101 protein-coding genes, 1 tRNA gene and 1 other RNA gene (2 of these 103 running past the window's edge) are annotated in these 115,343 nt (G+C 42.3%); 42 read left to right on the forward strand and 61 right to left on the reverse strand.

What is annotated here, in order from left to right:
* Window positions 1-107, reverse strand: the 5' end (the start) of a protein-coding gene (locus EWU21_RS10150; protein ID WP_130896849.1) for an ABC-F family ATP-binding cassette domain-containing protein. The gene continues 1,510 nt to the left of window position 1, outside the view; only the first 107 of its 1,617 coding nucleotides appear in the window; it begins with the start codon at window positions 105-107; its stop codon lies off the left edge, out of view.
* An 87-nt stretch (window positions 108-194) separates the two neighbouring features.
* On the opposite strand from EWU21_RS10150, the gene EWU21_RS10155 reads away from it, so the two are divergent.
* Window positions 195-800, forward strand: coding sequence for a DUF3822 family protein (locus EWU21_RS10155; RefSeq protein WP_130896850.1), 606 nt, complete (start codon window positions 195-197; stop codon window positions 798-800).
* Window positions 787-1,245: a pantetheine-phosphate adenylyltransferase gene (gene coaD, locus EWU21_RS10160; protein ID WP_130896851.1), complete on the forward strand. Its 459-nt coding sequence runs from the start codon at window positions 787-789 to the stop codon at window positions 1,243-1,245. Before EWU21_RS10155 ends, coaD begins: the two co-directional genes overlap by 14 nt.
* On the opposite strand, the gene EWU21_RS10165 is transcribed toward coaD, so the two are convergent.
* Entirely contained in the window at window positions 1,237-1,917 is a 681-nt protein-coding gene (locus tag EWU21_RS10165) for an NUDIX hydrolase (RefSeq protein ID WP_130896852.1), read from the reverse strand. The genes coaD and EWU21_RS10165 overlap by 9 nt on opposite strands.
* Window positions 1,918-2,009: 92 nt before the next feature.
* On the opposite strand from EWU21_RS10165, the gene pyrE reads away from it, so the two are divergent.
* Window positions 2,010-2,648: an orotate phosphoribosyltransferase gene (gene pyrE / locus EWU21_RS10170; RefSeq protein WP_317127231.1), complete on the forward strand. Its 639-nt coding sequence runs from the start codon at window positions 2,010-2,012 to the stop codon at window positions 2,646-2,648.
* Here the strand turns inward: pyrE and dprA are convergent, their stop codons facing one another.
* Window positions 2,649-3,716 carry a DNA-processing protein DprA gene (dprA, locus tag EWU21_RS10175; RefSeq protein ID WP_130896853.1) on the reverse strand — a complete coding sequence of 356 codons (1,068 nt, stop codon included), beginning with the start codon at window positions 3,714-3,716 and terminating at the stop codon, window positions 2,649-2,651.
* A gap of 25 nt (window positions 3,717-3,741) precedes the next feature.
* Window positions 3,742-4,104: a MerR family transcriptional regulator gene (locus EWU21_RS10180; protein ID WP_130896854.1), complete on the reverse strand. Its 363-nt coding sequence runs from the start codon at window positions 4,102-4,104 to the stop codon at window positions 3,742-3,744.
* 84 nt (window positions 4,105-4,188) lie between these two features.
* Between EWU21_RS10180 and alaS the strand changes: the two genes are divergently transcribed.
* The 4 genes from alaS to EWU21_RS10200 are packed head-to-tail and all read left to right on the forward strand — an operon-like array spanning window position 4,189 to window position 9,830.
* A complete protein-coding gene (gene alaS / locus EWU21_RS10185) occupies window positions 4,189-6,813 on the forward strand; it encodes an alanine--tRNA ligase (protein ID WP_130896855.1) in 2,625 nt (874 codons plus the stop codon).
* Window positions 6,814-6,818: 5 nt separating this feature from the next.
* Window positions 6,819-7,784: an aminodeoxychorismate synthase component I gene (locus EWU21_RS10190; protein ID WP_130896856.1), complete on the forward strand. Its 966-nt coding sequence runs from the start codon at window positions 6,819-6,821 to the stop codon at window positions 7,782-7,784.
* Between the two features lies 1 nt (window position 7,785).
* On the forward strand, window positions 7,786-8,385 hold the full coding sequence (locus EWU21_RS10195; RefSeq protein WP_130896857.1) for an aminotransferase class IV: 600 nt from the start codon (window positions 7,786-7,788) through the stop codon (window positions 8,383-8,385).
* 8 nt (window positions 8,386-8,393) lie between these two features.
* The gene (locus EWU21_RS10200; RefSeq protein WP_130896858.1) at window positions 8,394-9,830 is read left to right on the forward strand and encodes an ATP-dependent DNA helicase; all 1,437 of its coding nucleotides are present in this window, start codon (window positions 8,394-8,396) and stop codon (window positions 9,828-9,830) included.
* Here EWU21_RS10200 and ald read toward each other — a convergent pair.
* Window positions 9,825-10,910 (reverse strand): alanine dehydrogenase, encoded by a 1,086-nt coding sequence (ald, locus tag EWU21_RS10205; RefSeq protein ID WP_130896859.1) that lies wholly within the window; start codon window positions 10,908-10,910, stop codon window positions 9,825-9,827. The genes EWU21_RS10200 and ald overlap by 6 nt on opposite strands.
* Before the next feature lie 205 nt (window positions 10,911-11,115).
* Between ald and EWU21_RS10210 the strand changes: the two genes are divergently transcribed.
* Window positions 11,116-11,586: an Lrp/AsnC family transcriptional regulator gene (locus EWU21_RS10210; protein ID WP_130896860.1), complete on the forward strand. Its 471-nt coding sequence runs from the start codon at window positions 11,116-11,118 to the stop codon at window positions 11,584-11,586.
* Between the two features lie 24 nt (window positions 11,587-11,610).
* Window positions 11,611-11,979, forward strand: a transfer-messenger RNA (tmRNA) gene (ssrA, locus tag EWU21_RS10215).
* A 54-nt stretch (window positions 11,980-12,033) separates the two neighbouring features.
* On the opposite strand, the gene EWU21_RS10220 is transcribed toward ssrA, so the two are convergent.
* The 11 genes from EWU21_RS10220 to EWU21_RS10270 form a co-directional block, all read right to left on the reverse strand.
* Window positions 12,034-13,419 (reverse strand): aminopeptidase P family protein, encoded by a 1,386-nt coding sequence (locus EWU21_RS10220; RefSeq protein WP_130896861.1) that lies wholly within the window; start codon window positions 13,417-13,419, stop codon window positions 12,034-12,036.
* Between the two features lie 60 nt (window positions 13,420-13,479).
* Window positions 13,480-14,028, reverse strand: coding sequence for a hypothetical protein (locus EWU21_RS10225; RefSeq protein WP_130896862.1), 549 nt, complete (start codon window positions 14,026-14,028; stop codon window positions 13,480-13,482).
* A 61-nt stretch (window positions 14,029-14,089) separates the two neighbouring features.
* Window positions 14,090-15,181, reverse strand: a complete 1,092-nt coding sequence (locus EWU21_RS10230) for a glycoside hydrolase family 88/105 protein (protein WP_130896863.1) — start codon at window positions 15,179-15,181, stop codon at window positions 14,090-14,092.
* The gene (gene rhaM, locus EWU21_RS10235; protein ID WP_201738106.1) at window positions 15,181-15,495 is read right to left on the reverse strand and encodes an L-rhamnose mutarotase; all 315 of its coding nucleotides are present in this window, start codon (window positions 15,493-15,495) and stop codon (window positions 15,181-15,183) included. Before rhaM ends, EWU21_RS10230 begins: the two co-directional genes overlap by 1 nt.
* A 39-nt stretch (window positions 15,496-15,534) precedes the next feature.
* A complete protein-coding gene (locus tag EWU21_RS10240) occupies window positions 15,535-16,548 on the reverse strand; it encodes a threonine aldolase family protein (protein WP_130896865.1) in 1,014 nt (337 codons plus the stop codon).
* A gap of 1 nt (window position 16,549) precedes the next feature.
* Complete coding sequence (locus EWU21_RS10245; RefSeq protein ID WP_130896866.1) at window positions 16,550-18,742, reverse strand: carbohydrate binding family 9 domain-containing protein; 2,193 nt, start codon at window positions 18,740-18,742, stop codon at window positions 16,550-16,552.
* Window positions 18,743-19,846, reverse strand: a complete 1,104-nt coding sequence (locus EWU21_RS10250) for an Lnb N-terminal periplasmic domain-containing protein (RefSeq protein WP_130896867.1) — start codon at window positions 19,844-19,846, stop codon at window positions 18,743-18,745.
* Window positions 19,847-20,518, reverse strand: a complete 672-nt coding sequence (rsmI, locus tag EWU21_RS10255; protein ID WP_130896868.1) for a 16S rRNA (cytidine(1402)-2'-O)-methyltransferase — start codon at window positions 20,516-20,518, stop codon at window positions 19,847-19,849.
* A 62-nt stretch (window positions 20,519-20,580) separates the two neighbouring features.
* Window positions 20,581-20,668 (reverse strand) — tRNA-Ser (locus tag EWU21_RS10260).
* Between the two features lie 65 nt (window positions 20,669-20,733).
* Window positions 20,734-21,483: a tRNA (adenosine(37)-N6)-dimethylallyltransferase gene (locus EWU21_RS10265; RefSeq protein WP_130896869.1), complete on the reverse strand. Its 750-nt coding sequence runs from the start codon at window positions 21,481-21,483 to the stop codon at window positions 20,734-20,736.
* The gene (locus EWU21_RS10270; RefSeq protein ID WP_130896870.1) at window positions 21,473-22,180 is read right to left on the reverse strand and encodes a hypothetical protein; all 708 of its coding nucleotides are present in this window, start codon (window positions 22,178-22,180) and stop codon (window positions 21,473-21,475) included. Before EWU21_RS10270 ends, EWU21_RS10265 begins: the two co-directional genes overlap by 11 nt.
* A gap of 65 nt (window positions 22,181-22,245) precedes the next feature.
* On the opposite strand from EWU21_RS10270, the gene kduI reads away from it, so the two are divergent.
* Window positions 22,246-23,076 carry a 5-dehydro-4-deoxy-D-glucuronate isomerase gene (gene kduI, locus EWU21_RS10275; RefSeq protein ID WP_130896871.1) on the forward strand — a complete coding sequence of 277 codons (831 nt, stop codon included), beginning with the start codon at window positions 22,246-22,248 and terminating at the stop codon, window positions 23,074-23,076.
* A 1-nt stretch (window position 23,077) separates the two neighbouring features.
* The gene (locus tag EWU21_RS10280; protein ID WP_130896872.1) at window positions 23,078-24,943 is read left to right on the forward strand and encodes a glycoside hydrolase family 88/105 protein; all 1,866 of its coding nucleotides are present in this window, start codon (window positions 23,078-23,080) and stop codon (window positions 24,941-24,943) included.
* Here the strand turns inward: EWU21_RS10280 and EWU21_RS10285 are convergent.
* Window positions 24,935-25,594: a DNA/RNA non-specific endonuclease gene (locus EWU21_RS10285; protein ID WP_130896873.1), complete on the reverse strand. Its 660-nt coding sequence runs from the start codon at window positions 25,592-25,594 to the stop codon at window positions 24,935-24,937. The two genes, EWU21_RS10280 and EWU21_RS10285, sit on opposite strands and share 9 nt — an antisense overlap.
* Window positions 25,594-27,477, reverse strand: a complete 1,884-nt coding sequence (locus EWU21_RS10290; RefSeq protein WP_130896874.1) for a family 20 glycosylhydrolase — start codon at window positions 27,475-27,477, stop codon at window positions 25,594-25,596. The genes EWU21_RS10285 and EWU21_RS10290 overlap by 1 nt, the downstream gene beginning before the upstream one ends.
* A 101-nt stretch (window positions 27,478-27,578) precedes the next feature.
* On the opposite strand from EWU21_RS10290, the gene EWU21_RS10295 reads away from it, so the two are divergent.
* Window positions 27,579-28,832 carry an ammonium transporter gene (locus EWU21_RS10295; protein ID WP_130896875.1) on the forward strand — a complete coding sequence of 418 codons (1,254 nt, stop codon included), beginning with the start codon at window positions 27,579-27,581 and terminating at the stop codon, window positions 28,830-28,832.
* A gap of 18 nt (window positions 28,833-28,850) precedes the next feature.
* A complete protein-coding gene (locus EWU21_RS10300) occupies window positions 28,851-29,192 on the forward strand; it encodes a P-II family nitrogen regulator (protein WP_130896876.1) in 342 nt (113 codons plus the stop codon).
* A 285-nt stretch (window positions 29,193-29,477) separates the two neighbouring features.
* Here the strand turns inward: EWU21_RS10300 and EWU21_RS10305 are convergent, their stop codons facing one another.
* The gene (locus EWU21_RS10305; RefSeq protein WP_130896877.1) at window positions 29,478-30,143 is read right to left on the reverse strand and encodes a hypothetical protein; all 666 of its coding nucleotides are present in this window, start codon (window positions 30,141-30,143) and stop codon (window positions 29,478-29,480) included.
* 57 nt (window positions 30,144-30,200) lie between these two features.
* On the opposite strand from EWU21_RS10305, the gene EWU21_RS10310 reads away from it, so the two are divergent.
* A complete protein-coding gene (locus tag EWU21_RS10310) occupies window positions 30,201-31,310 on the forward strand; it encodes a vWA domain-containing protein (RefSeq protein WP_130896878.1) in 1,110 nt (369 codons plus the stop codon).
* A gap of 1 nt (window position 31,311) precedes the next feature.
* Window positions 31,312-32,742, forward strand: a complete 1,431-nt coding sequence (locus tag EWU21_RS10315) for an AAA family ATPase (RefSeq protein WP_130896879.1) — start codon at window positions 31,312-31,314, stop codon at window positions 32,740-32,742.
* Between the two features lie 248 nt (window positions 32,743-32,990).
* On the opposite strand, the gene mnmE is transcribed toward EWU21_RS10315, so the two are convergent.
* Genes mnmE through lpxK form a run of 7 tightly spaced genes read right to left on the reverse strand, consistent with a single transcriptional unit; the run spans window position 32,991 to window position 42,693 of the window.
* Window positions 32,991-34,352 (reverse strand): tRNA uridine-5-carboxymethylaminomethyl(34) synthesis GTPase MnmE, encoded by a 1,362-nt coding sequence (gene mnmE, locus EWU21_RS10320; RefSeq protein ID WP_130896880.1) that lies wholly within the window; start codon window positions 34,350-34,352, stop codon window positions 32,991-32,993.
* Between the two features lie 3 nt (window positions 34,353-34,355).
* Window positions 34,356-34,640 (reverse strand): SCP2 sterol-binding domain-containing protein, encoded by a 285-nt coding sequence (locus tag EWU21_RS10325; RefSeq protein ID WP_130896881.1) that lies wholly within the window; start codon window positions 34,638-34,640, stop codon window positions 34,356-34,358.
* Window positions 34,641-34,683: 43 nt separating this feature from the next.
* Window positions 34,684-37,506, reverse strand: a complete 2,823-nt coding sequence (locus EWU21_RS10330; protein WP_130896882.1) for a PD-(D/E)XK nuclease family protein — start codon at window positions 37,504-37,506, stop codon at window positions 34,684-34,686.
* Complete coding sequence (locus EWU21_RS10335; protein WP_130896883.1) at window positions 37,506-39,212, reverse strand: GMC oxidoreductase; 1,707 nt, start codon at window positions 39,210-39,212, stop codon at window positions 37,506-37,508. Before EWU21_RS10335 ends, EWU21_RS10330 begins: the two co-directional genes overlap by 1 nt.
* Window positions 39,213-39,220: 8 nt before the next feature.
* A complete protein-coding gene (locus tag EWU21_RS10340) occupies window positions 39,221-39,709 on the reverse strand; it encodes a gluconate 2-dehydrogenase subunit 3 family protein (protein ID WP_130896884.1) in 489 nt (162 codons plus the stop codon).
* Window positions 39,710-39,732: 23 nt separating this feature from the next.
* Window positions 39,733-41,679, reverse strand: coding sequence for a putative porin (locus EWU21_RS10345; protein WP_130896885.1), 1,947 nt, complete (start codon window positions 41,677-41,679; stop codon window positions 39,733-39,735).
* Between the two features lie 9 nt (window positions 41,680-41,688).
* Window positions 41,689-42,693, reverse strand: coding sequence for a tetraacyldisaccharide 4'-kinase (gene lpxK, locus EWU21_RS10350; RefSeq protein WP_130896886.1), 1,005 nt, complete (start codon window positions 42,691-42,693; stop codon window positions 41,689-41,691).
* Between the two features lie 68 nt (window positions 42,694-42,761).
* Between lpxK and EWU21_RS10355 the strand changes: the two genes are divergently transcribed.
* Both EWU21_RS10355 and EWU21_RS10360 read left to right on the forward strand, forming a co-directional pair.
* Window positions 42,762-43,811 carry an o-succinylbenzoate synthase gene (locus tag EWU21_RS10355; RefSeq protein WP_130896887.1) on the forward strand — a complete coding sequence of 350 codons (1,050 nt, stop codon included), beginning with the start codon at window positions 42,762-42,764 and terminating at the stop codon, window positions 43,809-43,811.
* A gap of 17 nt (window positions 43,812-43,828) precedes the next feature.
* The gene (locus tag EWU21_RS10360) at window positions 43,829-44,227 is read left to right on the forward strand and encodes a hypothetical protein (protein ID WP_236633213.1); all 399 of its coding nucleotides are present in this window, start codon (window positions 43,829-43,831) and stop codon (window positions 44,225-44,227) included.
* 55 nt (window positions 44,228-44,282) lie between these two features.
* Here EWU21_RS10360 and hemF read toward each other — a convergent pair whose 3' ends face one another.
* The 3 genes from hemF to EWU21_RS10375 are packed head-to-tail and all read right to left on the reverse strand — an operon-like array spanning window position 44,283 to window position 48,367.
* Window positions 44,283-45,164 (reverse strand): oxygen-dependent coproporphyrinogen oxidase, encoded by an 882-nt coding sequence (gene hemF / locus EWU21_RS10365; RefSeq protein ID WP_130896888.1) that lies wholly within the window; start codon window positions 45,162-45,164, stop codon window positions 44,283-44,285.
* A 1-nt stretch (window position 45,165) separates the two neighbouring features.
* Complete coding sequence (locus EWU21_RS10370) at window positions 45,166-47,778, reverse strand: transglycosylase domain-containing protein (protein WP_130896889.1); 2,613 nt, start codon at window positions 47,776-47,778, stop codon at window positions 45,166-45,168.
* Window position 47,779: 1 nt separating this feature from the next.
* Complete coding sequence (locus EWU21_RS10375) at window positions 47,780-48,367, reverse strand: beta/alpha barrel domain-containing protein (protein WP_130896890.1); 588 nt, start codon at window positions 48,365-48,367, stop codon at window positions 47,780-47,782.
* Window positions 48,368-48,474: 107 nt separating this feature from the next.
* On the opposite strand from EWU21_RS10375, the gene mnmA reads away from it, so the two are divergent.
* Window positions 48,475-49,617 (forward strand): tRNA 2-thiouridine(34) synthase MnmA, encoded by a 1,143-nt coding sequence (gene mnmA, locus EWU21_RS10380; protein ID WP_130896891.1) that lies wholly within the window; start codon window positions 48,475-48,477, stop codon window positions 49,615-49,617.
* On the opposite strand, the gene EWU21_RS10385 is transcribed toward mnmA, so the two are convergent.
* Genes EWU21_RS10385 through EWU21_RS10395 form a run of 3 tightly spaced genes read right to left on the reverse strand, consistent with a single transcriptional unit; the run spans window position 49,610 to window position 55,142 of the window.
* The gene (locus tag EWU21_RS10385) at window positions 49,610-50,125 is read right to left on the reverse strand and encodes a metallophosphoesterase family protein (RefSeq protein WP_130896892.1); all 516 of its coding nucleotides are present in this window, start codon (window positions 50,123-50,125) and stop codon (window positions 49,610-49,612) included. The two genes, mnmA and EWU21_RS10385, sit on opposite strands and share 8 nt — an antisense overlap.
* Entirely contained in the window at window positions 50,126-51,094 is a 969-nt protein-coding gene (locus tag EWU21_RS10390) for a zinc dependent phospholipase C family protein (protein ID WP_130896893.1), read from the reverse strand.
* A gap of 1 nt (window position 51,095) precedes the next feature.
* On the reverse strand, window positions 51,096-55,142 hold the full coding sequence (locus EWU21_RS10395) for a hybrid sensor histidine kinase/response regulator transcription factor (protein ID WP_130896894.1): 4,047 nt from the start codon (window positions 55,140-55,142) through the stop codon (window positions 51,096-51,098).
* A gap of 150 nt (window positions 55,143-55,292) precedes the next feature.
* On the opposite strand from EWU21_RS10395, the gene EWU21_RS10400 reads away from it, so the two are divergent.
* Window positions 55,293-56,315, forward strand: a complete 1,023-nt coding sequence (locus tag EWU21_RS10400; protein ID WP_161566423.1) for a GntR family transcriptional regulator — start codon at window positions 55,293-55,295, stop codon at window positions 56,313-56,315.
* A 31-nt stretch (window positions 56,316-56,346) separates the two neighbouring features.
* On the opposite strand, the gene queG is transcribed toward EWU21_RS10400, so the two are convergent.
* Window positions 56,347-57,264 carry a tRNA epoxyqueuosine(34) reductase QueG gene (gene queG / locus EWU21_RS10405; protein ID WP_130896896.1) on the reverse strand — a complete coding sequence of 306 codons (918 nt, stop codon included), beginning with the start codon at window positions 57,262-57,264 and terminating at the stop codon, window positions 56,347-56,349.
* Window positions 57,265-57,366: 102 nt separating this feature from the next.
* Here queG and EWU21_RS10410 point away from each other — a divergent pair, with 102 nt between their 5' ends.
* Entirely contained in the window at window positions 57,367-57,876 is a 510-nt protein-coding gene (locus EWU21_RS10410; RefSeq protein ID WP_130896897.1) for a nucleotide exchange factor GrpE, read from the forward strand.
* Window positions 57,877-57,882: 6 nt separating this feature from the next.
* Window positions 57,883-59,046, forward strand: coding sequence for a molecular chaperone DnaJ (gene dnaJ / locus EWU21_RS10415; protein ID WP_130896898.1), 1,164 nt, complete (start codon window positions 57,883-57,885; stop codon window positions 59,044-59,046).
* A 131-nt stretch (window positions 59,047-59,177) separates the two neighbouring features.
* Here the strand turns inward: dnaJ and EWU21_RS10420 are convergent, their stop codons facing one another.
* From EWU21_RS10420 to EWU21_RS10430, 3 genes are read right to left on the reverse strand one after another with little or no spacing between them, the layout of a single operon-like run.
* Window positions 59,178-62,156, reverse strand: a complete 2,979-nt coding sequence (locus EWU21_RS10420; protein WP_130896899.1) for a DUF2723 domain-containing protein — start codon at window positions 62,154-62,156, stop codon at window positions 59,178-59,180.
* A gap of 8 nt (window positions 62,157-62,164) precedes the next feature.
* The gene (gene pheS / locus EWU21_RS10425; RefSeq protein ID WP_130896900.1) at window positions 62,165-63,190 is read right to left on the reverse strand and encodes a phenylalanine--tRNA ligase subunit alpha; all 1,026 of its coding nucleotides are present in this window, start codon (window positions 63,188-63,190) and stop codon (window positions 62,165-62,167) included.
* Window positions 63,191-63,198: 8 nt separating this feature from the next.
* Window positions 63,199-63,837, reverse strand: coding sequence for a porin family protein (locus EWU21_RS10430; RefSeq protein WP_130896901.1), 639 nt, complete (start codon window positions 63,835-63,837; stop codon window positions 63,199-63,201).
* Window positions 63,838-63,940: 103 nt separating this feature from the next.
* Here EWU21_RS10430 and radA point away from each other — a divergent pair, with 103 nt between their 5' ends.
* Window positions 63,941-65,320 (forward strand): DNA repair protein RadA, encoded by a 1,380-nt coding sequence (radA, locus tag EWU21_RS10435; protein ID WP_130896902.1) that lies wholly within the window; start codon window positions 63,941-63,943, stop codon window positions 65,318-65,320.
* On the opposite strand, the gene truA is transcribed toward radA, so the two are convergent.
* The 3 genes from truA to EWU21_RS10450 all read right to left on the reverse strand — a co-directional run bounded on the left by truA (window position 65,292) and on the right by EWU21_RS10450 (window position 69,082).
* Complete coding sequence (truA, locus tag EWU21_RS10440) at window positions 65,292-66,056, reverse strand: tRNA pseudouridine(38-40) synthase TruA (protein WP_130896903.1); 765 nt, start codon at window positions 66,054-66,056, stop codon at window positions 65,292-65,294. The two genes, radA and truA, sit on opposite strands and share 29 nt — an antisense overlap.
* 4 nt (window positions 66,057-66,060) lie before the next feature.
* Window positions 66,061-68,292, reverse strand: coding sequence for a phosphoribosylformylglycinamidine synthase subunit PurL (gene purL / locus EWU21_RS10445; protein WP_130896904.1), 2,232 nt, complete (start codon window positions 68,290-68,292; stop codon window positions 66,061-66,063).
* A 217-nt stretch (window positions 68,293-68,509) separates the two neighbouring features.
* Window positions 68,510-69,082 carry a nucleotidyltransferase family protein gene (locus EWU21_RS10450; protein ID WP_130896905.1) on the reverse strand — a complete coding sequence of 191 codons (573 nt, stop codon included), beginning with the start codon at window positions 69,080-69,082 and terminating at the stop codon, window positions 68,510-68,512.
* 64 nt (window positions 69,083-69,146) lie between these two features.
* On the opposite strand from EWU21_RS10450, the gene EWU21_RS10455 reads away from it, so the two are divergent.
* From EWU21_RS10455 to EWU21_RS10475, 5 genes are read left to right on the forward strand one after another with little or no spacing between them, the layout of a single operon-like run.
* Window positions 69,147-70,310: a class I SAM-dependent methyltransferase gene (locus EWU21_RS10455; protein ID WP_130896906.1), complete on the forward strand. Its 1,164-nt coding sequence runs from the start codon at window positions 69,147-69,149 to the stop codon at window positions 70,308-70,310.
* A 21-nt stretch (window positions 70,311-70,331) separates the two neighbouring features.
* Window positions 70,332-71,003 carry a hypothetical protein gene (locus EWU21_RS10460; RefSeq protein ID WP_130896907.1) on the forward strand — a complete coding sequence of 224 codons (672 nt, stop codon included), beginning with the start codon at window positions 70,332-70,334 and terminating at the stop codon, window positions 71,001-71,003.
* On the forward strand, window positions 71,000-71,272 hold the full coding sequence (locus EWU21_RS10465; protein ID WP_130896908.1) for a hypothetical protein: 273 nt from the start codon (window positions 71,000-71,002) through the stop codon (window positions 71,270-71,272). The genes EWU21_RS10460 and EWU21_RS10465 overlap by 4 nt, the downstream gene beginning before the upstream one ends.
* A gap of 1 nt (window position 71,273) precedes the next feature.
* Window positions 71,274-71,729: an SRPBCC family protein gene (locus EWU21_RS10470; protein WP_130896909.1), complete on the forward strand. Its 456-nt coding sequence runs from the start codon at window positions 71,274-71,276 to the stop codon at window positions 71,727-71,729.
* Window positions 71,726-72,964, forward strand: a complete 1,239-nt coding sequence (locus EWU21_RS10475) for a dicarboxylate/amino acid:cation symporter (protein ID WP_130896910.1) — start codon at window positions 71,726-71,728, stop codon at window positions 72,962-72,964. Before EWU21_RS10470 ends, EWU21_RS10475 begins: the two co-directional genes overlap by 4 nt.
* Here EWU21_RS10475 and EWU21_RS10480 read toward each other — a convergent pair.
* Both EWU21_RS10480 and rbfA read right to left on the reverse strand, forming a co-directional pair.
* The gene (locus EWU21_RS10480; protein WP_130896911.1) at window positions 72,942-74,177 is read right to left on the reverse strand and encodes an ABC transporter permease; all 1,236 of its coding nucleotides are present in this window, start codon (window positions 74,175-74,177) and stop codon (window positions 72,942-72,944) included. The two genes, EWU21_RS10475 and EWU21_RS10480, sit on opposite strands and share 23 nt — an antisense overlap.
* Window positions 74,178-74,188: 11 nt before the next feature.
* Window positions 74,189-74,587: a 30S ribosome-binding factor RbfA gene (rbfA, locus tag EWU21_RS10485; protein ID WP_130896912.1), complete on the reverse strand. Its 399-nt coding sequence runs from the start codon at window positions 74,585-74,587 to the stop codon at window positions 74,189-74,191.
* Between the two features lie 102 nt (window positions 74,588-74,689).
* On the opposite strand from rbfA, the gene EWU21_RS10490 reads away from it, so the two are divergent.
* Window positions 74,690-76,057, forward strand: coding sequence for a DUF6427 family protein (locus EWU21_RS10490; RefSeq protein ID WP_130896913.1), 1,368 nt, complete (start codon window positions 74,690-74,692; stop codon window positions 76,055-76,057).
* 2 nt (window positions 76,058-76,059) lie between these two features.
* On the opposite strand, the gene rpiB is transcribed toward EWU21_RS10490, so the two are convergent.
* Window positions 76,060-76,503, reverse strand: coding sequence for a ribose 5-phosphate isomerase B (gene rpiB, locus EWU21_RS10495; RefSeq protein WP_130896914.1), 444 nt, complete (start codon window positions 76,501-76,503; stop codon window positions 76,060-76,062).
* 69 nt (window positions 76,504-76,572) lie between these two features.
* On the opposite strand from rpiB, the gene EWU21_RS10500 reads away from it, so the two are divergent.
* A complete protein-coding gene (locus tag EWU21_RS10500; protein WP_130896915.1) occupies window positions 76,573-77,295 on the forward strand; it encodes an LOG family protein in 723 nt (240 codons plus the stop codon).
* Here the strand turns inward: EWU21_RS10500 and EWU21_RS10505 are convergent.
* On the reverse strand, window positions 77,292-78,959 hold the full coding sequence (locus tag EWU21_RS10505) for a PHP domain-containing protein (RefSeq protein WP_130896916.1): 1,668 nt from the start codon (window positions 78,957-78,959) through the stop codon (window positions 77,292-77,294). The genes EWU21_RS10500 and EWU21_RS10505 overlap by 4 nt on opposite strands.
* 13 nt (window positions 78,960-78,972) lie before the next feature.
* Window positions 78,973-79,440, reverse strand: a complete 468-nt coding sequence (locus EWU21_RS10510) for a methylated-DNA--[protein]-cysteine S-methyltransferase (protein WP_130896917.1) — start codon at window positions 79,438-79,440, stop codon at window positions 78,973-78,975.
* 149 nt (window positions 79,441-79,589) lie between these two features.
* On the opposite strand from EWU21_RS10510, the gene EWU21_RS10515 reads away from it, so the two are divergent.
* Window positions 79,590-81,020 carry a circularly permuted type 2 ATP-grasp protein gene (locus tag EWU21_RS10515; protein ID WP_130896918.1) on the forward strand — a complete coding sequence of 477 codons (1,431 nt, stop codon included), beginning with the start codon at window positions 79,590-79,592 and terminating at the stop codon, window positions 81,018-81,020.
* Window positions 81,021-81,200: 180 nt separating this feature from the next.
* On the opposite strand, the gene EWU21_RS10520 is transcribed toward EWU21_RS10515, so the two are convergent.
* The gene (locus EWU21_RS10520) at window positions 81,201-81,707 is read right to left on the reverse strand and encodes a nuclear transport factor 2 family protein (RefSeq protein ID WP_130896919.1); all 507 of its coding nucleotides are present in this window, start codon (window positions 81,705-81,707) and stop codon (window positions 81,201-81,203) included.
* A 162-nt stretch (window positions 81,708-81,869) separates the two neighbouring features.
* Here EWU21_RS10520 and EWU21_RS10525 point away from each other — a divergent pair, with 162 nt between their 5' ends.
* Window positions 81,870-83,060, forward strand: a complete 1,191-nt coding sequence (locus EWU21_RS10525) for a helix-turn-helix domain-containing protein (protein WP_130896920.1) — start codon at window positions 81,870-81,872, stop codon at window positions 83,058-83,060.
* A gap of 37 nt (window positions 83,061-83,097) precedes the next feature.
* Here EWU21_RS10525 and lysA read toward each other — a convergent pair whose 3' ends face one another.
* The gene (gene lysA / locus EWU21_RS10530) at window positions 83,098-84,330 is read right to left on the reverse strand and encodes a diaminopimelate decarboxylase (protein ID WP_130896921.1); all 1,233 of its coding nucleotides are present in this window, start codon (window positions 84,328-84,330) and stop codon (window positions 83,098-83,100) included.
* A gap of 40 nt (window positions 84,331-84,370) precedes the next feature.
* On the opposite strand from lysA, the gene EWU21_RS10535 reads away from it, so the two are divergent.
* From EWU21_RS10535 to EWU21_RS10545, 3 genes are read left to right on the forward strand one after another with little or no spacing between them, the layout of a single operon-like run.
* The gene (locus EWU21_RS10535) at window positions 84,371-85,675 is read left to right on the forward strand and encodes an alkaline phosphatase D family protein (RefSeq protein ID WP_130896922.1); all 1,305 of its coding nucleotides are present in this window, start codon (window positions 84,371-84,373) and stop codon (window positions 85,673-85,675) included.
* A gap of 3 nt (window positions 85,676-85,678) precedes the next feature.
* Entirely contained in the window at window positions 85,679-86,116 is a 438-nt protein-coding gene (locus EWU21_RS10540) for an OsmC family protein (RefSeq protein WP_130896923.1), read from the forward strand.
* A gap of 1 nt (window position 86,117) precedes the next feature.
* On the forward strand, window positions 86,118-86,912 hold the full coding sequence (locus EWU21_RS10545) for a thymidylate synthase (protein WP_130896924.1): 795 nt from the start codon (window positions 86,118-86,120) through the stop codon (window positions 86,910-86,912).
* Window positions 86,913-87,055: 143 nt separating this feature from the next.
* On the opposite strand, the gene EWU21_RS10550 is transcribed toward EWU21_RS10545, so the two are convergent.
* The 7 genes from EWU21_RS10550 to EWU21_RS10580 are packed head-to-tail and all read right to left on the reverse strand — an operon-like array spanning window position 87,056 to window position 95,297.
* The gene (locus EWU21_RS10550; protein WP_130896925.1) at window positions 87,056-88,414 is read right to left on the reverse strand and encodes a peptidylprolyl isomerase; all 1,359 of its coding nucleotides are present in this window, start codon (window positions 88,412-88,414) and stop codon (window positions 87,056-87,058) included.
* 4 nt (window positions 88,415-88,418) lie between these two features.
* Complete coding sequence (locus tag EWU21_RS10555) at window positions 88,419-90,671, reverse strand: peptidylprolyl isomerase (protein ID WP_161566506.1); 2,253 nt, start codon at window positions 90,669-90,671, stop codon at window positions 88,419-88,421.
* Between the two features lie 48 nt (window positions 90,672-90,719).
* Window positions 90,720-91,361: a hypothetical protein gene (locus EWU21_RS10560; protein ID WP_130896927.1), complete on the reverse strand. Its 642-nt coding sequence runs from the start codon at window positions 91,359-91,361 to the stop codon at window positions 90,720-90,722.
* On the reverse strand, window positions 91,352-92,395 hold the full coding sequence (locus EWU21_RS10565) for an agmatine deiminase family protein (protein WP_130896928.1): 1,044 nt from the start codon (window positions 92,393-92,395) through the stop codon (window positions 91,352-91,354). The genes EWU21_RS10560 and EWU21_RS10565 overlap by 10 nt, the downstream gene beginning before the upstream one ends.
* Before the next feature lie 4 nt (window positions 92,396-92,399).
* The gene (locus EWU21_RS10570) at window positions 92,400-93,167 is read right to left on the reverse strand and encodes a type III pantothenate kinase (protein WP_130896929.1); all 768 of its coding nucleotides are present in this window, start codon (window positions 93,165-93,167) and stop codon (window positions 92,400-92,402) included.
* Window positions 93,168-93,186: 19 nt separating this feature from the next.
* A complete protein-coding gene (gene nadE, locus EWU21_RS10575; RefSeq protein ID WP_130896930.1) occupies window positions 93,187-95,070 on the reverse strand; it encodes an NAD(+) synthase in 1,884 nt (627 codons plus the stop codon).
* Window positions 95,067-95,297 (reverse strand): hypothetical protein, encoded by a 231-nt coding sequence (locus tag EWU21_RS10580; RefSeq protein ID WP_130896931.1) that lies wholly within the window; start codon window positions 95,295-95,297, stop codon window positions 95,067-95,069. Before EWU21_RS10580 ends, nadE begins: the two co-directional genes overlap by 4 nt.
* Before the next feature lie 54 nt (window positions 95,298-95,351).
* Between EWU21_RS10580 and EWU21_RS10585 the strand changes: the two genes are divergently transcribed.
* Window positions 95,352-95,999 (forward strand): 7-carboxy-7-deazaguanine synthase QueE, encoded by a 648-nt coding sequence (locus EWU21_RS10585; RefSeq protein ID WP_236633214.1) that lies wholly within the window; start codon window positions 95,352-95,354, stop codon window positions 95,997-95,999.
* On the opposite strand, the gene EWU21_RS10590 is transcribed toward EWU21_RS10585, so the two are convergent.
* Together EWU21_RS10590 and EWU21_RS10595 are read right to left on the reverse strand one after the other, a co-directional pair.
* Window positions 95,923-96,360, reverse strand: coding sequence for a septal ring lytic transglycosylase RlpA family protein (locus EWU21_RS10590; RefSeq protein ID WP_130896933.1), 438 nt, complete (start codon window positions 96,358-96,360; stop codon window positions 95,923-95,925). The genes EWU21_RS10585 and EWU21_RS10590 overlap by 77 nt on opposite strands.
* 84 nt (window positions 96,361-96,444) lie before the next feature.
* On the reverse strand, window positions 96,445-97,707 hold the full coding sequence (locus EWU21_RS10595; RefSeq protein ID WP_130896934.1) for a citrate synthase: 1,263 nt from the start codon (window positions 97,705-97,707) through the stop codon (window positions 96,445-96,447).
* Window positions 97,708-97,842: 135 nt separating this feature from the next.
* On the opposite strand from EWU21_RS10595, the gene pepT reads away from it, so the two are divergent.
* Window positions 97,843-99,111: a peptidase T gene (pepT, locus tag EWU21_RS10600; RefSeq protein ID WP_130896935.1), complete on the forward strand. Its 1,269-nt coding sequence runs from the start codon at window positions 97,843-97,845 to the stop codon at window positions 99,109-99,111.
* A gap of 367 nt (window positions 99,112-99,478) precedes the next feature.
* Here the strand turns inward: pepT and guaA are convergent, their stop codons facing one another.
* Both guaA and EWU21_RS10610 read right to left on the reverse strand, forming a co-directional pair.
* The gene (gene guaA / locus EWU21_RS10605; RefSeq protein WP_130896936.1) at window positions 99,479-101,002 is read right to left on the reverse strand and encodes a glutamine-hydrolyzing GMP synthase; all 1,524 of its coding nucleotides are present in this window, start codon (window positions 101,000-101,002) and stop codon (window positions 99,479-99,481) included.
* Window positions 101,003-101,054: 52 nt separating this feature from the next.
* Window positions 101,055-102,215 carry an exo-beta-N-acetylmuramidase NamZ family protein gene (locus tag EWU21_RS10610; protein ID WP_236633215.1) on the reverse strand — a complete coding sequence of 387 codons (1,161 nt, stop codon included), beginning with the start codon at window positions 102,213-102,215 and terminating at the stop codon, window positions 101,055-101,057.
* Between the two features lie 40 nt (window positions 102,216-102,255).
* On the opposite strand from EWU21_RS10610, the gene EWU21_RS10615 reads away from it, so the two are divergent.
* Window positions 102,256-103,464, forward strand: a complete 1,209-nt coding sequence (locus EWU21_RS10615; RefSeq protein ID WP_130896937.1) for an ABC transporter permease — start codon at window positions 102,256-102,258, stop codon at window positions 103,462-103,464.
* Window positions 103,464-104,996: a M61 family metallopeptidase gene (locus tag EWU21_RS10620; protein ID WP_130896938.1), complete on the forward strand. Its 1,533-nt coding sequence runs from the start codon at window positions 103,464-103,466 to the stop codon at window positions 104,994-104,996. Before EWU21_RS10615 ends, EWU21_RS10620 begins: the two co-directional genes overlap by 1 nt.
* Here the strand turns inward: EWU21_RS10620 and EWU21_RS10625 are convergent.
* Together EWU21_RS10625 and EWU21_RS10630 are read right to left on the reverse strand one after the other, a co-directional pair.
* Window positions 104,993-107,266 carry an NADP-dependent malic enzyme gene (locus EWU21_RS10625; protein WP_130896939.1) on the reverse strand — a complete coding sequence of 758 codons (2,274 nt, stop codon included), beginning with the start codon at window positions 107,264-107,266 and terminating at the stop codon, window positions 104,993-104,995. The two genes, EWU21_RS10620 and EWU21_RS10625, sit on opposite strands and share 4 nt — an antisense overlap.
* A gap of 6 nt (window positions 107,267-107,272) precedes the next feature.
* On the reverse strand, window positions 107,273-108,535 hold the full coding sequence (locus EWU21_RS10630) for a cation:dicarboxylate symporter family transporter (protein ID WP_130896940.1): 1,263 nt from the start codon (window positions 108,533-108,535) through the stop codon (window positions 107,273-107,275).
* A 115-nt stretch (window positions 108,536-108,650) separates the two neighbouring features.
* Between EWU21_RS10630 and trxB the strand changes: the two genes are divergently transcribed.
* From trxB to bshB1, 3 genes are read left to right on the forward strand one after another with little or no spacing between them, the layout of a single operon-like run.
* On the forward strand, window positions 108,651-109,589 hold the full coding sequence (gene trxB, locus EWU21_RS10635; protein ID WP_130896941.1) for a thioredoxin-disulfide reductase: 939 nt from the start codon (window positions 108,651-108,653) through the stop codon (window positions 109,587-109,589).
* A gap of 9 nt (window positions 109,590-109,598) precedes the next feature.
* Complete coding sequence (locus EWU21_RS10640; RefSeq protein ID WP_130896942.1) at window positions 109,599-110,708, forward strand: peptidoglycan DD-metalloendopeptidase family protein; 1,110 nt, start codon at window positions 109,599-109,601, stop codon at window positions 110,706-110,708.
* A gap of 5 nt (window positions 110,709-110,713) precedes the next feature.
* On the forward strand, window positions 110,714-111,406 hold the full coding sequence (bshB1, locus tag EWU21_RS10645) for a bacillithiol biosynthesis deacetylase BshB1 (protein ID WP_130896943.1): 693 nt from the start codon (window positions 110,714-110,716) through the stop codon (window positions 111,404-111,406).
* Window positions 111,407-111,572: 166 nt separating this feature from the next.
* Here bshB1 and pdxH read toward each other — a convergent pair whose 3' ends face one another.
* Window positions 111,573-112,208, reverse strand: a complete 636-nt coding sequence (pdxH, locus tag EWU21_RS10650) for a pyridoxamine 5'-phosphate oxidase (protein ID WP_130896944.1) — start codon at window positions 112,206-112,208, stop codon at window positions 111,573-111,575.
* A gap of 62 nt (window positions 112,209-112,270) precedes the next feature.
* On the opposite strand from pdxH, the gene polA reads away from it, so the two are divergent.
* On the forward strand, window positions 112,271-115,093 hold the full coding sequence (polA, locus tag EWU21_RS10655) for a DNA polymerase I (protein ID WP_130896945.1): 2,823 nt from the start codon (window positions 112,271-112,273) through the stop codon (window positions 115,091-115,093).
* Window positions 115,094-115,168: 75 nt separating this feature from the next.
* On the opposite strand, the gene EWU21_RS10660 is transcribed toward polA, so the two are convergent.
* On the reverse strand, window positions 115,169-115,343 hold the final stretch of the coding sequence (locus EWU21_RS10660; RefSeq protein WP_201738107.1) for a carbon-nitrogen hydrolase. Its footprint extends 692 nt past the window's final position; only the last 175 of its 867 coding nucleotides appear in the window; its start codon lies beyond the right edge, outside the window; the stop codon is at window positions 115,169-115,171.

Here is a 115,343-nt window from a genome sequence, read left to right on the forward strand (position 1 = left end):
TTAGCACCGATTAATCCGTAACAGTTACCTTCGGTAAATTTGATATTAACTTCTTCAAAAAGGACTCTTTTCCCAAAACGAAGGGACACATTAGATACTTGCAACATAGGAGCTGGATTAAATAGGGTGCAAAATTACTAATTTTGGCACCGATTATCATATTTTTTTTGCAATTTCGAAACGAATTAGAGACTATGGAACCCACAAATTTGGCAGAAACCCTACATCTCCGACTAAACGCGGAGAATTTCCGGGAGCAATTACTCGCTCACCCGAAAAAGGATAGCCGCATCACATCGGTCCATATTGAAATCGCGAATGAATATTTCCTGTTAATTCCGAATACATTTGACTCCCCCACTTTTCGGTTAGGATTCTTAGAAAAGGCCTTGGGAGAAAATGCGTTAGTAGGCAAAGAGATACAGCAACAAGCTATTGCTTCGGAAGACGCTACATTAATTTTCCTTGTTCCTAGTGATTGGAAAGACCATATATCTGCTCATTTTGCCTATGCAAAAATAAGCTATACTCATAGTTTAGCATCATGTTTGCTAAACAACGATCAGCAGTTAAACCTATTGATTCAGGGCAAATTAGCTTTCGCCAGTTTATACCAAGGAAACAAATTGCAATTAGCGAATGTATTCCGCTTTGAATCGGCCATCGAATTAGCCTTTTATTTGCAATCCATTAGGGACGCATTTTCCTTAAATTGGACCTTATATCCTCCTCTATTAGTCGCAGAATCAGAAGAAATTGCAGACGCATCACTTTATCAAATACCTTATGTCCAATCCTAAAAAAGCATTTTTCCCTGGTTCATTTGATCCTTTTACGAAAGGACACGAGGATATTGTGTTAAGAGCATTGGCTTTATTTGACGAAGTAATTATAGGTATAGGCCAAAACTCTTCCAAAACGCGCTATTTTCCGCTAGAGAAAATGGAAGATTACATTCGCAAGACCTTTGAAGGAAAACCTGTTTCAGTTGTTACGTATCAAAACTTGACTGCGAATGTAGCACACGAATATGGCGCCAAGTTTATCATCAGAGGATTGCGCAATACGACAGATTTCGAATACGAAAACTCCATTTCTCAGGTGAATAGACATATTCACAATGAATTAGAGACTGTTTTCCTTATTACATCCCCTCATTTAGCACCGATTAGTTCCACTATCATCCGCGATTTACATCGCTATGGCAGTCCAGTAGACCAATACTTGCCATATACCTTAGATTAATTTCTTGAATTTCTCGATGACGTGCCGAATGGATGAATACGTATTCGTCAAGGCTTGAATTTGTTTCTTTTCATTCAACCACTCTACTTTTTCAATTCCTTCCTCTGTTTGCGGGATGAGTATACCTGTAAAGTTTGTTTTCATCGCATACCAGCGTGTTTTTTTCAACACTAGCTTATTCTTGTGCGTGTAGGTATGGTAGGTCGTACAAATTTTAAGGCCTAATGCTGCCTTCACATTACATTCTTCTTCTACTTCACGAACGGCGGCCGTTTCGAATTTCTCGTTCTTTTCTAATTTACCTTTTGGCAAATCCCATTTACCCAAACGATACATCCATAAAACATCTTGATTTTGATTAATAACCACTCCTCCAGCGGCTTCTACCAGCTGATACATTTTGACAATCTTCTGCTTAAACAGCTTTCGGTCATCCACAATCAGGTATAGAGCATGAAAATGGATACCCGACTTAGCATGCAAATTCAGTAGAATTTTCTCCACTTGATCTGCACTTGCATTGATTATACACGTATGGCCGCTGAAATTCTCCACTTTCAAAGGGGATAATCTGGCGTCAAGGACTAAATCAAAATCCTCTTTAGATGGCATTTCTCCCAACTCCTTCTTCTTCACAATTCTGATCGGTCGATCATCAATAAAAATTACCATCTTTTCAATTTTGTGTGGCAAAAATAGAATTAAATAGTGAAAGATAAACTGAATAAATTATTTTTGTAAATATAAATTCAGAAACGACCCTTATGCAAAATTTGACAATTCCTCAAGAAGTTGCCCAACACCTATTAAAGATCCAAGCTATTCAATTACGTCCGGATCAACCTTTTACTTGGGCTTCTGGCTGGAATTCTCCTATTTATTGTGATAACCGCGTTTCTTTATCTTTTCCAGAGGTTCGTACCTATATCAAAAATTGCTTATCTGCTGCCGTAAAAGCCTATTTCCCGGAAGCAACTATTATCGCTGGTGTAGCAACAGCCGGTATTGCACAAGGAGCTTTAGTAGCCGATTATTTAGATTTACCCTTCTGTTATGTGCGTCCTGAACCTAAGAAACATGGAATGGGAAATCAAATCGAGGGAAAAATCGAAAAAGGTCAAAAAGTTGTTCTCATCGAAGACCTCATTTCCACAGGTGGAAGTTCTCTTAAAGCGGCAGATGCCTTGAAAGAGGCGGGTGTAGAAGTGTTAGGCATGGTAGCTATCTTCACCTATGGTTTCGAAATAGCGGCCGATAATTTCAAAAACCACCAAATTCCATTGTATACCCTAAGCGATTACAATGCCTTAATTGAGGAGGCTGTCAAATTAAATTATGTGACTGAGACCCAATTAATGACTTTGCAAGACTGGAGAGTCTCTCCTAGCACTTGGAAGAAATAATCAGGTCAGCATAAAGGCGTCCCCATCAGTCGACCGCAACATCCCTTTTAACTCTAGATTTAATAGAATAAGAGAAAGATCGTCTTGGCTAATTTCTGAACGATACAAAAGCTCATTAAAGGATAACTGGCCTTCTCTATGCAACAGGGAAATGACTGTGGTTTCATGTAAGGTGAAAAGTTTTTGATGAAGATCAGGGTGCAGAACTAATCGATCTTTTGCTTGCTCCCAATTCAATTCCATCATAAAGTCATCCCAAGAAGTATAAATCGTTGCTTTATTATTTCTGATCAATAAATTACAGCCTTTTGAGAAAGGTCTATTTAAGCTACCAGGAACCGCAAAAACAGTCCGATCGTAATTAAGTGCATAATCGGCGGTAATTAAGGCACCTCCTTTTTCTGCTGCTTCTACAATCACGGTAGCATCAGCAAGTCCAGCAATTATGCGATTTCGAACAGGAAAATAAAAGGCAGCAGGCGGTACATGAGGAGCATATTCAGACAGCAAAGCACCGGTAGCTAAAATCTGCTCCACATACACCGCATTCTCCTGTGGATAGAGATGACGAAATCCGCCAGCAAGAACAGCAATGGTAGGAACATTATATTTAAGACAGGCTTTGTGCAAGGCTATATCAATTCCTCTTGCAAAACCACTGACTAAAATAACTTCATCTTTGATGGCAGATTGAACTAGTTCTTCTGTCACCTTCTTCCCCACGTCACTCGCATGTCGTGTACCCACTACAGCTACAATTCGATGGGCATTCAAGTCAGCCTTCCCTTTTTTAAACAGTATTAAAGGGGCATCGTAAAGATCTTTAATCCGTTGGGGATATTCTAGATCTTGGAAATACAGAATTTGAATTTGATCTTCTGCGCAAATTTGGACCGTCTTTTCCGCTTCACGTAAAGCATCAGCAGCAAAAGGTAGATACGTTGCTAATCGAAAAATATCAGCTAATTGAGGATAGAGAGAAACGAGTTCTTTTCCTTTAACAGGACCCACTTTAGGCAAATAGGTTAAGGCAATTTGATAGACGGCTAGCGAATAAGTGGTTTTCATCGGAGTAATTTTCCGAAACCTACGCTTATTCCATGTCTAAATCAGCCTTCATCCCTTGTAAAAAATCACGAATATCAGTTAGTTGATTAATGATGTTTTGATTCGGATTTTTTTCTTTGCCTTTGAAATTCAAAGCTTGCTTGGCTCCTTCAATAGTCAAGCCTCTTTCATCGATTAAACTAACCAAAACCTTGATTTTTTCAATATCTGCAGGGGTATATTTACGGATACCAGAACCTGCACGCTTGGGAGATAAATGAGGAAATTGAGTCTCCCAATAGCGAATCTTAGAGGTGTTCACCTTAAAAATGGCCGCTACCTCCGAAATTGAATAATATTGCTTGCTTAATTCCATCAATAATTTTAAACCCAAAATGGGCTTCTTCAAAAAATAGACTTAATTTTGTGATTCCATTTATCAGGACTCCTTTAGTAAAAATACAAAGGTTCCCTTCATTTTACAATAAAACGCATGACCTCTTCTCAGATACGTCAACAATTTTTGGATTTCTTTCAATCTAAAGGCCATTTAATTGTTCCTTCTGCTCCTTTAGTGGCAAAAAATGACCCTACCCTTTTGTTCAACAACTCGGGTATGGCGCAATTCAAAGATTTCTTTTTAGGCAACGGAACTCCGCCCTCAAAAAGAATCGCGGATACACAAAAATGCCTTCGTGTGTCAGGGAAGCACAATGACTTAGAGGATGTGGGTTTTGATACCTACCACCACACGATGTTTGAGATGTTAGGTAATTGGTCTTTTGGCGATTACTTTAAACAAGAGGCACTTACCTGGTCATGGGAATTATTAACAGAGGTATTTAAATTACCGAAAGACCGCATCTATGTATCGGTTTTCGAAGGAGATAAAAAAGATGGTGTTCCGTTTGATCAAGAGGCATTCGATATTTGGAAGGCCATTGTGGGCGAGGATCGCATTATTTATGGTAATAAAAAAGATAATTTCTGGGAAATGGGTGAAACAGGACCTTGCGGACCTTGTTCAGAAATCCACATTGACCTTAGAAATCAAGACGAAGTAGATACGATTCCGGGCAAAAGCCTAGTGAATGCAGATCACCCGCAAGTAGTTGAGATTTGGAATAACGTATTTATGCAGTTTGAACGTATGGCAGATGGGTCTTTAGTACCGCTTCCGAACAAACACGTAGATACAGGAATGGGCTTTGAGCGTCTTTGTATGGCGATTCAAGGAAAGCAATCGAATTACGATACGGATGTTTTTCAAGGCACAATTCAATATATCGCTGCGAAAAGTGGCAAGAAATACGGAGACGAAAAATGGGCTGACATCGCGATGCGCGTTATTGCTGACCATATTCGTGCCATCGCCTTTACGATTGCTGATGGACAATTGCCTTCTAACAATAAAGCAGGCTATGTCATCCGTCGTATTTTACGTCGTGCGGTGCGTTATGGCTATACCTATTTGGACTTCAAAGAGCCTTTCTTGCACTTATTAATCCCTGGATTAGCTCAACAATTCAAAGGCGTATTTGATGAATTAATCTCACAAGAAGCTTTCGTAGCTAAAGTGATATACGAAGAGGAAGTATCCTTTCTACGTACTTTGTCTTCCGGATTAGTTCGTTTAGATAAATTAATGGAAGATTGCTCAGGTAAAATCTTATCCGGAGATGAGGTGTTTGAATTAAATGACACCTACGGTTTCCCGGTCGACTTAACGGCTTTAATTGCTCGCGAGAAAGGTTTGGATATCGATGAACCTGGATTTAACGCTGCATTAAAAGCTCAAAAAGAGCGTTCACGCAAAGATGCAGGCGCTAGTGCAGAGGATTGGGTCATCGTAAACGAGGGTGATGAAGTTAGCTTCATCGGATACGATTCAAACGAGACGGATACCCAAGTTTTAAAATACCAAAAGATTCAAAATAAGGCGGGTGTTCAATACAAAGTGGTTTTAGAAACGACGCCTTTTTATGCTGAATCGGGTGGACAAGTGGGCGATACCGGAGTTTTAGTTTTCGTTACATCAGGTGTTTCTCTTCCTGTCATCGACACGAAAAAAGAGAACGATTTAATCGTTCATATCCTATCTGATGTGCGTATTGAGACAGTAGCGGGGGAGCCAGTGAAGGCGAGCATTTCGACCTTGCGTCGTCGTGCGATTACGCATCACCACAGTTCTACACACTTGATGCAAGCGGCTTTACAAGAAGTATTAGGTAAGCACGTGGCACAAAAAGGTAGCTTAGTAAACGAGGATTTATTACGATTTGACTTCTCTCACTTCCAAAAAGTAACGGATGAAGAGATTAAGCAAATCGAGCGGATTGTGAATACCAAAATCGCAGAGAACATTCCTTTGTTAGAAGAACGAAACGTTCCAATTGCAGAAGCGAAAGACAAAGGGGCTATGGCCTTATTTGGCGAGAAATATGGTGATTTTGTGCGTGTGATTACTTTTGACAAGAACTTCTCGGTTGAGCTTTGTGGAGGAACACACGTTCCGTCTACAAGTGAAATCGGCTTATTTAAAATTACTTCTGAGAGTTCTGTTGCTACAGGTGTACGCAGAATAGAAGCCATTACTTCTCAAAAGGCCTATGAATTATTAAGCGAACAAGAAGTCGTATTAAGTGAAATCAATGACTTATTGAAAGCGCCGAAAGATTTGGTTAAGGCGGTGGCTACCTTAATTGAGAGCAACTCAGCCCTACAAAAAACGGTTGCAGCCTACCAACAGAAAGAAATCTCTGGATTAAAGAATAGTCTAGTAAAAGAAATCGTGGCTGGACCTGTTAACTCGATTATTAAACAAGTCTCTGCTCCTACGGCAGATGCCTTAAAGAATCTTGCATTCGATTTACAAGAGAATCAAGAGAACTTATTCGTGCTTTTAGCCGCTGAAATAGAAGGGAAAGCTAGTTTAGCCATCTCCATTTCGAAAGGCTTAGTAGATAGCAAAGGATTAGATGCCGGCAAAATCATTCGTGAATTAGCGAAAGAAGTACAAGGCGGTGGAGGTGGACAACCCTTCTTAGCTACGGCAGGTGGTCAAAATCCAGCAGGTATTGCGAAATTATTGAGTTTAGCGCCATCCTATATAGCCTAAATTCTATGAAAATCCCCTTTTTGCCCTTTGCACAGGTAGCCAAACAATTGGACCTTTGGGGTAAAAAGGGGATTCCTTTTGTCTTTTTAGTTGATTATACGCTAGAAAATGCTTGGGCAGGATCTGAAGAAGAGGCGAAAGACTTAGGAATATTATTTGAATTTGATGCCACGGGATTAACATCTGAAACAGTTGCTTTTACTAAAAGTCCACTTTCCTTCGAATCCTATTCGGCCAAATTTAATCAGGTTCAGGCTGGTTTGAAAAGAGGTGATTCGTTTCTCTTGAATTTAACAGCAGAGACACCCATTACCACCTCCTTAAGCCTCTCTGAAATCTTTCAAAGAGCTGAGGCACCCTATAAAATTTTAGTACGAGATCAATTTACCTCCTTTTCACCCGAAACCTTTGTCCGAATTCAGGAGAACACAATCTCCTCATATCCCATGAAAGGAACTTTAGAGGTAACCGAAAATACATCCGCAAGTCAACTCCAGATGGATCCCAAAGAAAAGGCTGAACACGCCACCGTCGTAGATTTAATCCGGAATGACTTAAGTAAAGTGGCTTTTCCTATTCGAGTAGAAAAATACCAATACATTGATCGGGTGAAAACGAATAATGGTGAACTTTGGCAGATGTCATCAAAAATAAGTGGGGAATTAGTACCTGAACTACAAGGCAAATACGGTTCAATTTTGTTAGAATTACTGCCTGCAGGATCGATTACGGGTGCACCCAAAAAGGCTACCATGCACATCATTCAGGAGGCCGAACAGTATGAACGCGGTTTTTATACTGGAATTATGGGTAAATTTGATGGTCAATCGTTCAATTCCGGCGTGATGATTCGATTTATCGAAAATCAATCCGATGGTCTCGTTTTCAAAAGTGGCGGCGGCATCACCGTATTTTCAGATGTCAAAAAAGAGTACGACGAATTAATCCAAAAAGTATATCTCCCCTTCTAATATGTTCTCCTTCCTAGAAACCATTTGTATACAAGACGGAAAAGCGCAACACCTTGATTTCCACCAAATGCGGGTAAATGAGACTTTCGAACAATTTTTTCCGGAATGGGAACCGTTCGATGTGGAGGAGCTTGTCGCAGAACAGATTTTACCCGTAGAAGGAACCCATCGATTGCGAATTACGTATCAAGAAGATCCGGAAACGATTGAAATCTTGCCCTACACGAAAAAGGAAATCAAACGCTTTGCCTTAGTGGACACAGGAGAAATTGATTACGGCTTTAAATGGAGTGAGAGAGGTTTTTTCCAAACCTTTTTAGAGGCTCATCCTGAAGCGGATGAAGTAATTTTCGTCAAGGACGGAAAGGTGCAAGATTGCAGTATGGCCAATTTAGCCTTTTTGAAAGAGGGAATTTGGTATACACCAGAAGATCCTTTGCATTGGGGAACAACCAGGGCTCGTTTAATTATCGAAGAAGAGATAGAAGAAACTGATATTTTAGTGGAAGAATTAGCCACTTATGAAAGAATTTGCCTAATTAACGTATTTCGACCATTAACGATGGAAAATTCCCTTTCGGTAGCCGATTCTATTTTGTAAATTGAAGTATGTCCACGGATAAAAGTCCCAGTTTTTTATTGCACCAAAAGTTCCCTTTTGAACCTACGCCCTCACAGGCGTCCCTGTTTCAAAAATTAAGTGCTTTTGTACTTAACAAAGATGAGTGGGCTCCGCTTACTTTTATTATCAAAGGGTATGCCGGTACGGGAAAGACAACCGTTATTTCGACCTTAATCAAGATCTTGCCTGCCTTTGGCTATAAAACTCAATTAATGGCCCCTACGGGTCGTGCTGCTAAGGTAATGGCTAATTATGCCAAGAAAAAAGCGAGCACCATTCACAAAAAGATCTATCGCCAAGTAAGCAATCCTCATTCCGGGGCACTGAGTTTTCAGCGAATGAATAATTATGCCACTAACACAGTCTTTATTGTGGATGAGGCGTCAATGATCACAGATGAATCGGATTTTGGAACAAATAGCTTACTAACCGATTTAATCGAATACGTATTTACGAATCCAGAAAATGGACATACGGGCAATAAATTAATCTTCGTAGGAGATACAGCACAGTTGCCACCCGTAGGAAAGAGCCTATCTCCTGCCCTTTCGCGAGATTACATCTCCTCCGAGTTCCACATGGAGGTACTTGACCACGAATTAATCGATGTCATGCGCCAAGATATTGATTCGGGTATATTATACAATGCAACTGCCTTAAGGCAATTACTTTTAGCGAATTCAACAACCATCCAATTTAATACGAAGTCATTCAAAGACATCTTCCGAATGACTGGAGAAAAGATGGAAGATGGGATGCATTATGCCTATAAGAAGTTTGGGAAAGAAGAAACAATTTTACTTACCCGATCAAACAAGAGCGCCGTTCAGCTGAATGAATTCGTCCGAAGAACGATATTATATCAAGAAGATGAAATTTCGAGTGGGGATTTATTAATGATCGTTCGTAATAATTACCATTGGTTAGAAGAGGATTCTCCAGCTGGATTTTTAGCAAACGGAGATTTTGTGGAGATTATGAAAATCAAACGGGAGGAAGAAATGCATGGTCAGCGTTTCCTTGATGTTTCCTTGCGACTTTGCGATTACGAAGACCATCCGCCCATTGAGGCTAAAATCTTGTTAGAAACCTTGCATTCCACGGAATCTGCCTTAGGTAGAGAGGCTAATAAAAAGCTGTATGATTCGGTATGTGAAGATTATGCTCATATTCCCAAGAAAAAGGAACGGACGGAGGCTATTCGAAAAGACCCTTATTTGAATGCCTTGCAGGTGAAATTTGCCTACGCTTTGACCGTTCACAAATCACAAGGGGGTCAATGGTCGGCCGTATTTGTAGATCAAGGTTACTTAAAAGAAGAACAAATCGACCCAGAATACCTGCGTTGGCTCTATACGGCTATCACCAGAGCCACACACGAGATATTCTTGGTCAATTTTCACGAACGGTTCTTTCCTTTATAAATTAAAGGTGGCAGCTACCCCAGCATGAAACAGCTTACCATCATAGATTGTCAATCCTTTATTTAAAGCTTCGTTTTGAATACAAGCTTCAGTCCAGCCCAAATTTGCAATCAGGTGTACATAAGGCAAGGTCGCTTGCGTTAAGGCTAAGGTAGATGTCATAGGTACAGCTCCTGGCATATTAGCCACGCAATAATGAACAATTCCGTCTATTTCATAAATCGGATTCTCGTGTGTGGTAGGCTTACAGGTTTCAATACATCCACCTTGATCCACCGCAACATCTACAAGGACCGTACCTGGAGTCATTTTCTTTAAGTCATCGCGCTTGATTAGATGAGGGGCTTTGGCACCATGCAATAACACCGCACCTACTACTAAATCAACTGTTGGCAAGGCTTCTTGAATCGCATAAGAAGTAGAAAATTGTGTTGCCACATTAGCGGGCATCACTTCATCCAAATAACGAAGACGCGCTAAATTTGTATCCATAATCGTCACATTAGCACCCAATCCAGCGGCCATTTTCGCTGCTTGCGTTCCTACTACACCTCCACCCAGCACTAACACATTCGCTGGCTTTACACCTGGAACACCTCCTAGTAATTTTCCTTTACCCCCTTGAGGCTTGCCTAAATAGAAAGCTCCTACTTGAATCGCCATTCGGCCGGCCACCTCAGACATGGGAGTCAAGAGAGGCAAGCTATGATCAGCTAATTCCACCGTCTCATACGCTATACAAACCGCCCCGGAAGCAATCATTGCTTCGGTTAATTCGCGTGACGCAGCAAAATGGAAATAGGTAAATAAAATTTGATTCTTCTTAATCAAGGGAAATTCTGCTGCTAAAGGTTCTTTTACCTTCACAATCATGTCCGCTATAGCATACACTTCAGCGGCTGTAGCTAACACTTTTGCCCCTGCAGCGATGTATTGCGCATCAGAAAGACCGGAACCCTCTCCTGCTGCAGTCTGCACATATACCGAGTGTCCAGCGGCCGTTAAACCTTGAACTCCAGCTGGAGTTAAGCCTACCCGAAACTCTTGAATTTTAATTTCTTTAGGAACGCCAATGATCATAATCTGTTGATTTAAAAAAGAAAGGCCACCGAAAAAAATCCGCTGGCCTTTACCTTTGATGAAGTATAATACACTACAAATATAAGTAAGGCAATAAAATATCTTGCATTATACCATATAATAAGTAATATTTACTTTGATTATACTATTTCTCAGAAAAAATTCAGAAAACAAGACTCCATTAGATAGAAAAACCGAAAACTTTATGGCAAAAAACACTAATCTGGATGAATTGGATCATAAGATTTTACAAATCATTCAAACCGATAGTCAAAAAACACTCAAAGAAATATCAGAGCAGGTCAACTTATCCCTAAGCCCTACCCACGATCGAATCAAACGAATGGAATCGGATGGTTATATTCAGGGCTATGTGGCCCTTCTAAATCGAAAAAAACTTAACCTAGGCCTATTAGTCCACTGTCAGGTTACATTAGAGAAGCAAAACAGAAAGAACTTTCGGGAATTCGAGTCTGCTATTTTAAACTTCCCAGAAGTAACATCATGCCATTTAGTTTCAGGGAACTTTGACTACTATTTAAATGTTGTGAGTGCGGATGTAGAAAGTTACAATCAATTTTACCAAGAAAAACTAGCGGTTTTGCCGTCTGTCGCACACATTAGCACCTTGTTTGTGATGGATGAAATCAAGCAGACGACTGCATTGCCCGTGTAATTTTGTATCTTTGTATTTCTATTTGGGATCGACCGGTTTTGACAGCTTATGTAGTCCGGTTGTAAGCACGTCGGGAGTTGTAGGCATTTCCTGTTAAAAAAACCTTCGAATTATAGCTGGCAATACTTCGTATGCCATGGCTGCTTAGTCTGATAGACTAACCAATTGCCATCGTTCAGCCCTGTCCAAACTCTGCCGATGGGGGATTCTGAGCGTCGACATGCAGAGTCGCTGATTTTGATTTCTCTAATGAATCAGTAGTATCCAGAGGATAAGTGTTAGGTAAGGTCTGATTTGAACCTATCTAACATCGAAAATGAATCAAATCTAAACGTGTAGAAAGCAGCAGTTCTCTAGGTTTGGACGAGGGTTCGAGTCCCTCCGATTCCACCAGATACTAAAAAAGCCCCTAGTTTTAGGGGCTTTTTTTAATTTATCTACGATAGACTAAAACATACTCTTCTGAGCAGCCATCTTTTCGATTTCAGCTACGGTACGAGGAGAACCTTCCGAAAGGTTTACATTTCCTTTTTCAGTGATTAAGATATCATCTTCGATACGAATACCAATATTCCACCATTTCTTATCGCACTTACTTCCAGCTGGAATGTAGATACCTGGTTCCACCGTTACCACCACACCTGCTGCTAAAACGCGAGGTCCTAAATCATGTACATCCAAACCTAAATGGTGAGAAGTTCCGTGGGGGAAATAGGTACGTGCTTCTTTCTCATTTGCAGCTATCCCTAATTTAATTAAACCTGCATTCACCACAGCACGAGAAGCAGCGTCGATATCACTAAAAGGAGCTCCCGCTTTACATGCTGCAATTCCAGCATCTTGTGCCGCTAAAACAATTTCATATAGCGCTTTTTGAACCTCTGTAAACTTTCCATTCGCAGGAACCGTTCTGGTTACGTCTGCAGAATAACCGTGGTATTCTGCGGCGCAATCACTTAATAGTAATTCACCCTCCTTAATTGTCTTCAAATTAGTGATGTAATGTAACACACATGCATTTTCAGCCGCCCCATTAATACTATTATAACCCGGGTATTCAGAACCCTCCTTTTTGAAATGGTATTCCATGATTGCTTGAGCTTGGTATTCCTTCATCCCCGGCTTTACCGCACGCATGACGTCATTATGACCTAAAACACTGATAGAGGCTGCTTTTTGAATTAAAGCGATTTCTTCAGGCAACTTAATGCCACGTAAAGTTCTTAACGTATTTAAAGTAGATCTAGAGGCCAAAGGCTTAGCGTTCGAAATCACTAAACTATCCACTAGCGATGCCATTCGAGATAAAGGATCTTCTTTTGACTTGTATTTAGCGAAGATACCCTCCGTACGGTACAAAGTATAAACCGAATCAACAGCTGCCAAAGAGATCGATGAACTAGTAAATTGATCATTAATGAACACATTTTCCATTTTACTTTTCGCCTTGAAACCATCCACACCTAAAATTTTGCCCGTCCATAATTCTTTGAAAGGGTCTCGGTTTTGGACAAAAATAAATTCAGTTCCTGTCTTTCCTAACAAGGTCACAGGTTGCTTGAACAATAATAAAACAGCATTAGGCTCTTCTAATCCGGTCAAATAATAAAAATTCTTGTTTTGTGCATATTGAAACTCCGTGTCATTACTACGCTGACGTGTTTGAGATGCGAAAAAGATACCCACGCCTTTGTCAGACATTTTCTCTTTAAAGGCAGCACGGCGACCCGCGTGAAATTCTGGACTTAAATAATCCGTTGGATAATCTTGAGCGATGGCTGATGACAAAGACAATGTCGATAGCAATCCGATGATGAGGTGTTTGATTTTCATTGAATAATAGAAATTTGAATTAGCAAGATAAGAAAAAAGGCTCCAGATGGATCCTTGGAATTAATTTTTTTGGCCAAAATAACGACTCAGCCAAAAACCACAAAGTCCCCAAGCGACTACCGCATCAATCAATTGAGCGCGTAAATCATATACCGGGTACCAAATGTGCTCCGTGTAAGAAGTATTACAAAAGGCCATCAAACCGATCGCAATCGACACTCCCACGATCGTAGAACGACGCGGAATCTTCAATTTTGAAATAATCCAAACCAGTAAAAAAACAATCAAAATATCCACGGCAAAACCGCGAATCATATTCATGGTCATATCCGTTTTGTACGATGGATAATAAATAACACGGGCCCAAGGTTTTCCAGCAATTGATTTAGTAAAACCTTCTAATTCCTCCATCGATTGATTATGACTCATGCGAGGCAAAATATACCCTCCGGGTGCTAATTCCTGTTTATTCAAGAAATGTAGAATCGTATCTTGTTTTGCGGTATACTGCTGAACAGGCTCATGTAAATTCAAGGCTACATGAGACATTGTCTGCCAAATAAAGATGATCAGACCGCCCACTAAGGAACCAATAATGACTTTTTTCATTTTATTCTATTGATTGAACGGCTAAATTAAGAATAAAATGAAAAAACCTATCAAAAATATACTATTTGCTTTTTAAAATTTCTGAACCAGCTAATAAATAACAGCCTGCCCCAAAATCCTCAAAGTTAGGAACGGATGCCTTCGTCACAGGTTGACCATCTTTAGGTTCTTTTCCGGTTCCCTGCACATAGGCTAAAAAACCATTCGGCTGAACACAGGAATCAATGGCTTTCCAACCCTTATCAACTGATTTCTGGTATTTTGATGCGGGCAATAATCCTGAGCGAATTCCCCAGGCCATCCCATAGACAAACAAGGACGTCCCTGTTAATTCAGGACCACCAAAATTGGATTCATCCGTCAAACTCACATTGTAAAAGCCATCTTTACGTTGAAATGGCAATAAAGCAGCAGCTAAGTCTTGAAAATCTTTCACGTATTCTGCTCTGTGAGGTGCATTGGCAGGCATTAAATCCAACGTTCTCGCTAAGGCCGCAAAAACCCACCCATTACCTCTAGACCAATAGCAATTCGTGCCATTGGGCTCTTTATAAGGCGGAATAAAGTCTTTGTCTCTCCACCACAAATGCTCCTGCTGATTATACAGCTTAGCTTTCGTGTCAGCATACAAATCGTGCATTTTAGTAAAATACTTGTCCTCTTTAAAACGAACGCCTAAACGGGTGTACACTGGCATACTCATTTGAAGGCAATCAATCCAGGACCAATCATTGGCCTTTTCTGTGGCGACCATGTTGTCAATATTTTCCTTAATAGGTTTAATGCGAGCTGAATCAGCTTTCAAGTCGAATAAGTCCAAATACACCTGCCCGCAGGCTTGATCATCCGCATTTCTCGTCTTCAAGCCATTGCGCAAAGACCAGCGATGAAATTCGCCCCAGTCTTCCATATACTTCAAATCAGAGGCTTTAGGATCCAATTTGTACAATTCCATCAAGCCCTCATAAAAAACGGCACGCGTCCAAATATTAGAGGGGCGCGTCCTATCAGGACTTACAATTACTTTCGTAACATCTGGCCATACACTTTGGAAATAAGATTTAGCTAGATGCATCTGTTGCAAGACCTGAGTACGATCTGGCTTTGCGGCGAATACACTGAATGGTAATAAGAGAAAAAGTATTTTTTTCATCAGGCGAAATAAAAGACAGGTGTTAAATCAATGGAAACGGGTGAATGATCTGAATTTGTCTCCATAATATCAGCCATATAAGCCCACCATTTTTTCATTACTTCCTGCGCAGGAAGAGAATGAAGTGTCGACAAATCTGGGGCTTCTAAATAACCAAAAAGCATTCGAGTACTTTCATCCAAGAAGATGGAATAGTTTTGAATACCCACCTGATGTAATAAATCGCCTAAATCAGGCCATATTTCATCATGTCTTTTTTTGTATTCCGCCGAATGACCCGGCAACAAATACATTTTAAACGCCTTTCGCTGCATAAGAATAAATTTCTTATTGAAGGCTTAATCACGCTAATTTTACTCAGAAATACGTTCTGTAAATGCCTGCAGCGCCGCGTCATCAAAACCTAAATGCGTCACAAAGCGCACATAAGTGGGACCGAATGGTGAACAATAAATCCCTTTCTCCTTTAATTCAGCCACTTTATCAACAGAAGACATCCCAACAGGTAATTCTACAATAACAATATTCGTAGCTACAGGGAGGATGGATTTTACCCAAGGAAGTTTCTCACAAACAGAAGCAATAACTCTTGCGCGTGCATGATCTTCTTTCAAACGTTCTACTTGATGATCTAAAGCGTAAATTCCAGCGGCAGCTAACAATCCCGCTTGTCTCCATCCGCCACCAAGACGTTTTCTCACCCGTCTCGCCTTCTTGATAAAGTCTGTAGAACCGACAAGAATGGAACCGATGGGAGCTCCTAAACCTTTAGACAAACAGATGGAGATCGTATCAAACCAGTTGCCAAATTGGGCAGGAGTTTGACCCGTTTCGACGATGGCATTGAAAATGCGTGCTCCATCCAAGTGCAAAGGAACATCAATAGAGCGACAAAAATCAGAGATTTCCTGTAAGGCTTCAGAGGTATAAATACTCCCTCCGCCTTTATTAACCGTATTTTCTAAACTGACTAAACGACTTTCACAGGCATGAATATCATCCGGGGAGATGGCTGCTCTAATTTGACCTACATTCAAACGGCCTAGATCACCTTTCAATAATTTAACAGAGGCACCCGCATTCGCCATAATTCCTCCACCCTCGTACAAGTAAATATGAGAAAGTTCGTCGCAAATGACTTCTTGGCCTTTGGAAACATGAACTGAAATGGCAATCTGGTTTGATTGAGTTCCGGAAACACAGAAAAGCGCGGCTTCCTTTTGGAATATTTTCGCCACCTTTTCCTCCAAGGCATTGACCGTGGGATCCTCTCCAAAAACATCATCCCCTAAAGGTGCGGAAAACATCGCCTCGCGCATTCCAGCGGTGGGCAAAGTAAAGGTGTCGCTGCGTAATTCAATTTTCATGTTAAAACTGCTTAAGAAAGGACAATTTAGCTAAAAAACTCTGTTGCTTCTGTTGGGTAGCATCCACACCTTGGTAATTCAAGGTATTAAACACGAGATATACATAGGATAAAGGCTGGTATTCCCAGGCCAAACGCATATTCACCGAATTCAAATTATCGGTCGTATTTTTTTGATAGAAGCCAATTAATTGCAATCGCGGATTGATGGCCATGCGTGTCTCCAAAATCAACAAGTTGACTTCTTTCGTCTCACGAGCCACACCTACGTCTTCAAATTTGCTCCAGTTCCAAGACAAACCTACATTTAAATGTGGGATAGGGGCTACCCGAAATTTAGCATCTACGTTTTGCAGGGATCCATCAAAAAATCCACCCCAACCATATTCTGTAGAGGCCGAAAATTTCGCGCTAGGATCACTTGCCAGTAAAAAGCCTTTTCTGAAATAACGATACGAACCCGGTTTAATGCGAATGCCCACTGGATTAAAATCCTCTTCCAAGTTTTGAACGCTCGCATCAATATAGCCCCCAAGGATACCCCCATTCTGCAGATTAAACCAGAGAGGACCAGAAACTAATTTTTGTTCCACGATATTCCCTGTCTTTAGGCTGTGGTATACTTCGGTGTAAACCCCTGGTTGCCAAAATCGAATAAATGTAGGCAGCCATTTACCCCGCACATTAAAATCGACACCCTGGGAATTCGATAAAACATTTTTCCTGGAAACAAATCCCATTTCAGGATTGTAATCATCTGAAACGACTGTATGCGTCCAATATAAGGTCACTAAATTGTCTTTGTACAGAAATTGGCCATATTCCGCAAATCCCTGTTGACTATTCCGCGAATCCTGCGTCAAAGTACCCATTCCACTGAACGAGAATTTATCATTGAAGCGAATAAAGGCATCTACTGCCCCGGTTGTAGCGACGTTTGAGGGGGAAGATTTTGTGGTAACAATCGCTCCTACCCTATTTTGCTTGCCAAAATTCTCGGAATAACGTGCCACCAAAAAATTAGTAAATGGATCACCATCGCCCTCACCTTGGCGCATATAAATTCCACCCAAATTGCGTTTTTCAGAACGGTAAACAAAGCGAGTTCCAGCCGTGATGGCAATGGGATTCACGTTTTGATCTAATCCAATTGTCCGACTAAAGAAGGGTTGTATGTACATCGAACCACCTACCACCTCATTAACAGGGGCTAACCCAGCTGAAAATAGCGAGGCATTCTCTAAGAAAAATTGACGACGCTCCGGGAAGAAGACTGAAAAACGAGAGATGTTATTTACTTGCCTATCCACATCCGCTTGAGCAAAATCTGTATTAAAGGTAAAATCCATGACGGAAGTAGGACTGATTGCCCACTTAATTTCGCCACCCATTTTAAAGTCTGAGGTAGTAGAATTCCCTATTTCGGTGCCTTCCGAATTCTTCGATACCTGCAAAAGGTAGGGAATAAAACGAATGTTCGTAGCCGTGGGTGGTGGAGGAATAATCCCAGTTAACTTGCCCGCGTAATCCATACGCAATGGACTCATCGACCGGGGATGTGGCGACCAAACCGATAATTCATTACTTGATCGTCGTACCCGGAAAAAATTTATACCCCAATCCTGAGGCTTATTCCCATCCGTTTTAGGATAACGCAAGGTTTGCCAAGGAATGGCAAATTCTGCTACCCAAGAAGAATCCGAACGATGCGTTCTTACTCTGTATAAACCATCCCAATCAATATCAAAAGCTCGATCATCAAAGGATAATAAATCACGCTGCGCACCATAGGCGTTTGATTGCAATACGAGCGCATTACGCTTGTCATTAAATCCATCAATGGCAATTCCGAAAAGATCATTTTCTTCAAAAGCATAATCGCGCTTCAAATTAGGGGCTCGGTAGCTATTCTTCCCTATACTATCTTGTAATATAGCCGCCACATACAAAAATTGCCGATTATATAGTAGTTTAACAGTCGAACCGAAAGAGGCCTTACGTCCTTGAAAAGGCTCTACCTGAAAGTCTACATTCACCGCAGGAGCCTTTACCCATTCTGCCTCATCTAAATGTCCATCCGCTTTCAAGACGTGTTCAATCTTCAACGGCTGAATTTCTTTCCGTTGTTCTAAAGGCTTGAACACCTCCTGGGAATAGCCACAAAAGGAGATGAGGAGTAAAAGATAATAACGCATTTATTTTTTGAGGAAGGATAAATAGCACACACGTATAAAAATAGGCAATCCAACTAAGACCATGGGCGCAAATTGTATTCCTGACCAAATAAGCCCAATCACACACAAAACACCGATGATTTGCAGGTATTTTTTCCATTTCAACGGATCTTTTGCAAACCAAATCACTAGAGGGAAATTCAATGGAAACAACATCAACGATGCCGGATTCCATGCCATCACCTCATGATTAGTGGCCGTTCCTAAAAAGAAAATGAACCAAGCTAACAAACCGACAATGCTAAATAAAGCCACGTCCGCAGCGTATGAAAATCGTTTTTTATAGGTCGCTAACCCCACTAATACGATTAACACACTTAAAATCACATAGGGTCCAGTGAAATCAAAACCTGCTTCCTCTGACACTTCAGCATCAAATAACGTTACCGGGTTAGCTGAAAGTCCTTTAGCCAGATTAGTAGCTGAAGCCAAATTATCCGGCAAATAACACGCCTGTGAGGCTGTCGCCTTTACATTAGATGGAATCCCCAAAGCTAAATTCATTCCCAAGGTCACCCAGGAATTAGGCGCAAGGTATTTATTCATCCAATCCCGATATGATTTACCTTCTAAAGATGGATTCTGAATCCAACGGTATTTTCCAGGTGCATTCCGCTCGATTACATCTCGAATCCGCGTAGAGCAATTATCATAGAAAAATTTGTAGGCATACTCCCTATTTTCAGGCAATAAATTGGTTTCCAATGCTTGAAAAATGGCGTTTTTCTGAAGAGAATCTAACTGAAGCTTTTGGGCAATCATTCCACGCTTTTCATATTGCGCGTTGTAATTAAATTCATCCTGCATCGAATGAACAGAAATGGTATAGGGCAGGGTGCCCATCAAGAATTTCAAATAAAAATTCTCTGTTTTAAAATCGAATGTCCCGAAACTATAGGCCCGATCAATACCATTCAACGGATCATTTACCCACAGAATTGTATGGCCAAATGCCGAATGTAATTCCTTTCCTGGTGCGACGGTTACTAAAACCACTTCTGCCTTAGAACTCAACTGAGCCTTTACAGTCAAAGAAATCAACAAAAATAAAAGGATCTTTTTCATCTATTTTCCAGCAATAACAATCACAATTTCACCTCGCACTTTATCTGGATGCGCCGTGAAATAGGCTAATACTTCTGTAGCCGTTCCTCGCACCATTTGTTCGTGAAGCTTACTTATCTCACGCCCTACCATCACTAATCGATCAGCCGAGATAAATTCGATTATTTGTTCTAAGGCTTTCACTAAACGATGCGGCGATTCATATAGAACAATCGTTCTTTCTTCTTCGGCTAATGCCTTCCAGCGCGTTTGGCGCCCTTTTTTATGAGGTAAAAAGCCTTCGTAAACGAAACGATCCGTAGGGAAACCCGAATTCACTAAGGCCGGAACAAAGGCCGTTGCACCGGGTAATGATTCCACTTCGATTCCATTATCAACACATGCTTTCACTAGGAGATAACCTGGATCAGAGATACCCGGCGTTCCTGCATCCGAAATTAAGGCAAGCGATTTTCCCTCTTTCAGCATCTTGATTACCCCAGGAACACCGGTGTGTTCGTTGTGGGCGTGGTGGGAATACAAAGGTTTGGAGATATTTAAATGCTTCAGTAATTGACCTGAATTGCGCGTATCCTCCGCTAAAATCCCGTCTACCTCTCCTAGCACCCGAATGGCACGCAGCGTGATATCTTCTAAATTCCCAATGGGAGTAGGTACGAGGTATAATTTCATTCCGAAATTTAATTAAATGACCTGAAACAAAAAAAGCGAAACTTTCGTTTCGCTTTTCGCTCTGGTAGAGAGTGAGGGATTCGAACCCCCGGACCTGTAACAGTCAACAGTTTTCAAGACTGCCGCAATCGACCACTCTGCCAACTCTCTGTCTCCTTAAGAGATTGCAAAAGTAAGGCGTTTTTCCAGATTTTGCAATACTCTTCTTCAAAATTTTAGATAAAATTCAAGATATAATCTCTTTTCCCCTGAAAATCAAGGGCATCCGGAATCCAATTAATTTCAATTCCGGCCCGTTCCATTTTCCTAAAATACGTCATTTGGCGTTTAGCAAACTGGTGAATCGCCGTTTCCAAGCCTTTTTCAAATTCCTCTTTGGTAATTATTCCCTCCACATAATTCACGATCCATTTATATTCCAAGCCCATCCAACGCAATTCTTCTGGATGGACCCCATCAAATAAAAGCTGCTGTACTTCCTCTAACATTCCCTCTTTCAGTCTAGCCTGAAAACGAGTGCTTATTTTCTCTCTTCTCGTTTCAGTGGATGGGTTTAGGCCAAAAACGGTATACTTAAATTGAATATCCAAAGGTTCTGACAAGAAATGAGGCACATGAGAAAATTGGTAATTCGCTAGTAAGGATTCTATATACAACCCCGTTCCGCCACAAAGTATGGGTTGTTTTCCTCTCGCAAAAACGTCGTTGATTGCATCAAAAGCGGCCTTTTGGAAATGGGCAACGGAGAAAGACTCTCCTATTTCATGGCTATCGATTAGATGATATGGGATGAAACCATATTCCTTTAAGTCTTTTCCTGTACCAATATCGAGGCGACGGTAAATTTGGCGAGAGTCTGCTGAAATGATTTCGCCATCTAAGGCGCACGCAAGTTCTACGGCCAAAGCCGTTTTACCGCTAGCAGTAGGCCCCAACAAAACGATAAGCTTCTGATCAGTAGACATAACGTAATTTTAAATTCCCTTTATTCATTCGGTTACCCAACTGAATGGGGGCCGTCTCTCCTATTTTGGCAAAGCCTACAGCCAAAAAACCTTTGCCCTTATTCCATTCCTTGTCCACATAAGTCATCACATTATGCGTTTCCGGATGCAAATCTTTGTAGGCCTGTAAGAATTTCGTCAAACCTCCTACGAGACGAATGCTAGAAAGTGTAGCAATTTCCACTAATTCTCCCGAATGACATCCCTCAAGTCCAGCTTCTTTCATCTTTATTGATTTCCCAAAAACCGCCACCGCCAGCAGTGGATGACCCTCGTAAGTATACGAACTTTCAATCCCCCGAAAAACCCGGTGAGGCGGAACGATACAACCTAGGTAGCTGGATCCTTTTAAAAATCCTTTGACGTGTTCTTTGTCTAAAAATTCCCGTGCCGTCTCCGCATCAATCGGAACGATACGCGTATCGCGGGCAAAAACGGAACGTAAAGACTTCACTCGAGCAATTAAATGTTTTTCAATAGAGGAGCGCCGCATGAGCCATTGATCTTCCCCAATACAAATATCACCCTCCTGGCTTTCTCCTGGCATCGCTTTTACGCGTACCTTTGACTCCTCTTGTTGCCACAAGTCATCACCCATCGATTGGAAACCGATCGAAAGGAGGAAATGAGCGAGGGTATGTGGGAACTCTTTTGGCATAAAACGTGTAAATATACAGTAGAATTAGGCGCAAAAGCGCTTTGAAAACAAAAAAACATATTAGAATGGACTATAGATTTGAGGCGAGCCGAAAAGAGGTTTCCACCTTTACGAACCAAGAAATCAGAGATAATTTCTTAATTGAGAAAATCTTTCACGCGGATCAGATACAATTAACCTATACTATTTATGATCGCATGATCATCGGTGGAGCCATGCCTGTATTGAACACCTTGCACCTGCCTAATCCCGAAAAATTACGGGCTAATTTCTTCCTTGAAAGACGCGAATTAGGGATTATAAACGTAGGCGGCAAAGGAACAGTGACAGCGGATGGCGAGTCATTTACCATCGATAAATTAGGAGCTGTTTATGTGGGTCGTGGCGTAAAAGAGGTAAGCTTTAGCTCGGAATCTTCGGATAATCCGGCGCAATTCTACCTATTGTCTTCCCCAGCGCACGCCAATTACCCGAATGCCAAATTAGATCGCGAGCAAGTGAGCACTGTGGTTTTAGGTAGTTTAGAAACATCGAATCACCGTACCATTTATAAATACATTCACAACGAGGGGATTCAATCTTGTCAATTAGTGATGGGCTTGACGATTTTAGAACCGGGTTCAGTTTGGAATACGATGCCGGCACACGTACACGACCGAAGAATGGAAGCCTATTTATACTTTGATGTAACACCAGGTCACGCTGTATTGCATTTGATGGGTGAAACGACTGAAACCAAGCACATTTGGGTGCATAACCACCAAGCGATTATTTCGCCGCCCTGGTCGATTCACAGTGGAGCGGGTACAAAAAATTATTCCTTTATTTGGGGAATGGCGGGTGAGAATAAGGATTATACCGATATGGATTTTGCAGAAATTTCTGAATTACGTTAACATGAAAAAACTGATCGTTCTTTTGTTAGGGTTAAGCACCGCGGTTTCAGCCCAAAATTACTCCGAGCTGATGGCTAAGTCCATTATGCATACCCACACCGATTCCATTACTGTGAAAGTGGGAAAACCGGCGGGCTGGGATTATGAGCAAGGTTTGGTATTGAAAGCTTTAGAGCATGTGTACCAAAGAACGGGTGACGCCACCTACTTTAACTACATTAAAAAGAACATCGACAGTTTCGTAGATGCCACTGGTAACATTCGCACCTACCATTTCGACGAGTATAACTCTGATAACATTACGACGGGCAGAATGCTCCTGTATCTGTACCAAGAATTAGGCGACGAGCGCTACAAAAAGGCCGCTGATTTATTGAGAAATCAGATTTCTCAGCAACCGAGAGATGCGGATGGCGGGTTTTGGCATAAGAAAAGATACCCAAACCAAATGTGGTTAGACGGACTCTATATGTTAGAGCCATTCTATGCAGAATATGGTCAAATCACACAACAAGACAATTGGGCTGACATCGTCAAGCAGTTTCAGTTAATGTACAAAGGCGCGATTGATTCGAAAACAGGGCTTTTATTCCACGCCTACGATCAAGCTAAAGCACAGCCTTGGGCGGACAAATCGAACGGACATTCGCCTAATTTTTGGGGTCGTTCGATGGGATGGTATGTAATGGCCTTAGTCGATGTCCTGGATTATATGCCTAAGAATCACCTATCTAGGGGAATCTTAATCCAACAATTAAATCAATTATCAGCTGCGATCGCAAAGATTCAAGATCCTACTTCGGGTGTTTGGTATCAATTACCGGGTTATCCAGGCAAAAAAGGCAACTATTTCGAGGCATCTTGTTCGAACATGTTCGTTTATGCCTTCGCTAAAGGTGTTAGAAAAGGCTATTTACCTGCTTCATTCCGCAAAAACGCGGAGAAAGGATACGCTGGAATCTTGAAAGAATTCATCACCAAAGACGCGGAGGGTTACATCCATTTAGAGAAAACGGTCACTGTGGGTGGCTTAGGAGGTGTGCCATACCGGGATGGATCGTACGACTATTATTTGAGCGAACCCTTACGCAAAGATGATTTGAAAGGTGTAGGTCCATTTATTCTGGCATCTTTAGAGATGGAGATTGCCAAAGAATTACCCATCGGTGCCGGCAAAAAAGTAGTATTAGACTATTTCTTTAACCACGAGACTAAAAACGGCAATCGCTTCCACTATACTTGGGAGGATCGCAAGGACTCTGGGTTTAACCAATGGGGCATTCAATTTGAACAATTAGGCGCTACGTTAGATACCTTGGGAGCCTCTCCTACGCGGGAGAACTTGAAAGGAGCTTCTGTTTACATCATTGTGGATCCAGATAGCTACAAAGAATCGGCGAAGCCTAATTTCATGACGACTAAGGCTGCAGATGAAATCGAGGCTTGGGTAAAAGCTGGTGGGAATTTGATCTTGTTAGCAAACGACACGACAAACTGTGAGATTCCTCAGTTTAATATCTTAGCTAAACGTTTTGGCATCGAATTCGTCGCTCCTAACTTGAATTTCGTTCAAGGTCGCAACTGGGAGCAAGGTGCTGTAATGATACCGACAGGCAACGAAGTTTTTGATTCAATTAAAAAAGTCTACATTAAAGAAATAACGACATTAAAACTAAGCGGCAATGCGAAGCCACTAGTGAATCACCTAGGTCATGTGGTAATGGCTACAGCGAAAGTGGGTAAAGGAAAAGTATTTGCGCTGGGTGATCCTTGGTTGTATACCGAGTATACAAACAACCGTAGAACACCTCTAGAATTCGAGAATTTCTTAGCGGCTAAGAAACTGGCTATGTATATGCTACGATAATTTCCTCGGAAAGCGAAAACCTGTCATTTTCTCTAGGGTTTCCAAAGGAACCGCATAGGTCTGCCAGTTTTTGTTCAAAACTCGTTCATTTGGAAAAAGTATACACCAGATTTTATCTGGTGTATACACTACTTTCCAGCAATAGGCTGGAACGATGACTCCAGAAAATAATCGATCCTTTGCTCCTATTCCACCGGAATAGATTAATAGATGCTGCCCTTTTTTAATCACAAGCTTTCTGCAATATTCCTCCAGCATCTTAAATGGCCCCGCATTTAATTCATGCGTTTGCGGAACCATATTGGACATCAGAAAGGTCTCATCATTTAAATATTGTGTAGAAGTCCGATCTTGAGAATTACATAAATGCCCACGATCATAGCCTGAATGTTTATAATCCTTTTCATCCACGATCTTAAATCCGCGGGGAAAAGATTCATCTTGGATAAATCTATCGGAACGATGTATCGCCCCTATATCACTAGCCTTCAATGTCCATCCCACCCAATTAGCTCTACCCTCTACCCCATTATAGGACATTACATAGCCTTTCTTCACTGAAAGGTAATTAGTCGTAGAAGCAGAAGAGGCGCCCGAAATATTGGGCACCCCTACTGATAATAATAGACTAAAAATAAAGTTTAAAAGCATTATTTAGCTCTTTTTTCTAAGTCCGCACGTGAAATGTTCATCGTACGACCTACCATTTTATTTCCACGATACGATACGACGCGCAGTAGTTCTGCATCCTTAGGAACAGCCACTAAGCCATTGGCTGTGGGATAATGTTGATCTGGATACGAATTATCAAAGCTATAGTGAATCTGTAAACCCGAGATTTCATTCTTTAATTCTACGAATAATTCACCTTTTGCATTCTTGCTCACATTCACAATGGCCTCGTACATAGAAGGAGCATATTTCTTATCTGCTACGTCAAAACGCGCCATGTGATCTTCCACACGCCCAATGAAATTATCCCAATTCTTGTTTTCATTTGGGGACCAAAGAGATTCAGAAATGGCTAGCGCCCGAGGCCACATCATGTACTGCAAATGGCGGTAATTGAACAATTGTTCCGACCACATATTCGCTTGACCACCTTTCACTAATTTTGCATCCACACCCGCCGGAACTGGATTGAAGGCATACGAATCGGCTAATCTAACTGTTTTATAGACAGGCGGCTCGATGGCTTTATCACCTTGCATTAGATCCACATAGACATTATTATTAGGTGTCATCACCACTTCGTGACCTAATTTAGCCGCTTCTACACCGCCGGCGATGCCACGCCAAGACATAACAGCCGTTCCCTTTGGCAATCCTCCGCCCTCTAAAATCTCATCCCAGCCTAACATGCGCTTACCCTTAGAGGTTATAATCTTCTCTAATCGACGCACAAAATAGGCTTGCACCTCTTGCGAATTTTTCAATCCCTCGCGTGCTCTCAAAGCCAAAATCTCCGGATTTTTATCCCAATAATTCTTAGGGCACTCATCTCCTCCCATATGAATGTATTCATAGGGAAATAGGCTGGCCACTTCGCCCATCACTTTGTCTAAAAATGTATAGACCTTCTCATTCGCCGGACAAAGCGTGTTATCCTGCAAAGCCTCTGGATGTCCATGTGACCAATCAATGAAAGGCTCTCCTGAAATCACTTCATATTTATCTGCACCTGGGGTACAGGAAAGTTCTGGATAAGACGCAACGGCCGCCATCGAATGACCAGGCACATCAATTTCTGGCACGATATTGACGAAACGATCTTGACCATATTTGACCAATTCCTTGATATCTTCTTGCGTGTAGAAACCACCATAATTACGTGGCTCATTAGGCTCAGGCTTAGAGAAAGTCGTGAAACGACCTACTTTCTTCACATTATAGGCGCCTTTCTTCGTCAAATTAGGGTAGGATTTAATCTCGATTCTCCAGCCCTCATCATCCGTCAAGTGGAAATGCAAAATATTGTATTTGTATTCTACCATATCGTCGATGAATTGCTTCACTTCTTGTTTAGTGAAGAAGTGACGAGCCACATCGAACATTTGGCCACGCCAAGCGAAACGAGGCGTATCGGTAATTTGTGCGTAGGGAATCGACCAGTTTACTCCTTTAACGACTGTTTTTGATTCAATTTCTTTAGGCAGTAATTGTAAAAGCGTTTGAATTCCGTAGAATAAACCAGCAGACTTATTCGCCTTGATGGCAACTCCTTTCGCATTCACTTGCATTTCATATCCCTCCGCTCCTAGTTTAGCGTTGTTCACGATTTGCAGTTGAATAGTCGCAGAACCATTATTTTTCAAGGAAACCTGGCGACCTGTCGCCTTGTTTAATTTGGACAATAAGGTCGCATATCCCACTTTCAATTGAGCATCAGAGGGACCTGAAATTGAAATAGCAGCAGGTAAAACGAATTTCCCGGAAGGATATACCGCCTGTGATGGAATGGGGATAATCGATGGGATTTGTGCGGATGAAACGAAGCTTAAGCCTAGGCAAAAGAGTGCAATGATTTTTTTCATAAATAGGTTTTTGTATAGGGTTAAAGTTCCATCAAAATGCAGAATATTCCAAATCGTTTTCTATTTTTGCAAACGAAGCATTATATACAAAACACAAAACCATGAATGAAACTGTCACGCTTGCTGCTCAGCAAGTGGAACTCACACACGCTATTGATACGGTTTGGGTAGCCCTTTGCGCTGCTCTTATTTTCCAAATGGAAGGAGGATTTGCCCTTTTAGAGGCTGGATTCGTCCGTTCAAAGAATGCCATTAGTATTATTGCCAAAGTAATGATCGACATCATGTTCGGTGGTGTTGCCTTCTATTTAGTCGGATTCGGAATTGCCTATGGCAAATCCAATGGCTATTGGGCTTTTGACACTGGAATTATGGAAGGAGACCTAGGCTTAGGTTTGACCATTTCTAATTCCCTATTTTGGTTTATACAAATGGGCTTTGCCGTGGCAGCTATCTCCATCGTTTCTGGCGGTGTAGCTGAACGGATGAAAATGTGGTCATATGCTATTTATGTAGCCATTTTCAGTGCGGTATTGTATCCATTAGCGGCAAACTGGGTTTGGAATCCAAACGGCTGGTTAGCCTTACGTGGTTTTAACGACTTCGCGGGATCCGCAGCCATTCATGCGATGGGTGGATTTGCCGCTTTAGCGGGTGCGATCGTTTTAGGACCTCGTCTTGGAAAATACAACGAAGACGGAACAGCCAATGCGATTCCGGGACATAATTTAACCTTATCGGCGGTAGGAGCCTTTATCCTTTGGTTCGGATGGTTCGGGTTTAATCCAGGTTCTACCTTAGGGGCTGTAGGCAAATGGGATTTAATCGGTTCTGTAGCGACGAACACCTTCCTTGCCTCTGCAGCGGGTGGTATCGCCACCATGTTATACACGTTTATCCGCTATAAGAAAGTGGATATTACGATGGTGATTAATGGTGTTTTGGCGGGTTTAGTGGCCATCACAGCGGGCTGTAATGTGGTTTCACCTGATTCAGCCTTGATTATTGGTTTTATCGCAGGTACGATCGTCGATATCGCGGTAGTGGTGGTGGACAAAATGAAAGTGGATGATCCCGTGGGTGCGGTTGCGGTACACGGTGTAAACGGATTCTTTGGCACGATTGCGGTAGGTTTATTCTCCCAAAAGAATGGTTTATTCATCACCGGCGAAAGTGCACAATTCATCACGCAATTAATCGGCGTTTCCGTGATCAGCGTATTCTCTTTTGCTACAACCTATGCTATTTTCATGGCCTTGAAAAAGACGATGGGCATTCGATTGAGCCATAAAGCAGAATCTGCGGGCATTGATGCCGTTGAATTTGGAGTAGAAGCATACACAACTTTTGAATAATAGCTAAATAAAAACGATATGAAAAAGGTAGAAGCCATTGTAAAACCATCGAAATTAAAAGCTATTCAAAAAGGCTTGATCGATGCCGATATCCCTTGTATGACCGTCGTTCCCGTTCGCGGAGCAGGTTTACAACAAGGTTATTCAGAAATATACCGCGGTACAGAAAAGTCGATGATCTTATTGCCAAAGGTCATGATCATCTGCGTCGTTAGCGACGAGAACCTCGAAAAATGCTTAGATGTCATCCTTGACAATGCCTCAGAGGGCAATGTGGGAGATGGCAAAATCTTCGTTTATGATGTTCAGGATGCGATCAGAATCCGGACGAGGACGAGGGGGATTGAGGCAATTCGATAATAAAAAAAGGGCTTAGGCCCTTTTTTTATTATCGAATGCAAAGACCAAAGTTCAAAGACCAAAGTTCAAAGATCGTTCACCTTCGGCGAAGTCAAAGATCAAAGCACAAAGAACAAAGTAAAAAGTAGGATTCGCCTGCGGCGATGAATTCGTGAAGTATTAACTATACTTATTAGTCAATATTTATTCTTTGTGCTTTATGCTTTAAGAAAAAGAAAAGTGATCTCGAGTTTAGGGTTATTTTAGTCTTGTGATGCACAAAATATGACGCAGGCCATTTTAGCATCACAAGACTAAAATAACCCTAAAGCGAGTAAACATCTCCTCCGAATACCACCCAATCTTCCTCGTCTTTTTAATCATAGGCGCGTGTTCCTTACTTTTATAGGCAAAGGAATCTAGGCTTTCCGAAGATTCCCAAAGACTCAACGTCGCTTGTTCGATGAGGGGGAATTCGCCTACGCCTTTGGCAAACAATAAACCCGCCCGATTTTCTAAATATTTACTCGCGTGTGAGACGTAGAACCAGAAAATGGGGGATTTATACCACACAATACTGGCGCGCGTCATCACTAAAAGGGGACCATTCCCGGGGTCCTCCACAATGGAAAAAGGATTCGATCCATTCCACGTGCCGTGGCCTTTAATAGCGACGGCGTCCCAACCTTTCGTTTCTGATGAATGCGACGACAGTGTTAACCAACGTGTATTAGTTTTGAAAAAATGATCTGATGCTGCTTGATTATCAAACACACCGAGGAAAGCATAGGAAGAAAAGTCAGGCCAAATAGAGAAGCCATTGCCCGCGCCTACACCTAGATGTTTGGCGAATGAAAGGCCGTTTGATTCCCATTTTAGGACAAATGAGCGACCCATTTCAGCAAAGGCAAAGCGCTTATTAGCGAAGCCTTGGAAAGATAAAAATCGAAAAGAAATTATTTGGTCACTCATTTTATCAAATTTAGCTGTTTATTTGAACAATTAAAGCGCTATTAGGGTTTAAAAGACATGAATAAAAAGGGTTTTTATTTCAAGGAGTTTGAGGAGAAGAGCATCTCCCCTTTTGATAAGCTTTTCGGGATTTTCAAGGAATTAATCACACATACTTCGGGGGATTTTGATGAGGCAATCGAGTGGTTGCGCGAATTAGACAAAGAATACGAGCTGACGGATGAGACTTATACCATTGAGGATTTCATTGAGGATTTAAAGGCCAAAGGCTATATCCGCGAGGAAATCGATGAAAATGGAGGTTCTGGGATGGGCATTACGGCCAAAACAGAGCGGGCGATTCGCCAAACAGCACTGGAAAACATCTTCGGTAACTTAAATAAAAGTGGAGCTGGGAATCACAAGACCAAGGCTTCTGGCCAGGGAGATGAAATGACGGGGGAATTTAGATCCTACCATTTTGGCGATAGTTTAGAGAAAATCTCCCTCACGGAGAGTCTAAAAAATGCCCAAATAAATCACGGAATAGGCGAATTCGAGTTAACCGAGGAGGATCTAGTCGTGGAGGACACGCAATTTAAATCGCAGATGAGCACGGTGTTGATGATTGATATCAGCCACTCCATGATTCTGTATGGCGAGGATCGGATTACGCCGGCGAAGAAGGTAGCGATGGCTTTGGCAGAACTGATTACAACCCGCTATCCAAAAGATACGATCGACATCCTGGTCTTCGGAAACGATGCCTGGAGCATTTCCATCAAGGATATTCCCTATTTAAAAGTGGGACCCTATCACACGAATACGGTGGCTGGACTGCAATTAGCGATGGATATTCTGCGCAGAAAAAGGAATACCAACAAACAAATATTTATGATTACCGACGGAAAACCGAGCTGTGTTCGGGAAAAAGACGGTACCTATTATATGAATAGCAATGGTCTAGATCCCTATGTAACGGAGAAATGTTACACTCAGGCGGCGCAGGCACGTAAATTACACATTCCGATTACCACTTTTATGATTGCCCGGGATTCCTATCTGCAGCAATTTGTGGACAAATTCACCGAAGCAAACCAAGGAAAAGCCTTTTACACAGGCTTGAAGGGCTTAGGGGAAATGATTTTCCAAGATTACGAAACGAATAGAAAGAAAAGACTCAAATAAGATGATCCACAATTTAGGCGAATTAAAGGCCTCAGGCTATATCAGCAAATCGATTAAAGACGAATTAAGAGACAACTTGATTAAACACATGGAGGCAGGAACGACCGTTTTCGAGGGCGTTCATGGTTTTGAAAACTCCGTTATTCCAGAATTAGAGCGCGCGATTTTGTCTCGTCATAATATCAACTTATTGGGTTTACGCGGTCAGGCGAAAACACGTTTGGCTCGTTTAATGATTAATCTGTTAGACGAATACATCCCCTACGTGGCTGGTTCAGAGATTAATGATGATCCGTTAGCGCCTATTTCCAGATTCGCGATTGATTTAATTGCATCACAAGGAGATGCGACACCGATTGCGTGGTTACACCGTTCGGACAGATTTGCGGAGAAATTAGCTACTCCAGATGTGACGGTAGCCGATTTAATTGGTGATGTGGATCCGATCAAGGCGGCGAATTTGAAATTATCCTATGCGGATGACCGGGTGATTCACTTTGGAATGATTCCTAGAGCGAATCGCTGCATCTTCGTCATTAACGAGATTCCCGATTTACAAGCGCGCATTCAGGTAGCCTTATTCAACATTTTACAAGAGGGAGATATCCAAATCCGTGGTTTCAAATTGCGTTTGCCTTTAGATCTTCAATTCATTTTCACGGCGAACCCGGAAGATTATACAAATAGAGGAAGTATTGTGACGCCTTTGAAAGACCGTATTGGATCTCAAATTTTGACACATTATCCAGAAACGATTGCGATTGCACGCAAGATTTCATCTCAAGAGGCCCGTATTAACGAAGCTCAATCGGATCGCGTTTATGTCCCTAATTTAGCCTACGATTTATTAGAGCAAATAATATTCGAGGCGAGAGAGAGTGAATATATTGATTCCAAAAGTGGTGTCAGCGCTCGTATGAGTATCTCCATGCTGGAGAGTTTAGTGAGCACAGCCGAAAGACGTGCTCTGTTAAACCGCGAGAAATCAACGACCGTACGTTTGTCAGACTTCATGGGAATCATCCCAGCCATTACTGGTAAAGTAGAATTAGTCTATGAAGGCGAGCAAGAAGGCGCGGCATTTGTAGCTGAGCAATTGATCGGTTCTGCCATCAAATCGTTCTTCCCTGGTTTATTCCCTAAGATCGAAAAGCTTTCTAAGAAAATTGAAGAGAGTCCATATGCTACATTAATGGAAGCGGTGTATGCCGAGGGGGGCGTTGTATTGTATGATGAATGTAATGCGGCTGATTATGCTTCGACGTTGAATGAGATTAAGCCTTTAGAGGATTTGATTGTTCGTTATCAACCGGATGTTGAGGCGGCGGATAAGTTGTTCTTAAAGGAATTTGTACTGTGGGCGCTAGCGGAGTATCAGAAGTTGGGGAAAGAGAGGTTGAAGGATGGATTTCAGTTTAAGGATTTGTTTTAGAAATAGTTTGGAGTCCCATTAGAAAATGGCTGATTCCTTCTTACCATTCTTAAAAATGGCCTTCGTCATATTTTTTACGAATGGTAAGAAGGAATCTTGACTCTAAAACAAGTCATCAAACTAAATCTATACTCTTTACTCTTTACTCTCTTATCTCTTCTCTAAAAAACATCGCCGCAGGCGATACCATCTTTGATCTTTGAACTTTGTGCTTTGATCTTTAGTAAATAATTTCTGCTCCGCAGAAATTATTTACCAATACAAAACTTCCCAAAGATATTCTTCAACAGATCGTCATTCGAAATCTGACCAGTTATCTCACCTAAGTGATGAAGGGCATAGCGAAGGTCTTGTGCGATAAGATCGCCTGTTAGACCCGTTTTTAACGCATTTAAAACACCTTCTAGGGTTTCTTGGGTCTGCAATAATTGTTGGTAATGACGAAGATTCGTCACTAATGTGCCGTTCGTGCTCACTTGATCTAAACCGACTACGTTTAACAAGGCAGTTTCGAGGTCTTTGAGTCCTGCTCGGTTTTTGGCAGAAATAGCAATCAAATCAGGAATGGCCGATACAAATGCAGAAGGGTCAGCAATTTGATCTACCTTATTCAACAACTTTATCACAGGGATTTCCAACGCCCCTAAAGCTTCCACGCCTGCCGCGAGTCCTTCTGGTGTTTCAGATGTCGCATCGGCCATATAAATGACCACTTGCGCTTTCTTCACCCACGCCTGGGTTCGCTCCACTCCTAGCGCTTCAATCACATCAGAAGTTTCACGAAGACCCGCCGTATCAACTAAACGAAATTTAATTCCACCTAGGGTCCATTCGTCCTCGAGGGAATCGCGGGTTGTTCCTGCGATATCAGACACAATGGCTCTATCTTCGTTCAATAAGGCATTTAAAAGCGTCGATTTACCAGCATTGGGTTTTCCCACAATCACCGTTGCCACCCCATTCTTCACCGCATTACCAGCTCTAAAGCTGGAAACGAGTGGACGGATATTCGTTAATAATTGATTAACCAGAGCTTCCAAATCTTTGCGATCCGCGAATTCCACATCCTCTTCACCGAAGTCTAATTCAAGCTCGATTAGGGAAGCAAAATGGATTAATTCCTCGCGCAATGCGGCTAATTCTTTCGAAAAACCGCCGCGTAATTGATGCAAAGCGGCGTTTTGGGCAGCGGCAGAATCGGCGGCAATGACGTCAGCTACGGCTTCTGCTTGGGCTAGGTCGAATGCTCCGTTTAGGAAAGCGCGCTGGGTAAATTCGCCGGGGCGAGCGAAGCGAGCCCCTTGTTCTACAAACAATTGAAGGATACTCTCTTGGATGAAAGGGGATCCGTGGCAAGATATTTCAACCACATTTTCCTTTGTGTAGGAACGCGGTGCGATGTATAAACTGGCGACCACTTCGTCATAGACACGCCCTTTGGACTCAATACGGCCGTAATGGATGGTATGAGTGGGTTGGGTGGATAGATCTTTGGGCTTAAAAACGGCGTTCACGATCTCGATGGCTCGATCTCCCGAAAGACGAATTACGCCAATCGCTCCTACCCCTGCGGGCGTCGCTAAGGCAACAATGGTATCCGTAAAGTTCATCGATTACAATAAATTCGTCAACTTCATTGCGACAGACATATCGCCAGAGATTTTCACTTTACCAGTCATAACGGCCATCATGGAGTTTAATTCACCGTTTAAGATGGAAGTGAATGTTTCCTCTGTGGTAGAGATCGTGCAATCTGAATCCAAATTTTCATTGGATACAGCTCCATCCGCACCTACGACGATGATTCCACCTGGGAAAGCGAATTTGAATGAGACACCTTGGCCGCCTTTTTGGGCAGCTAAGGCAATAATACGTTCGTTGATTTCTTGAAATGTCATTTTATATCAATTTATGGGTCAAAATTACGTCATTTTACTGAAACTACACGTTTCGATGGCAAATAGCGGTAAAATCACAATAAGTGCATTGGTCTATATTCACTGTTTTCTCGAAGGCTTGATCCGTGGAAACGAGCGACTTTACCCAATACTGTACTAGCTTCTCAGATTCTTGGATAAAATCAGCGACTGACTCTCCCTCGGTAAATTCGAGTGGCGAAGACAGGACCTTTTCATCAAAATTCCGGAATGAAATAATACCGGGTTCAATGCTGATTCGATCTACTTCCAAACCTTGTAAAAACTCTTTTCTTTCCGACGGCGCTTTTTGCAACTCCTTCGTCACTAAAAACTTATACATCCACAACTGAAAAAGTTTGGCTTTTAGTTCCTCGTCTCTAAGCGTTTCGGCTAAACTATCCCCAGCGTCCACATCTTTCTTCACCACTTTTCCCGTCTTATAGTCAACAATGCGCAAAACAGATCCTCCTTTTAGATCCAATCGATCTATCCGGCCTTTCATTTTAATTGGCCACATTTCTGTACCCACTGGGATCGAAAGTACCGTATTCACTTCCTCCTCTACAGCAAGTAATTGGATTCTTTCCTCATACCAAGCAGAGGATTGATCAAAATAAGTTCCTAGCAACGTTTTAGCGACTTCTTGCAACACATAATTAAAGCCTTTCTCTACTTCGAAATTTCCTTCGCGCTCCTTGATCTCTTCCATCGCCTTTGCTAACAAAGGTTCGATTAAGGCCTTCTTTTGTGCCACATTAAGACCATCCTCATAACCGCCAGAAGCGATCATTTGTTTATCCAATAATTCCAACACCTTGTGTACCCAGGTCCCAAATACATCCGCCCCCATTTCATCATCGCGCTGTTTTTCCTGTTGCAGGTTGACTATTTGGGAGAAATAATACTTTAGCGAACAGCTGGCAAACATAGCAACAGAAGAAGGAGATAACCCTCTTCGAGCTAGCACATCTTTTATTTCAGCAATCAGTTCCGGCGTTTTCTCAATGCGCAAGGTTATTTCCGGATTAGAGACCTCATCTGAACTGAATTTAACGGCGGGTTCCCGAAGGTTCAAATGTGGATTCTTTTTGGCCCAATCATACCGAATCTGACGAATAAAACGGCTTACTTCTGCTGATGATGAATCATTCTGCACATAGACCAGCATCACCTCCTTAGGACGCTGCAATAATCGATAGAAGTGATAACTCGTCACCGCATCCGCTTGTGTAAACGTAGGTAGCGAAAAGGCCGCCATATTCGCAATATCAACAGGAATCAAACTTTCGCGCTTCCGCGTTCCAGGTAAACTTCCTTCATTTAGCGATAAAACAATCACCCGGTCAAAATCCAAGGTCCTCGTTTCTAACAACCCCATCACGTGCAAGGAACGTTTCTCCGCGCCTTCAAAAGTCATTTTTTGCTGCTGCACCATTTGCTTGCAAAGTGCTTGGCCACTTTTAACTGATATAAAGGGATTCGCCTGAGCGATCTCTTCTAACTTATCTAACACGGTCAAAGCCTGCAAAATGGCCTGCGATTCCGAATCCCAATCATCCTTATCTGTTTTGTACAGAATATCCGTTAATAAGCGAATCAAAGCTTTCAGGCAATCTTCGAAAGTGGATGAAGACGATATAAAAATAGTACCCCCGCTCGGAACTTGTGAGAGATATAAATCTGTCTCTTTCCAGGCAGGTAGCTTGACGGAATTCATCAATGGATGCTCTTTCAACGCTTTTACTAGTGAAACTGGGTATTTTTCCAAAGGCACCATGGACCACCACATCTCCATCAACGAAAACACTTGGGACTTCTTCAACGAATAGCCCATCGTAATATTCAGACGGTCTTCAAATTCCCCTAAATAGGGCAATAAAGAATCTAAAAGGCTCTCATCCCCTAAAACGAGGGCCACCTGTTCCAAATCCCCGTGTTCACTTTGCCATGCACGAATTTGCTCCAAAGCCACAAAAATCTGGGCCGATGGATTCGCTAAACCCACAATCTCCACTTCTTTTGGCTTTTCTAACAAATCCCGTCCCATCCAATGAAATGGACCGCGCGATAAATAGGCTGGATCCGCCGGATTCGCATAGGTTTTCAGCCAATTACCTGCCCTGTGATGCTTGCTTTTGGCATAATATTCATCTGCATCCCAAAGCGTCTGCGCCACATTCTCCCGCAATAGCAAACGAATGATGGTCTCCTCGGATTTAGAAAGCGCATTAAAACCAACAAAATAAATCTGCTTAAAACCGAGTGATTTACCCGCCTCTAACAGCTCCACTAGTTTGCGATAAGCGAGTCCACGATAGGTAGTTCCCTTCGATTCTAACCTACTTTTCAGCCGAATATAGACCTCTAAAAGCGAATCATATAATTTGAAATAAGCCTGTGTATTAGCCGTAATCCACTCATCTGCGTGATCTTGACCATATTCTTGTCCCCAGCGCTCAATCGATTTAGCTTCAGAAAGAAAGGAAAACAAGGCCGATGGATCCACTAAATACAGATCCAGGGTATCGAAATCCTTCAACATCATCTGCCCCCAAGTCACAAAACGATCAAAATCAACTTTCGAATCAACCTCCTTGAAACAGGCATAGGCCTCCATCAACAAGTCAATCGGATCCTCTAGCACCGAATCCGTCATCTGCAAAGCAAATTCCTCAATCGTAAAAAAAGAAGGGGACAGAAAAGGTCTATCCCCTCTAATTGCTAATTCCTTCTTTAGGTAAAGGATACCCCGTTGCGAGGGCATCACCACGGCAATATCTTTCAATTCCTCCATACCATACGTATGGAAGAGGTGATCTGCCGTTTTACCTAAAAATGTCTGCATTATAAATTTCCTTTTTTCATTTCTTTCACCGCAAAATCTACCGCACGAGCAGTAAAGGCCATGTACGTTAGCGATGGGTTTTGGGTAGAGGTAGAGGTCATACAAGCTCCGTCCGTCACAAACACGTTCTTGACGTGGTGCATTTGATTCCACTTATTTAAAAGAGACGTCTTCGGATCTGATCCCATTCTCACTCCTCCCATTTCGTGGATATCTAATCCAGCGGGAGCATGTGAATCGCGGGTTTTGATGTTCTTGAAGCCAGCCTTCTCGTACATTTCGGTGAATTGATCGATAAAATCTTTGACCATCAGATCATCATTATTATCGTAGCTCACGTCCATATGAAGCAATGGCATTCCCCAGGCATCTTTTTTAGTAGCGTCCAAAGCCACTTTGTTACTTTCCTTCGGAATCGTTTCCCCCATCATGTGCGATCCAGCATACCAGTTCGACCACTTCGGGTTCAATAAGGAATTCTTCAAGCTCTCGCCCACCGAACTTTGATCTGCGTGCGTTCCTCTTCCACCACTCATTCCAGCCGCATAACCGCGTAAGAAGTTTGTTTCTTGCTTGTATAGATTTCTAAAACGAGGAATATACCCTGAATTAGGACGTCCTCCGGAAGTTTTATAGTCTAATAACCCCTCGTATTCCGCAGACAAGGAAGCACGGTAATTGTGGAAAGCTACGTGCGTTCCTAATAGACCGCTGTCGTTTCCTAAACCGTTCGGGAAGCGAGAAGACTTCGAATTCAATAAAATTAAGTTTGTATTGATGGCAGCAGCTGTCACAAAAATGACTTTAGCATAATATTCCACCATCTCTTTCGTGTGCGCATCTACGACACGAACTCCTACCGCTTTTTGTTTCTTTTCATCATAAATGATCGAATGAACTACGGAATCCGTTCTTAACGTCATATTACCCGTCTTTGCAGCCCAAGGCAACGTAGACGAATTGGCGCTGAAATAACCACCGTATGGGCAACCTCTTTGGCATAAATTACGACCCAAACATGTCCCACGTCCCTGTTGAATATGAATATCACGCGGTTCCGTTAAATGAGCACAGCGACCAATGATGACGTGACGATCTGCATACAAACGTTTCATCTCTTTTTGGAAATGTTTCTCCACACAGGTTAATTCCATCGGGGGTAAAAAGTCGCCATCCGGTAAGGAATCCAATCCATCCTTATTACCCGAAATACCAGCGAAATGCTCCACATAGGAATACCAAGGGTCTATTTCCTTGTAAGTGATCGGCCACGGCACCGCGAATCCATCACGCGCTGGACCATCAAAATCTAATTGAGACCAACGTTGTGTTTGACGCGCCCATAGAAGTGATTTTCCTCCGGTTTGGTAGCCACGGATCCAATCAAATGGTTTATCTTGAATGTATGGATGCTCTGCATCTTTTACGAAAAAGTGCTTCGCATCTTCTCTGAAGGCATAACACTTCGAAATGATCGGATTTTCATCGATCTCCTGTTTCGTTAATTGCCCTCTATGTTCCATTTCCCAAGGACTCAACAAAGTCGTCGGATAATCTTCATTATGGGTCACTTTACGGCCTCTTTCGAGCACCAAAGTCTTGATTCCTTTATCACAAAATTCCTTAGCAGCCCATCCGCCCGCCATACCAGAACCTATCACAATCGCACCATAAGTACGTTTTTCAGCATTAGTTAAAATATTCATCGCTCGGTTTATTTTTTAAGAGGTTCACAGCCATTGAAAAATCCAGGTGCCATCACATAATTCTGGTGATTCACCATCACGTATTCCGTGGTCATATAACCGCGAATCGTCAGGCCCTTCAACGTGGCCATGGCTTTCTGCGCATCAGCACCCTGTTTGCCTTGTTCGATTTGGAAAAACAATTGCTCCTTTTCGGACTCAGAAACCTTCTCAATAGACGGTAAAGCCGCTAAAACCTTCATCAATGTGGTAGAGGTAGCAGGCTCATAGCAATCGCGAAGCATCACCTTCACATAAGCTGGAACGCCTAAGGAAACGGCCCCAGGAATACTGGATTCAGGAATGATCACTCCCATCCAAGCTTGTAATAATTGGTCTTGATCAGCGCTCCATTGAATGCTGGGCGCATTGGCTGCTTTGAGATCTGTAAAAACAACGCTGCCTAAGGTAGCGAGCGCCATTCCTTTCACCCAATTTCTGCGAGAAATCGATTTCATAATTTATCTAGGTTTACTGTTTTTTAATCAAATAATAGCCAACGAACACCATAACCGAAGGAACGAGCCATCGCAGGATGTAAGTAAGCGGTATAGTAATTCGAATTTAACAATCCTTGTGTTACATTCTGCATTTTGAAGAAAAGTCGAACTCGGTTAATACGTAAAGTCACATAGGCATCTGCCTGAACAAAAGCAGGGATTTCGTAGCGATCTTGCAGATGAAATTGCTGCATCGTGGGCATATACGCATCTGCAAAATAGGCCGATTGATGCTGTACATCCACACCAAACTGCATATACAACAATTTCTTATACTGTACATTCAGGGCAAGATTCGCATTAGCAACCAAGTTTGGCATCCTAATCACATCAGGTCCCGTCTTTGTATTGGCTAAAACCAAGGCAGACCATTCAAAACGCTTGAACGTCCCTCCTGCTGAAAATCCTGTTCTAAATACACCTATCGCATCACCTGCTTGCTTAGCGGTAGATAAGGTATCAAAATAGGCATAATTCGCGATGCGTTGAATCGTCGCGGTTGGACGGAAATAGACGTTTTTCGTATGAAGATCTAAGGTTCCTGTTAACTCATCAAATAGGACATTATCAAACGATTGATTCCATCGAAAAGCAGCATTATAAGTCCAATTCTGAGCGATCGAAGGACTCACAGAAATGCGACTCGCCTTAACTTGAAAAAACGGAGAAATAAAGCTAGCCTGCAGGCGGTAATCGGATCCTACTAAATATTCTCCATCTGCGGTAAAGTCGATCTTGTCATTGAATTTTTGCTGCAAAAACAGACCCACGTAGTTTTCTAAACGATTCTTTTGCAAACTTGCCATCGGGTTATTCACATCCCAATAGCGTTGTTTGAAATAAGTTCTATAGGTAAATCCTCGAAAAATTCCTTTTATACCCGTCTGATGCGCGTAGGATTGCCATTGATTCTCATTGTACAAGGAATCCGTTTGCGTGCCGTAATTCTTCGGGTAAAACGATTTAGTCAGATTCGTAGCAAAATCAAGGTCCTTAAACTTCGCAGTCCGATTTTCTACATCTACTCGCTGAAAGAATTGCAATCCTTTAAACCCGATGAACTCGTGGTAAAAATGGAATTTGATAAAAGAATCATTGGACTGAACTCCTGAAGTGGCAAATAATGCTCCGTTATCCGTGTAATTCAAAGCCGTAGTCGGATCTAAGCCATTCAACAATTGCAATCCACCTTGGTCTTGAATTCCTTGATCAAAATAGTTTAAATAGGATAAAAGTCGATACCGGTTGTTACGGGTTCTGAAATTAGTCTGGAATAATACACCCCATTGTTCAGTCAAAGTTTGATTCCCTGATTTATATTTCGAATCGGTCAAAAACTTATCCGAAACCTGCCTCTGAATCTCAAAACCCATATTCCAAAGCGAATCCACATTTCGCGCGAATGTAAAATTCAGACGCGTTTGGCCACCCGCTCCTAAATAATATTCAATGTCAGAATAGGGAGATTTGGATTGGTAATACTTGACCTCATCCGTTGCAAAAGCATAGGGCATATAGGCATTATAGCCTAATTGTGTCCCTATTTGATCTGGTTTATTGACAAAAATATTCCGAACCGCCGTACCTTCATTCCCTAAATGAGCCGTCAAAAAGCCCGATCTCTCCTGAAATAAATAGCGGTGAAACAAGTGTAGACTCGTATCAACTGATTTTTTTGCTCCTCGCCCATTCAACACATCTTCTTCGTTAAAATAAGACATGGTTTGAGGTCCATAGAGCATTTTAGTGGAGTCATCCAAAGCCGCACGCCCAGACTTCCCATTTGAAACGGGCTTAGGTGCGTTGGGATCCTTAGGCGCCATAGGATCAGGGAAAGAATTCCGATCCCCTCCTGCGGACTGCAAAGTCTGTGCAAAAGCGGGCGAAATACCCCATAAAACAAGAAGAAATATCAGTCTATACTTCACGCTACAAATTTAGTTTTTTCCTAACCAGTCCCAAAACTGTTCTTCCTGATCAATGAAATACATTTCCATTGGCAAATAATATAAATGGTTCGCTAGATTAGGCAATTGCGCTAATTCAGCCTTTAAACGCACATAATCCTTGTGAGTAGTCAAAAATCCCTCGTCCCCTGCCATCATTTTGGCCTGTTGCTCTAACTCTAACAATTCAATCTCCGTAAACCGGTGGTGATCAGCATAAATCACCTCCTCTTGAATTTGACCTAAGGAAGCGGCATAGGCGAAAAAGGGCTTGGGATCTGCAATTCCGGCAAATAAAGACCATTTACTCGGTAAATATTCCCTTGAACCTTGCGGCTTGCCATATCGGACACTCGTATAAAAGATCGGTTTCTCCTCCTTGGTATTCCGCAAAACGCCTTGGGCAAAATTCGATTTTTGTTCTTTCGTTAAAATACCCGGACAACGGGTCACGATCACCGCATCTGCTCGTTTAATTCCTTTAGCAGACTCCCGTAAACGTCCCTGAGGCAGCATAGAATCGGTATAAAAAGGCTGTGAGAAGGTAGAACAAACCAAATTGACAGACCCTTTTATCGAGCGATGTTGAAAAGCATCGTCTAATAAAAGTACATCCACTTCCGGCATTTGCTGAACTCCTTTCACCCTATTTTCACAAACGACCACTGGCAGTTCAGGAAATACCGTTTTATAGGCCAAAGGTTCATCGCCCACCTCCTCCGCCGTCGAATCTACTTGCACGTTTAGATAGCCCTTCGTTTTACGGCCATACCCACGGCTTAAAATCCCTAATCGATCGTCTCCGCGCCAGTTTTGGACCAAATAAGTAACTAAAGGACTCTTCCCCGTTCCACCTACCGACAAATTGCCCACCACAATGATGCGCGGTTTATCAAAGGAGGTAGACGGCAAAATTCCCCAGTCATAGAGTTTATTCCGGACGTAGGTAATCAGGCCAAAAAGCAAGGACGGAAGAATGGTAATTAGCTGCTTCATATAATAACCTTAAAGCTAAAAATAATACGGGAGGGCACAAAATCGAATAGAAAATAATAAATTGCATCATGTCAAAAATCAGCCTCCGATTTCATCCGCACGAACTCCTATTTCATTTCGAAGCAGGAACTTCCCGGGGTGTTCTAACGAAGAAGAAATCCTATTTTGTCGAGCTTTCGGATGGTGTTCGATGCGGCATTGGAGAAGCTGGACCATTATATGGTTTAAGCCCTGAGTATTCGGAGGATTGCGCTGCTGCCTTTGAAAAAGCTTTGCGGCCTTTTCAAGGGTTATCCTTACCGACAGACATAAAAGAATGGATTGCTGAAATCCCTTTCGAACAACCTTCTTTTCGATTCGCCTTAGAAACGGCCTACCACGATTTCGCCGCGCCATTTACCAATAGATTTGCTCAGGGAGAAAAATCTCTACCCATCAATGGGCTCATCTGGATGGGTAGTGCCGACTTTATGCGCGAGCAAATCGAACAAAAATTAGCACAAGGTTTTTCTTGCCTTAAATTAAAGATCGGTGCGATTGATTTTGAAACCGAGCTTTCGCTTTTGAAAAGCATTCGCTCTCGCTTTTCCGCAGAACAATTAATTTTACGTGTCGATGCAAATGGCGCCTTTTCACCTGCTGAGGCACCCTATAAACTAGAGAAATTAGCCGCTTACGACCTGCATTCCATCGAACAGCCCATTAAAGCTGGTCAAGTAGAAGAAATGCGAAAGCTCATTGCTCTACAAATACTCCCCATCGCCTTAGATGAAGAATTGATAGGGATGCAAGACAAATCTATCGCCTCATTCATCGACCCCGATTACATCATCTTAAAGCCAAGCTTTTTAGGTGGAATCCAAGCGACCCGCGATTGGATAAATTGGGCTACAGAAAAGGGAAAAGATTGGTGGATTACCTCTGCTTTAGAATCCAACATCGGATTACAAGCCATCGCTCAATTGACTGGGGATTATGACGTAAAAATTCCACAAGGCTTAGGAACTGGGCAACTCTACACGAATAATTTTGCCTCGGGATTATCGATCGAAAAAGGAAATATTCTTTTTGACCCCACATTTCCAAGGGAATCTCCGTTTCAGCCCCTATCTTTGTAAAAACAAATCCGTTTAGAATGAATACGATTGATGAGGCGATGATCGCCATCTTAGAAAAGCGATTAGAATTGAGCAAATTGAACTACTCAGATGATACTTACGATGATGTAGAGGAAATGCTACACGATTTGGAAGATGATTTCAATGAGAAATACGGAGATCAATTAGAAGACATTTTGGAGAAAGTGCATTTAAAGCACTGCCCAGAATCGGATGTTTTATTACCTACGGCCTATTTAGCAAAGAAATTCGTGGAAACGGCTGATGGCGAAATCGAAATTGGTATGAAAGAAGGCGTTGAAGTAGAATGGATCGAAGATCCAGTTGCAAACGCTCGCTTAGTCTTGTTACCCGCTCCTACCCGCGTTTTATTGATGACACCTAAGGGCATCGATATTGTCTGGGAAGCAGAATAAACTATATTGTCTGGGAAGCAGAATAAATAGAAAGGGGCTCGATGAGCCCCTTTTTTTATATCCAGTTTATTCCTTTTTTCAATAGATCAAAGGTCTTCTGACCATCCGGAAACACCTTCGGATCGTACATATATTCCCAAGCCGCCATCGGGGGCAAACTCATCAAGATCGATTCCGTTCTTCCATTCGTCTCTAAGCCAAACTTCGTTCCTCTGTCATGTACTAGATTAAATTCTACGTAACGTCCGCGGCGAATGTATTGAAACTCTTTTTCCGCTTGCGTAAACTCCCGCGATGCATTCAATCGCATTAAATGACTATAAATAGGCTCGAAGGATTCTCCTACGGCTTTGACAAACTCAAATACCGCTTCTCTATCTCCTTTGATATAATCGAAGAAAATACCTCCAACTCCACGAGTCTCTTCCCGGTGTGGGCTGTAGAAATAATCATCCGCCCAGGTTTTGTATTTCGGATAAAAGCTCGAATCAAATCGATCACAAACGGCTTTCAATTGCTCGTGAAACCACTTTGCTTGTTCCGGAATGATAATATGAGGCGTCAAATCAATTCCACCACCAAACCAAAATTCCCCATTACTCAACTCAAAATACCGCACATTCATGTGAATGATGGGTACCCAGGGATTCTCTGGATGCATCACGATGGAAACACCAGTCGCAAAGAACTCGACTTCTTCCGTGACATTCAGGCTAGTGACCATCTTCGGATGCAAAGGCCCTTCGACAGCTGAGAAATTAACTCCACCCTTCTCTAAAATAGCTCCATTGGCAATGACTCGAGTTCTTCCGCCACCACCATCTGCTCGAGTCCACTTGTCCTCTTTAAAAGAAGCCACTCCATCTGTCGCAGCTATTCCCGCACAAATCTTATCCTGTAAGCCTTGAAAATAGGCTGCAATATCGTGTTTATTCATTTTATTGAGGAGAACCCGTCGAGTCTGACGCGGTCGCATTATCATCTAACAAGGCATTCATCGAATCCAATTCAGCATCAGAAACTTGAAGGGAATCTGGCAAAGCATAAGAACCGTTTGAGCAATCAAAATCCTTCTTCACCACACGGCGATCTAATTTCTCAAAAGGCTCCGGGCGGTATTGCGCTAACAGAGGATCTTTGACCACTTTAATCATGAAGCGCTTAAAGATCGGCAGTGCCGTTTTCGATCCCTCCCCTAAAGCACCCGTTCTAAAGTGAATCGAACGATCATCTCCTCCTACCCAAACCCCAGAAATCAAATTATGCGACATCCCGATGAACCAGCCATCGGAATGATTCGAAGTCGTTCCTGTTTTACCCGCAAAAACACGCGCATAGCGATTGTCTTTAGGCAATAAAATATCTCCTTCTCCATATAATAAAGAGCTACCTGTTCCACTTTCGTGAATAACACCCTCCAGCATATAGCGGACTAATTGTGCTGATTCCTTTCGAATCACTTGCTCCATGGTAGGATCAAATCGTTGCAATACCTTTCCATTTTGATCTTGAATCTCTTGAACGAGCATCGGCTCCACGTGCATCCCCTCATTGACAAAGGCAGAATAAGCTCCTATCATCTCGAAGAGATTGACATCAAAAGAGCCTAAACCGATCGAAGCAACCGCTTTTAATGGACTCTTAATCCCCATCTTCTTGGCATAATACATCACAGTATCCGCCCCTACTTCATTCGTAAGTCGAGCGGTAACGGAGTTAATACTTTGGGCTAAAGCACGCTTAATCGGCATTTCTCTACCTGAAAAACTACCATTTGCATTACCAGGACGCCACATTTCTTTCTCTCCTTTTGCATTCTCTACTTCGATTTCAAACGGCTCATCACGCATCAGGTAACAAGGCGAAAGATCCTTAGGACCATCAATCGCTGAAGTATACACGAAAGGTTTAAACGTCGAGCCCGGTTGACGACGACCTTGTTTAACGTGATCGTATTTGAAATATTTAAAGTCCAAACCGCCCACCCAGGCCTTAATGTGACCCGTGAATGGATCCATCGTCATCATACCCGCTTGTAAGAATTTCTTGTAATATTGGATCGAATCATAGGCACTCATCGTGCGCTTTTCTTCCCCCATCGAGTTACGCGAATAGACCCACATATCACGCTTCACATCCTTCATGTAGTGCTTGACGGAATCAGGGTTCTTAGGAAAACGAGCCGATAAATACTTATAATATTCTGTTCGTTTCGCTACCGTATCGATGAAGCCAGGTATTTCTTGACCGTTTTCGCCTACCCACGGATTCTGGTTTGCCCAGTGATTATCAAAGTTCTTTTGGGTGGCACGCATCCCTTCTTCCACGGATTCCTCTGCATAAATCTGCATTTTCGAATCGATCGTCGTCACAATTTTTAAACCGTCACGGTATAAATCTAATTCGATATCATTCTTCTCTGCCCATTCGTTCAAGTATTTTGCCACAGCGACTTTGAAATAATTTCCTGTGCCATCATAAGGAGATTCCTCGTTTTCATGCAACTCGATAGGCATAACGGCTAGTGAATCATAATCTACTTTGCGCAAGTATCCTGCTTTCACCATTTGGGCTAGAACCACATTACGGCGCTTCCAGGCTTTGTTTTCTGCCAAAGGCTTCCCTTTGTACCGCTTCGGGTTATAGGTCGTCGTCGCTTTCTGCAAACCTACTAAAATTGCAGCCTCTTGGATATTTAAACTATCCGGAGAAGTATTGAAATAGGTTTTCGAAGCCACCTTGATTCCGTAGGCATTATTGCCATAATCTACGGTGTTCAGATACCATAAAATGATCTCGTCTTTGGTATAAAAACGCTCTAATTTGATGGCAGTGACCCATTCTTTGGACTTATAAATCAACTTATTTAATCCGGGGATATAGCCCAAAAGACCCGTCTTCACAAAGCCTTTCTTCGTTCTCGTTTTAAATAAATTCTTCGCTAATTGTTGAGAAATCGTACTTCCACCACCACGATCTCCTCCTTTAGCGATACCCACTAACACACCCGCCCACGCTTGAAAATCGATTCCTGTATGCTCGTAAAAACGCGCATCTTCGGTCGCCACTAAGGCCTTCACTAAATAGGGTGAAATCTGATTAAAATCGCGTATTGGCGTTCTATTCTCCGCAAAAAACTTGCCTAATAGCACTCCATCTGCCGAATAAATCTCGGATGCTTGGGATAATTTAGGGTTCTGCAAATCATCGACGCTTGGCATCTCTCCAGTTAAAAAGAAGAAATTCGTCTCAATGACTAGTAAATAAACCAATACAAATAAGGCTGTCTTCGCAAAGAACTTATACCCTTTTACGATGGGTTGATAATAAGGAGTGGTTTTATCCACTTTGGAATCGTAATAAGCCTGCACTTTGCGACCTTGCGTTTGCACAAATACTTGCCCTAAAACTACATAGCCTATACAAATGCTATAAATACGCTCCCCTACTACTTTTTTGAAACCCGCTAACAATAACAAGCCTAAAGCGGACACTTTCGCTGAAACGAACGCCTTCACCTGAGCATATTTCACTTTGATATTTGCTAGCATATTAGTCGATTTCTAATTTTTCCAAGATACTCATTAAATCAGAAAAATCGCGAAAACCCGGACGGTCTTCTTTTCCTGCGGTTAAACCGATTCCTTGGATTGATGTTTGTTCCACCCACTCGGCTAAATCTTCCTCTGGAACGTCTAAACCTAAAATAATCGGATATTGAGCCGCCCAAATTTCAATCGAGGATTCCATTCCCTTCAAAGATTCTGGACCCTCGCCCACTAATAAAAAGTAACTCACATAGGGCGCAGCTGAAGCAAATAGAGCAGGTAAATTACCCGTATCTATGTTTACGCGCAGAATTTTAGGTAAATCAATGTCTTGAATCAACACCAAATTCACTTTCGAATCAATCTCGATTGCATCTGGTTGATGCGAAGCCACTAAAGCCTTTATTTCCTCCGGTTTCAATCCTGCACACTCACCTACGATCTGAACGCCAGCTAACCAGTTTCTGATTTCCACTAATTTCTCTAAAGGCATCGCCAAAGGGAAACCCAACCACTCCACTCCCATTCCTGCGCAGTAGCGCGCATCGGAGAGATTTTCAATCGAACTGACTTTGACTTTCGTTTTTAACATAGACGGTATTTGAATAATGAGCAAAAATACGCTTTGTACACGTATTTACAAAGATTAGCCGTAACTTGCAGCATAATTTCGTCAGGCATTGAACCTGAGCAGCAAATATGGAGAAAAAAGGACGCGTTTTAGTCGCTATGAGCGGCGGAATTGACAGCTCGGTCGCAGCTGTTTTACTACACGAACAAGGGTATGAGGTCATCGGAATGACGATGAAAACCTGGGATTACGCCAGCTCTGGTGGCGATAAAAAGGAAACAGGCTGCTGTTCTTTGGATTCCATTAATGATGCGCGTCATATCGCCGTTTCCCTCGGTTTCCCCCACTACATATTAGATATCAGAGAGGAATTTGGTGATTCTGTCATCGATTACTTTACGAATGAATACATCGAAGGCCGCACGCCTAATCCTTGTGTAATGTGCAATACGCATATTAAATGGGATGCTTTATTGCGTCGTGCGGATCAATTAGGTTGCGAATTTATTGCGACGGGCCACTATGCGCAGATTAGAGAAGAGAATGGCCGTCATATTATTTCCAAAGGCGTAGACGTTTTGAAGGACCAGAGTTATGTGCTTTGGGGCGTTTCACAAGAAAGTCTTGCCCGCACAATTTTACCTTTAGGTCATTTGACGAAAGCACGCATTCGTGAGATGGCCACAGAGCGTGGTTTTGTGGATTTAGTCAATAAGTCCGAGAGTTATGAAATCTGTTTCGTGCCGGATAACGATTACCGTGGGTTCTTAAAAAGACGCGTTCCTGAACTAGAGGAGCAAGTGAAAGGCGGAAATTTCATCGATACGGAAGGAAAAATCATCGGTAAACACGAGGGCTATCCTTTTTATACAGTGGGCCAAAGAAAGGGATTAGGAAAGGCTTTCGGCTATCCCGCCTTTGTGATCGAAATTCGCAAAGAGACGAACGAAGTGGTGATTGGTAAAGTTGAGGATTTAAACCGCACGGGGATGTGGGTAGGTCAATTAAACCTACAAAAATACGATTCTATTCCTGTAGAAGGAATTGAAACCATCACCAAAGTGCGCTATAAAGATGCGGGAACCGCTGGACACATTGAGCAAGTGGGAGATCGCATTAAAGTAGATTTTGCCTTCGATGTTTCAGGTATTGCGCCTGGACAAGCGGCCGTATTTTATGAGGGCGATGATGTCGTGGGTGGTGGCTGGATTTTAAAGTCCTACCAGAAAGGCAGCGTCTTTGAAAATATCCAATCCTTTCAGACTACTTAATTTTCGTGTGAATGCGGGGCATTTGAATCAGCTCCATATCAAAAATCCGCTTACCTTCAATCTTGAATTGTAGTGCCGTTTGCTCGGAATGAAATCCGTGTTGACCCGCAGCACCCGGGTTCAAAAAGAGCATCTGATTGCGATTTTGATCTCTTTTTACTTGTAAAATGTGGGAATGACCACAGACAAAGATCATAGGTAATCCCATCGAAAAAGTCTCTAAAGCATCAGGCTTATAGGAAGAGGGCGCACCCGCGATATGCGTCATGGCGACCGTCACTTGCTCGCAGGTGAAGCGGGCGATTTTAGGAAACATGTTCCGAATGGTTCGGTCATCGATATTTCCATACACGCCATACACAGGCTTCCCAAAACCCATCAACGTATCAGCCACCGCCACCGAACCCCAATCACCCCCGTGCCAAATCTGATCGCAGGCTTCCACGTGCGGGATCAAACGTGTATCCAAATAAGAATGGGTATCAGAAAGAACTAAGATTTTCTGCATTTATTTCTTGTGCAAAGAGAGTAGTTGTCCTGTCGAAATCAACGTATTAGACTTCCAAAGTGCTTTTTCTGACTCAAAGGCAGCCTTCTTTTCTGCACTGATTTCCTTCGTTACCCAAGCAGGAGAACCCGCATCTTTCCAAGCAGAATACCAAAAAGAAGCGACCCTGTGAGAAGATTGAATCATGCGCCCCTGAATGGAAGAGCCTAATTTTGCTGCATAGGCTTGAATAAATTCATCCGTATAATAACGCTGCATTTTTCCGTAGCGCTCGACCATTTTAAAGGATTTCTCCTCTCCTAAAGCCTGGCGAACTTCCGTTTCTACCTTAAACATTTCCGGCAACATCGCGTGAGACTCTAGTAACACTTGGAAGATAAAATCCTGAGGTTTGGCAATATAAGATGCCGCATGAGGCTGATATAAGGCGTAATTCTTTAATTGCGCTTCAGGAACAAGGGATTCCCAAAGCACGTGCATCCCTTTTTGGTTTGTTAATTGTCCATCGTGATTCCTTGTGGTATGCAAGGGTACGTGCACATCTGATACATAATGGCCTAAATCGGCCGCGTAAAATAACACAGAATCACGCATCTCCTGTTTAAATGCATTCACTAGACGACCATATACCCGATTCACTTCCCAAGGTACTAAACCTTCTTTGCGTAAACTGTCGAAGGAATATTTCATGACAGCTTGTTTGAAATCATGCGGAATGTCCGTTCGGTAATTAGGGCCAAAGACAGGGGAATCCATATCCAAATAGTGCTTAGAATCCTCCGTCTTGTCATCTTTCCGTCGCACATCTGGGCGAATGGATTGTTGTACGATGTAGTCCTGATTAGCATAGAAAAACAGACCTAAATCTGCAGGCAGTGGATAAATAGCAATCTGCTGCAGGGTTTTATGAGCTAAAAAGCCCCAAGAAACCAAAAATCCACAAACAAAAAGGAGGGAAAGTTTACGCATATTATTTTTTTGAAATGAATGTTTTAGGAGAGTGTCCGTATTGTTTTTTAAAGGCGCGTGTAAAATAGGCCGGATCATTGAAGCCTACTTGGTAAGCCACCTCTGAGACATTCAATGAACCCTTTTCTAATAATAGTCTAGCTTGTTGCAAACGAATAGAGCGAATAAATTCGTTTCCAGCTAGCGAAGTTAACATTTTCAACTTACGATACAGCTGCATCTTGCTCATATCCATCGCTTGCTCTAAATGTTCTACATCGAAATCGGCTTCCTCTAGATGCTCGATGACCACTTGCGTAGCTTTCGAAAGAAATTCATCTTCGAACACGAATGCCTGCTGTAAATCTTGATTTAGAACCGAATCTTGCCAGCTTTTGCGCAAGCGTTCTTTCGCTTCCAATAATTTAGCCACTCTTAATTCCAAAATATCCGCATGGAAAGGCTTGGAGATGAAATCATCTGCGCCGGACTGCATTCCTTCGATTTGGCTTTCCTGTGAGCTTTTCGAAGTTAATATAACGACCGGTATATGACTTGTCTTCGCGTTCTTGCGAATCTGCTTGCACAAATTCACTCCTGACATACCTGGCATCATCCAATCCGTAATCACCACATCGGGCAAATAAGTCAAGGCCATTTCTAAGCCAGTCTCTCCTCTATCCGCCTCTATCACCTGAAAGGTACCTTCAAAAATCTCCCGTATAAAAGCCCGCATTTCGGCGTGATCTTCGACGATTAATAAAATCTGTTTCTCTTGCTGAATAACCTGGGCTGAGTCGACTAGTTGACTCTGTAACTCTTTGACTTCTTTCGACCCCGACTTCACCCAAGCCGGATCAAATGCCTCCAGCGTAACAGGGAACTGGATTTTAAAATCAGAACCCGCTCCCAGATCACTTTGAACTTCAATGGAACCCCGATGTACCTCTATCAATTCTTTACACAAAGAAAGTCCTACTCCCGTTCCTACCCGATCTACTTTCTCCGGAATTTGATAGAAACGATCAAATATATGCTGTCTATGTTCCGCACTAATTCCTTTCCCCGTATCAGAAACATGAATCGAAACTCGATTGATGGATTCCGATGCCCCTTTATATACCTTATGTAATTCTAAACGTATACCTATGATTCCATCCTCTGGGGTGAATTTAAAGGCATTCGAAAGGAGATTTGTGACACATTTTTCAATGATATCAGCATCGTAGTAAACAAACAAGGATTCAACGGGCGCATCCCATTTTAACTTAATCTGCTTTTGCTGAGCATAAGCATCAAAGCTTTGTTTGATGGAATGCAATTGACGGACCAAATCGTGCTTCTCCACGACGGGTTGTACGTTTCCGGATTCGATTTTGGACAAATCAAGTAGCTGATTGATCAGTCTCAAAAGTTTTTGTGCGTTTTGGTAAATCGAATTAATCTTTGTCTTCTGGTCTTTATTCAGGCTCGCATTCGAGAGGAAATACTTCTCTAATGGACTGGTTATAAGGGTCAAAGGAGTCCGTAATTCGTGTGAAATATTCGTAAAGAAATGTGTTTTTACCTGCTCTAGTTCTTGAATACGTTCCTTCTCAATCTCTTTCAAGCGCAAATCCGTTCGGAAAGCTTCTCTCACCTGCACCTCGCGAATAAACGCATAAATGACTGCCGCTAACAAGACTACATAAAGTACATAAGCCCACCAGGTGCGGTACCAAGGCGGGAGCACCGTTATCTTTAACTCATAGGGTTTTTCTGCCCAAATTCCATCTGAATTACTCGCTTTGACTTTAAAAATATAATCTCCGGGACTTAAATTAGTATAGGTCACCGTCCGCTGCGTTCCTACTACATTCCATTCGTTTTCAAAGCCTTCTAAATAATAGGCATAGCGGTTATTTTTAGGCCTTTGGTATTCTAAAGCGACAAAGTCCAAACTAAACACGGATTGATTCGGCCGCAAAACGAGGTGTTTGGTAGACAGGATATCAACACGAAGAGGCGAGTTATCTTCACCTGCTTCAACCTCTTTATTAAAAATTTTGAGTTTGGTGAAATAGACTGGCGGCACATCTAATCGCATGCGCAAACTGTCTGATTTCATGTAATTTAAGCCATTTACGCCACCAAAAAACAACCAATTTTGGCTATTCTTCGCCACCGCGTTCGTCATAAATTCTTTCCCCTGCAATCCATCTGCCTCTTCGAAATTGACAAATTTCAAGGTCTTTCCATCCATCTTCGAAATTCCCCCATTCGTACTGAACCACATATCCCCTTTCGCATCCTCCACCATTCCACGCAAAGAATTACTTCCTAATCCATTATTGACGGTGAACACTTTAAATCCTTTGCCAGCCCCCAGGTATTGATTTAATCCTCCACCCTGCGTCATTACCCAAATCCGCTTCTGACGATCTTGGTAAATTTTATTCACATGATTATAACTCAAGGCCCCAATTTCAGCTGATTTCACATAATGACGTAATTTTCTATTGCTAACGTCGAAAACATATAATCCAAAACCGACCGTACCCACCCAAATCTCCTTTCCATTCAAAACCCGGATGGCCGCAATCGATTTATTCAAGAAATTCTTTTTACCTAGTTCGGCAAAAGGAACACGGTATTGTTTCGTCATCGGATTGAATGCGACTACTCCCATCCCTTGCGTTCCAAGAAGAAACTCCGAATTAAAATTTTCTAGGGTATTAAAATTCGCTTCTCTGACACCGGGTTTGAAAGGGTAATCCTTCAGCTGACGCTCTTTTGTGAACAGATTTATCCCTTTTCCCCAAAGTCCTACCCACACTCCTCCATCTCCAGACGGATGTATAAAATTGACATCATAGGTCTCCGTAGAATTTAATTTATTACTCGATGCACTCTGCAAGTAATGCGTAACTTGGCCCGATTTATGGTTAAAATAGGATAAACCCACATTACTTCCTACCCAAACGCCTTGATCACCATCTGCCAGCAACGTACTTACCTTATTACTGAGTAAACCTTGCAGGGTATTGGGTTTGTAGCGGAGGACGGCGAAGCGAGGCTTTTGGAAAAAAGAAATGTTCAAACCAGCCTCCCATGTTCCCACCCAGGTGTTTTGATTCGCATCCGTAAAAAGACTCATGACGGAGTTAGAAGAAAGACCTAATTCTGGATCTGGATTAGAGGGGATATTCGTGTAGGATTTAAAATCCTCTCCATTTAACTTATAAACGCCATTATCTGTTCCTATCCAAAGATTTTGTAGCGCGTCTTTAGCGATTGAAGTCACAATATTCTGACGGGATAAAGGATCGGATGCTTGGTAGAAAACAACCTTAAATTGCTGGGTCTTGGGCGTGAATCGATAAATACCACGACCATCCGTTCCCACCAAAATATCCCCATTCTTTGTCTCAAATAAGGCACGAACCCGATTATTATTCGCACCAAATTGGTAAGGAATAAAACTATGTGCATTTAATTGAGACACTAAAAAACCAGTCCTAGTACCCATCCAAACAGTGCCCGACGAGTGTTTGAACAGCCGAACCACTTCTTTTACAATAGTGTTTTTCCATTCTGATTCAGCGCTTATTAGTTGATTCGTACGAATATCGTAGACCAAATAACCCAGCCCTAAAACAGCCACACCCATTCTGCCTTTACCTATATTGAGAATACTTGGAATATTAGAGTTGGATAAATCTTGCCCGGTAGGCCCTTTCGAAAATCGTGTAATTTTACCCGTCGCTAATTCAATCTTATTCAAACCAGAATTACGCGTACCTACCCATAAGTTACCCTCATCATCTTGCGCCACCGTAAAAATCTCACTTCCACTAAGGGTGGTAGGATCACTCGGATCATTCCGGTAAATCTTAAAATTATGCCCATCGTAACGATTCAAACCATCACCTGTCGCAAACCAAAGAAAACCTTGCTTATCTTGAATGATCTTGTAAACGGAACTTTGGGACAAACCAGATGCCGTACTTAAGCGTTCATAGCGCGTCTGCTTTTGAGCTTGAAGACTCAAAACAGCACACATCGCCAAGAAGAAAAATAGCCTTTTCATTCGAATCTTAAAATTAGGGAATAATACCAGGAAATTGGACGGATTTGTCCTGAAATAAGCAAATGCAAGAATTGTCCACGTATTTGAAAGATTCGTCCTATGCTACACCATGCCATCACTGTAATTTTGGGACAAGAATTTTTCTTCGATATGAATAAAGCATTTGTTTCATTTAACGTAAAGAATTCAGGAAACAAAATCCCTAAATACCAGCAATTAGTGAATTCACTTTTGCAGGATATTGAGATGGGGGAGCTAAAACCTGGCGAGCGATTGCCGTCCATTAATGAGGCTTCGGAAGAATGCTACCTTTCTCGCGACACTGTGGAAAGAGCCTATACCGAGTTACATAAAATGGGTGCGATCACGTCCATTTTCCGCAAAGGTTATTTCATTTCAGAGTCCAGTTTAAAAGTAAAGACAAAAGTACTTTTCTTGATTGGCCGGATGACAGAAACGAATCAAACCTTGTACAATGCCTTTCTGGATCATTTTGGCAAAAATGTGATGGTGGATATTTACACCTACCAATACAAACCCAAGGAGTTCAAGGAAATCATTGGACAACAATTAGGCAATTACCATTATTACCTGATTCAACCGCATTTAATCGATGAGGATGAAGAAACGGTGAAGATATTACAGAAAATAGCGGGGGATCGCTTGATTTTATTGGACCAAAACTTCGGAACCATCCGTCATTCCAGTCTTATCTGCCCTCCTAACCCCTCGCTAAAGAAGATTTTTAATACCCAACTAAACCTGTTTAATAAGTACCGCAGCCTTAATTTAGTGTTGAGCGAAGACGAATACTTCGATCCTGAATTAATCAATGCGTGCAGTGAATTCTGCGAAGCGAATTCATTGAAATTCCAAGTATTGGATGGCCTAGAAGAGGACGACTTTCAACAAAAGGAAATTTATTTCACTTTGTCGGATACCGATCTTTTCCAGGCTATCAAATACGCGGAGAAAAAGAACTGGAGTTTAGGTACAGATATTGGCATCATCTCCTTGAACGATCATCCCTTTAAGGAAATTATTGCCGGGGGCATCACCGTGGTGAGCACACATCCGGAGAAGTTAGGCCAAAAAGCGGCCGAAATGATCCTTAACAATCAAAAGACAGCAGAGGTCATCGAACCGAGCTTACTTATACGACAATCACTTTAGGGTTTTATTTTGCTTGAAAAGGGCCGTGGTTTCACGGCCTCTTTTTTTTCACGTAATCGATGTTTCGTTGAATGCCCTTCAGCTTGGTACGCTTGATCGCAGAATAGTGAAATAAGGTCTGAAAAACTTCTTCAGACAATCCTTCCCAATCCACATCTTGCAGATTCGTTTCGAATCTTGGTTCTCGGTGCGGCTTCGAAAATCGATTCCAAGGACACACGTCTTGGCAAATATCACAGCCAAAAATCCAGTTTTGAAAATCTCCCTGCAAGCTGGCCGGCATTTGATCCTTTAATTCAATTGTAAAATAGGAAATACATTTACTCCCATCCACCACATAGGGCGTAATGGCATCCGTAGGACAAGCGTCAATACATCGCGTACAGGTACCACAAAAGTCTTTGATAGGCCCATCTGGTGTGGCAGGTAAATCAATCAGCAGCTCTGCTAGGAAATAAAAACTCCCCTTTTTCGGAATAATCAAATTCGCATTCTTCCCTATCCAACCCAAACCAGACTTCTTCGCCCACGCTTTTTCTAGCACAGGTGCAGAATCTACAAACATCCTCCCCGAAAATTCCCCTAGATCCGTTTGTAAGGCATCCCATAAACCTTGCATCTTGTCTTTGATGACCCGGTGGTAATCTTCACCATAAGCATATTTTGAAATCTTGAAATCATTTACCGCGATTTCTTCCGCGGGAAAATAATTGTAGACCAGGGAAACGACGGTTTGGCAACCGTCTACCAGCTTTCGAGGATCCAGACGTTTATCGAAATGGTTCGCCATATAGGCCATTTCACCGTGTTGATTCGAATTTAACCAGGCTTCTAAACGCGGCGCCTCTTCCTCTAAGAATCCTGCTTCAGAAATACCACAAAAGGCAAAACCGAAAGACTGAGCTTTGGCCTTAATTAGACGGGAAATTTCTGCTGGACTTTTTGACATTTGTTTAAAATTACAAAGGTCATTTCAATTATGCCAAAGTGTCAGAAAATTGTTTTTGGTATTGAATTTGTATGAAGGATTTCGCAATCGTAATTTTGTATCATGAAAAAGAAAGAAAACGAACAAACGCCTGAGGAAGAAATTATCAATCAAGAAGTAGAAAACACGCAAGAAGCTGAAGAAACGGCACCTGTAGATGAATTAGCAGAGATGAAGGAGAAATACCTTCGCCTGTATTCAGACTTCGAAAATTTCCGTAAACGTACGGCTAAAGAGAAAATAGAACTCATCCAAACTGCTTCGGAACGTTTAATCGTCGACTTATTACCTGTCATCGATGACTACGAACGTGCATTAGCGAATGCACCTGAGGGAGAAATCTCTGAAGGAACGCAATTAATCTTCTCTAAAATTGGTAACATTCTGCAATCCAAAGGATTAAAGGAATTACCCGCGAAAGGCGAAGTATTCGACGCCGAGTTACACGATTGCATCACGCAATTCCCTGCCCCTTCTGAAGAAGAAAAAGGCAAAGTGGTCGAAGTAGTTGAAAAAGGATATACACTGAATGAAAAAGTCATCCGCTTTGCGAAAGTGGTGGTTGGAAATTAATAGAAAATGGCGCAAAAAAGAGATTATTACGAGATTTTAGGAGTTTCTAAATCCGCATCGGAAGACGAGATTAAGAAGGCTTACCGCAAAATGGCGGTGAAATACCATCCGGACAAGAATCCAGATAACAAGGAGGCTGAGGAGAAATTTAAGGAAGCAGCAGAAGCCTATGAGGTGTTAAGCAATTCCCAAAAGAAGGCACAATACGACCGTTTCGGTCACGCTGGAATGGGTGGCGCTGCTGGCGGTGGTTTTGGCGGTGGCGGAATGAACATGGAGGATATCTTCTCTCAGTTTGGGGATATTTTCGGAGGTGGGGACGAGAGTCCATTCGGTAGCTTCTTCAACCAAGGCCGTGGCGGCGGTGGTCGTCGTCAACGCAGAGGAACGGATCTTCGCATCAAATTGAAGCTAAATCTGGAAGAAATCGCGAATGGCGTAGAAAAGAAAATCAAGGTAAAACGCCACGTAGCCTGTAAATCTTGCTCAGGTAACGGTTCTAAAAACGGAACTGACTTGAAAACCTGCGGCACTTGCCAAGGTTCTGGTCAAGTTCGTCAAGTACAACAAACCATGTTAGGCCAAATGGTCACTTCCTCTACCTGTCCTCATTGTAGCGGAGAGGGTAAGACCGTAGGTGCAAAATGTGGCGACTGCTTCGGAGAAGGCCGTGTACTAGAAGAAGAAATCATCCCGATCAAAATCCCTGCTGGCGTCTCAAACGACATGCAGCTTTCGATGTCTGGAAAAGGAAACGTTCCCCCTCGTGGTGGCGTAGCCGGTGATTTACTCATTGTTATTGAAGAAGAAGCACACGATTTATTACACCGCGACGGAAACAACGTGATCTATGATCTATATGTAAACTTTGTGGATGCTGCCTTAGGCACGTCAGTAGAGGTGCCTACTATCGGTGGAAAAGCAAAGATTACCTTGGATGCCGGAACGCAGAGTGGAAAAATCTTACGCTTAAAAGGCAAAGGAATAAAAGAACTAAACGGTTACTCGATTGGAGATCAATTAGTACACGTAAATATCTGGACACCTAAACAGGTTAGTAAAGAAGAAACGGAATTATTAGAAAAACTCCGTGCCTCCCCTAACTTCGCTCCTCAACCAGGGAAAGCGGAGAAAGGATTCTTTCATAAGGTGAGGGATATGTTTTCGTAGAAAAGCGAAGCTTTTCAAAGAGCAAAGTCCAAAGTTCAAAGAGCAAACATTAGTAAATCATAAAAAAAGCGGCAAATGCCGCTTTTTTTATTCCAAATTTGAGCATTGAACTTTGCTCTTTGGTATTTGATTTACTGAAGCCTACCCATCTGCTTCGTAAACTTCGCCTCCAATGCCTGGTATTTCGCAGGATTCACCTTCGAAGCCTTTAAAGCTGATACGACTAAGTTCATTTCGTAGATGGCTATTTGAACATCTCGTTCGTGGTACGCATAGCGACCATCTAAGTAGTAATCTAATAATTGATCATCGCGATCTACCATGCGTTTTGCAATTCTAAGCGCAGAGGTAGCATCACCCACAGCAATATACAATTCCACCATCGAAGCAGAGAATTGATCGTAAGGAATCACTTTATCAGGCATTTTTTGGTCCAAATAATCCAAGACCTTTTTCGCCTGAGCTAAACTTCCTTCGCGGACTAATTGGTCAGCTAAGCGGTACACGCTTAAACGAGCCGTCACAGATGGGATTCCTAAATAGAAATCACCATGGTAATAGATCTTATCATTATCCAGACCTTTCCAATACATCTTTTTCAAGATGTTATCAGACATGATTTGGGTATTTACGTAGCCATCATTCGCGCCAGGAATCTTGAATGGCATTAAACGATACGCATAGCCTTCTAATTGCATCGACTCCTTTAATCCTAAATATTGGTCATTAGGTAAAGTAGATGCAAAATAGATCGGACGTTTCCAGCCTGAGACTGCGTTGTTTGAGATGATCTCTAATTGAATCAATTCCCCTTTGTAGATATTGTGCGAAGGTAATTTCCAACCTAGCGCTGGTGACATGTAGGGAACGAATTGCTTAGGGAACCAATTCGTTTTAGCCACCGCAGCGATATCTACTGGAATGACCACCGAATCCGTAGGTAAGGTATTGATCGTTTCGCCTAATTGCGTTTGCTCTTGAATCGATGGACTGTCTTTATGCAATAAGTCCAAATAGTCCGGCAAAGACATCGCAGTCAAACCTTCTTTGGGATTAAATAAAATCTGGTCATTTACCCCTTCCATTAGTTGATCCTTCGTTAATTGGATAGGTAATGGCTGAGATTCATAGGTCTTGCGCTTCATTTGATCGATGTACCAGTCCGTCCCTAAAAGAGACAAGTTACAAACCCGAACGTCTGTTCTGAATCCTTCTACTTCTTGTACATACCAAAGCGGGAATGTATCATTATCCCCACCCGTAAATAGAATCGCGTTAGGTGCGCAAGAATTCAATAGGTTTTTTGCAAAATCAATTTGGTGCACACGACCGCTTCTATCGTGGTCATCCCAGTTTTGTTGGGCCAAAATCGCCGGAGCCGTTAACCCTAATAAAGCAACAATCGCCCATTTGGCCTTATCTGCTTTCACAAACTTCTGAATAAACTCTAGTATCTGCATCACCGCAAATCCTGCCCAAATCGACATGAAGTAGAAAGAACCCACGAAGATATAATCACGCTCACGCGGCTCTGTAGGTGGCGAATTCAGGTAAACGGTTAAGGCAACTCCGGTTAATACGAACATTAATATCGTCACCAATAGGTCCTTATCGTTCTTGCGCAACATGTAGAAAAACCCTAGTAATACGAAGATGATTGGTAAGAAGAAGTAATTATTACGCGCCTTATTGTTGCGTAAGATATCCGGTAATTTCGACGTATCCTCAAAGGTATTGATGGCCCAAGCATCTTGGAAATCACTTTCGCGCCCCACGAAGTTCCACAGTAAATAGCGCATGTACATATGCCCTAATTGATGCGTAAATAGGAATTCTAGGTTCTTGCCAAAACTAGGCTTCTCTCCTGCTGGGATCCCAAGCATCTCTTGGTACAGCTTCACGTGATTCGCCTGATTAGAATAAACGCGAGGTAATAACATCATTTGGGTCTTATCGTATTCATACACCGGTTTCTTTGTGTATTCTACGTATTTCCCCTCCTTCATTTTGTAGATAGGTGTTTCCGCTCCTTCTTTGTATCCAGTTACCTCTGCCGTGTAAACAGGGCCGTAAATCAACGAACGCTCGCCATATTGCTCGCGTTTTAGGTACTTTAAGAAGTTTAAGATATTACTCGGATCATTCTCATTAATAGGCGTATTATAACCTGAACGCACTAATGCTACCGTATAGGTAGAATAACCAATCAATAAGAAAACGAATGAGAATAGGGCTACGTTGAGTACTTCCTTTCCTTTGGCATACGAATAACGTATCCCAAAAACCACCGCTGCAATCAATAATATCAAGAAAACAATCGCTCCTGAACCATACGAGAATCCCAATGTATTCACGAAAGTCAACTCAAATTGGAAGGCCAAACTAGGTAAACCCGGAATGATTCCAGCATTAATGATACCTAAAATGAAGAGCGCAACTAAAATCGAAATCACCCCACCCGTTAACGTAGGTTTCTCGTAGCGTTTGAAATAATACAATAATCCCAAAGCCGGAAGCGTCACTAAGTTCAACAAGTGGACCCCAATCGACAATCCCACTAAATAGGCAATGAACAAAATCCAACGATTTGATTCTGCCCGATCCTCCACTAACTCCCACTTGAACGCTGCCCAAACCACAATCGCCGTAAAGAAAGACGACATCGCATATACCTCTGCTTCGACTGCTGAGAACCAAAACGTATCAGAGAACGTGTAAATCAAAGATCCTACCACACCGGAAGCCAATAAACCAAAACGCTCATTCGCATTCAAGTCTTCAAACGACTTCTTGATCATCTTGCGACCGATCATCACAATCGTCCAATGCAAGAATAAAATAGTCAGCGCACTACTCAACACCGATAACATATTGACCCAATAAGCCACTTTCGTTACATCACCCAGCGCAAGTAAAGAGAACATTCGTCCTAATAATAAGAACAAAGGAGCCCCGGGAGGGTGAGGTACTTGTAATTTATAAGCACAGGCAATGAACTCTCCACAGTCCCAAAAAGAGGCCGTAGGCTCCACTGTCATCGTATAGGTAATGAGCGCAATCAGGAAAACTCCCCAACCCGTCCAATTATTCAACTTTTTAAAACTCCACATAGGTCAGATTAATTAAACTGTTTTAAGAATCGCACGTCATTCTCCGTGAATAGACGTAAGTCTTTGATCTGGTATTTTAACATCGTAATACGCTCGATACCCATTCCAAAAGCAAAGCCATTATATTTCTTCGAGTCAATTCCCACATTTTCTAATACATTCGGATCCACCATTCCAGCACCGGCAATCTCTACCCAACCAGCTCCTTTGCACACATTGCAACCATCGCCTTTGCACAATAGACACGTGATGTCCATTTCAGCGCTAGGCTCTGTGAAAGGGAAATAAGACGGACGGAAACGCACTTTTGTGTCTTTCCCAAACATCTCTTTGGCAAAATGATATAAGGTATCCTTCAGATCTTTAAAACTTACTTGCTCGTCCACATAGAGCCCTTCCACTTGGTGGAAAAGGCAATGGGCGCGCGCTGAGATAGCCTCATTTCGATAGACACGACCCGGCATCACCGAGCGAATCGGTGGCTTTTGGTGTTGCATTAAACGAATCTGCACGTTAGAGGTGTGCGTACGCAATAAAACGTCATCTTGTATCTCTCCTGCCCCTTTTTCAATAAAGAAGGTATCTTGCATCTCTCTTGCCGGGTGATTCGCTGGGAAGTTTAAGGCTGTAAAATTATAGAAATCCGTTTCGATCTCCGGTCCATCAGAAACCGAGAAACCCATCCGGTTAAATATCTCCAAAATACGCGCTCTCACCTTCGTCAACGGATGAAGGCTTCCTTGCGAAATCGGGTTATAGACGGTTAAATCAGAGGGAACCTCAAAGTCAGCTGTATTACCTGCAAAAGCTTCTTGAGCCTCTTCGAACTTTGTCTCCGCGGAATTTTTCAACCCATTCAAGGCTTGACCTACCTCCCGGCGATTCTCTGCTGGCACATTTTTCAACTCATCAAAAAGAGATGCTAAGCGGCTCTTTCGTCCGACAAATTGATTACGAAAAGAGTCTAATTCGCCTTCATTCGAAATAACAAAAGCGTCAATTTCGGCCTGAAGAGCCTTTATTTGTTCATTCATTTGTGTAATTATAAAATGCGGAAACCAATAGTCGCCTGGTAATAACTCGGTTTTTGAGAATAGTTAAATCCGTTAGGAACGGCTATCGTATTATTCAATTCTGACATCGCTCCTTCGTAACGTAAGTCTAGAGATAAATTCAAAATATCAAAACCTACGCCTGCTTGATATGAAAAGCTAGAGCGATTGATAATCTCTTGAGTAGTCCCAGAGAAATAGGATTTAACTGCCGCGTCAGGATTGGTGGAAGCAGAAATGGCGTATGTTGCCACCGGTCCGGCCATCACACGTAAGGGTCCTAATTTGACTCCTAGAAGCAATGGTACGTCCAATGATTTTTGAGAAAATCCTACTACACCCTGATTCGTTGTTAGGGAATTGAGGACATCTACATTCACTTCTTTAGCTGCAAAATACACTTCCGGTTGAAAGAAAACAGTACGGCCAATGCGCGCAAATGCACCTAATTGATAACCCGTCTTATTTTCTAAATTAGCGCTTAGGCTAGCCACTTTGACGGAGGAAAGATTTACCCCTCCCTTTATTCCAATTCGGAAATAATCCGCACGAGAGTGCTTTTGAGCTGTGGCTACAGATAGGATACCCACTAAAAGGGTCATCGTCATCAATGATTTTAGAGCTTTCATGGCTGTTGTGTTTTATTAACTTGTAAAATTATCCTTTTTCATCCGAAAAAAAAGAAAAAACGAAATCAAAGCGTAAATTTGAGCATAAATATTCCTCCCCCAAATGGCCAAAGCTAAAACGTCTTTTTTCTGTCAATCGTGTGGTCACTCCGCGCCGAAGTGGTTAGGTAAGTGTCCCTCTTGTGGAGAATGGAATACGTTTGTGGAAGAATTAGTGGAAGCAACGAATCATCCGGCAGAAGTTTGGAAGACCAAAGGAAGTCCGAAATCAGCCGCGAAGCCTAAGTTATTGAACGAAGTCAGCTTCGAAAACTTACCTAAATTGACTTGCTCTGACCCCGAATTCAATCGGGTTTTAGGGGGCGGCATCGTTCCTGGCTCCTTAGTGTTAATCGGTGGAGAACCGGGCATCGGTAAATCAACCCTTTTATTGCAAGTAGCCCTTTCCTTAACCCAAACGCGTGTTTTATACGTCACAGGGGAAGAATCGGAACAACAAATTAAACTAAGAGCGGATCGCTTAGCGGCGAAATCTGAGTCATTATACATACTTACAGAGACCAATACACAATCGATCTTTAGGCACCTAGTTGACCTTGAGCCTGAATTAATCATTGTTGATTCGATACAAACTTTGTTTTCAGACCAAATAGAGTCAGGTCCTGGCTCTGTTTCTCAAATACGAGAATGTGCTTTGGAATTAATGCGTTTTGCGAAAGAAAGTGGGACGCCCATTTTCTTAGTAGGCCATATTACCAAAGAAGGTTCCATCGCCGGCCCTAAAGCCCTAGAACATCTAGTAGATACCGTCTTACAATTCGAAGGAGATCGCCATATGATCTACCGCATCTTACGCACGACGAAAAATCGTTTTGGTTCTACTTCCGAATTAGGTATCTACGAAATGCTCGGAAGCGGATTACGACCTGTCACTAACCCATCTGAAATCCTCTTGTCTCAGCGCGACGAACCTTCGTCAGGAATCGCCATTGGTACCCTAATGGAGGGAAATCGTCCACTTTTAGTGGAAATTCAATCTTTAGTAAGTTCCTCCTCTTATGGTAATGCCCAAAGAACAGCCAACGGTTATGATGGCAAGCGTTTAAGCATGTTGATCGCCGTTTTAGAGAAAAGAGGCGGCTATAAATTAGCGACCCAAGATGTTTTCTTGAATATCACGGGCGGTATTCGGGTAGATGACCCAGCGTTGGATCTAGCCACTTGCCTGTCCTTAGTTTCTTCTTATGAAGACAAAATCATCGACTCTTCCATCTGTTTTGCGGCAGAGGTGGGATTAGGAGGAGAATTACGTTCCGTTACTCGAATAGATCAGCGAATCGCTGAGGCAGAGAAATTAGGCTTTAAGGAAATCTGGATTAGCAAGTACAACTTAAAAGGCTTGAATTATAAGCCGAATAAAATCAAGGTACAATCAGCTGCCACTTTATTAGATGTTATCCTGCACATTTGGCGTCAAAAATAGTCGCTGGATATTCCACTTCTAAGAGATGTAATCCGTGAGCTGGAACGGCACGACCGGCTTTGCAGCGGTCTTTAGAATCTAAAATTTCTTGCAATTGCGTTTTATTCAAGCGCCCCTGCCCTACCTCAAGCAGCGTACCTACCACCGCTCTTACCATTCCACGCAAGAATCGATTGCCTTGAATCGTAAATACCAGTTCTTCTCCTCTCCAAGCCCAAGAAGCCTGCATAATAGTACATTCAAAGGTTGCTACTTCTGTTTTAACTTTGGAAAAACATTGGTAATCTGTGTGCTGAAAAAACAGAGAAGCTGCCTCATTCATCGCGTCTACATCTAATTCAACGCCGAAACGATAGGCATATTTCGCATTAAAAGGACTCTTCGCGGGACTAATACGGTATTCATAGGTCCTCGAAAGGGCTGCAAAACGCGCATGAAAATCATCCGCTACCTGGTAAATTCCCTGAACCGCTAAAGAGTCAGGCAACATTCGGTTTAACCGAAATACCCAGTTTTCTTTCACTGTTTTCCCAGAAGGCAAATCGAAGTGAGCAAACTGCTGATGAGCATGCACGCCCGTATCTGTACGAGAACTTCCTACAATTTCAAGCGGTGAACCGAGTAATAAACTTAATTTGTCTTGCAAAACCGACTGAACCGTCGTTGCGTTAGGCTGAATTTGGTAGCCATGAAAAGAGCCGCCATCGTACGAAAAAGCGAGTAGATAGCGGCTCATTTACTTATTTCATTAGAGCAGTTTCTAGTGCTGTATCAAAGGATTGATACGCTGCAGCGACTGTTGATAATTTTGCACCATCAGCTACCATATCTGTTCCTTGAACAGTTCCTAAAGCTGAGAATTGAACTCCTTGAGCTTGTAAAGCCGCTTCAAAAGCCGCTTTCTTAGAAGCATCCACTGAAACCACCACACGTGATTGCGCTTCTCCAAACCAGAATGCATCTTGGCGAATCGCCGCATCTGAAGTCACATTAAATCCTAAACCACGAGGGAAAGAAGATTCCGCTAATGTCACTAACAAGCCACCATCAGACACATCGTGAGCTGATTCAATTAATTTATTGGTGATTAAAGCTGAAATCGCCTTTTGTACCTTTTGTTCAGTTGCTAAATCAAAATGCGGTGCTGGAGTTGCTTTGATACCCTTGTAAGAATACACATATTCAGATGACGCTATATCATTCACAGATTCACCTACTAAATAGATCGCATCACCTTCTTTTTTGAAGTCTAACGTCATCTTATTCGCTGGATCCTCTAATATACCCAACATACCAATGGTAGGCGTAGGGAATACAGGACCTTCGTCAGAAGATTGATTGTAGAAGGAAACGTTACCACCTGTAACCGGTGTTTCGAACGCCTCACACGATTTTTTCATCCCTTTGATCGCACCCACAAATTGCCAGTATACTTCTGGAACGTATGGATTACCAAAGTTCAAGCAGTTCGTAATCGCCACCGGCACACCACCTGAACAGACGATGTTACGAGCCGCTTCCGCTACTGCCATCGCACATCCCTCTTCTGGATCGGCGTTCACATAACGTGAATTACAATCTACCGTAATTACAATCGATTTTTGAGAACCATGTACTTTCACCACCGCTGCGTCCGAAGGTGCATTGGTATTACGATTCGCACGGCCAATCGATGAATCGTATTGTTGAGCCACCCACTTCTTAGAAGCGATATTCGGGTGATTCATCATGTAGTTCAATGCTTTAGGCAATTCTTCCTTAGGTAAATCAACTACAGAATCTATCTTAAATTTCTTGAATTCTTGGAAGTATGCAGGCTCTTTGTACTCACGGTGGTAAACTGGAGCACCTCCACCTAATACTAAATCATCTGCAGGAACATCCGCCACCAAAACGCCATCTTGATAGAATTCAAGACGTTTTGTATCCGTCACGGTACCAATTTGCTCACAATTTAGATCCCACTTGTCAAAAATACGTTTCGCTTCGTGCTCACGACCCTTTTCTACTACGATTAACATACGCTCCTGAGACTCGGATAACAAGATCTCGAATGGCTGCATGTTAGGTTGACGTGTAGGAACTTTGGAAAGGTCAATAATCATTCCATGTTCTCCTTTCGCAGACATTTCAGAAGTCGAGCAAATAATACCCGCCGCACCCATATCTTGAATACCAATCACGCAACCTGCTTCGATGATTTCCAAAGAAGCTTCTAACAATAATTTCTCCTGGAATGGATCCCCTACTTGAACCGCAGGTAATTTCTCCGACGACTTCGCCGTAATATCTTCGGAGGCAAAACTAGCCCCACCGATTCCATCTTTACCTGTCGCAGAACCCACGATAAACACTGGGTTACCCACACCATAGGAAATAGCAGACGCCTGCGTACCTACTTTTAATATACCCGCTGAAAACGCATTTACGAGCGGATTCACATTATAACAATCATCAAATTGAACCTCACCACCCACGGTAGGAATTCCAAAGGCATTACCGTAATCACCAATCCCCTTCACCACACCTTTCACTAACCACTTCGTTTTCGCTAAATCTATATTACCAAAACGTAAAGAATTCAATTGCGCAATCGGACGCGCACCCATCGTGAAAATATCACGGTTGATACCACCCACCCCTGTCGCCGCCCCTTGGTAAGGCTCTAATGCAGACGGGTGATTGTGTGATTCAATCTTAAAAGCGCAACCTAAACCATCTCCTAAATCAACCAAACCGGCATTTTCCTCTCCCGCTTTCGCTAGCATACGTGGTGAGTCTTTAGGCAAAGTCTTCAACCAAACGATTGAATTCTTATAGCTACAGTGCTCAGACCACATGACAGAGAAAATCGATAATTCGGTAAAATTAGGCTTGCGACCTAAAATCTCCTGAATGCGATCATACTCTTCGGGCAATAATCCTAATTTTTTGGCTGTTTCGACGGTGGGAAGGGTTCCGATTGATTCCACTTAATTGAGTTTAAAATTGAAATGCAAAGATAGGAAATCTTGCTAAATGGTAAGTGGTAAATGGTAAATGATAAATGATTTTTATTGAAAATCGACGCATTCTCCATTCAACATCCACCATTTACCATCCCATCTCCCATTTACCACTCACCATTTACCATCCCATTCACCATTTACCACTAACCATTTACCACTTAAAGAAAGTCTGCGACTTTCTTTAAATCCCCCAATACTCCCGATCCTCCGGAACATCGACATCACGGAATTTATCGGAGAAGTGAATGATTTCGCAGAGCATGGGATTTTGGCGCCAAAATTTTCCTAATCCTTGATCACCACTCCAACGGTTAAATAAAGGGCGTAACGCGGATGGAATGAGTACAGGTGGCGAATTAACTCCTTGAAAAGAAGCAACGATGGCTCTTTCAGGATTAGCTAAAGAGGTGAGATTTTTTAAATGAGTCGAAGTTAAGAAAGGTAAATCACACAGTAGGACTAAAACATCTTTAGAGATATCAATTGTCCGTAAACCCACGGCCAGCGATTCCCCCATTCCTTTGTCCCAGTGTTCCACTTGCACAAAAGTCAAGGCAGGAAACTCTATTTGCATCTGCTCGATAATGGCAATCGACTGATCCACCTCCGCCCCTAAACAAACTTGAACATCCTGACAAACACTAAATGCCAGGCGAATCGAACGCTCTAACAGGCTTTGCCCTTGGTACACTAATAATTGTTTGGCTTCTCCTAAACGAGACGAAGCGCCTGCCGCTAAAATTAATCCAGTCATCTGCTCTTTTGAATTTCACTAATTTAAATAAAAATAATTAAAGCATAGGTGCTAATTTTAGGGAATGCTTCAAGAAAACGAAATCCAATTTATTCATAAAAACCTCCACAGGGATCCCGTTACGGTTGCCCTAGAAGCATCAAAATACCCAGGTCTAGACGTTCCTACTTTAGTGGGCCAAATAAAAGCCAGGCAAAAACTTAAAGACAAAATGCCTCATTGGGTGGCGAATGAAAGGGTATTTTTCCCTCCTTTTTTGGCACTAGAACAATCCTCTTCTGAAGAAACTGCTCACTTTAAAGCCTCCCTCTTACACGGAAAAGTCGCGGATCTAACTGGAGGAATGGGCTTAGATAGTTATGCATTCGCGCAAGCAGGCTGCGATGTGGAATATATCGAGAGACAGGAAGAACTTGCTAAAATCACCGCTTATAACCATTCAGTTCTAAAAGCAGGAAAAATCCAGCATCACACAGGTGACAGCTTAAACCGGCTTTCAGAGAGTGCGGAATTATTCGACTTCCTTTATGTAGATCCCGCCAGAAGAGATGGCGCTGGAAACAAAGTCGTTCTATTAAAAGATTGCGAACCTAATGCTTTGGAATTAATTCCCTTCATCAACGAAAAAACCAGTTTGTTGATAAAAACGAGTCCCCTATTGGATTTAAATCGGGCTACGAAGGAATTACAAGGGGTAGAAAAAATCTATATTGTCTGCGTTAAAAATGAGGTAAAAGAGTTGCTCTTTTTAAAGACATCGCAATCTTCGGAAGATCCTACCATCGAAGTAATCGAATTATCTCAAGCTGATTCACTACTATTTAAAGGTAAAAAATCCATTGAATCTGCAAGCATATGCGACTTCTGCCCTGTATCAAACTACCTATATGAACCTCACGCGGGTGTGCTGAAAGCTGGATTCTTCAAATCAGTAGGAAAAGGGTTACAAAAAATAGCCCCTAATACCCATTTGTATACTTCAATGGAGCTGCATACTAATTTTGCGGGGAGAACGTTTAGGGTGTTAGCGGAGGGACCTTTGGAAAAAAAATGGATTAAAATGGTATTGCCTGCGGGAAAAGCGAATATTTCCACTCGGAATTTCCCCATCAAGGCCGATGAAATACGGAAGAAATTCCAATTGAAAGATGGAGGAGAATTGACTCTTTTCGCTTTCAGAGATCAAGCAAACAAAAACAAGGTTGTCCTAGCTAAAAAAATCTCCTAACTTTAATAAAAATTTCACCTTATGAAGAAGATCGCTATCCTACTTTTCCTATCAGCTTTTGCATTCAATGCGTCAGCTCAAGTTTTTTCAGGAATGTCCGAAATCGATAAGTCTAAGAAAGAGGGAGTGTACACCTTCCTTTCTACACAAGAAAAATTTGCTAGAGCTAGCTGGAAGGCCTATTTAAGTAAATTCGGCAAAGTGATAGAAGGTAAAAATGGCTCCTTTTCAAGTTCCGATATCATGATCACGAGTATTTCAGACAAGCCATTAATCGTTGTTTCTAAAGTATCAGAAGAGAATAAGAAAGTGAAATTATTCGTCTCCATTGCCACAGGAACGGACGAATACATCCAAACTGGACACGCAAAATTGAGTGAGACAAGTACTTGGATAGAGGACTTTATCAAAATCGTGGAATTAGAAGAAGCGGTAAGAGTTGAGGAAAATAAATTAGCGGAATTAATCTCTGCGCAGGCTAAAAATAGCAAACAGGCGGAACGTTTAATCCGTGAATTGGACTCTAATGCGCGCCAAATCAACAACTTAGAAGAGCGATTAAAAGAAGCTAAAATCGAAAAAGAAAAGATATTAACCAATCAAGTGCAAAATAAAGTGGATCAAAAAACGAAGGAAGAGGAAATTGCAGCACAAAAAACGGCGGTAGAAACGGCAAAACAAAAAATCAAATGAAGAAACTGATCATCGCCCTTTTCACGATATCACTATTTTGCAACTTTGGAAGAGTGGAATATTCTGCACTTAATCCGAAGGCAAAAACGATTCAAACTGACTCAACAGCCAAGATGGCAGCTGAGAATCCCTCAAAAGTTGTTCCGAGCGAATTACCAGCAGAGCAAGATTCGCTGGAAGCTTCAGAGGAAAGTACAGGTTGGGCTAACTATGTGGCTTTAGGTATAAAAACCTTTTTTGCGACTTTGTTAAAAATCTTGGTAGCCTAATATGCTATCCTACTCCATTTCCACTCCTGTTCAAGCTCCGCTCAGCCATGTAAAAGAACTTTTTACCGCTGAACTCCTAGTTAAATTATCCCCTCCCTTCCCTACAGTCGCTTTGCAGCGCTTTGACGGTTGCAAAAAAGGTGATAATGTCATTCTTGTTATTAACCTAGTTTTCATGAAAGTCACTTGGAGTTCCCTCATCACAGAGGACCAAGAAACGGACAATGAATGGTATTTTATTGACCAAGGAGTCAAAATGCCTTTTGGGTTACAGTACTGGCAACACAAGCATCGAGTAAAGAAAACCTCTGAAGGTGCCTGCGAGATTATCGATGAAATTTCATTCGATACACGTAATGCATTTTTGAATTACCTTCTTTTCCCCTTTCTTTGGGGAATGATTTTCTACAGAAAACCATTTTATAAAAAGTATTTATCCCTCGTCAACGCACTATGAAATTAACTTTAACGAATAAAATTATTATTGGCTTTATCTTAGGCTTAGTGCTGGGAGAGTTCTTTTTCCTTTATTTTGCGCCAGAAGTTAGCCACGATTTAGGGGCTAAAGTTCAAATTGTTTCCAAGATCTTCCTTCGCCTCATTAAGATGATCGTAGGTCCATTAGTCTTCTGTACTTTGGTCGTAGGAATCGCGAAATTAGGCGATTTCAAGGCGGTAGGCCGTATTGGAATTAAAACTATTGGGTATTTCTACTTTGCCACGATTCTTTCCTTAGTAACGGGATTGGTAGTCGTAAACATAACTCAACCAGGTAGCTTGCAAAGCTGGCCTAAACCGGCCGCTGGAACAGAAACGGGTATCGATTCGTCTAAAGCCAAAACAATGGAAGACTTCATCTTACATATCTTCCCAGACAGCTTTTTTAAGGCTTTGGCAGAAAATGAAATCCTTCAAATTGTCATCTTCTCCCTATTCTTTGGTGTCGCACTAGGCTCTATTGGTGAAGTAGGAAAACGATTAATTCACGTCATCGAAAATTTAGCCGAGGTCATCTTTAAAATGGTTAATTATGTGATGGAAGTAGCTCCATATGCCGTATTCGCAGCCATGACAACGGTGGTAGCGAACAAAGGATTAAGCATTTTAATCAGCTATGGCTATTTGATGCTTTGCTTTATGGGTGGTCTTTTATTCTTCACTGTCGTGATTTTATGGATCATTTGTTTAGTCAATGGCATTCCATATTGGAAATTACTAAAGGAATTAAAGGAGGCTTTATTAATCTCCTTTTCAACGGCAAGCTCGGAGGCGTCCTTTCCTCAAACAATCGCTGCCTTGGAGAAATTCGGTTGTAGTAGACGTATTGTGGGTTTTGTTTTACCTTTAGGATACAGTTTTAACCTAGATGGTTCGATGTTGTATATGACCTTTGCAACCGGATTCATTGCCCAGGCTTATGGCGTTCATTTAAGTTTAGAGCAACAAATCACGATGTTATTAACCTTAATGATAACGTCCAAAGGTATCGCCGGCGTACCTCGCGCCTCACTCGTGATTATCGCAGGAACCCTTACGATGTTTAATCTTCCAGCAGAAGGTATTGCACTGTTATTAGGAGTTGACCCGTTCTTAGATATGGGCAGAACGGTTACTTCAGTAGCTGGAAATGGCGTTGCTACGTGTGTGGTTTCGAAATGGGAAGGAGAATTTAATCCGCCTTTAGCTGATTAAAGGTCATTTGAACGGCTTTGCGTGCCGGAATAATAGAGGCTAAAAAGGTGATAACCATCACCACTAAAGCAGTCATTAAAAAGTCAAACCATTCCATCTGAATGGGATAGGCATCAATTAAAGCGTTCGGGATTCCTAAAGGGATAATTCCGAACGTTTGTTGTATCCAGCCCAGGGCAAAACCCAAACCCATTCCTACAACCGCCCCGGAGAAACTTATAAATAGTCCAACGGAAAGAAAAATTTGCATCATTTGCTTGGGTGTCATTCCCATAGCTAATAAAGTACGAAGGTCTTTTCGCTTTTCAATTACTAATAAGGAAAGGGCATAAAAAAGCGTAAAAGAGGCAATTCCCATGATGAAGACCATCAAAATAAAAACAAATAACTTCTCAATCTTAATGGCTCTTAAAAGAATGGCGTGCTGTTGATCGCGTGTTTGCACTTGGAATGGTACACCTACTATTTTTTGGATCGCTGATTGTACCTCCGTTTCTTGAACCCCCTCAGCTAACATGATTTCGAAACGAGAAACCGTAGCTGAATCCGCTACAGTCAGTTCACGCATCCAGTTCAACGGAACTAAAATCATCTGATTATCAAAAGTCTGCTCTACTTGTAAAACACCTGAAGGGAAAAAACCTTTCTGGTTAGCCGCATCCACATTCACTTGGAATTTAGCCAAAGCTTTTTGATTCGGATACCAGGCCTCAATTGGGTGATAAATATCTTCAAAATTCATTCCCATTGCCATAAATACACCTGCACCCACCATCCCGAAAGGATGTCCATCGTATTCCAACAGGTAATCACCTTCCACCACCTGGTTTTTCAAGCGTTGAGAGGCAATAAAAGAGGAGTCTACCCCTTTTAAGGTGACCACTAATTGCTTGCCGTTATAGCGAATGAGCGCTTGATCTTCTAGGAGGGGTTGAACAGAGCGTACACCTGAAATCGAAGCGATCTGTTGTAGTTGTGAAGGACTTAATGTGAAGCGCGTTTCTGAGACTGAAACAATACTTAAATCAGGATCAAAGGTTTTAAATAGGCCTTTTTGGAAATCTTCTAAGCCATTGAATACAGATAAGATAAGCACCAAAGCCATCACCTCAACGCCTACCCCAATCATCGAGATTCGGGAGATTAAGGTGATAAAACTCGCCTTAAATGGAGAAAAAAAATACCTTTTCGCAACAAATAAGGAAACTCCCATCTGAATCAGAATTAATCAATTTCGTCTGCCACCCGATTAGGAACATCTCCCTCCTCTGCAGGTGGAATGACTAATCCTTCGAATAAGGCTTCAATTTTAGCCGCATAAGCAGCGGTGTCGTCTAAGAAAAAGACAAGGTTGGGAATAATGCGCACCTGCTTGCGAATGCGATTCGATAAGGCATTTCGAATAGCCTTATTTTGAAGTTCAATTTGGTCCATCACTGCCTCGCGATCATCGATAAGCAAAAAGCTTAAATAACAACGGGCTACGGAAAGATCAGGACTAATTTTCACTTCCGTTACGGTCACCATGCCGTTTCCAAAAAGCATTTTAAATTCTTTTTGAAATATATCACTTAAATCTTTCTGTATTTGACGGCCAAATTTTTGCTGACGCTTCGTTTCCATGCTTGCTCTCTATTTTTCTAGGTCTTTTTATCTCAAAAAACACCTGCAAATTTCATAATAATAATTGGAATCACCGTAATTTAGGGCTTCGTTTAGCTAAATATGTTACAATTTATTAAATCCAATAGTCTTCTATCTCTCCTACTCTTTGTGGTTTTAGGTGGGCTTTTTGCTTTTCTGCATACTCAGCAGGGATTTAGCTATTTCCCTTGGGAGATTAAAAACTATTTAATTGGCCAAAAACTAAATCAAGGATTCCGCCTTTACAAAGACATTCGTGACAATACGGGACCTTTTGCAACTGGATTTTATCAATTACTTGATTTTTTATCCATTCCGCTTTCGTATAATCCGTATGTGGCCTTCCTATTCATCTCCACACAGGCCTACCTCTTTCACACTACAATCGCAGAATTTGATTTAATGCCTAAATTAGGAGGGCTTGCCTTCGGTGTATACCTCTTGTTATTCCATTTAAGCGCGGAATTCCATGTACCTGATCCTGCCTTAATGGGCCTAACCTTTATCCTATTAGCATGGAAAGAAATTATTCAACAGCAGAAAACGCTATTAGTGAATGATCGGGTATTTTTAGTGGGGATCTATTTAGCTACCGCCACCCTCTTTTTCCCTGCTTACTTCTGGTTATTCCCTTGGGCAATCCTCAGTTTATTATTTTATTCAGGTGTTTCGATTAGACAAATCATTTTAGTGTTAATCGGCTATCTATTTATACTCACTATCGCCAGTTTAGTTTTTTCCTTTCGGGGAAACCTCCCTTATCTGTGGCAAGTATATCGTAATTCGGCCTTTACCTTTCATTTGATCTCTTGGCAGGAAAGCAAATTAGTACTCTTCAGTTTTGCTCCCGCCATCGTGATGGGTATAGCGGGTTTGTACCAGGTCGTAGGGAATCCTAAAATTAGAGCACATGCACAGAAGGCACAACAGACTACGATTATCTGGTTCTTCTTTAGCTTTATATCGATGGCGAATTTCCCCTCTTACCATCGGATTAATTTTGTATTATTATTACCTCCTTTGGCTTATTTCGGACTTAATTTATTTTACCTTATCAAGAAAAATTGGCAAAAGGAACTCACCTTCGTTCTGCTACTCTCCGCGGTATTTTTCACCGCAAAACAAGATCAGTCCAGCTTAGCAATAGCCGCTAAAACACCCGACAAGATTCCGGTAAATGGTCAAAAGTTACTCATATTAGGGCCAGAAATCCAGGAATACCTGCACAATCAAATGGCTGGACCTTTTGTTAATTGGGATTTAGCAAAACCCCTCTTAAGCCAGCTAGATTCGTATAAGAACGTCATTATTGTACAGGACTATTTTGTGAAAGATCAACCTACCTACATTTATGATTCGGAAGGGTATTTTGCCAAAATAGGGCAACACCTTCCCCACATCACGCAACAATATGTGTTAGTAAGTCCTAAATTGTACAAAAAGAAATAAGCTTAGCAGCAAGAAATTTTGTTCACTCGACCTTGGTGACGACCTCCTTCGAAAGGAGTATCTAAAAACACCTGTAAACAAGCTTTCGCTTCCTCTAAAGAGATAAAACGTACCGGAAGACATAATACATTCGCATCATTGTGCTGACGAACTAAAGCAGCTACTTCAGTATTCCAAGCTAAGCCAGCGCGAATACCTTGGTGTTTATTAGCGGTAATCGCCACACCATTAGCGCTACCACATAATAATAAACCAAAATTCACCTCCCCTTTCTCTACCGCATCAGCTACTGGATGTGCAAAATCGGGATAGTCCACAGAATCAGCAGAATAGGTACCGCAATCTTTTACCGAGATGCCTTTGGCCTCTAAAAAAGCGATTAAATCATTCTTGTAATCAAAACCGGCGTGATCACCGCCTACTGCGAAACTGAAAGGAGCATTCATGAAATTGTGATTTATTTTTTGCAAAGGTAAAAGGAATAGTCCTACATTTAGGAAACAATTTTTAAAAATATGACGAAGAATAACTGGAAAGAGGAAGAAGAGAAAATTAAACAAGCTTTTGGCGACAAAACCTGGGCTCAGATTAAATCAGAGGAGTCTTGGCGTATTTTCAAAATTATGAGTGAATTCGTAGAGGGAATCGATAAATTATCTAAAATCGGCCCTTGTGTTTCCATCTTCGGATCTGCTCGAACCAGCCCAGATAGTCCTTACTATAAAATAGCGGAAGAAATAGCTGCCAAATTAGTACGCCACGGATATGGTGTCATCACCGGTGGAGGGCCTGGAATCATGGAGGCTGGTAACAAAGGAGCAGCCAGTGAACGAGGCCGCAGCGTGGGCTTGAACATTGAATTACCCTTTGAGCAAACTCCAAATCCTTACATCGATTCAGATAAAAATATGAATTTCGACTTCTTCTTTGTGCGCAAAGTGATGTTCGTGAAATATTCACAAGGGTTTATCATTATGCCGGGTGGTTTCGGAACGTTGGATGAGATGTTTGAATCTTTGACCCTGATCCAAACTCACAAAATAGGTCGATTCCCGGTAGTTTTAGTGGGAAAAGACTATTGGAATGGCTTAATCGACTGGATGAAAAAGACGATGGTCGCTGCAGGAAATATCCACGAAGAAGATTTGGAACTATTTGCTTTAGTAGACACTCCCACGGAGGCCGTGCGCGTAATCGACGACTTCTATGCGAAGTATTTACTGAAACCGAATTTCTAGTTTTTAGCGAAAAAGTGTTTGATATCTGCCAAAGGCAAAGCGTTCAAAGTCAATTCTTTTAACAAACCTCCTTTACGCCCCACTCTGACACCCCATTCCATATCCCGTAAACCGGCAATGGCATGAGCATCCGGGTTGATGGACACAAACACCCCTTTATCCATCGCTTCATAGAGGTGACGCCAGTCTAGGTCTAATCGATACGGACTGGCATTTAATTCAATACTAACTCCATTCGCTTTACAAGCATCTAAAATCTTGGACATCTGTAAAGGAAATCCTGGTCTAGCTAACAACAAACGACCTGTTGGATGGCCAAGAATAGACGTATATGGATTTTCAATTGCCTTCAGCACACGTGGCATTGCTTTCTCTAAATCCATGGTTAAACCAGCATGCACGGAGGCCACCACGTAGTCGAAAGAGGCTAAAATGGAAGGATCATAATCCAAGCTACCATCGGGCAAGATGTCCGATTCAATTCCTTTTAAGATCTGAAAATCGGACCACTGCGTATTCAAATGATCTATTTCTTCGTGCTGACGTTGCACATCCTCCTCTTTCAAACCTCCCGCATAGGCTGCATATTTCGAGTGATCTGCAATCCCGAAATAACTTAGTCCTAAGTCGCGGCAAGCTTCTGCCATTTCAGTTAAGGTATTTTTTCCATCGGAATAGGTCGAGTGGTTATGCAAGCAGCCGCGCAAATCACGGTATTCCACTAGAGACTTATCCCCTTTTTTAGTGAACCAATCAAATTCCTGTAAACCTTCGCGCATCTCAGGTACGATAAAAGGCAAGTGTTGGGAGGTGTAGATTTCTGATTCTTCTTTCAACTCTTTTCCCTCAAAACGCTCGTAAAAGTGAACTTGAGCTAAGTGATCTGGCGAAGCTGATAGGGCAAATAATTTTGTCACCCATTCTCCAGTAGAAGCAAAGTGAATTTCGATGGGAATCAAATGACCCTTTGCGAAACCTCTCCAAGTAAAAGGAGATGATTCCTTCAGATCCTCTTCTAACCTATCCACTGATTGCAGCAGCCCAGAAGCTCCAAATAAATCATCCGTTTCCACTAAAAATACCAACGAGTTAATCACTTCACAATTTCGGCGCAATTCCCCTGCAATGGATACTTGAGAGAAAAAAGCCTTGAGTTCTTGTGCGATTTCATCCGCTAAATCTTGCGCTTTATTGATACGCAATTTGCTAGAATTTGATTTAATGAAATGGATATTCAGCGTGACACTTTCCACCACTGCGCCACCAAATCCTTTTAGCATAGCTAATCGCCCATCTTCGCAAGCGGCTAACAAATCATCAATTTCAGTTATTTGTAATTCCTGCCAAATGGTTCGCACCTTTTTAGGACCTAAGCCCTTTATCTTCAATAAGGTCAGTAAACCAGGAGGAGTCTGTTCAATGATCTGTTCTAAATCAGGACACGTTCCTGTCGCTGCGACATCTTGTACAATTTGCACCACTACTTTACCTACCCCCGGAATAGCTAGTAATTCGGATTCTGGTAAAGAAGAAATTAGACCAGGGAATTTATCCAGGCCACGCGCTGCGAAAGCTAGATTCTTACTTTTGAACTCGTTTACACCATGTAAATCCCAAAGCTTAACAAGTAGCTCGAGCGCGTCGACGATTTGATCATTATCCATAGACAAATATAAACTAAAATAAAGTGGCACCCTCCTTTGCAAGCAACCATTCCTTCCGCCATAATCCTCCACTATAGCCTACGAGTTTACCGGTAGATCCTATGACACGGTGGCAAGGATGGAAGAGTAAAATCGGGTTTTGGCCATTCGCATTCCCTACCGCCTGAGCGCCTTTAGGCATTTCTAATCGCTTGGCAATTTCAGCATAAGTAGCCGTAGTACCGGTAGGGATTTCTCGTAATGCCGCCCAGACTTTTTGTTGAAAAAGTGTTCCTACCGAAGGGTCTATCTGGTATTCCTGTAGGATACCCGTTTTAAAATAAGTTTCCAAAATTTCTTTAATCAGCTGAATTTCAACAGAATGAAAATTCTTTTCTGATTCTTCTACCTCCACAAAAGAACAAGATCGCAAACCGGCATCCGCTAATTCCACACGTAAAATTCCGATCGGACTTGAGAAATAAAATTCTGAATTTGGCATAAGGACTCAATTTCAGACAAAAAATGGTAAATTTCCAACATTTAAGAGGCTAATATTGGAAATATTGAAAATTATCACTGCTTTGGAAAATCAAAACAAAAATAAAATTCTAAATTATATTCATATCAAGCATTTTAATATACCCTATCATGAATTTCTCCTTTAAAAACTACGACCCGGAAGGGTTTTTTGATGAAATGTTCGAAGCGGACGGGAGTGTCCGTTTAGGATACGAACACTTTAAAGAACGCGTAGAGCAATTATCCCAAGAAGAATTTTTAAGCCGTCAACAATCCGCAGAAAGAGCCTTAATGGCCATGGGAATCACTTTTAATGTCTATGCAGAAAACGAAGGAACCGAGCGCATTATGCCAGTGGACATCATTCCACGTATCGTAGAGGCAAAGGAATGGGAAAAAATAGAGAAGGGATTAATTCAGCGCATCACCGCACTAAATTTATTCTTAAATGATATTTATTCAGACCAAAAAATCATCAAAGACGGAATCATTCCTGCCGAAGTCATCCACTCATCGAAAGACTTTTTAAAGCCTTGTATCGGTATAAAACCTGCCAAAAACATCTACATCCACATCACCGGAACAGATTTGATTCGAGGTAGCGATGGAGAGTACATGATTTTGGAAGATAACCTACGATGCCCATCCGGCGTATCGTACATGATGGAAAACCGGGAACTATTAAAGCAAACCTTCCCGGAAGTCGTCGCAAAGACACAAATCAGGCCCATTTCTGACTACCCAAATAAGTTATTAGAAATGCTGCGCTTCATCAGTGATCGCCCAGATCCTACCGTCGTAGTTTTAACACCAGGAATCTATAATTCTGCCTATTTCGAACATTCCTACCTTGCCCAACAAATGGGGGTGGAATTAGTAGACGCCCGTGATTTAGTGGTTCACGAGGGCTATGTCAAAATGCGAACCACCAAAGGCTTTCAAATCGTAGATGTCATCTATCGCCGAATTGATGACACTTTTTTAGATCCTACCGTCTTTAATCCAGACTCCATGATCGGAATTCCAGGCATTTTTGATGTGTATAAAAATGGAAAAGTAGCCATAGCGAATGCCCCAGGAACGGGTGTAGCGGACGATAAAGTGATTTATGCCTACGTACCTCGCATTATTAAATACTATTTAAACGAGGAACCGATCATTCAAAACGTCAAAACCTACATTTGCTCGGAAGAAGAGGATCGCAACTATGTACTGGCTAACATCGAAAAGTTAGTGGTCAAAGAGGCAAATGAAGCAGGTGGTTATGGCATGTTAATTGGGCCAAAATCCACCAAGGAAGAACAAGAAAAGTTCAAAGCCCTCATCCTGAGCAACCCTAGAAATTATATCGCCCAACCGACTATTTCCTTATCTCGTGTTCCTTGCCTAATCGAGGATCACGCGGAAGGTCGCCACGTGGATCTCAGGCCCTATATTTTGTATGGAGATGGGGTAAATGTGATGCCAGGCGGGTTAACTCGAGTGGCCTTACGGAAAGGTTCATTGGTGGTTAATTCTTCGCAGGGGGGTGGGTCGAAGGATACGTGGGTTATGTATTAGGTCTTCGGGTTCTGAATCGTCGACAGGTCAAATGATTCAGAACCCGAAAACCTACTACATATCTGGAAAAATTAAGAATCAAATAATTTTGCCACTGAATAATTAATACATATCAGGAGGAATGGAGAGTATTTGAGAGTAGACACGGAATACTGACCACAAAAAACTAGCTATTAATTACTACTTGAATAAACTCATAATGCCGGCTGTGTCATAGGCTAACCACTCCTCCACAATTTTCCCATTTTTTAGCTGGTCCACCGCACTTATAACCACTTTTATAGATTTGTCACCCTTCGTTAATACAGCATATTGGTAGGATATCACGTAATTGTTTGCTTCATTCATATTTTTGTTCTTGTGCACGTATTCCCAAATAGGAGCTACTTTTTCAAATTTTACAGAAATTCCATTCGCTTTTAAAACCTTGAGAAAAGCCACATTCTGAGTTAAATTCTTTTCCTCGAGATTATCGTGAAATTTCACCTCAGGTGCATAAAAAGATTTGTAAGTAACGGTATCCAACGCTTCTAAGGCTTTAATAGAATTTAAAACCCATTTTGTGTTTGGCGATTTCTCCAAGTTATACCCTGAATTAAAACCGGTTTCGGCATTACCCTCATTTGAAACGGATTGACCAGATGCAAATGCTGAAATGGTCAAAAATACAAAGACTAATTTTTTCATTTGAATAAAGATTTTATGTTTAACAATGACGCAATTTGGAAAGAGGAAAGAAAAGGAAGGTTCGAAAATGATTCATTTATGTTCCACTTTGCGAGGATGGAACAAAATGAATTACTAATTTTTTATTTATCTTGGAAATGATTAGACAAAAACGCTTTCATTATGGGTATTATTTTTCCCTTATTTGGCATATTTACCTCTTTTTTGCTAATCTATTACTTAAGTTCATTAAATAGATCTAATGCTTTTTTAGCTCTATTTTTCTTGTGCTGTAATTTGGTGGTTCTTGTATATTATGGGTTACATTATACCCAAAATCTATTTTGGGAAGGTATTTGTTTTGTCCATTTCTTACCTCTCTCCTATTTATTAGGTCCATTTTTATTTTTTTACGTAAAAACGCTTGTAACAGATCAGCGGAAACTAGAAAAATTTGATTTTATTCACCTAATTCCTGCTGCATTTATTGCTATTAATTGCCTGCCTTTTACCACTTTACCTTTTGAGCAAAAAGCTAAAATCGCCCACGAAATCATTAATATAACGGAGAGATATACCCTTGATTTCCAATTTGTTTCCTTTGAATTTATTCTGGTATCTAGATCATTACATTTACTTGCCTATTGCCTTTTCTCCCTAATCTATTTTACAGTTCATTCCCAACGAACAAAGACTAAATTTGGTCAGTTGTCAACAAATCACGGGATTTTAAAAAGATGGATCTATTTACTATGTGCTATTCAATTCGTCATATCAAGCAATAGTGTCTTGCATATGTTAACAGTAGTGGGTATTTATTTTGATTTTCAAAGCGATGCCTACACACAAATTTTCACTTCGAAACAACACTATTTTGCTGTGGCCGGAGGAGGCTTTTTTCTTCAAAATTTATTCTTGTTTTTATTTCCAAAAATTCTCTACGGCAACATATCATTTATTCCAGACAAAGTCAGAGGTAACTTAATACGTGACCTTAAATATAGTCTTCCGAAAAAAAGAAATTTTGTAGAAACCAATCTTGAATTCAAGGAGGAAATAGCCATCTATTTGCTTTCGCTCCCTTTTACAAAAAAGGAATTTTCTATAGCACAAATGTCCTTTGATTTAAAAATTCCTGAAAGAACACTATCGCTTTATTTTAACACGTCACTTGGTTTATCATTTAGTGAATGGAGAAAAAAAATACGCATTGACTATGCGATTGTCATGATCGATTCAGGAGATTCTAAAAAAATCACCATTGAAGCTATTTCTTCTAATGCCGGTTTTGCCTCTAGGTCAAAATTCATTGATGCCTTTAAGGAACAGATGGGTATAACTCCATCTGCCTACATTAAATCGTTGGAAAAATAGTACGGACTTTAGCGGTTTAGTAGCTCCCAGGTATTGGCTACTCTTGATTACGTAGTATATCTTCTAAAGTCTCTCTTCTCCGAATCACCCGCGCCTTGCCCCCATCCACTAACACCTCGGCAGGTAAAAAACGCGAGTTATAATGCGAGGCCATCGTGAATCCATAAGCACCAGCATTCGCTAAGGCAATGATATCGCCTTCCTTTACTTTATTTAATAAACGTTCGTTTTGTTTGCCGTTAAAGTCAAATGAAAACGTATCCGTTTCACAGATATATCCTGTCACTCTATAGTCTTCTTGCTTCGAGGAATCTTGATTCGAAGCATTGAAAATATAATGATAAGAACCGTACATCATGGGACGAATCAAATGATTCAAACCTGAGTTAATTCCTACAAAGGTTTTTACTGGATCGCGTTTAACGACATTGGTTTCGGCTAAAAAAGTACCTGATTCGCTTACTAAAAACTTGCCTGGCTCCACCCAAAGACGTAATTCGCGACCGTATTTTTGACAGAAGGCGCGAAAGGCGTTGCTCATGATTTGGCCTACTTCCTGCATATTCACACCTGGATCTTCTGGAGAATAAGGTACCTTGAATCCTCCTCCCAAATCTATAATTTGTAAATCCTTAAAATCATACGCAAAATCAAAAAGGGCTGAAGCAGCTTGTTCGAACGTCTTTCCGTCCTTAATATCAGAACCGGTGTGCTGGTGCAGACCGATGACATTGATATTATATTGTTCAACTATTGATAATATTTCAGCTTTTTGATGGATCGAAATTCCAAATTTTGATTCTGGATGTGCCGTCATAATCTTCTCATTTCCCCCACCAAAAACGTGCGGCTTGATGCGAATCAAACATGGTTGTGAGGAACCGTAGGTTTGGCCAAACTTTTCTAGAACGGATAAATTATCGAGGTTGACGATGGCACCTTTGGAAACCGCATATTCAATCTCCGAAAAATGAACTCCAGATGGTGTAAACGTAATATTTGAACCCTCATATCCCGCAATCAAACCGATCTCTAATTCTTGTGGCGACACCACATCCATATCGACCCCATTCTCGCGCATCAGGCGCAAGATGGACAAATTCGTATTTGCCTTCGCGGCATATTTAATGGTCAAATCAATTCCCTCAAAAGCGGCTCTTAAAACCGAGATTTTTTCCCTAATTTTGTCGGCATCGTAGACATAAAGTGGAGTACCAAATTCTTTGGCCAAATCTGTTAAAGGAATGTTCTGAATTGAATAATATGCCATAGCGAAATTTGTAAGCCACAAAGATACTAATCTAACGAATATGAAAAGAATATTAATCGCCTTATTCCTTACTGTACCGCTTTTAGCGAGTGCTCAAATCAAGAGTGGACCGATGCTAGGCTATTCTGAAATGAAGGAAGTTTTAGTCTGGGTTCAGACCGAAAAACCAGCGGATGTTAGCATTCAATACTGGGAGAAGGGTGATAAAACAATTCATAAGACGGATCCCGTACATACCGAGAAAACAACTGCTTTCATTGCACGAATCATCGCTGATGAGGTAACAATGGGTAAAAAATACGCATACGAGGTACTGGTGAATGGCAAAAAAATGGCTTTTGATTATCCATTAGAGTTCCAAACTCAGGAACTTTGGCAATACCGTAAAGATCCACCTGCCTTCTCTTTCCTTTTTGGAACGTGTAACTATGTAAACGAGGAAGCAACCGATCGCCCAGGTAGACCTTACGGTGGCGCAGATGAAGTTTATGCAGCCATGTATGCCAAGAAACCTGATTTCATGCTCTGGGGTGGAGATAACTTTTACTACCGTGAACCAGATTATACGAGAACCGGGATGATTCACCGAAATAACCACGCGCGTGCCGTTAAATCCATGCAACCCTTATTAGGAAGTGTACATCAATACGCGATTTGGGATGACCACGATTACGGTCCAAATGATGCAGATCGCTCATTCCCTTTGAAATACACTTCATTAGAGATGTTCAAAATGTATTGGGGTAATCCGAATTTTGCCTTTCCAAACGAAGGTATTACCGGTAAATTCCAATGGGCAGATGTAGAATTCTTCTTACTGGATGACCGTTGGAATAAGGCACCTAATGAATTAAATGACCCGAACAAAGACTACTGGGGTGCGAAGCAAATGACTTGGTTATTAGACCAGTTGTCCACTTCTAGAGCTAGTTTTAAAATAATCGTCAACGGAGGTCAGGTCGTTAGCCCTGCCAAAGTATTCGAAAACATGGCGAATTATGAGGCGGAGAGAACCTATTTATTGAAAGAATTAAAGAACCGTAAGATTCCAGGTGTTCTCTTTTTCACTGGAGATCGACACATCTCTGATTTAAACAAATTAGAGCGTGAAGGAACTTATCCTTTGTATGATTTGACAGTTTCACCCATGACCGCTGGAAAGGCCGATGCGGTAAAGCAAGATTATAACGAGACCTTGGTTCCTGGGACTTTGGTACAGGAAAGAGCCTTCTCTAAAATTGAAGTGACGGGTCACTTAAAAGATCGTACCTTGACCATTACCCTTTTTAATGTAAAAGGAGACGTGTTATGGACGAAAGAACTTAAATCCAATTTATTAAAATAAGCCATGGAAGTAGTATTAAACCGTATAGATCAAGATTTTCATTTCGAGGCCAAAGGCTCCTCTCCCATTCCCGTGCACATCGATGCGGCGGAAGGCATTGGTGGTCACAATGCTGGTGCACGTCCCATGGAGCTACTTTTAATGGGCTTAGGTGGTTGCACGGCCATTGATGTTATCCTTATTTTAAAGAAGCAACGTCAAGTCGTAGAGGACTTCCAAATCCGTGTTTCAGGCGATCGTGAAAAGATCGAGGGAACGGAGAAAACTCCCTTCCGTCAAATCAATATTCAATTTGAATTAAAAGGCGAAATTGACGGATCTAAAGCCCTAAAAGCGATTCAGATGTCCATGGATAAATACTGTTCTGCCACCGCTCAATTAGAGCCTAGTGCCACTATCACCCATTCCCTACTATTAAACGGAGAAAAATTCAACGCATAAGATGCAAGCATACCTAGATTTATTAACCCACATTAAGGAAAACGGCACCTTCAAATCCGATCGTACAGGTACAGGGACCACGAGTGTTTTTGGCTATCAAATGCGCTTTAACCTAGCAGAAGGCTTCCCCTTAGTTACCACTAAGAAAACACACTTAAAATCGATCATTCACGAACTATTGTGGTTCTTAAAGGGCGAAACGAATATTGGCTATTTAACGGATAACAGCGTACGTATCTGGGATGAATGGGCGGATTCAAACGGAGACCTAGGTCCTGTATACGGAAAGCAATGGAGAAGCTGGGAAGGCGCTAATGGCGTAGTCATCGACCAAATCAAAGAGGCCGTTCACACCCTCAAAACAAACCCAGATTCCCGACGTATCATTGTGAGCGCTTGGAACGTAGCAGACCTGCCTAAAATGGCTTTAATGCCTTGCCATGCTTTCTTTCAGTTCTATGTGGCAAACGGAAAACTTTCTTGCCAATTATACCAACGCTCCGCAGATGTATTCTTAGGTGTACCTTTCAACATCGCTTCTTATGCCTTGTTGACGATGATGATCGCCCAAGTCTGTGATCTAGGTCTAGGTGATTTTGTTTGGACGGGTGGTGACACCCACTTATATAGTAATCACATGGAACAAGTGGAACTGCAATTATCTCGTACTCCGAAAGCATTACCTACGATGAAGATTAATCCAGAGGTGAAAGATATTTTGGATTTCAAATACGAAGACTTTACGCTGGAAGGATATGATCCATATCCGGGGATTAAGGCGCCTGTAGCGGTTTAACAAAGAGCAAAGTTCAAAGATCAAAGTTCAGATTTTGTATCGCCGGAGGCGATAAGTATTTAATGAAAAAAAGCGGCTAGTGCCGCTTTTTTAAATTTATAGTTTCATTTGAACTTTGATCTTTGAACTTTGCTCTTTGAAAATTACTCTCGCTGCTGCACATCCGCCAAAATCCGGCAATCCTTATACTCCTCATCAATAAAGATAAACACATCATCTTTCGCCTTCATAAACCACTTCTCGATCGCATTGTTCTTTTTACGAGATAACGTGATTTGAGCTAGTTTTTGATAATCATCCTTGAGGTTAGCAAAATGAGGTGGGTGTTTCGCTTTGAAAAACAAAATACGAACAGCCGAACGACCATCATCAGTACGGAAAGGAATAGGCGCAGAAATCGTTCCCACTTTCATCGAATCTAGGGCAAAAAACAAAGCCGGATCCATCGTTCCATCGTAAGCTAAGCGATTACCTCCGTTCGCAGCATCCATGATGACACCACCCGCATCTTGGGTCGCTTTGTCTTCTGAGAATTCTTTTGCTGCCTTTTCAAACGTCGTTGAATCACGTTGAACTAGCACTCGAATACTATCTAAAAACTTGGTAGGTTCTGTTAAATCTAGTTTTTGGTAATCAGGACGTAACAAGATGTGACGTGCGTGGTATTCTTGACCTCTGATTTCCAATAATTGAATTAAGTGAAATCCGAATTCTGACTCTACCACCTCCGACATTTGATTCGGCTTTAAGCGCAAGGCGGCCGCTTCGAAAGGGGCAACCATGGCACCCCGTTTTGCAAAACCTAAGTCTCCACCCCGTTTTCCTGAACCTAAATCTTCGGAATGTACTTTGGCCAAATCTTCAAAACTCTCGCCCTTCTCTACCCGACGACGAAAATCCAATAACTTCGCATACAATTCTTCCTTCTGATTCTTGTTCGGCTTTGCGACGCGAATGATGTGGCTAATTTCGACTTCTGCTGGCAAATAAGGCAATGAATCCCGGGGTATTTCATTGAAAAAGGCCGCCACCTCTTTCGGTGTAATTTTCACCTCGTCCGTAATTTTATCCTGCATTTTACGACCCGTCAATTGTTCTTTTAAAGAAGCGCGCAAATCCTCTTTTAAGGTTGGAATGGACTTTCCATATGCTTCAACAATATTTTTAGCTGAACCATATTGGCCTTCCATTTGCTCCATACGACTCGTTAGTTCAGCCTCAATCCGCTTATCATCTACGATAACAGAGTCAATTTCGGCTTTTGCTAACATCAATTTGTTCACGACTAATCCTTCTAAAATTTGGCAGCGATCAGGGGTATTTGCTTGTCCACTTGTCAAATATTGCTGGTATTGATTCTCCACTTCAGATTTCAAAATGAAGTAATTATCTACCTTCACAATGATGCGATCTAGCACATTCTTGTTCGCTTCCTCTTGCGCAAACGCAGATAAACTCCCTAACACTAAACACCAACCTAAAACCCAACGAGTCAATTTCATATTTTTATAATTTCAGTATTTTTTCTAATTCAACCTGGTTAATCACTACCGGATATTGTTGTTTTAATTTCGCTACCCACTCCTTTTCTAAGCGCTCTTGCAAGGCACGAATCACTAGACCTCTTGCCTCTTCAAATGAACGAGAACGCTCAGATTCTACTTTCTTTATTTCCACAAAGGCAAATTTACCCGCGGCTTCGTAGTTTTTAGCACCTACAGTCCATTCGACAGCGTCAATCACTGGCGATAGGCCTTTTTTAAAGTAACCTTCATTTGCTTCTAAACTACCCGGCTTTAGCGCATTAAAACGCTTGACGACATCGTCCATACTAGCCGAAAAGAACCGGAAGGAGACACGCGCATTCTTTGCTTTCACCGTTTTAGATGCCGCTTTTAAGTTCGCTTCATCTTTCTGGATAATACGCTGAGAAGAAATTCCTTTGGCATTTAAATAAGAAACGACCTTATTAATACGCGCTTCAGATAAGCTATCCGCCTCGGAGGCATCGCGGTGGCCAGAAATTTCTACGACGTAGTCGACGTTCTTCGCCATTGTCACAAATAATTCGGCTAATAATTTATTCGAAGGCTCCTCTAATTTTGATTCCTTTAAACCAAAGGAAAGATCGGCTAACTTCTTATTCATTGGATAGGGTGACTTTTTCAATAAGTCTAAAGCCTCTTTTAACGTCTTCTGAGAATCTGCTACTACTAATTTCGCTTCTACACGAGCAGGCATGACAAACGCTGACTTATTTGCTAGATAGAATTTCGACTGTGTTAAAGAATCCAAAGACTTCTCAAAAATCTCCTGATCCGTCATTTTACTAAATAAACTCCCCTCCAAAAAATCAGCCATTTGCTCTTTAAACGCAGGGTATTTACTTTCTAAATTGGCCTCTTCCGCATTCAACGTTTCCTTCTCAATCAGCTCATCTAAATACGATTGTTCAGAAACGACAGGTAAATAACCGAGCGATTTAATACGTCTCTTTTGCTGAGCCTGAACGTGTGTATAAAAATCACCTACCGTATATGTTTTGTCTAAGACCGAAAAAATAGGCTCTTGCAAGAAAGGCTCAGATCCCGTTCTTTCCACGTTCATACGCTCAAAAGCGGCCTTCTTTGTGGCTTCTTGCACGATTACCTTATTCTCCACGCGAACGCGCTTCATAAAAGCTTGTTTGATTAAACTTTGACGATCCGAATCGGTCAGTACTTTTTGTTTAATGAACTCTGACATATCTTCAAATGTCAAGAGTGGTTTTTTATCTATCAACTTAAATAGTTGCCAACCTAAATTTGTCCGGATGGGCTTGGAAAGATCTCCTAGACGCTCTAATCCGAATAATGCGTCTTGCAATTCCTCACTTAAATCAGATGAAAAATACCAACGTCTAATTTCTCCCCCTCGACCTCTTGAATAAGGATCCTCCGAGTAATTTTTACAAACCAATTCAAAACTTTCTCCCGCCTTTAAATAGGCTTCTACCTGTTCAATTTTCTTTTTAGCCTCTACTTGCAAGGCCGTAGGTGCATCTACGGCAGCAGAAACAATGATATGGGCTAAACGAATCTTCCCTGAATTAGGTCGTTGATTCAAAATCTTGACGATATGGTATCCGCTCGCCGTACGGAAAGGCTTAGAATATTCACCTATTCCGATGGAATAAATCGCATTTTCAAAATCATAAGCGGTTTGAAGCGAGGTAATATACCCTAAAACTCCCCCTTTAACAGCAGACATTTCATCCTCTGAAAAGCGCGTAGCGAGAGTAGCAAAATCTTCACCCGCTTTTAACTTCTGGTAGATATGCTCGATTTTCTGAAAAGCGACTAAAGTATCCGCTGGGCTCGCGTTTTCGCCTAATTTCACTAAGATTTGGCTCACCTTTTTCTCCTCTTTCATTCGCTGATACGCCTGCTTAACGAGCATATCTAACGTAGGCATATCCACCAAATAAGGCGTAGCTAATTCCTTTCTAAAACTTGCATACTCTTCCTTAAAGTCTGGTTGATCAGCTAATTTCTCCTGTTCTGCCGCTACAATTTTCAATTGATAATCGATGTAATCAGATAAAAAAGCCGCTTGATTATCCTTGGTAATGCTATCTGACTCGACTAAAGGCTTGTAGACTTGCAGAAAACTCTCTGCCGATATCTTCTTAGGGCCAATCTGTATAGGTGATGCGCTCTGCGCGAAACTCGCGAAAGGCAAACATAAGACAAATCCAACTAGTAATTTTAAATCTTTCATTCTTAAAAATAAGCTAACAAAATTACGAATAATCCCCGACATAAACGGTTAATCTACGTTAATTTGAATCTGGTACCGGTATTCATAGGCATCGATGAATTTTCGACCACCTACCCACTTGCCGGTGCGAATAGTGGAAGCACCTGAATCGAAGTCCCATTGGGTCTCTGAGACACCTAAAAGGTCTTTCATATCTAATTCACTTACCCAATCCAGCCCTAAAGACCCGGCTTTCATTCCCCATAAAAACCAGGCTACTGGATTTTCGGCGGAAGTTAAGGCCAAAGGCAAAGCCAATACCCCACTCACCGAATTAAACCGATTCACCCATTTCTTCGTGGGCTGGTAGTCTTCGATTTCGAAGAGGGAAAGTTGGAAGCTGGCTTTTTGGCCCGAATGTAAACGTATTTCCAACGCTTTAATTGTATCTAAACGAATGACTTGTCCCTTCTTTACTTTCCCTAAATACGATGAGAATACCTTAACTGGCCTTACTTTATCATTCTCTATGATACCTACGGCACCTACTAATAAAAGCTCATCTCCTAACATCTCCTGCGTCTTAAGTACAGATAAAGTCTTCAATGATACCCGCGTATTTTTATCCTCCGGAGCTGAAACCGGTTGAACAAAAGGTTTTCGAGCACAAGAAAACAAGGTAATCAAGAAAAGAAAAGGAATTATACGCACGGTGCTGGTTCTTGCTGGGTCAAACAATGAAAACTGCCTTGTCCCCAAATAATCTCCCGAGCAGAAAGTCCTATCACGGGACGATCATTGAATAATTGACGCAATATTCCTAAGGCAATTTCGTCTTGTGGACAATCGAAAATAGGGACCAAAACTCCTGCATTGCAGATATAAAAATTCGCATACGAACCTGGGGCCCTAAAACCATCAATCACCACGGCATCCGGCATGGGAATCTCGACTATCCTTAAAGGCGAGCCGTCTAATAGCCTCATTTGCTTTAATTCTGCCAAATTAGCCGCCAAAACCGCATGATTTTCATCCTCCACATTCGGTTCCACCATCGTGATCACCGTATTTGTATTCACAAATCGCACCGTATCGTCGATATGTCCATCCGTATCATCTCCTACAATCCCATCAGATACCCAAAGCACCTGTGAAACGCCGTAATAATTTTTCAAATAGTCTTCGATCTGTTCTTGACTTAGGTGAGAATTTCGATTCGGATTCAATAAACAAGAACGACTCGTTAAAACCGTACCTGCTCCATTAAAGTCTACCGATCCTCCCTCCATAATAATACCAGGAGTAGCGGATGGCAATGATAAACGTTTCGCAATGGTCGACGGCAACGCATTATCATCCGAAAATGGCGGATATTTACCACCCCAGGCATTGTATTCCCAATTCACGACTAAACGTTCGGCACTTCCTTCTTTGACTAAAAAAGCTGGCCCGTGATCGCGGCACCAGGCATCATTTGTGGGTTGAACATTGAATTCGATTTTGGATGGATCAATACCATAAACAGGCAATTGACTTTCCACAAAAGCCTGTAAAGCAGCGGAATTCACGTTAATTCGCACCAGTTCTCCTTCAGAAATCGCCTTGATTAAGGCAAAATATTCTGGGTACATCTGCCCTAATTTCTCCTCCTGCCACGAGTGATCGTTATGCGGAAAAGTAATCCAGGTAGCTACGTGTGGATGCCATTCGGCAGGAAAAAAGTATCCTTGTTCTTTCGGAAACATCTTCTTAGGCTTTTAAACGTTCAGCAATCAGGCGCAAACCTTCTAACGTAATTAATTTATTTACCTCATCGAAATACGAGGCTAAAGGTGTCAAAATCGAGGACAATCCGCCCGTCGCAACCACCTTCAAATCTCCCTTTTTATCTTCTTTTACTCGACTGATCATCTCCTTCACCATTCCTACATAACCCCATAGGATCCCCGCTTGAATCGCCGAAACGGTATCGGTTCCCAAGTTAAATTCGGGCATTTCCAATGGAACTTCGGGCAATTGGGCAGTTTGAGAGAACAAGGACTTCACAGCGGTTTTTAAACCAGGAGCAATCGAAACGCCCTCCATTTTACCTTCCGCATTGACTAAAGTGAAAGTTAAGGCAGTTCCAAAATCCACAATCAGTACATTCGATTTATAGTTTTCGTGCGCATAAACGGCATTAGCCACTAGATCAGAGCCTATTTCCTCTGGAACAATGACTTGGATGGCTAAGGTTTCATATAATTTAGGACGCATGAGCGTGGGCGAATAACCTAACCACAAGGCTAATCCACGTTGGATTTGAGGCGAAATCGAAGGAACTACAGAGGATATTAAGGCCAAAGAAGGTAAGGTATCTCCTAAATCTTTGGACGCCCACTCCTTCTTAATCCAATTCACCACCCCATTCGCGCTCCATGGTTGGTGTGTAGGCGTTCTCAAAACTGCTTTCCAGGTTTGATCTTCATAAAAACCAAACACGATATCCGTGTTCCCCACATCCACAACTAATAACATCTCCTTGTTCGTGTTTTGTTTATATATCTTTTTCCAATCCCGCTGACAAAATCGGGAAGCGTAACCAACTCTTCGGATCTAAACTATAATCATCCACATGGAATCCAGGCGCATAGCGCTCTCTTTTCCACTGATTTCGAGCCCAAAGACGGAAGAATCGGCGAACGAATTCTTCGAGCTTTTCTTTGGCAAAAACAGCCCCATAGCGCTTATTCACCTCTTCTAAACACTCATGCGGCGACACTAAATCATAAAAAACTAATCGCTCAATCGTATTTAAAATCGGATAAGGCATCAAATCCTCCTCATCCACCTGCTTTTCAGACAATGGACGCAATTCCGCACTCGGTTCTAGACTATTCACTAAATGCAGTCCCTTAAAGCCCTGAGCCTCTAACCAAAGCAGCCAAGTTCTCACGAAACTCTTATCAATTCCAGAAATAGGGGAAATCGATCCGGAAGTATCGCCGTCCATCGTCGCATAACCCACACTCGCCTCCGAGCGATTCGAAGTAGCGAGTAATAAAGCATTTTTGATATTAGCGAGCATCCAGGCGCTAGGGGCACGGACGCGGGCTTGTACGTTTTGGAGGGTAATATCGTCCTGTTCCCAAGTTAATGGACGACCAATCGCATTTTCTACCAATTCGCGGTAACCTTCAACAATCGAATCTATTTCAATCACATAATGTTGCGTCCCGATCCATTCTGCCAATTCACGAGCAGAATCACGTGTATTTTGGGAGGAATTAACGGTTCCTTGATAAATGGTCGTTAATAATTCAGACATCGCTTTAACTGAAGTAGTCAAGGGAATGTAATTTAGCTTTTGCTTCAAACCCTCCCAGCCTAATTCTTCTTTTGCATACTGAATACTCAACGCACAAAGTGAAGCAATGGCAGACGAATCAGCTCCACCAGAAAGAGATAAAACCCATCCCTGTGAGCGAGATTTACGTAAATAATCAAATAAACCTAAGGCTACGGCATGTGAGAACTCTTCCTCTTTTTTTGTTTCTGAACTTTCCCAAGCCGGGACTTCGGACGTTTTTATGGAATGCGTTTCTGGAAGATGAATTTCAAACGAAACCACATCCTCTCCTGAATCCTTTCGTTTTTCCAACGTCAATTCGTGGGAAACTAACGTATAATCTTGGTAAGAAAAACGCGGTGTTTGGGCTACAATAGAACCCTGGTGAGCGATGTAAGCATCTCCGTCAAAGATGATGCGACCTGCTTCGTTACCCAATAAGTTAGCAAACAGATAGGCGCCATTAATAATTTTAGCCCCTTCAAGGGTTAATTTCTTTCTAATTTCTGCTTTACCAAACGCGAAGTGAGAGGCCGTCGGATTACAAATCACTGAAACGCCTCGACGAGCTAAATCATACGCCGGTCGTTTCACCCCTTCCCAAGCATCTTGGCAAATCTCCATACCTAAGGTGATTCCATTAAAATGGATGCGGTAATCTCCTAATGGGATTCCCTTGTACATTTTCCGCTGCCCTCGAGGCCAAGGTTTAAACCAACGCGGTTCATAATGTACGCCATCATCCGCCAAAAATTGTTTGGGGATCAAGGCTTGTATTTTACCCTGCGCTAAAATAGCAGAGACATTGTATAAATCTCCTTCAAAAGGCAAAGCTAAACCTACCACCGCAACTATTTCAGCAACCTCAGAAGCGATTAACTCCAGAGACTCCCACGATTTAGCCGCTGTAAATGGCGCTAAAAACTGATCCTCACAACCGTAACCTGAAATACATAATTCAGGCAAACACAAAAGAGACGAACCTTCAGCAGAGGCCTGAGAGATAGCCGCCAAAATACGTTGGCGATTTCCCTCCCAATCTAAAGGCAATTGATTCAGCGATCCCACGGAAAAAACGACGTTCTGCTTCATCTAGATTTCTTTTTAGATTGATCGGCGCGAATATGCTTGTAACGGGGTGTCCACATCCAAGAAAAGGCCACATTCGGACGAAAATAACCTACTCCGTGGCGGTGTTCCACCTTAACACGGCAGGTTTGATAGGGACAACGAGCTGACCAACAAGCGGATAACAAGCACAACGTGCCCACTAGCCCTACAGCAAGAAAAAGTCGATTTTTTGCGTTTGTTGGATTCATCGATTAGTTAAATTACAATTCTAGACTTAATTTTGTGATTCAATGTAAGTCCAAATGCAATCCAACCCCAAAGATATAAAAACCGCCGTAAAAAGAGCCGAATTTACCTATCCAGTAATGGAATCTTTTTACACCCTACAAGGGGAAGGTAAATACCAGGGACACGCTGCCTATTTCATTCGCTTAGGCGGTTGCGACGTGGGTTGCCATTGGTGCGATGTAAAAGAATCATGGCCGGTAGATACACATCCAATCAAAACCGTAGCCACTTTAGTCGCTGAAGCACTCGAGAATCCAGGCCGATTAGTGGTTATTACGGGTGGAGAACCGTTGATGCACGATTTAGGCCCTTTGACAGAAGCTCTACAAGAGGCAGGATTCAGAACCCATATCGAAACTTCCGGTGTCGCAACGGCCATTACTGGAACTTGGGATTGGATTTGCTTCTCCCCTAAGAAGTTCAAAGCACCTAATGAAGGTATTTTAGCCCTTACGAACGAACTCAAAGTCGTGGTAAACCACCCTTCTGATATCCCTTGGGCTCAAGAATGGGCAGAAAAACTTCCTAAATCAGCGGAATTATACTTGCAACCCGAGTGGTCCAAGCAAGAACAAATGAATCCCCTTATTGTGGATTTCGTGAAAGCGAATCCGACGTGGCGGATTTCGGTTCAAACTCATAAATTTCTGCAGATTCCATAGCATTCAAGGAATCAATACGCGACTTCTCGGTCACCGGTTTAATGTGTACCATTGAAAAACCGTAAGGAATTAATCCCAAATCTTTAGCCGCAGCCCTCGATACATCAATAATTCGCTTACGGCTATGAGGACCACGATCGATAATACGAACGAAGGTGGTCTTCTTTGTTTTGGGCATATACACCTCCACCCACGTATTAAATGGCAACTTTCTATGTGCTGCCGTGAATTTAGCTGGATTATACTTCTCACCACTACTCGTCCGATGTCCTTTCAATCGATTGGAGTAGAAAGACGCCTGCCCTTTTTGCACCTGAGCACAAACAGAAAAACTGAAAAATAGAAAAAATAGTATCCGCATAAGGATACAAAGCTAGGCCGAATCTCTCCGTAAAACAAAAAAGCCCCCGAAATCGGAGGCTTTTTCAATCTATTGAAACAGAGATTAACGATTCGCCATATCGACAAATGCACGCGCAGGAGAACCTACGTAGATTTGACGAGGACGACCGATAGGCTCCTTGTTTGTCATCATTTCTTGGTGTTGAGAAATCCAACCTGGAAGACGCCCAATCGCAAATAAGATTGTAAACATATCCGTAGGGATACCCAAAGCGCGGTAAATGATCCCTGAGTAGAAATCTACGTTCGGGTATAATTTACGAGCCACGAAATACTCATCACTTAAAGCCGCAGCTTCTAATTCTTGAGCAATCGTTAAAACAGGATCCTGAACGCCCAAAGCCGTTAACACATCATCCGCTGCTACCTTAATAATACGAGCACGTGGATCGAAGTTCTTGTAAACACGGTGTCCAAAGCCCATCAAACGGAAGCCAGACGTCTTATCTTTGGCCATCGCCACAAACTTAGACGTATCACCACCCGCTTGCTTGATCTCTTCTAACATCTCAATCACCGCTTGGTTTGCACCACCATGTAATGGACCAAACAAGGCTTGGATACCACCTGAAATACTAGAGAATAAACTAGCGTGTGAAGAACCAATCAAACGAACCGTAGACGTAGAACAGTTTTGTTCGTGATCTGCGTGTAAGATTAATAATTTGTTCAATGCCTTAGAAACGATTGGATCTACTTTGTAATCTTCGCCTGGTTTAGCGAACATCATTTTCAAGAAGTTAGAGCAATAGTCTAATGATTGATCCAGAGCCACTAATGCTTCTCCGATTGATTTCTTGTAATTCCAAGCCGCGAAAATAGGCAAGGCAGCGATCAAACGTAAGATGTTTTCCTTCGTTTCAGCTGGATTATATTGACCTTCCATTAAACCTACTAGAGCTGATAATTCGCTCATTGGGTGCGTTGAGGACGGAATAACTTGTTCAATTTTCAATAAAACGTCATTCGTTACTGTGTATTTCTTAACATCAGCTTCGAACGCATCTAATTGAACTTGTGTAGGCAATTCGCCATTTAATAATAAATAAGCCACTTCTAAGAAGCTAGCTTTATCGGCTAACTCTTCGATGCTATAACCACAATGTCTTAGAATTCCTTCTTCGCCATCTAAAAAAGTAATCGCACTTTTTGTTGCACCCGTGTTCTTGTAACCTGGATCATACGTTACGTATCCAGATAAATCGCGAAGTTTCGCAATGTCGATTGCCTTTTCATTTTCGGTTCCTACTAAAGTAGGTAATTCGAACGTTTGGCCATCGAGGTTAATCACAGCATTTTGAGACATAGTTGTAAGCTTATAAAATTCAAGGCACTAAGATAATACGTAATTCTGAAAGGTGTATTACCTTTATAATTCCACGAGAAATAAATTTAATAAAGACAATTTTTTCTTCTAATATTTCAATATAAATCCATTTTTATGCCGCAGCTCTCGGAATTGATTCAAAAATACGCCTTCACATCGAAAGATCGTTTTCTTGACTATGTCCAAATAGACACCCAATCCGACCCCCACTCGAGCAGCAGCCCCACGACAGAAAAACAAAAAAATCTAGGAAAGGTTTTGATTCAGGAGCTTCATTCCCTCGGAATTTCCAATGCCCACCTAGATGAATTTGGTTATGTCTATGCGCACATCGCCTCCAATGTAGCTCACGAAGTTCCCGGCCTTTGTTTTTGTGCCCATATGGATACCTCTCCGGATTGTTCTGGTGAAAATGTTAAACCCAAAGTTCACCCCTATTACCACGGACAAGATTTGGTTTTACCAGACGACCCAACCGTTATTATCCGGCTAAGTGAACATCCTGATTTAGCGGAACAAATCGGCAATGATATCATTACGGCCAGCGGAACGACGCTTTTAGGGGCAGATAATAAAGCCGGAGTCGCTGAGATTATGGACGTCGTGGCCTTTTATGCTACACATCCTGAAGTTCCTCATGGACCCATCACGATTCTTTTCACGCCGGACGAAGAGGTCGGCCGCGGTACCGATCACGTGGATATGGAGAAGATTAATGCCCAATACGGCTACACCTTAGATGGCGAAAAGCGCGGCCATTTAGAGAATGAGACTTTCTCCGCGGATGGATTTGTCGTCAAAATTCAAGGTATTTCCCAGCATCCGGGTTTTGCCAAAGGCCGAATGGAAAGTGCCCTTAAAATAGCTGCAGAAATCGTCAATACCCTACCCAAAGATCGCCTAAGCCCTGAAACCACCGAAGGAAAAGAAGGCTTCATCCACCCCACTGACATCTACGGAAGTGTAGAAGAAGCGACGATTGAATTCATCATCCGTGATTTTGACACCGAAAAACTGCGCGAATACGGCTTCATCATTCAACAGATATCAGAAATGGTCTTGCGCAAATACCCTAATTCCACTGCGACCTACAGCCAAACAGAGCAATACCGCAACATGAACGAGATCCTCGTAGATCACCCAGAATGTATTGATCTAGCCATGGAAGCGATGCGCCTAGCTGGTCTAAAAGCCGAAACGACAAGCATTCGCGGCGGAACCGACGGCTCCCGATTAACCTTTATGGGCTTACCATGTCCTAATATCTTCGCTGGCGAACACGCCTTCCACAGCAAACAAGAATGGGTTTCAGTGCAGGATATGCAGAAAGCGACGGAGACGGTTCTTTATCTCGTTAGTTTGTTCGTGGAGCGTTCGAAATGAGATTATAGAGTAGAGATTATAGAGTAGAGATATGGAATCGCCTTCGGCGATGATTTCAGAAATGATTTTAATTACACGCACAAAAAAAGGATCTACTTAGATCCTTTTTTTGTATTTATCTCTTCTCTTTACTCTATAATCTATACTCTAAAGATATTGCGCAGCACATTTTCGAACCGTTTTTAGAAATAAATATAGATTTCAATTCAAAAAATCATTGTTCAGCACAATCTCTTCATAGAAATAAATTATTGTGTGATGTGAAGAAAATATTGCGCAGCACATTTTCGAACCGTTTTTAGAAATAAATTTAGATTTCAATTCAAAAAATCATTGCGCAGCACGATTTTAGAATTGAAAACTAAATTTATTCCCACTCAATCGTAGCCGGCGGCTTACTCGAAATATCATACACCACGCGATTCACGCCTTTCACCTTATTGATAATCTCATTCGAAATACGACCTAAGAATTCGTAAGGTAAGTGGCACCAGTCAGCGGTCATTCCATCCACACTGGAAACGGCACGCAAAGCCACCACTTGCTCATACGTACGCTCATCCCCCATGACACCCACGGATTGGATAGGTAAAAGAATCGCGCCTGCTTGCCAAACTTGGTCATACAAACCATCCTCCTTCAAACCATTGATGAAAATGGCATCCACTTTTTGCAAAATATCCACTTTTTCTGGTGTGATATCGCCTAGAATACGGATACCTAAACCTGGTCCAGGGAAAGGGTGGCGGCCTAAAATGTCTTTAGGAACACCTAAGGTTTTACCCACTAAACGTACCTCATCTTTAAACAAGGCATCTAATGGCTCTACCACTTTTAACTTCATGAAATCAGGTAAGCCACCCACGTTGTGGTGCGATTTGATGGTTGCGCTTGGTCCTTTAAGGGAAACGGATTCGATTTTATCTGGGTAAATCGTGCCTTGGCCTAACCAAGAAACGCCCTCGATTAAATGGGCCTCCTCGTCGAATACCTCGATAAAGGTCTTCCCGATGGCTTTGCGCTTGTCCTCTGGATCTGTTAAGCCTTTTAGGGCGTCGTAGAAGCGTTGTTTGGAGTTTACTCCTTTCACGTTTAGGCCTAGTGTTTCGTAAGATGCCAAAACTTGTTCGAATTCATCCTTGCGCAACAAACCATTGTCTACGAAGATGCAATACAGGTTTTTACCGATCGCGCGGTGTAATAATACCGCAGCCACTGAGCTATCTACCCCGCCAGAAAGACCTAGAACGACTTTGTCATTCCCTAATTTGGCCTGTAACTCTGAAACCGTTCTATCTACGAAAGAATCTGATGTCCACGTCTGAGCGCAGCCACAAATTCCTACGATAAAGTTCTTGATTAAAATACTTCCTTCCGTCGAGTGCGTCACTTCTGGGTGGAATTGAATACCGAAAATAGGCTTCGAAACGTGTGCAAATGCCGCTACACGTACTGTCTCCGTTGAACCAATTAATTCATATTCAGACGGCAATTCCATAATCGTATCGCCATGTGACATCCACACCTGACCTGTAGCCGATAAGCCTTTCAATAATGGACTCTCTTTTACACTCGTCATGTGCGCACGACCATATTCGCGGTGACCTGATGCTTGAACGGAGCCTCCGCCCTGATGCGCTAACAATTGCGCTCCATAGCAAATTCCTAAAATGGGCAAAGAACCAAACAGACTTAAATCTACGCGAGGAGAATCTTCATCTCTCACCGAACAAGGGCTACCTGAAAGGATAATCCCTTTCACCGATTCGTCGATTTCTGGAATGTGATTAAAAGGATGTATTTCGCAATAGACTTGCGCTTCTCTGATGCGACGCGCAATTAATTGGGTCACCTGAGAACCGAAATCAAGTATAAGGATCTTTTCCGCCATGTTTGTTTTTGCTTAAAAATAAACGGCAAATGTCGGAATTTTTTGCCTAATTCTAACGATAAAGCAGGTAATTTTGGCGCATTTTTTGGTATTGCACTAATCCTGGCTCCCAAGAATCCCGAATATCCTTCTCCGATTTACCTGCAATGATGGCTAAACGCAATTGATCTGTGCCCGCTAGCTTATCAAAGAAAGAAGGCGATGTAAAGAATTTCTCCCCTAAACCTGATTTACTGTAGAAATACAGGAGGTATTTTAAACTAAAGCCTAGGTTACGAGCTGGCAAGGTAGATAGATTATATCCGTAACAGGTTTGATCTTTCAAGGGAGGATCCATCGCGCCTGGCTTTGGTACCGGCGTAAAAGTATAATCCCCCAGGCCGGCGATATTTGTTCCGACTACCTGAAACTGCAAATCGGTTCCTCGTCCGATGCTCACATTCGTACCTTCGAACAAACAAAGCGATGGATACAAGGCGATGGATTGATCATTCGGCAAATTAGGCGAGGGAGCAATGGCCACATGAACTGGAGATGCGTGAGTATAATTCTTGACAGGAATGACATTCAGGGAGGCTTTGGCACTATTTGCTAACCAACCTTCCCCATTAATCATGCGCGCTAATTCTCCTAAAGTACATCCGTGCACGACCGGAATCGGATTCAAACCTACGAAAGACGCCTGCGCCTTTTCCAATACGGGTCCATCGACATAATGCCCATTCGGGTTCGGGCGATCTAAAACCATCAAAGGCACCTTATTCTCCGCACAAGCCTCTAAGACATAATGCAAAGTGGACGAATAAGTATAGAAACGCGCACCTACGTCTTGAATATCAAACAAAACAACATCAATCCCTTGCAAATCCTCCGCAGTAGGTTTCTTATGTTTACCATACAAAGAAATAAGAGCAAGACCCGTTTTGCGATCCACCTCATTATCGATGTGCGCCCCAGCATCTGCCGTTCCTCTAAATCCGTGTTCTGGAGCAAAAATCTTTTTCACTGATACGCCTAGTGACAATAAAGTATCGGCTAAATGCGTCTTCCCTACCACGGAGGTATGATTAACGACTAAGGCAATTTGTTTGCCTTTTAGGGCTGGCAAGTAAGCGGAGAATTGTGCGGCACCTGGAATGAGCGTTTTTTGACCCAATCCGGTAAATGCCAAAAGGCAGAACATTAAAACAATACTATTTGATTTACGCCCCATTCGTGTTTTCTTTGCGGTTCAGAATTGAAAATCAAATCTAATGAATTTCCCTCTTTTTGTCGCTAGGCGTATTCGGAAAACTCAAGACACCTCCTTTTCTAAGACGGTGACCTATGTGGGTATCGGTACAGTGGCGGCAGGAACGGCGATTATCTTGGTGGCGTTTGCGATTCTTTTTGGCTTTAAGACGACTATTCAGGACAAATTGACCAGCTTTTCTGGAGATGCGCGCGTTTCACAGATTTCGGGGAATCGGTCTTTAGCGGAAAGTCCTCTGACCCGTAACCGAGCATGGGAAGCTAAAACGCTCCTACGTCCAGAAGTAGATCATATTCAAGCCCACGTGCAGAGACCGGGGATTTTAGTAGGAAAAGAAGGATTAGCGGGGATTGTCGTAAAGGGTATAGGAAAAGATCTTCCGACGAAGCAATTACAGAAGAATATCATTAGCGGCTCTAATAGCCTGAATGGTCCACAGGAGGTGATTGTAAGTGAGGCTTTGGCCAAACAATTAAAGGTCAAAACCAACGGTTCGCTGATTCTCTATTTCCTCAGCGCTCCCGAGAGACCGCGTAAAGTGAAAGTCGCCGGCATCTATGAGACGGGACTGGAGGAATTGGATAAAATATTTGTCCTAGCTGATCGGGATTGGGTTCAAAAGATGAATGGTTGGACAGCTGACTCACTAGGCACTTATGAGGTCTTCTTTAAAAGCAAAGAGAATCTAGAAGCAAAAACAAATGCGCTGGCTAAAACCATGCCGCCTGAATGGCGCATACAACCAGTGACAGAGATCTACCCTGCACTTTTTGACTGGATGACGATGCTCGACCGTAATATTGTTATCTTCATTAGCCTCCTCTTCGTAGTGGCCTGCTTTAATCTGATCGCTACGCTTTGGGTTTTAATCATGGAACGTGTTCCCATGGTAGGACTCTTAAAATCTATGGGCGCCTCCGCAGCTCAGATCCGTCGTATTTTCTGGTGGAATGGTCTATTTATTTTGGTACGCGGCTTGCTCATCGGAAATGGTATTGCCTTTTCGTTCTGCTATTTGCAGTCGAGCTACCACCTGATCCCCTTGGATCCGGAAAGTTATTATATGAGCAGTGTGCCCATTGAATGGGACCTAGCCACTTGGGGAATCGTCAATGCGCTGACGATTGTGTTAGTAAGTTTCATGATGTCCATCCCTACCCTGTTGATTACTAAAATACAGCCCACCGAGGCACTGAACTTCAAGAATTAATGTTTAAAAAACTCCTGTTCCTCTTGTGTTTTGTTTATGGAGTCAATGCACAAGACAGCCTCCGCTATTCGATTGACCTGAATCGCTTGGAAAATGATCGCTTACGGGTAGAGGTGAAATTGCCACAAGGCGTTAAGGAGTTTTGTTTCCCCAAAATGGTTCCAGGCACCTACGCGATTTATCATTTTGGACGCTATGTAAGTAATCTACAAGCCTTCGATGCCTCAGGAAAAGTAATTTCAGTCGTTCGCAAAGACACGAATACCTTCTCCTTTAAAAATGCCTCCTCACTTAGCTACGAAGTGGATGACACCTGGGATAGCCCAGAGATCAAGGGGACCTATATTTTTGAACCTGCAGGCACGAATTTCCAGGCAGATACCCTGTTTGCTTTAAATACCCATGCTTTATTAGGCTATGCAAAAGGGTACGAGCAATTGCCTGTCTCCTTACAGTTGAAAACTCCGCCCCGTTTAATCCCCTCTTCCTCTTTAATCGCAAAAGACGGCAAATACGTTGCCTCTTCTTATCAAAAATTAACGGATGCTCCCATCTTAGTAGCAGCCGCCGATACCGTGCACCTTCACCTCGCTAATACAGACATTCTCATTGCTGTCTACTCTCCTTCTCACAAAATCAAAGCCTCCGAAATCGCTACGCAATTAAAGCCCTTACTGAGGGCTCAATTAAATTACTTGGGTGGACGTTTTCCAGTTAATAACTATGCCTTTTTACTGGTGATGTCAGCCCATCTAAAGAATGGAAGTTATGGAGCGCTAGAACATGCACAGTCTTCTTTTTATTATTTACCGGAAGATTCCATTTCCGTCATGGGTCCTATCATTCGCGATGTAAGTGCGCATGAGTTCTTCCACATACAGACTCCCTTGAACTTACATTCAGATGAAATTGGTCATTTTGATTTCCAAAACCCCCAGATGTCGAAGCATCTTTGGCTATATGAAGGATTGACGGAATACGCTGCGCAACATATGCAGTTGCAAGGCGGATTGATTAGTCTACCGGCGTTTTTAGAGCGAATGACGGAAAAATACCGAACGAGTAACTTTAGCTATGACAACACTATTCCTTTCACCAAAATGAGCAAAGGGGTCTTGTCTCATTACAAAGAAGAATATGGGAATGTGTACCAAAAAGGGGCCTTGATTGGCCTTTGCCTTGATTTATACCTTCGGAGTGAAACAGAAGGACGCTATGGAACTCAACAGCTTATCCGTGATTTGTCTGCCCGCTTTGGCCCAGAAAAATCCTTCGCTGATCAAGCATTATTCGACTTGATACTCGAAACGACTCAGGTAAAAGGGGTGGAGAAATTCTTACGCAAGTATGTTAGTGGAAATGAAGAATTGCCCCTAGCCAGCTTATTATCTAAAGTCGGATGTGAATTACGCAGTACGGATGACAAAAAAGACAAAATCGCCTTTTTAGCGGCAATGAAAAACGAATTAAAGGAAATGAAAAAACCAAGCCCAGCCCAATTACAGTTGAGACAGGCTTGGATCCACCATTAAATACTTTGCGCTTCCACCACCGCAATCGCCACCATATTCACGATTTCGCGAACGGAGGCGCCTAATTGCAATACGTGTACCGGTTTGCGAAGACCTAACAAGATAGGCCCGATATATTCGATATCAGCTGCTTCTTTTAACAAGTTATAGGCAATATTAGCGGACGACAGACTTGGGAAAATTAACGTATTGGCCGTATCGTTGCCTAGCGTAGCAAAGGGATAGTTCTGCTGTCTCAGTTCCTTGTCAAAGGCTAAGTGTGCCTGCATCTCCCCTTCGATTACCCAATCAGGATGCTTCTCTTTTAGGATAGCCGTGGCTGCGCGCATTTTTAGGGCATCGTCCCCATCAGCTGAACCAAAGTTCGAGTAAGATAGCATCGCCATCTTTGGCTTTAAATTAAAACGTTCTACTGCCTCTGAAGTCAATTCCGTAATCTCGACGATATCTGCAATGGATGGCTGGAAATTGATCGTGGTATCTGAGAAAAATAAAGGCCCCTGCTTACTTAACAACAAGTACATACCGGCCACTTTATTCACCCCGGGCTTCTTACCGATGATCTGCAACGCAGGACGAATAGCGTCTGGGTAGTTTTTGGTCAAACCAGAAATAACCCCATCAGCTCGATTCGTTTCTAACATCATCGCCGCAAAGTAATTACTCTTGCGCACCTGCTTTTCTGCCTCCCACTTCGTGAAACCACGGCGCTTCCGCTTCTCATAGAATAATTCCGCAAATTCGGCTAACAGCGCTGCATTATCCGGATGTTTAAAATCGAAGATCTCAATATCCCCCAAGTCGATGTGGTGCTCTTCACAAATCGCATCGATATTCGCTTTGCGCCCTAATAGAATTGGCTTAGCGATTCCTTCGTCTAATACCTCACGAACGGCCTTCAATACTTTCAAGTTCTCCGCCTCAGCGAAAACAATCCGTTTCGGATTCGACTTCGCTCGCTTCAAGATGAACTTCATTACCTGGTTATCTAAGCCTAATCGTTTCGCTAGTTGATTCTCATAGACATCCCAGTTTTTGATCGGCTTTGTAGCAACGCCGGATTCCATGGCCGCTTTTGCCACAGCCATCGAGATCGTCGTGATTAAACGCGGATCGACTGGTTTAGGAATTATGTATTCTGGGCCAAAGCTTAACGATTTCTCATTATAGGCCAAATTCACAATATCAGGCACTGGTTTCTTCGCTAAGCAGGCCAAAGCCTTTGCCGCCGCCAGTTTCATCTCATCATTAATTTCTGAAGCACGCACATCCAAGGCTCCTCTAAAGATGAAAGGAAAGCCTAAGACGTTATTCACTTGGTTAGGGAAGTCAGAACGTCCCGTCGCCATAATCAAATCCTCTCTTACCGCCTTCGCCTCTTCATAACCAATCTCCGGCGTAGGATTCGCCATCGCAAACACAATGGGATTTGCAGCCATGGTCGCCACCATCTCAGGTTTTAAGATGCCTCCTACTGATAGGCCTAAGAAAACATCTGCACCTTTCATCGCTTCTGCTAAAGAGGTATTTCTACCTGCCTTACCCGCTAATGGGGCTAGATAACGATTCAAATCCGGACGATCTTCGGATACTAATCCGTCCTTATCGAAGATATAGAAGTTCTCGATGCGCGCACCGAGCTTTAAATATAATTTCACGCAGGAAATAGCCGCAGCCCCCGCACCTGAAATTACAAACCTTGTCTCCTCGATTTTTTTATCTACGATCTCCAATGCATTTAACAGCGCCGCAGACGAAATAATCGCTGTCCCATGCTGATCGTCGTGCATGATGGGAATCTTCAAACGCGCTTTTAACTTCTCTTCGATCTCGAAGCATTCCGGGGATTTGATATCCTCGAGATTAATCCCGCCAAAAGTCGGTTCTAAACGAGCCACCGTATCCACAAATTCATCTGGATCCGTCACGGCTAATTCAATGTCAAATACATCTATATCAGAGAAAACTTTGAAAAGAACACCTTTCCCCTCCATCACGGGCTTACTTGCCTCTGGGCCTATATTACCTAAACCTAAAACGGCAGTACCGTTTGAGATAACACCTACTAGGTTCCCTTTGGCCGTATAATCGTAGACTTTCTCTACATTTTCTGCAATTTCTAAACAAGGCTCAGCCACACCCGGCGAATACGCTAAGGACAAATCGCGCTGAGTCGCCGTCGATTTCGTCGGTTTTACTTCAATTTTTCCAGGTTTCCCTCCTGCGTGATACTCAAGCGCATCTTGTCTTAAAATGGATGAAATAGACATATATGATTAATTTGTTGATTGTTCTTTTTCAAATTCTCCCTCGTGCTTCGCTATCCAAACCGTCGCCACTCCATTCCCAATAAAATTTGTGATCGCTCTCGCCTCTGACATAAAGCGATCCACTCCTAATAATAAAGCAAGACCTTCCACTGGGATCACTTGCAGGGCACTTAAGGTGGATGCCAAAACGACAAAGCCACTGCCTGTCACGCCGGCGGCTCCTTTAGAGGTCACCATCAAAATGCCCACAATCGTCAGCATCTGTTCCCAAGACAAATGTACGCCATAAACTTGGGCTAAAAACAAGGTGGCCATCGATAAATAAATACTTGTCCCATCGAGATTAAACGAATAACCCGCCGGAACTACCAGGCCTACCACGGACTTCGAACAGCCCATTTTCTCCAATTTATGCATCAAAGAAGGTAAGGCAGCCTCAGAAGACGAAGTGCCTAATACCACCAACAATTCATGTTTGATATAGCCCAAAAACGCCCAAATCCGCTCTCCACAGTTACGCATGATCAAACCTAAGACCACAAAAACAAAAATCGCCATCGTCACATAGACCGTCAGCATAAGTTTTGCTAAAGGAATTAAAGAATGAATTCCAAACTTCCCTATCGTAAAGGCCATCCCACCTAACGCTCCCAATGGCGCTAAATACATCACAATCTTCAATCCTTTAAACACCCAATGCGAAGCCTGCTGCATCCCGGCAATCATCTTCGCCTTTCCTTTGACATAATTCAAAAAGATCCCAAAGAAGATCGAGAAACCTAAAACCTGAACGGTAAAGTTTTCCTTTAAAAAGCCGATCCAAGAGAATCCGGCTGCTTTTTGTGTATACTTAGAAATATCTCCACCGGCTATATCGTCTCTGATGACACCGATACCGGGTTCAATGAAGGTAGAAACAGCTAATCCGATGAATAAGGCAATCGTAGTCACCACCTCGAAATACAGTAAGGCCTTGCCGCCCACACGACCTACCTTTTTCAGGTTTCCCATATTCACGATCCCTAAAGAAATCGTCAAAAAGATGATAGGGTTGATAAAAAGCTTCACTAAACTGATAAAGACGCCACTGAAAACTTCGCTCAGCGTAGGTCCAAAACTCAAATCAGCTCCCAATAAATTATAACTAAACTTCGATTCGATCACCTTGAACAAGGCTAAATCAGGTGTAAAGTGTCCCACGAAAACCCCTAAAAGAATGGACAATAAAACCCAAAAAGTCAGGTTCTGGAAAATATTTAGTTGCTTCATTCGTTTAGCTTCGGTTGACAAACAAATGTAAGAATTATTAAGAAAAATCACCGCTTGTGTTTCTGCCTATATTTCCCGAATTTTGTAGGCTCATTCCCTTTCGATAAAAATACAGATGTCAGAAAAAATCAAATGCCTAATTATCGGTTCTGGCCCAGCCGGATATACCGCTGCTATTTATGCCTCACGTGCTGGTTTACATCCAGTGATGTACCAAGGTGGACAACCCGGAGGACAATTAACGACTACCACAGAAGTTGATAATTTCCCTGGCTACCCGAATGGTATTGATGGCCCGGCAATGATGATCGATTTAGAGAATCAGGCGAAGCGTTTTGGTACAGATGTCCGTTACGGAATGGCGACTAAGGTGGATTTCACCTCCTCTCCCAAGAAGGTTTGGATTGATGAATCGACAGAAATCGAAGCGGATGCTGTCATTATCGCGACTGGTGCTAGTGCGAAATGGTTAGGATTAGAAGGAGAAACGAAATTTAATGGCTTGGGTGTCTCTGCTTGTGCCGTATGTGATGGTTTCTTCTACCGTAACCAAACAGTAGCCGTTGTAGGCGCAGGAGATACTGCTGCTGAAGAAGCGAGTTATTTAGCGAATTTGTGTACCAAAGTCCACTTAATCGTTCGCCGTGGCGAAATGCGTGCTTCCTTGATTATGCAGGAGCGCGTGAAGAATAATCCTAAGATTGAAATTCACTGGAACTCAGAAACAGAAGAAATTTTAGGCGATGCAAACGGGGTAACCGGCATTCGCATCGTGAATAATGTGACTAAAGCGACTGAAGAAATTGCCTTAACTGGTTTCTTCGTTGCGATTGGACACCAGCCTAATACGTCTATTTTCAAAGGACAATTAGAGATGGATGCTCAAGAGTATTTACTCACAGAAAAAGGGAGTGCTCGTACGAATATCGAAGGCGTTTTCGCTTGCGGTGACGTACAAGACACGATTTATCGCCAAGCGATTACGGCTGCAGGTAGCGGTTGTATGGCGGCATTGGACGCGGAACGTTGGTTAGCCGCGAACAACTTACATTAATTTAGACTTATGAGGTTAATTACCTATGTTTTTGGATGTATTCTGCTGCTATCGGGCTTTGGTCTGAAGGCACAAGAGCGGAATTTATTCAAGAAAAAAACAGAAATCGAAATCAAATCCAATTCCCAGCTTTTCCAAGAAAAGAACAAGAAGAAGGATGAACTAGATGAACTTCCCCCTTTGCAATTCAGAAATGAGACGGAATCCGTAGGGGTTACCGCAGGCTCTGAATTACAGGAACGCAAGTTCGAGCCCATTAAAATGGTCAATGCGAGTATCAGTAATTTTGATACCACGTCCATCGACGAAGGCGAGAATCTGATCGTAGAGATCGAAGAAGAGGCTGCACCAGAAGGTACAGAGGATTTTGTGTCAGTGGCGTCTTATTTCGCGATTTGGGATACTAAAATTATTGATCCCTATGATATAGATGCTAAAGAATTTGACGAGCCTGTCGACATCGAATTATACAACACGGCGGCTGGACGTAATTGGGCAGCACCCTTAGAAGTTGTTAAGCAAACCAGTCCATTTGGACCACGCTGGGGACGTTTACACGCTGGTGTGGATTTAGACTTAGAGACGGGTTATCCCGTCTTCTCCGTATTTGATGGCATTGTCCGCGTCAGTCATTACGACCGTTCAGGTTATGGAAATTATGTATTAGTCCGACATTATAATGGATTCGAGACATTGTACGCTCACCTAGCCTCTCCTGGTGCAGAACCAGGAACGCTTGTAAAAGCAGGGGATCAGATAGGCGTAGGAGGTAGTACCGGACGAAGCACTGGTTCACACTTGCACTTTGAGACGCGTTATGAGGGCAATCCGATGAACCCGAAGAACGTTTATAACTTCAGTCCATTCGAACCCGTTTCTGATCACATTATTTTAACGGCTCGCTCTTTTGACATTCGCTCCCTATCGTTGAAAAACGAATACGGTGCTGTAGGAGATAAAGTACGTTCGAGAACAAAGGCCTGGACCAAAGTTCGTCAAGGTGACACCCTAGGTGCCATCGCTAGACGTACCGGTGTATCGATCGCTAAATTGAAGAAGTTAAATGGAATGAAGAGCTCATCGGTTATCCGAGCTGGGCGCCGAATTCGCATCCATTAATCGCCATGAAATTAGATATCCTCGTGATGGCCGCACATCCAGATGACGCTGAATTAAGCTGCGCTGGAACCATCATTTCGCACATTGCTGCCGGCAAAAAAGTAGGAATCGTGGATTTCACCCGCGGTGAATTAGGTACGCGAGGAACACCCGAAATACGTTTGCAAGAATCCGCAGATGCTACTCAAATCTTAGGTATTCATGCCCGAGAAAATCTAGGTATCCGAGATGGCTTCTTTAGAAACGACGAAGAAACCCAGTTAAAACTTATCGAAATCATCCGTAAATACCAACCAGAAGTGGTACTTGCAAATGCCTTAGAGGATCGTCATCCAGACCACGGAAAAGGGGCACAATTAGCGATTGATGTCTGTTTCTTATCTGGACTTCGCCAAATCAAAACCGGCGACCTTCCTGCCTGGAGACCCAAACAAGTCTACCACTATATTCAAGATCGCTATTTAGAACCTGATTTCGTGATTGATATTACGGCTCATTGGGATCAAAAAGAAGCCGCTATTCGCGCTTTCAAGAGTCAATTCTTTGACCCTAATTCTGCTGAACCGGCTTCCTACATCTCTAGCCCAGACTTTTTAAATTTCATCCAAGCGCGCGCGATGGAAATGGGTCACAAGATTGGGGTGAAGTATGGGGAAGGGTTTCAGAGTCAGAAGACGTTGGAGAAGAAGCTTTTATAAATTTCAAAGTTCAAAGAGCAAAGTTCAAAGTTGGAATCAAAAAAGCGGCGAAAGCCGCTTTTTTGATATACTCGAGAAATATTTAATTCTTTAACCATCGCCGAAGGCGATACCATCTTTGATATTTGAACTTTGCTCTTTGCTCTTTGAAAAAGCGCCAGCGCTTTTAAGGAGCTACCCGATAACACTCCCACTCCCCTTTCTCCCGGGCATCATACACCACACGGTCATGCAAACGAGAGGGTCTGCCCTGCCAAAATTCAAAATAATCTGGCACTAGACGATAACCGCCCCAATGATCTGGTTTAGGAATCGTTTTGCCTTCGTATTCAGCCGCTAATTCAGCATAGCGTTTTTCTAAAACTTCACGGGAATCTACGCGGGCACTTTGCTCCGATACCCAAGCGCCTAATTGAGATTCGCGCGGACGAGAATGGAAATACGCGGTGGATAATTCAACAGAGAGTTTTTCGACGTGGCCTTCGATGCGAATTTGTCGTTCTAATTCAACCCAGAAAAAGGTAATGGAAGCTTGGGAAGCAAAAGCTAAGTCTTGGCCTTTGCGGGATTCGTAATTCGTAAAAAAGCTGAATCCATGGTCCACCGTTTTTAATAAAACAATACGACCTGATGGACGACCGGATGCACTTACCGTACTTAAGAACATGGCGTTAGGCTCCGTAATCTGCGCAGATTGGGCTTCTTTAAACCAAACAGCAAATTGAGCAAAAGGATCTGGATGTACGTGTTGTTCGTGCAATTCTCCTTTTTGGTAGTTTAGGCGCAGGTCAGCTAAGTTCATAAGTCGTTGATATTTGTTATCTTTACAAAGGCAATCTCTATCCCCAAATATAGCTGAATTACATGAAAAAATTATTCCTTTTTGACGCGATGGCTTTGATTTATCGCGCGCATTTTGCTTTTGCTAAAACACCTCGCATTTCTTCGAAGGGAATTAATACTTCTGCCGTTTTTGGCTTTGCAAATACGATCCTAGAGGTCATTAACAAGGAAAAACCAGACTACTTAGGGGTTGCTTTTGACACACCTAAACCTACCTTTCGTCATATCGAATACACTCCCTACAAGGCGCAGCGCCAGGAACAGCCGGAGGATATTACGATTGCCATTCCCTATGTGAAGAGATTAGTAGAAGCAATGGATATTCCAATGCTTATTTTAGATGGTTACGAGGCGGATGACGTGATTGGGACCATTGCGAAGAAAGCGGTACGAGCGAATCCGGATATTGAGGTCTACATGATGACCCCCGATAAGGATTATGGTCAATTAGTGGAAGAGCGCATTAAGATGTACAAACCGGCCTTTATGGGCAAGGGTGTAGAGGTTTTAGGGCCAAAGGAGGTCTGCCAAAGGTGGAACATCGCTAATGTCGACCAAGTGATCGATATGCTGGGTTTGATGGGTGATGCGGTGGATAATATTCCAGGCATTCCAGGGGTGGGTGAAAAGACGGCCCAAAAGCTCATCGAGCAGTTTGGCTCTTTAGAGAACTTACTAGATAATACCGATCAACTGAAAGGCAAATTGCAAGAAAACTTGATCAATTTTCGCGAGCAAGGGATTTTATCAAAGCATTTGGCCCGCATTATGCTCGAAGTACCTATCGAATACGAAGAGGAAAAATTAAAAGCAACGCCGCCAAACCGCGCGCTGTTAGAGCCTTTGTTAGAAGAATTAGAATTCAGAACGTTGCGTAAGCGAATTTTGGGTGAAGACGAACCAGTTGTGGCGAAGGTGAAAGCCTCGCCTAAAGTGGATGCGAACCAGATGGACATGTTTGGATCACCAGCTCCTTCCTCCATTACAACTCCTAATACCGAGGAAGAAGAGGTAATCACAACCAGCTATTCCAATCTCAGTAATACTGCGCACCAATATCATTTAGTGCAAGGCGAGAACGCGATTAAGTCCTTGATTAGCTTTTTGGATCGCCAGGATTCCTTCTGTTTTGATACGGAGACGACGAGTTTGGTGGCCATCGAAGCGGCCTTAGTGGGGATGTCCTTCTCCTACCGCAAGGGCGAGGCCTTTTATGTGCCATTCCCAGAAGATCCGGAGGCTTGCCAGGCGCAGGCAGATTTATTCAAGGATATTTTTGCCAAAGAATCTACCATCAAAATCGCCCAAAATATCAAATACGACATGAGCGTCTTGCGTAATTATGGCATCGAAATCAAAGGTGCCACGTACGACACGATGCTTGCGCATTACTTAATCGAACCGGAGAAACGCCACGGGATGGACGCTTTGGCACTTGCCTATTTAAGCTACGAGCCCATGTCCATCGAAAACTTGATTGGCAAAAAAGGCGCCAAACAAGGCAATATGCGCGAGGTGGAGCTCAACTTGATCAAGGAATATGCGGCAGAAGATGCGGACATTACCTTGCAATTAAAGCCATTCCTGGACAAACAATTAACGACGAATCCGAAAGCCGTTCAGTTACTTCACGAGGTGGAAATGCCGTTAGCGCGCGTTTTGTCCACTATCGAGTGTGAAGGTGTGAATTTAGACGTGCCTTTCTTACAGGAAATGTCGAAGACGTTGGAAGCAGATTCCAAAGCTGTACAAGAGAAAATATTCGCCACGGCTGGCCAAGAATTCAACATCGCCTCCCCTAAGCAATTAGGCGAGATTTTGTTTGAGAAGCTGAAGCTCGACCCTAAGGCGAAGAAGACCAAAACCGGTCAATACATGACGGGCGAAGAGGTTTTATCTAAATTAGAAGCAGAACACGAAATCGCCTCTTTAATTCTCGACTTCCGTGAATTACAGAAATTGAAATCAACCTACGTGGACGCCCTACCGGCTCTTATTTCACCGAAAACAGGCCGCATCCACACGTCTTTCATGCAAGCAGTCACGGCAACAGGTCGTCTGTCTTCGAAGGATCCAAACTTACAAAACATCCCAATCCGTACCGTACGTGGGCGTGAGATCCGTAAGGCCTTCATCCCACGCGATGAAAACCACTTGATTTTATCCGCCGATTATTCCCAAATCGAATTGCGCATCATGGCAGCCTTCTCCAAGGATGAATCCATGCTCGATGCGTTCAACAACGGCCTTGACGTACACAAAGCAACCGCTGCGAAAGTGTTCCACGTACCTTTAGAAGAAGTTACTTCGGACATGCGTCGCAAGGCGAAGACGGTGAACTTTGGGATTATTTACGGCGTTTCGGCCTTTGGACTAGCGGCACAATTAGCCATTTCCCGCACAGAAGCAAAGGAAATTATCGATCAATACTTCGTTGAATTCCCTAAGGTGAAGACCTTTATGGACCAAAGCATCGCCGACGCCCGTGAAAATGGTTACGTTGAAACGGTTTTGGGTCGCCGTCGCTACTTGCGCGATATCTTATCAGCTAATATGAATGAACGTGGCTTTGCAGAACGCAATGCCATCAACGCCCCTATCCAGGGTTCAGCAGCCGATATGATCAAAGTGGCGATGATTCAAATCCAGGATTTCCTAGAAAGAGAAAACTTGAAATCGAAAATGATCTTAACCGTGCATGATGAACTCGTGTTCGACGCACACAAAGACGAAGTCGACTACCTAAAAACCCAAATCAATAAGATCATGTGCGAAGCGATGGATTTAGGCGTCGCGATGGAAACGGGAATTGGTGTGGGTGAGAACTGGCTGGAAGCGCATTAAAAAATGGTGAATGGTAAATGATGAATGGTAAATGTTTTTTCATTTACCACTTACCATTCACCATTTACCATTACTTCAATCAATAAACCGCTCCGTAATCCCACCATACGAATCAATCCTGCGATCTCTAAAGAATGGCCAGGTTCTGCGGTAGTATTCGCTTGAATCGACGTCTACCTCTACTAATGCAATTTCCTCTTGATCGTGAGAGGCTTGGAAGATTACACGACCAAAGGCGTTAGACACAAAG

Source organism: Aquirufa antheringensis, from assembly GCF_004307425.1.
Taxonomy (GTDB): domain Bacteria; phylum Bacteroidota; class Bacteroidia; order Cytophagales; family Spirosomataceae; genus Aquirufa; species Aquirufa antheringensis.

Bases quoted from the DNA above. Each gene is read 5' to 3' on its own strand.
- EWU21_RS10155 (WP_130896850.1), top strand. From the start codon at position 195: ATGGAACCCACAAATTTGGCAGAAACCCTACATCTCCGACTAAACGCG.
- coaD (WP_130896851.1), top strand. From the start codon at position 787: ATGTCCAATCCTAAAAAAGCATTTTTCCCTGGTTCATTTGATCCTTTT.
- EWU21_RS10165 (WP_130896852.1), bottom strand. From the start codon at position 1,917: ATGGTAATTTTTATTGATGATCGACCGATCAGAATTGTGAAGAAGAAG.
- pyrE (WP_317127231.1), top strand. From the start codon at position 2,010: ATGCAAAATTTGACAATTCCTCAAGAAGTTGCCCAACACCTATTAAAG.
- dprA (WP_130896853.1), bottom strand. From the start codon at position 3,716: ATGAAAACCACTTATTCGCTAGCCGTCTATCAAATTGCCTTAACCTAT.
- alaS (WP_130896855.1), top strand. From the start codon at position 4,189: ATGACCTCTTCTCAGATACGTCAACAATTTTTGGATTTCTTTCAATCT.
- EWU21_RS10190 (WP_130896856.1), top strand. From the start codon at position 6,819: ATGAAAATCCCCTTTTTGCCCTTTGCACAGGTAGCCAAACAATTGGAC.
- EWU21_RS10195 (WP_130896857.1), top strand. From the start codon at position 7,786: ATGTTCTCCTTCCTAGAAACCATTTGTATACAAGACGGAAAAGCGCAA.
- EWU21_RS10200 (WP_130896858.1), top strand. From the start codon at position 8,394: ATGTCCACGGATAAAAGTCCCAGTTTTTTATTGCACCAAAAGTTCCCT.
- ald (WP_130896859.1), bottom strand. From the start codon at position 10,910: ATGATCATTGGCGTTCCTAAAGAAATTAAAATTCAAGAGTTTCGGGTA.
- EWU21_RS10210 (WP_130896860.1), top strand. From the start codon at position 11,116: ATGGCAAAAAACACTAATCTGGATGAATTGGATCATAAGATTTTACAA.
- EWU21_RS10220 (WP_130896861.1), bottom strand. From the start codon at position 13,419: ATGAAAATCAAACACCTCATCATCGGATTGCTATCGACATTGTCTTTG.
- EWU21_RS10225 (WP_130896862.1), bottom strand. From the start codon at position 14,028: ATGAAAAAAGTCATTATTGGTTCCTTAGTGGGCGGTCTGATCATCTTT.
- EWU21_RS10230 (WP_130896863.1), bottom strand. From the start codon at position 15,181: ATGAAAAAAATACTTTTTCTCTTATTACCATTCAGTGTATTCGCCGCA.
- rhaM (WP_201738106.1), bottom strand. From the start codon at position 15,495: ATGCAGCGAAAGGCGTTTAAAATGTATTTGTTGCCGGGTCATTCGGCG.
- EWU21_RS10240 (WP_130896865.1), bottom strand. From the start codon at position 16,548: ATGAAAATTGAATTACGCAGCGACACCTTTACTTTGCCCACCGCTGGA.
- EWU21_RS10245 (WP_130896866.1), bottom strand. From the start codon at position 18,742: ATGCGTTATTATCTTTTACTCCTCATCTCCTTTTGTGGCTATTCCCAG.
- EWU21_RS10250 (WP_130896867.1), bottom strand. From the start codon at position 19,846: ATGAAAAAGATCCTTTTATTTTTGTTGATTTCTTTGACTGTAAAGGCT.
- rsmI (WP_130896868.1), bottom strand. From the start codon at position 20,518: ATGAAATTATACCTCGTACCTACTCCCATTGGGAATTTAGAAGATATC.
- EWU21_RS10265 (WP_130896869.1), bottom strand. From the start codon at position 21,483: ATGTCTACTGATCAGAAGCTTATCGTTTTGTTGGGGCCTACTGCTAGC.
- EWU21_RS10270 (WP_130896870.1), bottom strand. From the start codon at position 22,180: ATGCCAAAAGAGTTCCCACATACCCTCGCTCATTTCCTCCTTTCGATC.
- kduI (WP_130896871.1), top strand. From the start codon at position 22,246: ATGGACTATAGATTTGAGGCGAGCCGAAAAGAGGTTTCCACCTTTACG.
- EWU21_RS10280 (WP_130896872.1), top strand. From the start codon at position 23,078: ATGAAAAAACTGATCGTTCTTTTGTTAGGGTTAAGCACCGCGGTTTCA.
- EWU21_RS10285 (WP_130896873.1), bottom strand. From the start codon at position 25,594: ATGCTTTTAAACTTTATTTTTAGTCTATTATTATCAGTAGGGGTGCCC.
- EWU21_RS10290 (WP_130896874.1), bottom strand. From the start codon at position 27,477: ATGAAAAAAATCATTGCACTCTTTTGCCTAGGCTTAAGCTTCGTTTCA.
- EWU21_RS10295 (WP_130896875.1), top strand. From the start codon at position 27,579: ATGAATGAAACTGTCACGCTTGCTGCTCAGCAAGTGGAACTCACACAC.
- EWU21_RS10300 (WP_130896876.1), top strand. From the start codon at position 28,851: ATGAAAAAGGTAGAAGCCATTGTAAAACCATCGAAATTAAAAGCTATT.
- EWU21_RS10305 (WP_130896877.1), bottom strand. From the start codon at position 30,143: ATGAGTGACCAAATAATTTCTTTTCGATTTTTATCTTTCCAAGGCTTC.
- EWU21_RS10310 (WP_130896878.1), top strand. From the start codon at position 30,201: ATGAATAAAAAGGGTTTTTATTTCAAGGAGTTTGAGGAGAAGAGCATC.
- EWU21_RS10315 (WP_130896879.1), top strand. From the start codon at position 31,312: ATGATCCACAATTTAGGCGAATTAAAGGCCTCAGGCTATATCAGCAAA.
- mnmE (WP_130896880.1), bottom strand. From the start codon at position 34,352: ATGAACTTTACGGATACCATTGTTGCCTTAGCGACGCCCGCAGGGGTA.
- EWU21_RS10325 (WP_130896881.1), bottom strand. From the start codon at position 34,640: ATGACATTTCAAGAAATCAACGAACGTATTATTGCCTTAGCTGCCCAA.
- EWU21_RS10330 (WP_130896882.1), bottom strand. From the start codon at position 37,506: ATGCAGACATTTTTAGGTAAAACGGCAGATCACCTCTTCCATACGTAT.
- EWU21_RS10335 (WP_130896883.1), bottom strand. From the start codon at position 39,212: ATGAATATTTTAACTAATGCTGAAAAACGTACTTATGGTGCGATTGTG.
- EWU21_RS10340 (WP_130896884.1), bottom strand. From the start codon at position 39,709: ATGAAATCGATTTCTCGCAGAAATTGGGTGAAAGGAATGGCGCTCGCT.
- lpxK (WP_130896886.1), bottom strand. From the start codon at position 42,693: ATGAAGCAGCTAATTACCATTCTTCCGTCCTTGCTTTTTGGCCTGATT.
- EWU21_RS10355 (WP_130896887.1), top strand. From the start codon at position 42,762: ATGTCAAAAATCAGCCTCCGATTTCATCCGCACGAACTCCTATTTCAT.
- EWU21_RS10360 (WP_236633213.1), top strand. From the start codon at position 43,829: ATGAATACGATTGATGAGGCGATGATCGCCATCTTAGAAAAGCGATTA.
- hemF (WP_130896888.1), bottom strand. From the start codon at position 45,164: ATGAATAAACACGATATTGCAGCCTATTTTCAAGGCTTACAGGATAAG.
- EWU21_RS10370 (WP_130896889.1), bottom strand. From the start codon at position 47,778: ATGCTAGCAAATATCAAAGTGAAATATGCTCAGGTGAAGGCGTTCGTT.
- EWU21_RS10375 (WP_130896890.1), bottom strand. From the start codon at position 48,367: ATGTTAAAAACGAAAGTCAAAGTCAGTTCGATTGAAAATCTCTCCGAT.
- mnmA (WP_130896891.1), top strand. From the start codon at position 48,475: ATGGAGAAAAAAGGACGCGTTTTAGTCGCTATGAGCGGCGGAATTGAC.
- EWU21_RS10385 (WP_130896892.1), bottom strand. From the start codon at position 50,125: ATGCAGAAAATCTTAGTTCTTTCTGATACCCATTCTTATTTGGATACA.
- EWU21_RS10390 (WP_130896893.1), bottom strand. From the start codon at position 51,094: ATGCGTAAACTTTCCCTCCTTTTTGTTTGTGGATTTTTGGTTTCTTGG.
- EWU21_RS10395 (WP_130896894.1), bottom strand. From the start codon at position 55,142: ATGAAAAGGCTATTTTTCTTCTTGGCGATGTGTGCTGTTTTGAGTCTT.
- EWU21_RS10400 (WP_161566423.1), top strand. From the start codon at position 55,293: ATGAATAAAGCATTTGTTTCATTTAACGTAAAGAATTCAGGAAACAAA.
- queG (WP_130896896.1), bottom strand. From the start codon at position 57,264: ATGTCAAAAAGTCCAGCAGAAATTTCCCGTCTAATTAAGGCCAAAGCT.
- EWU21_RS10410 (WP_130896897.1), top strand. From the start codon at position 57,367: ATGAAAAAGAAAGAAAACGAACAAACGCCTGAGGAAGAAATTATCAAT.
- dnaJ (WP_130896898.1), top strand. From the start codon at position 57,883: ATGGCGCAAAAAAGAGATTATTACGAGATTTTAGGAGTTTCTAAATCC.
- EWU21_RS10420 (WP_130896899.1), bottom strand. From the start codon at position 62,156: ATGTGGAGTTTTAAAAAGTTGAATAATTGGACGGGTTGGGGAGTTTTC.
- pheS (WP_130896900.1), bottom strand. From the start codon at position 63,190: ATGAATGAACAAATAAAGGCTCTTCAGGCCGAAATTGACGCTTTTGTT.
- EWU21_RS10430 (WP_130896901.1), bottom strand. From the start codon at position 63,837: ATGAAAGCTCTAAAATCATTGATGACGATGACCCTTTTAGTGGGTATC.
- radA (WP_130896902.1), top strand. From the start codon at position 63,941: ATGGCCAAAGCTAAAACGTCTTTTTTCTGTCAATCGTGTGGTCACTCC.
- truA (WP_130896903.1), bottom strand. From the start codon at position 66,056: ATGAGCCGCTATCTACTCGCTTTTTCGTACGATGGCGGCTCTTTTCAT.
- EWU21_RS10450 (WP_130896905.1), bottom strand. From the start codon at position 69,082: ATGACTGGATTAATTTTAGCGGCAGGCGCTTCGTCTCGTTTAGGAGAA.
- EWU21_RS10455 (WP_130896906.1), top strand. From the start codon at position 69,147: ATGCTTCAAGAAAACGAAATCCAATTTATTCATAAAAACCTCCACAGG.
- EWU21_RS10460 (WP_130896907.1), top strand. From the start codon at position 70,332: ATGAAGAAGATCGCTATCCTACTTTTCCTATCAGCTTTTGCATTCAAT.
- EWU21_RS10465 (WP_130896908.1), top strand. From the start codon at position 71,000: ATGAAGAAACTGATCATCGCCCTTTTCACGATATCACTATTTTGCAAC.
- EWU21_RS10470 (WP_130896909.1), top strand. From the start codon at position 71,274: ATGCTATCCTACTCCATTTCCACTCCTGTTCAAGCTCCGCTCAGCCAT.
- EWU21_RS10475 (WP_130896910.1), top strand. From the start codon at position 71,726: ATGAAATTAACTTTAACGAATAAAATTATTATTGGCTTTATCTTAGGC.
- EWU21_RS10480 (WP_130896911.1), bottom strand. From the start codon at position 74,177: ATGGGAGTTTCCTTATTTGTTGCGAAAAGGTATTTTTTTTCTCCATTT.
- rbfA (WP_130896912.1), bottom strand. From the start codon at position 74,587: ATGGAAACGAAGCGTCAGCAAAAATTTGGCCGTCAAATACAGAAAGAT.
- EWU21_RS10490 (WP_130896913.1), top strand. From the start codon at position 74,690: ATGTTACAATTTATTAAATCCAATAGTCTTCTATCTCTCCTACTCTTT.
- rpiB (WP_130896914.1), bottom strand. From the start codon at position 76,503: ATGAATGCTCCTTTCAGTTTCGCAGTAGGCGGTGATCACGCCGGTTTT.
- EWU21_RS10500 (WP_130896915.1), top strand. From the start codon at position 76,573: ATGACGAAGAATAACTGGAAAGAGGAAGAAGAGAAAATTAAACAAGCT.
- EWU21_RS10505 (WP_130896916.1), bottom strand. From the start codon at position 78,959: ATGGATAATGATCAAATCGTCGACGCGCTCGAGCTACTTGTTAAGCTT.
- EWU21_RS10510 (WP_130896917.1), bottom strand. From the start codon at position 79,440: ATGCCAAATTCAGAATTTTATTTCTCAAGTCCGATCGGAATTTTACGT.
- EWU21_RS10515 (WP_130896918.1), top strand. From the start codon at position 79,590: ATGAATTTCTCCTTTAAAAACTACGACCCGGAAGGGTTTTTTGATGAA.
- EWU21_RS10520 (WP_130896919.1), bottom strand. From the start codon at position 81,707: ATGAAAAAATTAGTCTTTGTATTTTTGACCATTTCAGCATTTGCATCT.
- EWU21_RS10525 (WP_130896920.1), top strand. From the start codon at position 81,870: ATGGGTATTATTTTTCCCTTATTTGGCATATTTACCTCTTTTTTGCTA.
- lysA (WP_130896921.1), bottom strand. From the start codon at position 84,330: ATGGCATATTATTCAATTCAGAACATTCCTTTAACAGATTTGGCCAAA.
- EWU21_RS10535 (WP_130896922.1), top strand. From the start codon at position 84,371: ATGAAAAGAATATTAATCGCCTTATTCCTTACTGTACCGCTTTTAGCG.
- EWU21_RS10540 (WP_130896923.1), top strand. From the start codon at position 85,679: ATGGAAGTAGTATTAAACCGTATAGATCAAGATTTTCATTTCGAGGCC.
- EWU21_RS10545 (WP_130896924.1), top strand. From the start codon at position 86,118: ATGCAAGCATACCTAGATTTATTAACCCACATTAAGGAAAACGGCACC.
- EWU21_RS10550 (WP_130896925.1), bottom strand. From the start codon at position 88,414: ATGAAATTGACTCGTTGGGTTTTAGGTTGGTGTTTAGTGTTAGGGAGT.
- EWU21_RS10555 (WP_161566506.1), bottom strand. From the start codon at position 90,671: ATGAAAGATTTAAAATTACTAGTTGGATTTGTCTTATGTTTGCCTTTC.
- EWU21_RS10565 (WP_130896928.1), bottom strand. From the start codon at position 92,395: ATGTTTCCGAAAGAACAAGGATACTTTTTTCCTGCCGAATGGCATCCA.
- EWU21_RS10570 (WP_130896929.1), bottom strand. From the start codon at position 93,167: ATGTTATTAGTTGTGGATGTGGGGAACACGGATATCGTGTTTGGTTTT.
- nadE (WP_130896930.1), bottom strand. From the start codon at position 95,070: ATGAAGCAGAACGTCGTTTTTTCCGTGGGATCGCTGAATCAATTGCCT.
- EWU21_RS10580 (WP_130896931.1), bottom strand. From the start codon at position 95,297: ATGAATCCAACAAACGCAAAAAATCGACTTTTTCTTGCTGTAGGGCTA.
- EWU21_RS10585 (WP_236633214.1), top strand. From the start codon at position 95,352: ATGCAATCCAACCCCAAAGATATAAAAACCGCCGTAAAAAGAGCCGAA.
- EWU21_RS10590 (WP_130896933.1), bottom strand. From the start codon at position 96,360: ATGCGGATACTATTTTTTCTATTTTTCAGTTTTTCTGTTTGTGCTCAG.
- EWU21_RS10595 (WP_130896934.1), bottom strand. From the start codon at position 97,707: ATGTCTCAAAATGCTGTGATTAACCTCGATGGCCAAACGTTCGAATTA.
- pepT (WP_130896935.1), top strand. From the start codon at position 97,843: ATGCCGCAGCTCTCGGAATTGATTCAAAAATACGCCTTCACATCGAAA.
- guaA (WP_130896936.1), bottom strand. From the start codon at position 101,002: ATGGCGGAAAAGATCCTTATACTTGATTTCGGTTCTCAGGTGACCCAA.
- EWU21_RS10610 (WP_236633215.1), bottom strand. From the start codon at position 102,215: ATGGGGCGTAAATCAAATAGTATTGTTTTAATGTTCTGCCTTTTGGCA.
- EWU21_RS10615 (WP_130896937.1), top strand. From the start codon at position 102,256: ATGAATTTCCCTCTTTTTGTCGCTAGGCGTATTCGGAAAACTCAAGAC.
- EWU21_RS10620 (WP_130896938.1), top strand. From the start codon at position 103,464: ATGTTTAAAAAACTCCTGTTCCTCTTGTGTTTTGTTTATGGAGTCAAT.
- EWU21_RS10625 (WP_130896939.1), bottom strand. From the start codon at position 107,266: ATGTCTATTTCATCCATTTTAAGACAAGATGCGCTTGAGTATCACGCA.
- EWU21_RS10630 (WP_130896940.1), bottom strand. From the start codon at position 108,535: ATGAAGCAACTAAATATTTTCCAGAACCTGACTTTTTGGGTTTTATTG.
- trxB (WP_130896941.1), top strand. From the start codon at position 108,651: ATGTCAGAAAAAATCAAATGCCTAATTATCGGTTCTGGCCCAGCCGGA.
- EWU21_RS10640 (WP_130896942.1), top strand. From the start codon at position 109,599: ATGAGGTTAATTACCTATGTTTTTGGATGTATTCTGCTGCTATCGGGC.
- bshB1 (WP_130896943.1), top strand. From the start codon at position 110,714: ATGAAATTAGATATCCTCGTGATGGCCGCACATCCAGATGACGCTGAA.
- pdxH (WP_130896944.1), bottom strand. From the start codon at position 112,208: ATGAACTTAGCTGACCTGCGCCTAAACTACCAAAAAGGAGAATTGCAC.
- polA (WP_130896945.1), top strand. From the start codon at position 112,271: ATGAAAAAATTATTCCTTTTTGACGCGATGGCTTTGATTTATCGCGCG.